Genomic DNA, 110,441 nt, shown 5'->3' with positions numbered 1-110,441 from the left:
ACGCCGACTGGATCCACAAGCGCGTCGGGCACCGCATGCTCGAGGGACTGGAGCACGACGCCCGCGAACTCGGCATCGCCCGCATCTTCTGCCTGACGTTCGAGGTCGACTTCTTCGCCAAGCACGGGTACCTCGAGATCGGCGAGAGCGTGGTGTCCCCGGACGTCTACGCCGAGCTCGTGCGGTCCTCGGACGAGGGCGTCGCCGAGTTCCTCGACCTCGCCCGGGTGAAGCCGAACACGCTCGGCAACACCCGCATGCTGAAGATCCTCTGACGCGTCGCGCGGCATCCCGGCGTGCCGCTGGTCCCGCCCTACCCTGTGCGCATGTCGTCGTTCCGTCACCCCGTCGGACCCGAGCGTCCCAGCGTGTACTGGCGCCGTCGAGCCATCGCGCTCGGAGCGGTCCTCGTCGTCGTGATCGTCGTCGTGCTGATCGTCGTCGGCCGGGGCAACGGTGCCACTCCCGCGGCGGCGCCGTCGGCGTCCGCGGGGACGTCCGGTTCGTCGTCGTCCTCGTCGGCACCTGCGGCGTCGTCATCGAAGGCGTCACCGCCTCCGTCGCCCTCCGCGTCCGCCGCTGCCGACGGTGCCGCGTGCACGAAGGACCAGATCGAGCTGACGCCCGTCGTCGACAAGACCGCCTACGGTCCCACCGAGGACCCGAAGATCGCGATGTCGATCACGAACACCGGGTCGAACTCGTGCCACATGGACCTCGGATCTGCGCAGCAGGTGCTCACCATCAGCTCCGGTGAGGAGCAGTACTGGTCGTCGAAGGACTGCCAGACGAACGGCACGGATCAGGACGTCACGATCAAGGCGGGGCAGAAGCTCACCACCCCCTCGATCGCCTGGGACCGCACGCGGTCGTCGGCGGCGACGTGCGATGCCTCGCGGCCGTCGGTCACCGGAGGGGGAGCGAGCTACCACCTGTCGGTCGCGGTGGGGAACATCGAGTCGGCGAAGTCGGTGCAGTTCATCCTGCAGTGACGCTCGGCCGTCCCGCAGCGCGGTGAGCCGAGGGCTCGTCCTGGTGCGGATCGCCCATGAAGAACGGGCCCGTCGTCCGGAGACGACGGGCCCGTTCAGGGTGTTTCGGTGATCAGCCGATGACCGAGATGTTCTCGGCCTGCGGGCCCTTGCGGCCCTCGGTGATCTCGAACTCCACCTTCTGGTTCTCCTCGAGCGACTTGTAGCCGTTGCCAGCGATCGCGGAGAAGTGGGCGAAGACGTCAGCGCTGCCGTCGTCCGGCGCGATGAAGCCGAAGCCCTTTTCGTTGTTGAACCACTTGACGGTCCCAGTTGCCATGATGGCGTTTCCTTACTTTCTTGCGGGGCGACAATTTCTGCCGCTGATCCGCCGACGGTCGTCGTCGGATCGATGCGCCCCGCGGGCATGGGCCGGCGGAACGGGTTCGGGGCCAGGCGACCTGGGAAGGTCAGTGACCGATGGCGCTCGAGGTGCGCTGAGCACCGGAAGAACGATGGACTCCCGCCGGAGCGGTTGGTACCAACTTACAGGCAACGGGCGACAACGGAAGAGCCGAGGTCGCAATCGGACTCATGAATCTGGTGGACTAGGGGTGATGGCAGACAAGGAACAGCGCTTCCGGAGCGAGCAGCTCGAGGAGGCCCTCGCGAAGCAGGACGTCGCCGCGGTGGCGTTCGCGCTCCGGAACGACATCGTGATCGTCCCCCGACTCGTCACCGGCAAGAAGGACATGCAGGTGCGGGTCTTCGGCCGTGAGGGCTCGGACAAGCGCATCCTGCTGCTCTTCTCGTCCGCCGACGCGTACACCGCGATGGTGCCCAACGAGAAGATCCGGCAGGTCATGGTCTACGACGGGCCACGGCTCGAGGAGTTCCTCGCCGAGCACCTCGACTCGCTCGAGGGCGTGTTCTTCGACATCGCCGGCCCGAACACGATGCAGTCGACCCCGGAGGACCTGCTCGCCGCGTTGCGCGCGTAGCGGCTCGCCTCGGGCGCGGAGGTCCCGTTCCCGGGGCGGTCGCTTCTCCGCGGTCGCGCTTCTGGGTCGTCACGCTTTCGGGCAGCGGCGGGTCACGATGAGCGGTCGCCGGTCAGAACGCGCGGTCGAGTTCGCGCGCCGACTTCGTCATCGAGAACGCCACCCGCAACGCTTCGCGCAGGTGCTCCGCACCCGAGCCGAGCACCGTCGTGAAGCCGAGCCGCGAGGCCTCGCTCGCGCGCTGCTTGGCACCGGTCGCCGGGCGGATCTCGCCCGCGAGGCTGATCTCCCCGATCGCCGCCAACGTGTGTGGGTACGGGCGGTCTCGCGCCGCACTTGCGAGAGCCAGTGCGATCGCCAGGTCGGCACCCGGCTCGGTCAGCTTCATGCCGCCGACGGTGGACACGTAGACGTCGGCGTCAGACAGCTTCAACCCTGCACGCCGTTCGAGCACCGCGAGCAGCATCGCCACGCGGGAGGCGTCCACACCGTTCACCACCCGGCGCGGTTGCGGTGCGGAACTCGGGACGACGAGCGCCTGCACCTCGACCGGCAGCGCGCGACGGCCCTCGAGCGCCACGGTCACGCACGTGCCGGAGACCGGCGCACCGTTGCGGGACATGAAGAGCCCGCTCGGGTCGGGGACCTCGTGGATGCCGTCGCCGCCCATGTCGAAGCAGCCGACCTCGTCCGTCGGTCCGAAGCGGTTCTTCAGTGCGCGCACGAACCGGAGCGCGGTCTGGCGGTCGCCCTCGAAGTGGCAGACGACGTCCACGAGGTGCTCGAGCAACCGCGGGCCGGCGATCGTGCCGTCCTTCGTGACGTGGCCGACGATGAGGACCGGGAGCGCGCGGTCCTTCGCGACCCGGATGAGCGTGGAGGCGACCTCGCGCACCTGCGAGGTCCCGCCCGCGATGCCGTCGATCGTGCTCGACGAGATCGTCTGGACGGAGTCGGCGATGAGCAGGTCCGGCTGCACCTGGTCGATCTGGCCGAGGATGACGCCGAGGTCGACCTCGCTCGCGAGGTAGAGGTCGTCGTGCATCGCCCCGGTGCGCTCAGCACGGAGACGGACCTGGTCGACCGATTCTTCGGCACTGACGTAGAGGACGCGCTTGCCCGACACTGCCGCGCGCGAAGCGACCTCGAGCAGCAGGGTGGACTTGCCGACACCAGGCTCGCCGGACAGCAGGACGGCGGCTCCGGGGACGACCCCGCCGCCGAGTACCCGGTCGAACTCACCGATACCGGTCTGCCAACGCTGCACCGACGTGCCACGGGCTTCGGTGATCGGGCGGGCGATCCGGGCTCCGGCGACGGCGACCGCTGCGGTGCCGCGGGAACTGGCGGACGCGGCCGATGTGTCCTCGACCGTGCCCCACGACTGGCACTCGCCGCACCGGCCGACCCACTTGATGCTGGTCCAGCCGCACTCGGTGCAACGGAAGAGGGACTGCGGGCGTGCCATGACGGTCAGGCTAGGCCGAGCCGCCGACATCACCCGTGCGACGCTCGGCGTGCTCGGGCAGCGGGATCGATCCGGTCATCCGACGCCGCAGGCGGTCGACCCGACCCGGGCGGTCGGCATGGTCGAGCGCACCGGCGTCGTCGGTGTCCCGCTCCGCGCGCGCCGCCGCGACCGCACCCGCGCCCGAACCCAGCTCCTCGGCCTCGCGAGCGGACAGGTACTGCCGGATCGCCGCCACCGTGTCGACCCGGGCATCGACCGCCGGCTCGAACGCGCTCGCCCAGATCTCGTACCCGCGGTCGTTCGGGTGGAAGAGGTCGCCGTAGCTGTTGAAGAACGTCCGACGGAGCCCGACGCGCTTCGTGATGACGTGCAGCGGAGCGACCGTCAGCCCCAGCTCGTCGGCGACGCGGTGCACGATCTCGTTCGCAACCGCGACCTTGCGCTCCCGGTCCGGTACGAACATGCACGGCAGCTCGGCCACGATCGCGTGCGACGGTACTGCGCCGTAGATCGCCCGGATGTTGCGCTCGAACTTGTCCGGGTCGAAGTCGGCGATGTCGTTCGCCCCGATGGACACCGTGCAGATGTCGGGCGTGTACCCGCGGAGCTTCGGCAGCTGGTCCTGCTTCGCCGCCCAGGTCGTGGCCCCGGACACGCTGAGGTTCACCACGCGGACCGTCATCCGCGAGCGGTGCCGGATCCGCCGTGCGAGTAGTCCGACGTAGCCGCGGTTCGGGACCGTCGCTCCGACCCCCTGTGCCGCGGAGTCGCCGATCGCGAGGTAGGTCAGCTGCCCGTCGTGCTGCAGGTGCTCGCGCCACCACTGGGCGTTCACGGGGAGCATGTCGACCACCCGCTGCGAGGCAGCCCGTTGCCCGCGGATCCCGGCCCGGGCGCCGAACAGCCCGGCACCGACGACCGTCAGTCCGCCGAGGATCGACGAGAGCAGGGCGAAGATGGTGCGTGACTTCATGCGGTGGACGGTACGCGGGGCCGTTCGACCGTTCTCGGTGCGAGGGCTGAACGGTGGACGAGCGCACCCGATCAGCCACCTGTGGAGGGCTGGCCGACCTGCCGGTGGTGCGACGGGCCTCCCGGATCGTGTAAACTCTTTCCCGGTACCGTGTCCGAGCGGCCGAAGGATCATGTCTCGAAAACATGTGTGGGGGCAACTCCACCGTGGGTTCAAATCCCACCGGTACCGCCACGGGGTTGATTGCAGGTCTGGTCTCCAGCATTTGCAGGTCTGACCCAACAGAAGAGCCCCCGGCTTCGGCCGGGGGCTCTTCTGGTTCTCGGGGGCTGATCGGGGCTCGGTTTCGGCGCTCTCGGACGGATCTGCGGCTGCTTGTGCGCTCGGTGCGTTGTCGCCAGTTCGTTTTCGGGCGCGCCGAAGCACCCCGGCTGCTTCCACCCTGTTTTCGGGCGTGACGGAGCGTCGGGGTGTGTGGGTGTGTTGTTTGGTCCTGCCGGCGTTGCCGGTGCGGGTCAGCCCGCTACGCGGGCACGGGTGGTAGCTCTAACGGTTCCCACGGCACCAGTTTCCGAGGTGGCGGGTTCCGCATGTACCGGGTCTCGCGGTTGCGGTCGCGGGCGCGCTCGAGGTACTCGCCGGGCTGCTTTCGCGGCTGCGGTGCGCGGCCTGCTGCGGCTCGACGTTCCAGTTCGTAGACGTCGTGTTCGTACTGGATGATGCGTCGCATGTTCGATGCGACGGCGAAGAGGGCGAGGGCGAACTGCTGCGCGGCGAGGCCGTGCATGGGCCGAGCCATCGTGTTCTCGAGATTGTGGTCCTTCTGCAGCAGGTCGTTGGAGGACTCGCTGCTGTTTCGGTCGGCCCGGTACGTGTCGAACCATTCCTTGCTGCCGTAGCGGAGCTTCTGCCGCTGCTGCACATGCGTCGTCGGCTTCACCGATACCGACTTCTGGCAGCAGACCTTATAGTCCTTCTGCCGGTCAGTGATGTTCGACGGCTGGATGCGAGCACGGTCCGCTTCCTCGTCGGGCACCGCACCCTTCATCAGCTCGCGGAGCGGGCACGACGCTGTCGGCGACGGCCCCGATGCAGGGCAGGAGAGGCGGAGCGTGCCATTGGGCTTCTGCTCGTGCAGGATGAGTTCGTACTTCTCGAGCTTCTTCCGCTTGGCCCAGTACTCCTCGTTGGTGAGTTTGCCCTGCTCCCAGTTCTTCGTGGATTCGAGCAGGTCTAGTGGTGTCGAGGGGCAGTAGTAGCGGCCTTCAACCATGATGGAGTTGCCGATGGCGCCGTTGGTGATGCCCTTCTGCCGGTCGACGTAGTCCTTCACCACAGGGATGCCACGAGCGACGAGCTGCTCGTGGAACTCGTCTTTGAGTTGCGAGTAGCCGCGGTCGAAGCTCAACCGTGTCAGTTCGTAGCCGCGTGCTTGCAGCGAGTCGAGGAGCGAGATGGCGTGACCGCCGATGCGCTTGTTCGGGGTTCCGAGGCTGATGGCACGGATGAGTTGCGGTGCGTAGAGCTTCTTGTCGGCGTTGGGGTCCTCGAGGACGTCGATGATGATGTTCGCCATGTAACCCAGCTCCCACTTGAAGCGGGAGATACGTTCCTCTTCGTCGGCGTTGCGCTTCTTCGCACCCTTCTTCTTCGTCACCCAATCGGCCTCCATCGCCCGGACGCGACGGGCCTCCGGCTCGTTGGTCGTCGGGTCGAGAGCGTTTTTCTGCGGAATCTCCTTGCCGGTCTTCGGGTCCCGCTTCCATCGGGCCATGACCGCTCCGGCTTTCACGCCGCTCTGGTCGATGGTCATCGCGGTCTTCCGCCGTCGATACTTCCGAGCCTGCTGCTGGAGCGACATCTCCACGAGCGCGTTCATGAACCATTCGGCGCGGGCGTTCAGTTCCGCGACGAACTCCTGGTCGACGGCGGCTTCCCACGCGATGCGGTCCTCGTACGTCATCGCCTTCCACTGGTTCCGTTCCGCGCCGTCGTTGGTGATGTACGGGTCGAACGTGGCGATGACGCGGTGGATGGCGCGGTGGGCGAGGAAGTACCAGTTGGTGAACGGGTTGTCGTAGAGGTGGCCGATGCCGAGCACCTCTCGGGCCTCAGGGGTGAGCCGGTGCTGCAGCGCCCGCGCCATGTCCTGCACGCGGACCGACGAGTGCTCGATGACGAGGATGAGCGCGATGGTGAGGATGACCGCGTCATTGATGGCTGGTGCCGGGCCGCCGTTTCGCTTCCCGGCGCGTTCACGGTTCCGGCGCCGCCACACACCGAGGGGTGGCAGGACCTGAGACTGGACGACACGGTCGAGCCATGCCTGCGCCAGGTCGCCGTCGATGGGAGTCATCGGGCCGGGACCCGCCTTCACCTCAGCCTCGGTGAGTCCGCCCTCTCCGACTGTGCGGAGCACGTCGAACGTCGTGGCGACAGTGTTGTCCCACGTGTTCGCCAAGCCGGTCATCGCTTCCCGCCCCGCGCAGACCGGCGCGCTTCTGCGAGGAGCCCTTCCCGGATGGCGGCGAACATCAGGTCACTCGCGTCGAAGGTGCTCTCAGCGGTGGCTTCCTCCGCCCGCGCCGGGCGCTGCGCGATTCCGGGTGGCAGGGCCTCGTACCGAGACGTCTTTCGCGAGCGCTTGGGCGACCAGTCGCCTTCGAGAGCTTCGATGCGCCGAGGCTCGCGCCCCGCCTTATGTACGGGCCGGCCTCCGTGGCCTTCCGGCGGTTCCGTCGAAGCGGCACGCTCGAACGGTGCCGCCGGGGTGCCGACGGGAATCGCAGTGCTGTCAGCTGTCAATGGCTGCTCGCCACGCCTGAACGGAACCGCAAGGGTCCCGGCTGGGACGGCGGTGCTGTCCGACGTGAGCGCCTGTTCGTGGGTGTCGACTCTCCTGGGTCGCCGCGCGTACTTGCCGTGGTCCGGGTCACGCGGGCGGCGTCGACCTTGCGGACGAGGCGGGTAAGTCGTGCTGTCCGACTCGGCCGCGTCATCCACGGCGGAGCCCATGGGCGCGCGGTTTGGCTTCACGGCACTCGATGTAGCCTCGACGCGAGCTCTCTCGTGCACGGCACGCCAGCTGGGTCCGTCGGACGCGATGATGTCGTCGCTGGTGGTGTTCACGACTGGTCTGTATGCGGCGGGATTGCGGACAGCCCCGTGCCACTGGTCGAAGTTGAGGTGGGCAGCGTCGAAGTAGCGTCGGAAGCGGATGACGTCCGATGTGCCGACTGCTTGCATGACGATGCTGAGCGGGAGCGTGCGAACGAGCTGGAGCAGCCAGGTGTCGCGGAGCCATTGTGGGTTCGGCGCCGGGTGTGGGCCGCGGTAGAGCGTTCGGAGCGTCGTTTCGCGTCCTCGCGGTGTCTGCCCGGGGAAGAGGACATGTTCGCCGTCGATGAAGTGGGTGCTGGGCTCGTCGAGGTAGCGCTCCCAGTCGGCGTGGACCGGGATGACTCGGGCACGGCGGCCGACTACTCGTACGGTGTGCCCATCAGCGCTGTGGTGGATGTCGGCGCCGCGCACCCCGAGTGCCTCGGTCATGGCGAGGCCGGCGCCGCCCATGAGTGCGAGCGTGATGTACGCGTACCGTCGCCGTTCTGGTGTGTTCTGGGTCGCAGCCCAGCCTTCGAGTTCCGCGAGTTCGGTAGCCGTGTACTCGTGCACTGGCACGAAGGTGGTGTCCCGCTTTGTCTTGTGGTGCTCGATGCTGGTGACGGCGCTGGCAACTCGGAAGAGCCGGGAGCGGAGAGTCTTGAACGAGCCGCTCTTCTTGTCGCTGACGCGGCTGCGGAGGTATCTGCCCATCAATGAGGGGTGGAAAATGGCGCCGTAGCTGAGCGGCGCGTGCTCCTGATTGGTTGCCCAGAGGACGAAGAGGGTGACCGTGGAGAGCATCTCCGCAGCGACTTTCGCGTTCGCGGGTCCGTAGGTGAGAACGGCTTGGCGGCAGAACTCCTTCACTCGGTTCCAGTCCGCGGGCAGGACGTTGACGGGTCGGTACTTCAACAGTGCCTCCCGAATCTGCAGCGAGTTGTGCTGATTGTTATCATCAGAGTGTGCTACGACGATGGCGGCTTCGGAAGGGGTTGGCTTGGGATTCATCACGCCTCGGCTATGCGCGGCCAGACCGATCAGCTGCGATCTGAGATCCCACTGCTGCGGCTCAAGAGGACTTTTCCCTGGTCAGCGGGCATCTCATGAGGTAGCGTGCCCAGCTTTTGGATGCCGCTTTCGGGCGTGTCGCTCGGGGTCGCTGTCACGGGTATCGCCCTTTCGAAGTGCTGAAGGCACAACGCGGAGGAGGCGCTGAGGAGCGCAATGCGATGAAACACACGTCGTTGCGTGCGTCGGCGGCACCGACACGTGGCGATCTTGTGGCTCATCCGCGCATACCTATCCCGCGGCAGCGCTCGGCTGCGGCAGGAAGGGCACCAGTCATGCACGAGAAGAAGATGTTTGAAGAGCAGCAGCCCAGCCGGCTGTACACGCACCGCGACGGGACAGTCCGGGCAACGATCATGGATGACCTCGACCTTGTCTTTGACCGCGGCGTCGTCACGATCAACGGGCCGATCGGCGGTCAGGTGCAGTTCGACCTCGACGACGCCGCGGATCTTGCCGCGGTGCTTGCTGAGATCGCAGCCCTTCGCGGGCCCACGTATCGGGGGTCGAGGGAGGAGAGTGAGTAGCCGCGCCGGAGGCGGCTTCGCCGCATACGGGCGGGCATGACGACGCGGCCGGCTCCTCGGGATGAACGCGAACTTCGGCAACTGCGCTGGCTCGTTGGTTGTGGCTTCGGCCTCCTAGCCGTGTTGCCGCTGACGCAGTTCGCGTTCCTGACTGTGATGAAGTGGGGCGGTAGCGTGCTGAATCCCGCGACGTTGATGCCCAGTCGGACTCGTTGCTACTCGTCGGCGTAGGGGAGCACCCGGTCGAGGGATTCTGCCGATGTGAGGCCGCTGACTCGGAGCAGATACTTCAGCGAGGTATGCGCGTTGAGATGGTACACCAGCCACGTCGCGCGCATACGCCGGGTCTGGATCTCCATCGGAGGCGCGGTCCGGGAGACGAAGTCCGTGATCAGGTTGACATTGCTCCCACGCTGATCTGTTCGGAACGCCCAGCCGGAACCGAGCATGAACGCTCGGCGCGCGTGTAAACCTGCGGACCAATCCGAGAGGACGGGGACCGAGCGGGCAGTCTGGCCGTGCACGTCGACCATCATCTGGTCCCCGTCAACGTGCACATCTTCGAGTCGTTGCCGGATGATTTCCGCGCCAGTCAGTCCGGACCCGAAACCGAGAGAGAGCAACGCTGCGGCAGACGTGCGTCGCTCTTCAGAGGTCTGTGCTCGAGACCATCCTTCGAGGGACGCTTGATCTGCGAGGCTGTACGGCCTGACCGCATCAGCTTTCCCGAGCTTCTTGAAAGTCCCCGCGGCTGCGTCGCCGAGGAGCGCTTCGGAGACGCGTCGGAGGCGCGCTCTGATGGTGTTCCTGCTGGCACGGCTGTACCCGTCGAGGTGATGGACGACGAACCGGCCAACCATGTACGGGTTGAAGACGGCATCGTCCTTGAGGGGCGCGTACTCGTCCTTCGCGAAGAGAACGAGACGGGTGACGGCGGGGTAGAGCTCCCTCGCGGAGTAGATGACGAGTGGTTCGGCGCGGGCGACGACATCGTGGACATACGGCGCGACTGCCTCCCACTGCCTGGCGGGAAGCTGCGGTCGGTACGGGCGGCCGCCACTGCTGTTCGATGTCACGGAGTCTCCCTTGCGCCGGTCAGCGGGTTTGAGGTGTCGGCGTGCCCCTCAGCTTGGCGTTCATGCATCTCGCTGGTTACTATAAGCAGTATGCATCGTTTTGGCCCCGCCGTGTTTCGCGTCACGGATGTGGGAGGTGGGCCGGTAGACCTTGACTGGGTGACGGGTCTCCTCGTCCCAGCGGGCGTGCAAATCGACGTCGCCGACCACGGCACGCAACTGCGGGTCGCCCTGACCCGCGGCGACCAGGAAGTCGGAGCGAGCGCCGACTTCAGCAACGGTGAGCGGCTCGTGCAAACCAACGGCCCGCTCGAATCAGCGCTTGTCGAACTCGCGACGTTGCTCATCGACGCGAGAGCAGCACACTCGTCTGCTCCTGTGCCCTCGCGCGGCACCGCGCACATCGCTTCGACGGCCGCGCCGTCGTACTTGAGCGCTACTTCCGCCAGATGGTCGTTACCGGACGATCTGTTCCCCCGGCGAAGGATGACGTCTAGTGCGAGCCGCGAACATCGTGGGACGAGTAGAGCTCGGCGTTCAACCCGATCTCGAGCCGCGAGATCGTTGCAAGGTCGGGCCAAGCGCGGCCGTGGAGGATCTTCATCAACGTGACGTTGTGAATGCCGACCTGCTCAGCCACGGACCGCAACGACCGGGATCCCATCGCTTCCCGAAGACGAACCACAAACTGGCGAGCGACTTCCGCAGACGGATCCTCCGACGGCGCGTCCGGCCACGGCGCCGGCGTCAACTCCACCGGCAACGAACGTGGAGTACGAGCCATGCGTACAGCGTAGAAGGTGCAGCACCTGCGAGCGTGAGCTGACGACGCTGGACGAGCACTGGATGGGCGGGAGAGGTGCGGTCTTGTCGATGCTCTCGCGGTGCGATTGCGCAGGGCGAGGTTGATGCGACGCCCGTGGACGAAATCTCTACCGCCAGCTGACTCGGTACTGCGCGTCCACTCGGAACCCATCCGGCGCCGCCTGTGGACCGCCGTCGGACGCGTCAACCTTTTGCTGAGCGAAGTAGTCGTAGGCGAGCGCCCTCGTCGCGCTAGAGGACGCAACACCCACCCAGATCGCTGATGTGCTCGAGTGGGGTCTGCTTGCCCCGAGCACGGGAGAGTCGCAACGGAAGGTCGATCCCTTCACCGTGCACGGCAGCGACGTCGTCACGTGCCGTTCATGGATGTCGAGACCGTCCGTCGCAGCGTTCAAGTTTCGCCACACGACGAACACCGCTTCCCCGTCCCGGAGTTGACCGGACACCGATCCAGATACCGGCACGATGTGGTTCCCGAACCCGTCCTCCGACACTGTGGCGTTCCGCGACGAGTCGGCGACCGTTAGCTTCGCAGCGGCTGGCCGCGCGGTTACAGTGATCGGCGAAGCCGGGGCCGAGTCCTGCTCTGAGTGCGACGTAATCAGGCTCCCGATGACCAGGAAAACTCCGCCGACGAGGGCTGCTTTAACTCCCTGTTCTGTGGTCCAAGTCCACAGCAGGTTCCAGCGCCACCGCCGCTGCGGAGGCGAGGAAGCAGGTGCTGGGGTGGGTGACGAAGTCGGGTGACGCTGTCGGCTCATCGTCGGCTCCGTTCGGGCGCGGGGTCGGTGGGCACCATCGTGTAGTTGAGGCGGATGCCTGTCAACGTTTGCCGGCTGATTCCCTACCGAAACCGGCGTCACGCGGTGTTCCCGAGGAGTTCCCCGGACAGGATCAACGGGGTGGCCTCGGTCGACTCGATGAGTGCGGCGAGCAGTGCAACGCCCACGCCTTTCCGTGGGCGTGAAGGATGACTCAATACTCGCACGAGTATGCCTCGATCGTCGGCTCTCGCGGACGGTCGCCCCGCGGATGCTGACGACGCAGGCAGAGACGACCGGCAGCGGCTCGCTGAAGGTCTCGTTGACTGATCCGCTACCGGTCGCCCTTCGACTTGCGAAGTCCGAAACGCCACATCCAGATCCCGGCGCCGAGCCACAAGATTCCTAGCGCCGTGTTGAGCACCACCAGCAGCAGGTCGACGTCGGAACGCGTGAGACGCACGATCGACGTCGAGACGAAGACGATCCCAAAGACGAGGGCGATCGAACCCAGCACTTTCGCGCTCACCACGTCCATGTGGCGAACCTACCGCTCGTGGTCGTCTCAGCAGCCGATTGTGCGTGGGACGCTCCGCTCGACGGAGACGATCGATGTCTGACGACAACGAGCCCCGCCGCAGGCGACAGATCCCCTGGCTCAGCATCGCGACGCTCGCCGTCACGATCGCCAGGTTCCTGCTCGACCTGACCCGCAAGGGGTAACCAGGAAACGACGGCCCCGCACCAAACACGGTGCGGGGCCGTTCCCCGTGAAGACTTACTAGGCATCGTCGAGGCCGCCCTATTGCGTGTCGGCCTCATGCAGCAGACGCCGAAGCCGCCCGCAAGCAGCCCTCGGGCTCCAGCGCCGTTCAACAGCTTTCGCTACCGGGCGAGAGACACGCCATCCTTCATCACCCAGTCGATTGCCACCCCGGGAATCAGCGCCCGCAGGGATTGCTCCGCAGCCAAGCGATCCGCATCAGTAGCCCACTCCGTCGCCTCCAAACGCATGCGAGTAGCTCCGTTGACTGATCCGCCACTGCGCAGCAGGACACGGCCACCAGCAGCCTGCGCGATGACGTCATCCATCATGAGCGCATCATGCGGGTCAACACCTCCCAAACTGGCGGACCGGGCGCGCCGACGAATGGCCTTGCTGCGAAGCGCGTCCGCCTGTGCAACGGATGTCATGTCCGCCGCCGTCAGCTGGGACTCGATGTTCCGCACTCGATCGATCAGTTCGGCGAGCATGTCGGGGTTGCTGCGCAGCGGCTCTCGACGACCCGCGGCGTCGGGCTTCCACGAAGCAGACAACGCCGGCCAGACGGACTCAAAGAGCACATCGATGGATCCGGGTGGCATCTCTGGACTGGCGGCAACCGCCACCTCAGAGAGAAGCCTTTTCATGTCCCCCTGATCTTCGAACCGCGTCGCCTGGAACGGACCCAGCGGGCCGTCGATGTCACTCGGCTTGATGTCCAAGAGAACCGTCGATACGGGGCTGTCAAGAGTCTTTGCCAGCGCTCCCCCCTCGTAATTCACCCACGGTCGCGCATGGTTTGCTGCGGACAGCACGATGATCCCGTAATCCGTACTGGCGAGCTGCGCCTCGATCACTCCGACACCACGCTCACCCTTCGCGATGTCTTGACTCGACACGAACACCTCGGCTTGACCCACGCACAATGTCTTGAGTGCATCACGAAGCGCCTCAGCGACCGCCTGTTCAGCTCGACCTGACCAGCTGATGAAAACCTTCACGTGGCGACCGTAGCCGAGGCAGGGGTCCCACCGTCACAGCACCCTGCCGCCTTCAAGCCTCATCGCTGACCAATCTTCGGAACTGGGGTCTCAATAGCCGATCGACCAACGGACGGGGCGGGACGTCAGTCCTCGGTCTGGTAGCGCACAACTCCATCGGTGGACCGGTACGGAACGGGGAAGCTCGAGCAGATCACACCGTTCTCGTAGTCGTCCTTCACCGTGTCCATGAAGGCGTATGCCTCGGCGTCCGTTGCGAAAACACCCAGAACCGTGTTGTCCGGTGACTCATCGTGCTGAACGATCCAGACCTCCCCTCCGGCGAAGGACTTCGGGCGTCTGAAAAAACGTGGTCCCGGGGTCTGTCTACTCACCGAAGCAGTCTAGGTACGCGCCGTCCGGTAGCCGATCGGGAATTGAGACGTCATCGGCGACTCCGCTTGAACACCGGCGCTCGGCTCGGCACCGACAGCGGGCCCGTAGTGCCTGTAGCCGATCGCTGCGACGGTGCCAGTGCCCCACTGACCTGGCACCGTCGCCGCGACCTCACCGCGAACGGACGGTGAACCGTGACCCAGGAGCATGCTCAAACCGAGCCGATTGCAGGCTAACCCGACTCATCCGCGTCGCAGCCCGGTCGAAGGAGTCGACCAGGTCCGTGTCGCTCGTCAGCAGCGCCTGCAGGTGGAGCCCGTCGTAGAGGGCGAGGAGCTGCTCGGCACGACGGAGCGGGTCCATCGTCCCCGGCTCGCGGCCCTCCCGCACGTCCGCTGCGAGACCGTCCCGGACCACCTGCCGGAACCGCCGGTACGTGGACCGGTAGTAGTCAGCACCGTCCACGGTCGGGTCCGCCGCGGACGCCAGGCTCCACGCCAACAGTTCCATCAGCGCCGACTCCTCCGCATGCGCGGCGAGGAGCGCGCGCAGGAACGCGACGGTGCCCTGCTCGCCGATCAGGGGCGCCAACGGTCCGGAGATCGTGAGCGTCCACCGCTCCATGGTCGCTGCCAGCAGCACCCGGCTACGGCAACAAGCGCGCGGTTGGTGCCCGCTTAGTTCGTCTCGGCACACCACCGTGCGCTTGTGCCGTGGTTCGAGACGACGGTGACAACCTGACGGCCGCGGCGGAGGAGTCACCTCAAGGCGACTACTCGGCTGGCGGCCGTGGGCTGGGCCAGTGCGCTTCCATGCGGTGCACGTCGAATCGGTGCGGGAACCGCTCCCCGGCATGATGATGTGCCGTTCCGCGAACGCGCGCGATCGTGGCTGATGGGGCCTCTCCGAACGCGGCAGCGTAGTGGCCAGAGAACCTCCCGAGGTGCACCAGCTGCGCAGCCCGAGCAATCTGCCCGACGGTGCGCTCCTCACCAGAATCCAACAGCTGACGACGGGTGTGCAGGAGCCGGATACGGCGAAGCACGCTCATCGGCGACTCACCCACCGCGATCTGGAACAGTTCCTGCAATCGACGCGGACCCATGCCGACAGCATTGGCAACATCCGCTACCTCGAGAACGCAGCCATGCCGTTCATCCATAAACTGCAGCGCACGCTGCACGACAGGAGTGATCCGTACCGGGTCGTACCCGAGCGATGCCACCACCGAATCGTTCACCACACCCCCAACCAGCCTCTGGGCCACACGTCATCATCGCATCCCCGATACCGGGAGGCCACGATGCGCGAGGCCCTCGGCAACGCCGATCAGGCAGACCGGGTGCGAGGTGGCCCGACCGTGTCGACGAACGACATCAGATCGTCCAGGAACAGTGCGGCTTCCGCATCAGGCACATCATGCGGAGCATCCCACTGCGTGAAGCATCCGTCACCCTCGTGCCGGTGAGGGCCGGCATGCTCACGAGGCTTCGAGCACGATCGGTCCCAGAACACTGCTCCGCATCGCTGATCCATCGCTCCAACCCACCACACACGGACTGTGTGGCGGGTCAGTAGCGCTCGTCGCCTCTCTGCTGCAGGGCATCGCCACGTTCACCGCGAGCCGCCGCATCTCAGCCAGGACGGCGAACGAGCTCATCGAAGATGCTTCACGACGCCTTCTCGCGCACGACTCGTCCGACAGGTCTCGATAACCGATCGGCTACCGGACGGTCCGTCACGGGTCTAAACCGCGTATCCGAATGGGTGTGACGCCGTTGAGCCGGCCCCATGTCGTTGGGCGTGATGCTTCCGTCCGAGAGCGACGGAGCCGGGAGGGAGCAGGTGCCGGCGACGCATCCGCTGGGTGGTGAGTCGGGGGTGGGCGGTGGTGAGTTTGTTCTGGTCGGTTCGAAGTGAAGTTTCCTTCTCCGCATCCGTTATGTGATCGAGATCGTCATCTGCAGACGGATCGGTCTACGGTGTGGGGGCCAGCAAGCAATCAAGGACGATTGAGGGGGAACTTGTGAGGAAGAGCACGCCGAGGATGTGGGTGGGGTCCATCGGTGCGTTGGGGGTGGTGAGCATGTCGCTGTTTGCGTCCGGCCCGGCAAGTGCCCAGACTCTGTCCGCAGACGTGGCAGAGGCGTCTGGGGTGGACCGAGTCATCGACCGGACATCTGAGGGTGTCCCGGTGAATAGCGCAGCGGTACGGGCGTTGCGGAGTCAGCCGGATTCAACGCTTGTAACGCCGAGGGGCAGCGACGCCTCCGTGCGATCGGTGACTGTCGATTCGATGACGCCGCTGACCGACGTTGGCAAGCTCGAGCCCGGGCAGAGCGTGCAGGTCAACTACAAAGACGGTGTTGTGGTGCAGCGTGCGGTTACTGCGAGCTGCACGGTGAAGGACACGGTCCAGACTCCTTATAAGGAAAGCGGCTACGCCTGGTCGTACCACGATTACGGTCGCAGCGCGGGTTGCTCCGGCAGTGTGACGGTTGTCGGGCTGTTGTCGTCGTACGCACCGCCCTCGTGGCACTACCGCGACCGTGACGAGCAGACCACGGCTCCGAACCAGACGACGTACTGGGCCACGAATGCGAAGTGCAAGAACACCTCGACGCAGAAGTGGCATTCGGAGAATGCGATCGGCTCGTCGACCACGTCGCTGTCCCCTGATAAGAACCTGGCCTGCGCGATCTAGTCGCGCTGAGGCGAAGAAGTAAAGGAGAGATCATGACTGCTTCGGAAGCTCACTCCGCGTCGCACAGCGATCGACGTCCAATGGCCGCGGCTGTCGCATTGGCGATCCTTGGCGTACTGGTCGGCATGATCGGGTCTTACGTCACGGCTGTCGTGGGATCGGCGCCGGTCCCGGGTGGTTCCGGTGTGAACCCGTTGATGCTGTTGCTGCTCGCCATCGTCATCGCTGTCGCCGTCGTCACAGGGTGGCGGTGGCGCATCGTTGGGATTGTCGCTGGCATCGTGATGCTCGCTTTCGTTGCCTTCGCGTTCATTGATCAGCTCGCGTGGTCCTCTGCTCCCGGTGCGTGGTCGAACCCGGCGAACGCGATCGCGTATGGTGCCGCCAGCGGGTACCCGACCCTCGTGGGCGCGGCAATGCTGACCACAGCCATCCTGCACAGGCGCACCCGAACGCGCGACTGACTGATCACCGCAGTGTTCTCGTATCGATCGATTCGAGGGCACTGCGCCATGAGATCGCGTTGGAATGCGGAACGGGATCCCAGCGGCAGGGTTCCTACTTTGTGGGGAGTGTTAGACCGGTATCGGTGTGCGATCGGTTATCGAGACAGCTCAGTGCCGCGGTGACTCGTGGACGACGGAGGCCGGCTCCCTACCTTGGGTGCCGGCCTGTGTCGTGAATGTGTTGCGTCGCGTGGCGACACGAGTTTCGCGGGTTTAGAAGATCTGTGCGCCCTTGACGTCAACAACGGCGGTCAAGGTGTTGTGGAGCCGGGGTTCTGGCGCGGGCCCCAGAGGGTATTTCCTCCGCTGAGCCAGGAATCACGGGCGGTGTACTTCCCCGTATAGAAAGTGCATGACTTGGTGCCCTTGCTGGGGAAGGTGAAGGTGCCAGCGGACCCGCAGAAGCAGTTGTTCGTGTAGAGCGTTCCCGCGGATGCCCAGTACGCGTCGCCGCTCTGGCAGTTGTTGCGTTCGCTGATGCGGGTAGAGATCGTGCTGACCGGAGAGACGGCAACGAGTTCGCCGGTGGCGGAGTCTGTTGTGGTAGTGGTGGGGTCGGTGGCGACGTACTCGAGAACGTCGTCCTTCGTCGCTGTGTCGGAGAGCGCCGCAATGTCGGATACGGAGATTCCATCGATATCGCGTGTTGCTGGTGCGGTGGCAGCGTTGGCGGGGGCAGCAGCAACTGCGGTGAGCAGGGTACCGGCGACTGCGGCGACTGCGATGATGTGCTTCGGAATTGCCATGGTCCGGTCTCCTCGACCTCGTGGTGCGTTGCGATGGAAAGCGCGACGAGCGGAGCCCCCAACACAATCCTGGCAGACAGATCGGTACATGCCGGCCCAGGAGGTGGCGCGTCGCCGCAGTCGCCGGCTCATGAGATGGGGGTGGTCGGCTCGTCCCGCAACGGATCGGTCACCGAACGCTTGCCATGGTTAGCGTGTGACCATGCTCCCTCTCTCAGTCGCGCTGCCCCAGGGGGCGGAGGGTCCTTCCCCGTCTGGATTTGGATCCCGATCGTCGCGGTCGTGTCCGCCGCCGCGGTCATCCTGTTCCTCCGGAGGAACCGCTGAAGACGTCTCGGCGGACGATGGTTGACCGGGCGGGGAAGCCGAGCTCGCGCGTCGCCACGACACTAAGCCGTAGCCTCAGGCCCGAGCGAAAGGATCCCCTGATAACCAGGGACAACTCGAAAACAAAGCGGGAACTCGTCGTGGACGGGGAGTCTTTCCGCCTGAAAATCGCTGGCCCGTCGTACCAGCTGACATGGCTGTCCGGACCGAACCGCAACTACGGGTTCGGCGGGACTCTGGCAAGGCGGTGGCAGCGTTGCGGAACGTTCGGCGGTGCTAGCGGCGCGGCTTACAGACGAAGACGTCATCGCCCAGATCCGCGCCTTCCTCCTTGAGGTGGACCCGGTCACGGGTTACCTGCGGGACTAGCCGACGGTCTCGACAGCCGATCGTTCTCCGAGAAGCCAGAGCACTATGGGGGCAATGATGCGTCGATACCGGCTCTGGATGGCGTGGACCATCGGCCCGCTCACCGCGGCACTGATCGTCCTGACGGTCCTGGCAGCAACCACGGGCTTCACGCCTTGGCCACCACTGCTTGCTGCGACCGTCGCCGCCGCTGTTGCCGGAACAATTCTGATCGCGCTGGGACCGCGAGTCGCTCGACAGCAGGAACGGGAGCGCCGTGCGCAGCAGAACCAACGCGTCCGTTAGCCGATGGTCTTCCAGCCGATCCCGTGCCTACTTCTTCTCGTACCGACTCCAGTAGCGCACGAGCGCCTCGCGGCTCGGACGCGCTGTAGGGAACACAACCAGAGCCGCTCCGCCGAAGAGGACGAGGACCGCCACCAGTCGGTCAAGCCTGCCGTCTGACGTGGCCATCAGCACGAACCCGGCGACGATCAGTACAGCGCCGAGCACAGCAAGTAGGACGCGTCGAGTGGTCACGTCCGTGAAGTTACGCCGCGCACATCGGTCCAGTCGCCCTCTCGATGACCGATCAGCTATCGGGACGGGGACGGCGAGGTCGCGTAGCTCCAACAGAGTTCCAGAGCGGCCGGGCGGTGAGCAGCAGGAACAGCAGGAACGCCGGCTGCGTGACAAGCCCGGGCCCTGCGAGGGCCGGCTGTGTGAACGCCGCCAGCCAATTGACCGTGACGTCCGCGACCATCGTGGCCACTCCAACGAGCACACCTGCTCGGAGCTTGGCCAGGAGCAGGACGACAATCACAGGATCGACGACGGTGAGCGAGACCCAGAACCATCGGACCGGCTCGGGTGCGCTGCCGTAGACGTTCACCCCCGCGGCGATCAGTTCGGCCAGATGAGTCAGCGTGCCGACGCTGAAACCGAGCATCCACAGTGCGGGGATGAGGGCGAAGCGTCGCACTTGTCGTCTCGCGTCACCAGCCCCCACTGATGCAGCCTATGAACACCCGTCGGTGTCCGATAGCCAATGACGGTCCGGACGGTAGACAGGGGCATGCACTCCTCCGACGAGGTCCCACACCTCCTGCAGACCGTCATCGACACCCCTGCACCGCGTGAGCTGGCCGAGTTCTACCGGTCACTCTTGGGACTCCGGTACCGCGATGGTGACGCGCCCGTCGCCGACGAGTCGGAGCAGCCCGAGTGGTTGGTGCTGACCGCCGACGACGGAACTCGCCGCCTGGCCTTCCAACTCGCTCCTGACCTGCCACGACCACAGTGGCCGACAGGCTCACCCCCTCAGATGCTCCACCTCGATCTGACCGTCGACTCGACGGCAGCACTCGAACAGCAGCGGACTCGTGCCCTACGCCTCGGAGCGGCAGTCCTGACGGACCGGTCCGCCGACGCCGCCGAACCCCTCATCGTCTTCGCTGACCCTTCCGGCCACCCCTTCTGCATCTTCGTCACTCCGCGCACCCCGTCCCGATAGCCGATCGGCTAGTGGACGGGGCTGGCAGGGGTGCCGTCTTCCCACGTCAGCGCTGTCGTCTGCTCCTCGTGGATGAGCAGGTCGCGGATCAGGGGCGCGTTCTCGATGGGGCAGGACAGGGCGATGAGGTTCTCCGAGATCGCGTCGACGAGACACCCACGCTGGGCGTAGCGTCCTGCGATCGACAGCCACGCCGCGGCGAGGTCCGGATCTTCGCCGAGCCAGAGTCGGAAGGTGACCTGGTTGCCGCGCTGGCTGACGCTCGTTGCCACGATCGATCCTTCCGCGGATCTGACGGTGGCCACTGTGTCGTTGAAGTTCACGCCGTACACCCATGCGGGTACTGCACGAACCTGCACCAGGTCCGGCCCGATCGTCTTTGCGTTCAACGCTTCCCAAAACACGTCACCGGAGTCGGAGGGAAGCGCGAACCAGACTTCGGTGTCCGCGGCGGACGCCGATTGCGTCGGCGCGAGCGAAGATCCGGCCCATTCAGCCGTCCGACTGGGGTGCTGCCGATACTCGCTCATGGCGGCAATCTATCCCTCGCCGTGCACTCGAACGCACTCGGTTCCGATCGACGACACTGCCCGACCTCGAGCCCGGTTAAGGATCAGCTACTGGGGCGTCCGATCGTCGGCCGCCCCGAGGACGCGATGGTCAACACCCGTTAGCCGACCAGCAATGACCACACACGCCGCCCGCCGCTTCTACTTGCGACGCCGTGAGTTGAGGAAGACAAGCGCGAAGGTGATCAGGACTGCCGTGCCGATGACGACGAGCGGCAGCGGACCCCATATCTGGGTAGCGGAAATTGACACGCTTCCCTCTACTCCTCGTGGCTCACGTCTCAGTAGCAGGTCCCTCAGCGCAGGCGCCAGCGCGTTCGGTGGTGATTGCGCTCCGGTCGCTAGCGCTGGTTAACTGCGCGCGTGCACCTCCCCATCACGGTCGGCCCACCCCAGCGTGGTCGCCCGTGACACTCGGCGAAGTGTCGGTGCCAGGTGGCACGGTCTTCACGGTCACCGGGCCCTGGTCGTCGGAAGATTCGGAGACGCTGCGGCGCAGGGGCTCGACCGCGCTGTGGCTGAACTACGCGCACGGCTTTTCGGAGCCGACCTTGCGGTTGATCGAGGACCTCCCTTCGACGATCACGCGCTTACACATCACCGCGCGGTGGATCACGGACCTCAGCCCGATCGCTGTCCTCGGAGACCGGCTCGAGGCGCTCTCCGTCACGACCGCGCCGGCGGCATCGCTCGACCTCGCCCGACTGCCCGTCCTGACCGAGCTCGCCGCCGACTGGGCGCACGTGCAAGCCACGATCGGAACAGCGGTACGACTCGTCGACGTCTACCTCGGCCGCTACAGGGAAGCCGACCTCGCCCAGTTGGCTCCGATGCACTTCCTCGAGCGACTCACGTCGAGGTGGCGGGCAGATAGCGTGACGGGATGGCAACTGGCGTGAAGTACGACTCGCTGAAGGAAGCGCACGGGTCATTCGACAGCGGCAGCCTCTGCGTGGACCACGCCCCTGTCGACGGCGACGCACGCTGGGGTCTCAGCCTCGTCTTGCTTCCCCCGGCGCACGTGGCCGACGCGGTGAGCGCGGCCGCCGCTGAACTCGGAAGCCTCTACGCCGGCGAGCACCACATCTACGACGGCGCCGACCTGCACCTGACGGTCACGAGCCTGGAGCCGTACCGCGACCATGTCGCGCTGACGACAGTTGAGCACTACGTCGAGGCGGTCGAGCGTGCCCGCGATTTGTTGGAGGTCAACGTTCGGCTGAATGGGCTCGGTGGCTCGCCTTCCGGCGTGTTCGTTCAGGGCTTCGACGACGAGACGCTGCTTCCGATCCGGCGACAGATGCGTCAGGCGGCGGCGGACCTACATGACGGCGTAGCGCCGCCGATGGCGTTCGTTCGAGACACAGCGCACATCTCCATCAGCGTCCACCGGAAGGCAGTTCCCGAACCACGGGCCGCCGAATACGTGCAGCGACACAGGCGCACTGTGTTCGGCGACATCACGGAAGCGACGGTCGCGCTCGCGCGATATCGGGCGACAGGTCACTCGATGGCCCTCGAAGTCATTCACACTGTCCGATAGCCGATCGGCTATCGGGCACCCATTTGGCTCGCGTTTTCTGCGTCACTAGGCGGGAGGTCGAAGCCCTCGCACAACCAGTCGAGTGCGTCGTCGGCAGCGTCAGCCTGTTCGCGGGGCGTCATGCGTCAACCGTCCGCGGGTACGCCTGACGGCTCGTGCAGTCGGCGGCTTCCTCGCGGCTATCGAGACGCCCTTCTGCTCGTATCGTAGTGAGGTGTCGATCACTTCTGCGCTCCTCGGATTTGCCGCTGTCGCTGCGGTCCTGACCGTGATCCCGGGCCTGGACACGACGTTGGTGCTCCGGTCAGCGCTGACGCAGTCCCGACGCCATGCAGCGGTCACGGCCCTCGGTGTGAGCGTCGGTGCGCTCGCGTGGGGTGCCGCGGCTGCGGTCGGAGCGGCGGCGTTGCTGGCGGCGTCCGAGCTGGCGTACCGGGCGCTGACGATTGTGGGCGCGGCGTACATGGCGTACCTCGGCGTGATGCTCATCGTCCGCAGCTTTCGCCACGAGCCCGTCGCCCTCGACCAGGCGGCCACCCCGATGCCGCTCTGGCGGAGTTTCCTGACTGGGGCGTGGACGAACCTGCTCAACCCCAAGATCGGCGCGTTCTACGTCGCAACGATCCCGCAGTTCATTCCGGAAGGCGCTTCGCACCTCGGGATGGGACTGCTCCTGGCGGGAGTGCACGACGGGATCGGTTTGCTCTGGTTCGCCGGCATCATCGGGGGAGCCCAGGCAGCGCGTCGTTGGCTCGCGAACGCTCGCGCATTGAAGATCATCGACCGCATCGCCGGCGTCGTCGTCATCGGATTCGGCGCACGCCTCGTCCTCGAACGCCACTGACCCGGCGGTCCATCGGCCATTGAGACGCCTCGAAAGGCGCGCTCGCGCTACCAGCACTCTCGGCCAGGACGCTGCGACGACGCATGATGCGTCCGGTCGCGTTGACCCGCTGAGGCGACTGGGTGATTCCTTGGCGTGTTGCCGCGATGGTGAGCGTGGAGGTGGTTTCCGTGGTGTTGATCGTGGTTGCGGTGGCCGTGGTGCTGCTGTTGGTGGTCATCGGAGCGGCCGGGGCTGCGCTGCTGGCGGTGGCGTCAGAAGCGGAGAACGAAGGCCTCCTCGACGACTAGGAATACTTCATGCTTCGCAGCCCTGAGCGGCGCGGTCAGACGGGTGTGCCGAGCCGGTACCCGACCCCGCGGATGGTGCTGATGAGATCCCGGTCGGTTTTCCGTCGGATGTAATGGATGTAGGTGTCTACCGTGCCGAGCTGTTCACCGTTGTCGAACACCGCGGACAGCAGGTGTTGCCGGGTGAACGCCCGCGTCGGCTCACTGGTCAGCAGTCGGAGCAGGGCGGTCTCCTTCTCGGTCAGCATCACTCGTCCCGTGTATGGGGAGGTGATGCTGTTGTCTGCCGGGTAGAACGCCCACCCGCCGATCTCGATGCTGCTGCCGACACCGGTGTAGTCGCGGGTGAGTGCACGGAGCCTGGCGGTGAGCTCGTCGAAGTCGAACGGTTTGACGAGGTAGTCGTTCGCGCCGGCATCCAGCCCGAATACACGGTCATGGACCGCTCCGAGAGCGGTGAGCATCAGTGCGGGGGTGCTGATGCGTCGCTGCCGTAGTTCCGCAACGACTTCGGTGCCGTCGATACCCGGGAGCCGACGGTCGATGACCATCACGTCGAAGTACTCCGCGGCGGCTGTCTCGAGCGCGGACTCGCCGTCCGTGCAGAGCGTCACGGCCCACTGCTCGCTGAGCTCGTCGGCGACGAGCGGGCCGAGCCGGGGGTCGTCCTCGACGAGGAGGAGTCGGGGCATCATGCTCGGTCCTTCGGGTCGTGTTCCGATGTGTTGTTCGGTGCGGTCCGGAGGTGGATTGCGAAGACCGTTCCGCTGCTGTCCGTGCGTTCGACGACTGCGTCGCCGCCAGCTCGGACGGCGATGTCTCGGACCAGTGCCAGGCCGATGCCGTACCCGGTGCGGGTGCTGGTCGTTGCCGCTTCGGCGGCTGTACCGTGGGCGAAGCGGTCGAACACGCGAGCCGGTTCGATGCCGACCACGCCGGGCCCGTCATCTGCGACTCGGATCGTCACACGGTTCCCGGTGGTCGTCGCGGTGACCCGGACCCGCCCGCCGGGTGGGGTGTGGCCGATCGCGTTGTCGGTCAGCGCGGTGAGGCATCGGCGCAGCTGCGTCTCGGACACCCGCACGCGTGCGTCGTTCGGCTCGACGACGAGCGTCACGCCCCGGTCCGCGGCGAGGACGGTCATGTCGCGATCCACCGACACCATCACGGCCCGGAGGTCGGCGCTCCCGTCGGGGTCGGAGGAGCCGGCGGCTGCTTCGAGGAGATCGTTGACGATGTCGATCAGGATCTGCGCGTCACCGCGGAGCTCGTCAACGACGGGGCGTCGCCGGTCGTCGGCCGGTGTCATACGTTGCAGCCGTTGGACGCGAGCGTTGAGCACCGTCAGCGGGGTGCGGAGTTCGTGGCTGGCGTCAGCGACGAAGGTGCGTTGCATCCGTGCGGCTTCCGCGATCGGTCGGACCGCTCGGCGGGCGATGATCCAGGCGGCGATCCCGGCGAGGATGATCGCGAGACCGCCGACGCCGATGACCGCGATGCTGAGGTCGATGGTGTCGAGGTAGATGTGAATGTCGGTGGGACCGGGACGCTCGTGGAGCTGGTTCGGTGTCAGCTGCCACAGCACGTACGCCACGACGAGGATGATGATCGCGATCACCAGCGCGGCCGACACGACCGCGACCCGGAGTGCGATCCCGATCACTGATCGGCGGTACGCCAGCCGGTCCGGGTCCGTTTCCGACGCTGAGCGGAACGACCATCGAGCCAGCGTGTCTGCAATCGCCGATCGCCATCCGTCCGACATGTGACCCCTTCCGAGCGAGCGACGCCGGAACGCGAGGGGGGGGGGGGGGAAGCGTTCCGGCGTCACCGTGTTGGCTCGATCCTGCCTCACTCAGAGCAGTACCAGCTGGTCGAGCCTGACCATCGCTGGCCAAGGAACAGCCAAGAAAGCGGGAGTCTGGTCGCGGGTCCGTTTCTTGGTGAAGTCTTGCGCACCCGTTCCTAGCGTCGGAGCATCGCCGATCCCGCGGCCCACGCGGCACGGCTCGTCCCGACGAGGAGAACACGATGTCCCACTCGCCTGCAGTGACCCCGCTTGCCCGGACCCGTATGAACAAGGTGCCGGACCCGACCGCATCGTTCTGGATCATCAAGGTCCTCGCCACCACCGTCGGGGAGACCGCGGCTGACCTCCTCAGTGACACCGTCGGACTGGGACTGCCGTTGACGACACTGATCATGACGGTCGCGCTGGCCGTGTTCCTGGTCCTGCAGTTCCGGTCCCGCGCCTACCGACCGCCGCTGTACTGGGTCACCGTGGTGCTGATCAGCATCGTCGGCACCTGCGTCACGGACAACCTCACCGACGGCCTTGGCGTCCCCCTTGCGGTCAGCACTACCGTCTTCGGGGTCGCTCTCCTGGCCGTGTTCGCGGTCTGGTACCGGGTCGAGGGCACCCTCTCGATCCACAGCATCGACACCATCCGTCGGGAGGCGTTCTACTGGCTGGCGATCCTGTTCACCTTCGCGCTCGGGACCGCCGCCGGTGACCTCATCGCCGAGCAGACCGGGCTGGGGTACTTCCCGTCCCTGCTGCTTTTCGCCGGCGCCATCGCCCTGACCGCTGCCGTCTGGTTCATCGGCCGCCGCGGACCGGTGCTCTGCTTCTGGATCGCGTACATCCTGACCCGTCCCCTCGGTGCGTCCACCGGGGACCTGCTGTCCGCGTCGACGAAGGACGGCGGCCTGGGCATCGGCACGATCACGACGAGCATCGTGTTCTTCGTCGTCATCGCCGCGATCATCAGCGTTCTCGTGATCCGTCTCCGCCGCGACGAACCCGCGCAGCGCAGCCGTCTCACCGTCTGACCCCGACCACTGGTGCCGCCGTCGACATGGGCGGCGGCCGCGCCAGCCCGTTTCACTTGTGAAAGGCACCTCGTGCTCTCCACCGTTCCACTGGCCGTGAGCCTGTTCGACGCAGCGTCCGTCCTGCACGCCTTCGGCCCGTACGTCCTCGCGGGGATCGCGCTGCTGATCTTCATCGAGTCCGGGGTCCTGTTCCCGTTCCTGCCCGGCGATTCCCTCCTGGTCACCGCCGCGATCATCAGCAGCACCCTCGGCGTCGCACCGTGGCAAGTCGCGGTCGTCGCGTCGGTCGCCGCGATCGCGGGGGACCAGGTCGGCTACTGGATCGGGAAACGCTACGGTCGGCGCCTGTTCAAGGACGACGCCCGCATCCTCACGACCGCCCGACTCGACGAAGCGGAAGCGTTCTTCACCAAGTGGGGAGGCCTGAGCCTGGTCCTCGGACGGTTCGTCCCCATCGTCCGCACCTACGTGCCCCTCGCGGCAGGGACTGCTCAGATGCACTACCGCCGGTTCCTGCTGTTCAACCTCATCGGCGCGATCGCCTGGGCCTGTGGGCTGACCGCAGTCGGCGTGCTCCTCGGCGGCATCCCGCTCGTCGCGCACAACATCGACGCGCTGATGATCGTCATCGTCCTCGTCTCGATCCTCCCGATCATCATCGGCGCCCTCCGAAAGCGCCACGTCGCCCGGAAACGCCGGGACGCTTCCGCGGCTCCTGCCCGGCAGACGGCCCACGATCGGGCAGTCAGCGACCAGACAGCCGGCGAGCGGTGAGCAGCACGACAATCCCGCAGAGCCGGGTGCCTGAGCCCACCGCGTCGTTTTGGGTGATCAAGGTCCTCACCACCGCGATGGGGGAATCGCTCTCCGACTTCCTCGTCACCCGGTTCGACCCCGTCCCGACGGTGCTGATGACCGCGGTGCTCTTCGCCGTGGTCCTCACCGCGCAGCTCCGAGCGGACCGGTACCGGCCCTGGCTGTACTGGGGTGCGGTGTCGATGGTGGGTGTGTTCGGCACCATGGTCGCCGACGTCACCCACGTCGCACTCGGCGTCCCGTACGCGGTCTCAACGCCAGTGTTCCTGGTTGCCCTAGTCGTCGTGTTCGTCCTGTGGCGCCGCGTCGAGGGCACCGTCGACGTCCACACGATCACCAGCACCCGCCGGCAACTGTTCTACTGGGCTGCCGTCATCACGACGTTCGCGATGGGGACCGCCGCCGGCGACCTCGCCGCCAGCACCCTGCACTTCGGCTACCTCGGTGGCGGCTTGGTCTTCGTCGGGCTGATGGCGCTCATCGTCCTCGGTCGGCTCGGCGGCGTCCTCGGCCCGGTGGCAGCGTTCTGGACGGCGTACGTCCTCACCCGTCCGGTCGGCGCGTCCTTCGCCGACTGGGTTGCTGTCCCGAACGGCCGAGGCGGCCTCGACGTCGGCACTGGGCTCGGCAGCGCGGTCCTCATCGTTGCCATCGCCTTCGGGGTCGTCTGGACGAACAAGACGCAGCAGGCACCGTCAGCCAATGCGGCCCGAAGCGTCCGCTGACCCATCCCCTATCGACCGACGCGGTTGGATCAGGTGACGGGAACGATCAGCACGTCGTCACTGCCTCAGACGATCACTGTCAAGATGTTTGATTTCCCTCAACGCCGGCGGTATTCCATCGTTTGGATGTCAAAGTAGCTGTCGGTGGGCTTTGAAGTTATCGGTGGTCGCTGCAATCGAACGCGAGCGGCGGTAGCCGAAGGGAGCTCGCCGAACATCGCCGCGTAGCGCTGGGTGAACCGTGGCGCATGAGGGATCTGCTCAGCGATTGCAATTTCCCGTATCGACCTCTGCTCGTCGGGGTCAAGCAGGCGTTCCCGTGCGTGCAGGAGCCGGATGAGCCGCAGGAAGTGCATGGGAGGCGCAGAGGTGTCTTCTCGAAACATCTCCTGGAGGCGGCGTGGTCCAATCCCGGCTGCGGCAGCGACGTCGTTCAGCGCTATCGGAAGGTGACGCGAGCGGTCCATGAAGCGCCGTGCGCGATCAACCTCTTCGCGTAGTGCGCGAAAATCTAGACCTAGGAGCTGCAACACATCCATACGACGGAGTCTCGCAGAGGTGCGTAAGTCTCTACTCGCGGCAGACGATTATCTGATGTCTCGTCGACCATCCCGCAGTCGGCGAAAGATAAGACCGGAAACGCTGGCCACGGTCGTGCAGAGAGCTGCGCCAGCCGCAAGTGCAACCGGCAAGAAGGCCCACACGACGCGGATCGCAAGAACTGTGATCCGAGCGAATACCGGTACGGCCCAGATGGTGAGACGCACGAGCAAGAACCCGAACCGGAGCGTCAGAACCATCAGTTGCACGAGCAGATTGAACATGAGCGTCACAAGACTGAAGGCGAGGCCAAGCATCGATTTGACCCCCAAGGACCGAAGCTAGATGTGTCATCGGAGCCTAGGGCAACCGCGCCATCACCCGCTGCCCCAGTTCTAGGCTCGTATTGCCCCTGGTCTGCGCCATCGCCTCTTGCGCCGGTAGGGGATCGCTAACGGACACAGCAGAAGCCCCACACGGCTAGCTGCTGCCTGGGGCTCGGTTGCTGCTCGTCCGTCAGCTCGAGAAGCCGTAGAAGCGGGTCGGACTGTGGCACGCATCGGCTGCTCGGCGAGCAGGTCGATCACCTCGTCGTGGTTGGCATCGATGACCGGAGTGGGGAAGTGGCGCTCGAAGGAGGCGTCGTCCTTCCGGCTGACGGTGTCCGACGGCTCGACGTCGGCAGCAGCTGCGACGGGGGTACGTGGGTCTACCTCGGGTACAAGCGAGCCTGCGGGGTGCCGGAGCGCTGATTAGACCGCCATGACAGTCGTACTCTGAGCGTCATGGAAGGGCTAGAGATCGCGGTCGTCCTCGGGCTCGCGGTGCTCGCAGGTGGCGTGCTGCAGCAATACCTGCGTGTCCCGGCGCCGTGGAGCTGGGTCGGGATCGGTGCCGCCGTCAGCTTCGTCCCGGGCTTTCACGACCTCGCGTTGGCGCCGGATGTCGTGCTCTACATCTTCCTGCCGGCGCTGCTCTACTGGGAGTCGCTCAACGTGTCGCTCCGGCGGTTCGCGTTCGATCTCCGTGTGATCCTGCTGCTCAGCGTCGGGCTCGTGTTCGCGACGGCCGCTGCGGTCGCCGGGGTGGCGACCGTTCTCGGGGTCGCGTTCCCGGTGGCGCTCGTGCTCGGCGCGATCCTGTCGCCGACCGACGCGACGGCGGTGTCCGCGATGGCGCCGCGGCTGCCGCGGCGGATCGACGTGATGCTGCGCGGCGAGAGTCTCATCAACGACGCCGGTGCCTTGGCGTTGTACGCGGTCGCAGTCAGTGCGGTCGTCGCTGGGCGGGACCCGGACGTCGGCGAGATCTCGCTGCGGTTTTTGTGGGCCCTCGTGGTCGGCGCTGCGGTCGGCGTCGCAGCGGGGTACGTCATCTACCTCCTGCGGCTGGTCGCCACCCAGCCGTCGCTCGAGGCCACGATCTCGGTCCTAACGCCGTTCGCGCTGTACCTCCCGGCCGAGGTCGTCGGTGGTTCGGGGGTGGTCGCGGTGGTCGCCGGAGGACTGCTGCTGAGCCGCCTCATGCCGCGGGTGGTGTCGTCCCGGTCCCGCGTGCTGGGCTTCGACTTCTGGCGTGTGAGTAGCTTCGTGATCAACGGGGCGCTGTTCGTGCTCATCGGACTGCAAGCACGCACCGTCCTCGAGTACCTGCTCGACGACGGGGTGCACGCGCTGTGGCTGACGCTCGTGATCACCGGGACCGTATTCGCGGTGCGGCTGGGGTGGGTGGCGCTCATGGCGCCTGCCATCCGGCTGCTCGATCGTCGTCCGGCCCAACGCGCGCGCCGTGTCCCGTTCCGCGTGCGCGCCCTGCTGGTGTGGGGCGGGTTCCGTGGCGCGGTCTCGCTCGCCGCTGCACTCGCCATGCCCGCGCTCATCGCTGACGGGGGTGTGTTCCCCGACCGGGAGCTCGTCGTCGTCGTGACGTTCGGGACGATCCTGGTGCTCCTCGTCGGGCAGGGGGCGACCATGCCGCTCGTCCTGCAACGCGCGAGCATCCCGCACACCGACGACGAGGCCGAGGCTGAGCACCAGCTCGCGACGCAGAGGATGGCGGATCACGCGCTGCGGCACCTCGAGAGCGACGCTGCGGCGGAGGGAGCCGCAGCGGCCGCGACGGAACGCGTGCGTGACCACCACCTTCGTGCCCTGCAGCGTGTGGAGGACCACGAACTTCGTGAGACGGACGAGGACGTCCGGCGCCTCACGCTCCGCGGCGTGGCCCGGAAGCGTGAGGCGCTCGACGGCCTCCGTCGTGCGAACCGCATCGACGACGAGGTGTACCTGCGGATCCAGGGGATGCTCGACCACGAGGAACTCCGGTGGGAGCACCCCGACGAGCGGTAGGTGTCGTCAGTCTCCGGGCACGGGCGCGGGGGCACCGCCCGGAGCCGCAGGTCGGCCGGCGCCGAGGGCACGAGGGATCACCGCGCCGAAGAGCGCCAGTCCGACGATGACCATCAGCAGACCGACCCACGGGGCGCTGAGGACGCCGAGGCCGGCGCTGAGGGCGATCGCTCCGCCGACGGCGCCGAGGGCGTTGGCGAGGTTCAGCGCGGCGAGGTTCAGGGATCCGACGAGCGTCGGCGCATCCGGCGCGAAGCGTGACAGCAGGACCTGGATGCTCGGGATCGCCATCATGGCGCTCGCCCCGACCCCGAAGAGCCCGACGAGGAGGACCGGGAGCTGTGTTCCGCCGACGGCGACGACGACGAGGAACACGCACACGAGCACCAGTCCGAGGACGAGCCCGCGGGACTGGTACCGGTCCGCCAGCCGTCCTCCGATGGCGTTCCCGACGGCCATGCCGATGCCGAACACCGCGAGTGCGACCGGCACGACCGATGCGGGGGACCCGGTCGGTCCCGTCACGATCGGTGCGATGAACGTGTAGACGGCGAAGATGCTCGAGATGCCGAGCGCGGCGACGACGACCACGACCCAGACGAGCGGCCGACCGAGGGCGCTCAGCTCGCCGCGGACGGATCCGCCGTCGAGGTCGGCGGTGCGGGGGAGCCAGGCGAGCAGCGCGACACCGGCGAGCAGGCCGACGACCGCGACGACAATGTAGAGCCATTGCCAGCCCAGCGCCTGGCCGATGAAGGTCCCGAGGGGGGAGCCGAAGATGGTCGCGACGGTGAGGCCGGCCATGACGGTGGCGAAGGCGCGTCCGCCCTTGCCCGGACCGTAGACGTAGGACGCGACGACGGCACCGGCGCCGAAGTAGGCGCCTTGGACCGTGCCGGTGATGAACCGCGCGATGATGAGGAACCCGACGCTCGGCGCTGCGGCGGACAGGCTGGTACCGACGACGAAGAGGGCGACGAGCCCGAGGAGGACCGTCCTGCGGTTGACGCGTGCGGCTCCGATGGTGATGAGCGGTGATCCGATCATGACCCCGAACGCGTACGCCGTCACGGCCCACGTCGCGAGCGGGATCGACGCGTTGAAGTCCTTCGCGTACAGCTCGATGATGCCGTTCGTCCCGAATTCGCCCGAACCGATGGCGAAGGTCCCGAGCGCTAGGGCGAACAGCGTCAGGCCCTTGCCGGGACGGGCAGCGGCGGTCGGTGTGTGGGTGGTCTCAGCAGCTGTGCACTGCGCAGCGTAGGCAGACTCGTGCATGTGGGGCTCCGGGGAGGGTGAAAGCGATCGGGTGAACCCACGACGTCGTGGGTGCGCAGCCATGCACGGGGAGCCATGGCGGGTGAGTACTGCGCGAAGCTATCACTCGGGCGCGCTTTCGGGACACGACACCGACCTCGGCGCATGACTTGTGCTGACGCGGCGTGAGCTCCGCTGATGGACGGACGCTGGTGGACGCTTGTGACGGTGTTTTCGTCCGAGCCTGCATGATCACTGGTCCGCACTCTCGTCGTCGGCGGGAGAAGGCTGCACGATGGGGCGAGAGATCGGGGAGGAGCCAGGTGAACGACGCAGATAAGTTCCGGCGGCGGCAAACGGAGCGAGCAACAAGAGCCGTTCACGTACTGCCGCGGCCGCCGGCGCGGTGAACGCAGGCGGCGAAGTGGGCACGCACTCGCGAATCTGTCTCATGGAGCGGAGCGCTGCCTGCGATGCTCGAAGCCGGCGCTGGCACGATCATCGTCACCACCGGCGCGGGCACGGTCTACCCGGTCCCGATCTTCGGCAACGTCACCGCCGGCGGCGCCGCACTGCGCAACTGGGCGCTGAACCTCGGTACCGCGCTCGAGGCTGACGAGAGCGGCGTGCACGTCGCGCACGTGGCGATCGGCGTCTGGATCACCGACCAGGCCCCGGAGGGCGTCTCCAGCCTGACCGCCGAGCAGATCGCACCCCGGTACTGGGACCTCGTGACGAAGCACGACGACCACGAGGTCCTCATCCGGGGATGAGCGGGAGGCCGCGGAGGACCCGACCCGAGCTCGTCATCCGCGGCCGCTCCTGCACCAGCGTGATCAGAACATGGTGTTGGTGTTCGCTGCTTCCTCGGGGACTTCCTGGATGACGTCCCAGTGCTCGACGATCCGGCCGTCGTCGAGTCGCCAGAAGTCGGCCACCGCCATGCCGCGGTCGCCCGGTGCGAGGTGCAGGTTGCTGTGGGTGACGACGAGGTCGCCCTCGGCGATGGTCCGCTTGATGTCCAGGTGCAGGCCGGGGAACTGTCCGCGGAGCCAGTGGACGTACCCGACGAACGCGTCCGGGCCGTCGCCGGCCTGTGGGTTGTGCTGCGTGTAGGTGTCGCCGAGTGCCCGCGCGGCCGCGGCTTCCGGTTCGCCGGCGTTGAACGCCTGCTCGTAGAACTCGCGGACGAACTGCGCGTTGTCGGTGGCTGCCATCGTGTCCTCCTCGTACGGTGCTGGCTTGGTGCGCCAGAACCTACCCGCCCGGCCGCGGCCGGTACGGGATTGGTGAGCGGACGGTCTTCGCTCAAGACCTTGGGCTGAGCGATGTGCCGCCGGTGGTGGCGTCGATATGCAGGACCGGACGGGCATTGTTCTGCCCCTCGGGACGGATGATGACGTCCTTGCTGACCACCGAACTCACCAGCCGGAGAAGATGGATGAGACTGTCGACGGCCTCGTCATCGACCAGCTCCCGGAGGTCGAAGTCGAACTCGATCGGTGCGCCCCAACCGAGGAAAAAGTTCACCTGCACCCCGTCGCTCGGCCATACAGAAAGGGTCTGTCCCACGCCGCTCGCTCCGGGTTCGACTGTGCGGATCCACGCAGCACTCCTGAGAGCGTCGCGCAGGGGAGCAATGTCGGCGTCGGAGGAACTGACGACCTCCCCGTCAGGCAGGACCAACGGCGCGAGGTCATCGGCTTCCTGGAAGGCCCGACGAAACGCGGCAGCGGTGATTCGATCGTCCACTCCGTGACACTCTCAACACGAAGCGCTGAGCGCAATGCGTTCGCGAAGAACATCTCGTCGAGGTCACGTCGGTCCTTTACGTTCGGGGAGCCGTGAAGGTCGATCACGTGTACGGCGGACGGCAAGCACTTCGATCTGTGGGACGCGGTGCAGTCCCTGCTGCAGTGACGCCTCTCCGCCGGCCGTGCACGCAACCGCCGCTCCGCCGCTCCGCCACTTCCGCGCCGCCACGACGTGAGCGTGTCCGTTAGCCGGTCGTTGACCGTACGGCGGGCGCACGGCTGGTGCTCGCAGGTCGTCGAGTCGCAGATAGCCCGTCCGATTTGATTCTCGCGAGGCTGCCTTGTACGGACGCCAACTGGTCCGAAAGCGAAGCATCTCAGCTTGGGAGGTTGTGCCGGAGGTCGTAGCCGGTGTCGGCGAGGAACTGTAGCCGGCTCCGGACTTCGTCGATCGAGGCCGCGTCGTCGTCGTTGCGTAGGTCGGCGCGGAGGAGCGTATTGGCGGTGATGATGTCGTCTGTCCGGTCGGCGTAGCCGGCTGCGGCCGCTGTGACGGCGATGGTGGGGTCCGCGGGCCGTATGAGTTCTGTGCCGGCGAGGCCGATCGTGTCGGGTTCGAAGCCGAGCACTGTCATGTCGACTTCTTGTTCGGTGAACGCGACGACCCGGTACGGCATGTTCCGTTCGCTGATGGCGGGGTAGCCGGGCCGTTCTGAGATGGCGCGGCCGGAGATGCGGCAGCCGGCTTCGATGAGGCGTTCTGCCTGCTCGGTGAGCGGCAGGTCAGACGTCCATCGGGTTCGGACGCCGCCGGGTCCGGGATAGCAGGCAATGGCGAAGTCGATGAGGCCGCCGACCTGCCGTGACTCCCATCCGATGTCCGTGCGGTAGACGCGTTTTCCGAGGCGTGCGAGCGCGTCGTCCACTTGCCCAGGCGTAAGCCCAGCCCGCACCATTCCGTCGAAGGTGGAGCCGTTGACCGCGAGCATGCGCGCGACAGCGAACGTCACGTAGATCGGTGCGGCGTCCTTCCACCGGTCGTGCACGCCAAGCACTTGTTCGCCGTCGATCCAGACCCGGCGGCGGTCGACATCGACCAGGAGCACCGTCTCGGTTTGTTTGGCGAGTGCGATCTGCGTCGCCGTCACCGTTCGCGGCGTCAACAGCAGCAGGTCGACGTCCGTGTCCTCCCCGCGTGGTCGCTGCGTGAACGAGGGGAAGCGTGCGCGGCGGCCGTCGGGCAGGCGGATCGTGTCGTGCGACTCGATCACCGCGGAAAGGCCCGCGAGCTTGAGGACGGAGATGGCGAGGGTCAAGTCTGTGGTGTCGCCGAGCCCGTACGGCATCGTGATCTGCGGCCTCCCGGAGTACGCGGCGGCGACCCACTCGAGCCCAGGCCCCATCAGCTGCGCTCTTCTCTGGTGTCGGTCTGGGCGGCCGCGATGCGCCTCCGGAGCTCCTCAAAGAATGGCTCCCATCCTGTGCGGGTATCGCCGAGGGCGGGTTCGCAGATGGTGCCGGTGTCGGTACTGCGGATGATGATCTGCCGCGACACGGTGCTGGGTGGGTCGCGGAAGAACACCTGCCCGTGCACGCCGGTGACGTCGAAGGCGATGTTGATGGGGAACGGGTCCGGCCGCCGGTTCACGACCGCCACCGTCGTCCGCGGAACAGGGCGACGATCGTCGCAAGCGGTCGTCCTTCTCGGATCCAGTCCAACGGTGCGAGGACTCGTTCGTCGACGGTGAGGAAGGTGCGGGGTGTTGTCATGAACTCGGTCATCGCTGCCGCGTCGAGCAGCGGCTGTGGTGCTGCCGCGTAGAGGACATCGAGTTCGGGCAGAAGTGTCGCGGGTCCGCCGTCGCCTGCTCGGAGGAGTTGCCATGCGGGGATGCGTTCTTCGCTGTCGAGGTCGAAGCTGAGTAGCCGGTTCGATTCGAACAGCTCGCCGACGTCGTCGATGCTGATCTGCAGGGCGGCGGCGACTTCCGCTTCGTTGAGCGTCGAGTCGAGCAGGTGCCGGCGGATGCGCGCTTGCGTGGTCTGCCACCAGTCCTCGGGAACGTCCGCCGGGCCGACGGCGCTGTGTTCGAGTTGGAGGGGGATCTGTCGGCCTTCGTCCGCGTACGCGGAGAGCTGTTCGCGGGTGACTTCCCCGCGGGCGTACATCCACAGCTGCGACTGCCACGGCATGTCGTCCGGAAACCCTTCCAGGTAGCCGGAGTGGATCACCGCGCGGACGGTTTTCTCCCGCTTCGCGATCTCGGAGGCGGGGATGAGGAGGGTCTGCACGATGCGGTTCGCTTCCCGCACCGCTGGCACGGTCAGGTCCGACAAGACGGTGTTGTGCTTGTCGTAGAGCTCATACCCGGGCTCCGCGTCGATGGGGCGGACGAGGATCTGTGCCAGGTGCGCGTCCGAATTGTCCGTGTCTTCGAGAAGGACGTGCCCCCAGAGGACCCGGTCGTTCGAGAGGTGCAGGGACACCAGACGTTGCATCAGCGGAAACCTCCAGGGACAGCGGGTGCGGGCAGGCCGGGTCAGGACTGTGGCGGGAAGTCGGCGGCGGCGCGGTCGACGCGGTCGGGCGTGTAGCGGAGGAGGAACCGCATGATCCGGTCCGCTTCGACCATCGCCGGCGCCGTCGGGTCCTGCCCGTCCGGGTCAACGTTGGTCAGGCGGAACCGGGGCGGTTCGTCGGCGTGGTCGATGAGAACCACTGATGGCTTGTCGTCGGGGCGGTTCGGGTCAATGAACATGACCGAGCCGAAGAACCGGGTGTCGTCGTAGGCCAACGTCAGTGACAGCAGCTGCAGCATCAACCCGCCCCGCCCTCACCGTCGCCGTTGTTGGGGTGCCAGCGGAGGTCGTGTGCGAGGTCGGATTGGAAGTGCAGTACCTGCCATAACCCGTTCACCGCGTCCGTGTTCGCAGCCACCCAGTCGGCTTCGTAGAGCACGTGGGCGGTGATGAAGTCGTCCGTGCAGCACCCTTCCGCGCTGGTGAGGATGGTGATGTCCTGCGGGATGATGACCTTCACCGTCGCGTCATCCGCCGATGCCGGTACGTAGCCGAGCGCCTGCATATCCGGATGGTCGGGGAAGAACGCGGTCAACCGGTCCGGGGCGACGAGGACGCCGGACTGCTGCGCCGCCCACCGGTCCGACATCACCCCACCCAACGCGATGAGTTCGTCCGCTTGCTGGTCGATGGTGGTGTCACCCCGCCAGCAGGTGCGGACACCGCCGTATCCCGGATACGCCGCGAGGGCCCAGTCGACCAGCTGGCCGAGATCTGCGGCTTCCCACCCGAGAGGCGTGTGGAACACGTGCGCGCCGAGGGTTGACATGGCGGCGCGCACCTCCTCGAAGGGAACCCCGATGCGTTCGGCGATGTCATGCGTGCCGCCGCCATGGAGGACGATGCTGCGGACGATCGCGAACACGGTCCGCCATCCCGGGGTCGCTTCCCGTTGCGCCGACGTGCCATGCACCTGCCGGCCGTCTGCCCACACCTGCCCACGTTTCCCGTTCACGACCACCAGGTCCGGGTATCGGCGCACCAGGGAGAGCACCCCGCCCTCGGAACCGCCAGGCAGCAGGATCACATCATCCACGCGCCCCTCCGCGCCGTCGCTGTCGGCGACGACGGTGGTCGGGTCCGGGGTGGCGAGGAACGCGGTCCGGCCGTCGTCGAACCGGAGCCGATCGAAGGCCTCCACCCGTGCCGGCATGCCGGCAGCGGCGAGGACGGTGAGGGTCTGGGTGATGTCGATCGTGTGCCCGAGGCCGAACGGCAACGACAGAATCGTCTGCTCGTGACGGATGTCCTGCACCCACTGCCGTTCAGACATCAGCCGGCCCCATCACTTCAGGACCACGCCCCACCGCACGAAGCTTCGACAGCACGTCCATCACCTGCGTCGCTGCTTCCAGCAGCGGGTCAGCAGGGTCCGTCAACGGCGCCCCGTTCAGCAGCGTGAACACCCACCCGTCCTCAGTGGTGCGGACATTGACGGTTCGTTGCAGGACCTTCGGTCCGGTGGAGTTCGTGAACGTCATCCCCGCCAACGTCGGCCACATCACGGCGTCGAACTGCGCCGACAACGACAGCAGCCACAACGGCACCGGCTCGAACCGCGGCGGACGGCGGTCAGGCATCGCCAGCCAGCCGTGGGTCGTCCTCCGAGAGCCGCTCGAGCCCGAGCCCGGACGCGTCGAGGATCGCGTCCTCTGACTCCGTTGTGGCGACGAACGACCCGATCTGCGCGTTGACCGCGACAAGAGTCCCGATCCGACTGCGCGCATCGAGCACCACCGCGGCGACCTCATCAGCTGTGCAGTCGGAGGTCAGCTCTGGCTTCGACGGGTGGAGGGCGGGGAACTCGAGCTGCTGCACCGGCGGATGCCACTTCACCCCGACACGCAGGACACGGTTGTCGGCGTCGTTGCGGTAGAACATCGACCCGAACGGATGACCCTGGTCCAGCGTGAGATCTGCGCCGTAGAGCGTCCACCCGGCGGCAGCGTGCGTGGAATCCCATCGCTGAACAACGAGCGCCCCGACACCCATCTGCAACCCCGGGATGAGAACTTGGTCGTCGCGAACCTCCGCGATGAGCGCCTCCATGCCCTCTGGGACCTTCTGCCGAAGCGCCGCGAACGGGATTCGCGCGATCCTGCGGGCCCGGGTACCTGGTGCCCCGCCGGGGTCGGTCGGATCTTCACTCCCAACGTTCACGCTGTCCTCACGATCAGGAGCTGCGGCCTGTTCGTGTTCACGAAATCCCATGCGCTGATTGTAAGCAGCAGATTGTGAATTGCGGAAGAGCTACGTGCCGAAGCGGCGACGCGGGGAGCCGTGGCAACCGGCGGTAGAGCGCACGCCTGCCCGGGGTCTCCGCGCATAGAGGTGGCACGACCGAAAAGGAGTGCCTCATGCCTGCCCTCGACCGCGACGCCCGTGTCGCTGCGTTCATCGCCGCCGCCGCCGACCGCCACGCTGGCCAGTACGACTACACAGCGGTGCCGGCGGAGTACGTCAACGCACACACGAAGGTGACCATCGGGTGCGAGGACCATGGCACCTTTCAACAGGCGCCGAATGACCACAAGCGTGGGCAGCGTTGCCCGGATTGCTCGGGGCGCCGGGGGTCGTCGTCGGACGCGCGGCGCGAGCAGTTCATCAGTCGCGCTCGTGCCATCCACGGTGACCGATACGAGTACTCCTCGGTGGTCTACATCGACCAGCACACTCCGGTCGCCATCCGGTGTCGCCTCCATGGCCCGTTCGAACAGCGCCCGATGAACCACCTGTCGAGTCACACCCCAAGCAACTGCCGCGACTGCGCGGACGCATCGCGGATCGGCGGTCTCGAGGCGGCGTGGGAGCGGCGGCGACCCATGCCGCGGGACCAGGAGACGGGACAGTTCAAGACTGTGTAGGGAAGCCCCGTCGACGGTCCGCGTGAAGCTGCGGCAGGATTGCGGAGCTATCGAGTCGTTGTTCGTCCTCGTCGTGCGCGTCGCAACGACATGTGCGCAACCGCAGGTCGGGGACCTGTCTCCTTCCTGACCAGCGGTTCGCTACTTCTGCTGCGGCCCGGAGGGTTAGAACAAGGTCGGTTCGGTCACCGTCGGTGCGGCGTACCGGTTCCCGTTCAACGCGAACTTGTCCTCCGTCGCTTCCGACGGCACCGGAAGGCCATGCTTGACCAGTGAGTGGCATAGCGTCGACGCTGCTTGTGCGGCGTCGTTGCCGTTGTAGCGATCAGAGCCTGCCGGCGGCTCGGATCACCTCGATCGCCTCAGATAGCACGTCTGCGCACGACGACGGAGGCTCAGGAGGTGCCTGCAAGCGCCCTGACGCATCGACCGGGAACCACTGCAGGAGGCCCGCCTGCAGGTCGACGATGTACGTACGTGTGGCGGCGAGACCATCAACGTCGAGGATCGACGTGAGCCTGTCAGCGTTGTATTTGGCGCTGCCTTGCCGGGTGGAGCCTCGTGCGCTCAATTGCGGACGGCGCAGGTTGCCGGCGCGGGTCAACGTGCCGGCCAACCGCGCGAGGTAGCGAGTCTTCACCTCAACAACGGTGAGCTCACCATCAATCAGGACCACGAGATCGAGGTCCTGTCGACCTTCGTTGCGGGTGATGTGGGAGTCGCCGACGGCGACGATGCGAACCCCGAGCGTCTCGAGGTGGATGCGAACTACCTCCTCGCCCACGTCGCCGAGCTGTGCTGCGGTGAGCGTCTTCAAGACTGCGTGGCCAGCGGCGTCGTGTTCGGCGGGAGGCGGGTAGGACGCAAACGCTGTCGCGTCGAACCGGTTCCGATACGCCCGCACGCTGACGCCTTCAACGTTGATGGTTCCGGTCTCGACCACGGCCGCATGATCCGTCGCATCCGCATATCGCAGGGAGGCGAAGTACATCGCCTGCTGTTCCACCGCCTTTCGTTCGGTGTCCCGGTACCGCTGCCCGTCACGGGAGAGTCCTCGGTTCAGTGCGCGGTCCTGGCGGAAGATGTTGGGCCCGAACAGGCCGCCGCCGCTGTGCGGCATGAGGTGGCCACGATCGACCGGCCGACCGGCCTGAGCCAGAGGAAACCCAGCCTGGTACGAAACATCTCGGCGGTCGACGGTCTGCGGCGGCACGCCTACACAGGCGAGCGTTCGGTCAGGAACATCGCCCGCGGCGAGCTCGAACAGGTAGGTGGCAGACCCGTGCTTGAAGACAGTCAGACTGCCGTCGGAACGGCTGCTCCAAAGATCGAGCAGCTCACCTTCAAGTTCATCGGCGCGGGCACCCGCACGCGCCAACCGATCAACGGATGCGTAGGCGCTCATAGAGTCCTGCCACGTCGTGTCTCTCTCTGAACCCACCGCAGCGCCTCCAACGAGCACGTTCAAGTGCAGGTCACATCGAACTATCGCACGCGACCTCGCTCTGCGCGAGATGATTCGAACCACGGGTGCGAGGTCTTGTTGAACACGATGCGTCGTCGCGGGACGGGACAGTTGAGCCCCACCCGATGCTCTGACAGCCGGCCGATTCCGCCCCCGGTCGGTAGGGTCACCGAGATGGCGCCTTCAAGGTTATGGCCGTCCGACGTCCGACGCCACGAACGATCTCGCCGCATAGGTCAGAGCGAGCGCCGCATCACTGTCGGCGGCCAGATCTACACTGATGCTCCCCAACTCGAGGTCACCATGTTCGCGAAACCCCTGCTGTTTCTGTCGTCGTACGCGCCACTATTCGCGATCCTTGCACTCCGGATCGAGAACACGTGGATCCGCATCGTCACAGCTGGGCTCGCCGCAGCGGGAGTCGCGGCACTCATAGCTGTCTTGAACCTCGACCGGCGAAGCGCCAGGGCCGGGTCCACCATCACTTCCGTCCGCAACGCGGGTGCGGAAGCATCAAGCTACCTCGCCGGGTACCTGCTGCCGTTCCTCACCGTTTCGCAGCCGACAACCACCGATGTCGTCGCCTACGTCCTATTCCTCGGAATCGTCGGGGTCGTGACTGTCAAGACAGGCGTCATCCAGGTCAATCCACTGCTGTTTGTCTTCCGTTACTCCGTCTTCCAAGTGACGGACGCCACCGGCGCGGAATATTACCTTCTCAGCAAGCGGAAGATCCGAGCAGGGGAAGAGGTTACGACCACGAGCTTGAATGACGAGGTCCGAGTCGATCGAGTCGGACAGAATCCTCGTTAACTGCTCGAAGGCGGCTAGGATTACGGCACCGATCTTGCGAATGGATGCTCATGCCGGCCGTCGAACAAATCACCAGCACAACGCCGATGACCCTCGTCGTCGCTTGGCGCACCGGAACACACGTCCATGCGCGACGAATCAAAATCGCAGGCGCCGTGCACGCCGCGCTTGTCGAGTACGCAAACGCGGCAGCGCAGACCATAAACGAGCCGGGCGGCCGTGACTACGATCCGGACGACGAGCAGGATGACGCACCATACGTCCGGGCGACCCGCGGAGACGCGTGGGACATGGAACTCCTTAGCGAGCTCGCCCAGGGCGTGAACCTGGATGAGGCAAGCAACGACGACCTGAAGCACCGATTCATCTGCTACGCGCTCACGGTAGGGACGTCCGAGTCTCCGACGCTGTACGTCCGGAAGACAACCCCACTCTCCCTCGGAACCAAACCGCTCGTCGCTCGGTTCCTCGACGGAGCCGTCAGCGAGATCAGTGAGCCGCTCTTCGCCTTCGACAGCGTCTTCGACGTCATCGTCACCGCCGAAACCGTCTACGCGCTCAACCAGAAGCGGTTCGAAGCCCTCTTCAAAGACTCCGACGCGGTCCTCGCACGCGCGGATGAATGGGTGCAACAACTTGGATCAGCGTTCCCACTCGCCGACGGCTCCGCAGACTTCCTCACCGACACGGTCAAACGGAACTCGATCTTCCGTCGGAAGCTGACCAGCATCCTTAAACGGGAGTACCTGCAAACGCTCACGGTGGACGTGCTTCGAGAAAAGATCCGCGAGCACGGCCTCGACGACGAGGCGTTGCTCGTCGACGACAAGCTCTCCTTCACGGCGGAGACCGCCCGAGAATTGTTCTGGGTGCTCAACCAAGACATCTACTCCGGAGACTTCTCCGGGGAGACCTTCGCGGCCGGTTCAAAGCGGCGCATTTAAGGCGCGCGTTTCGATCGGGGCAAGGACTCAGCGCGGCCGCCGGCAGGTCGGTGCGAGATGGCACCTGGCGATGCGTAGCTTTTTGGGTCTCGGTTGAACCGGGTAGCTGCGGTCGGCGTACTCACCCGCCGCCCACGCATCAGGCTCGCTCAAGGGGATGAGCGGTGTACTGACTCCAATTGATGGCAGGGGCACCTTCCAGGTCACGAGATGCGAAGCGTTTCCGTCGAACGCTCCGCTCACAGCACCACCGCGAGATGCGTCGCCAAATCTTCCATGCACTCGGACCGAGACCGCACGACAGAGCTGCGGTTCAGTCGCGTCACACGGAGAAGGGCGCGCTACTCGGTTGACGAGTTCTCCACCTTCCGGTCGTCAGGCTCCGTTTCACGATCCGAACCCGCGGTCCCGGTACTTACATCCTCCGTTGCTGGCTCGACGAGCTCCTCTGCAGAGCGCATCGACACGCACGCGTCGCCGATCAGCGCGATAACGGCGCCGGCACCCAGGATCGCCGATACGCAGATTCCGAACCAAGTCACCGGGAGAATCACAGGAACCACGGCGCCCGCACCCAAGACCGCGGCACTCCAGGTCCATCCAGTCGCCCGCGAAAGAATCAGCGCCGCGAAGCCGCCCAGCGCAGGAACGGCGGCAGCAAAGCGCGCGACCGTGTCCAGAGCTTCGTGCCGGATAGGTGCGGTGGCGACGGCGAGAACGCAGCAGCACACGGCAACGGCGAGCCCGATACCCGCGATGAACTGCCGTACCTCCGGCCACCTGATTCGCCGGCCGCTGGCTGCTTGCGGCAATTGGGCTGCCTCATGAGGGTCGGGCGCATCGAGCCCAGCTGCGCTCACGATCCGGCGTTCCCGTCGCAGTTGCGTCAGCCGAACAACGCCGTAGCAGGTGCAGATGGCGCCAGCGATGACGAACCCCAGACCGAAGTACCGACCGAAGAGCACATCGGCGGTGTGCAAGGTCGGACGGTCGAGGACGATGCGTGCACCGGCGACGATAATGCCGATGCCGAATACCGCTTCGAACACGGCGTTCACCGGGTCGATGAACTTCAGGTGACGCTTCCACGCGTACGCGGCAGCGTGGTACCTCACGAGGACCGCAAGGCGTTGCTCGAGCGCGGCGTCGTGGTCTTGGGACGTTGCCTTCAAATCTCGGAGGACGGCCGCAGCCTCCGTGGATTCACGGAGATGACGTTGAGCTCGATACGTACGAGCTTGCGCGATCGCAGTGAGCAGCGCGACCGCCGCGCCGACTGCTGCGACGCCAACACTCCACCAATTGACCATCAGGACGCTCCCCAGGGGCTTGGGCTCAGCCGAGGCTCGGTCACAAGAAGTCCGGCATCGATTCCGGCCGGTCAAGCCAAGCCCGTGTCGGTATCGGAGCTGCTCCAGTGCGCTGATCGCAGTCGCACCCGACGCCGGACGCAGGGTGCGACCAGTTGCATCCGTCCGAGCGGTGATCGCCCGGCTCGGCATGACGGCACCGACACGCGACGTCCGGACCGGCGAGCACGTCGGCGAGCTCCTGCGTCCGCGTCAGGAGCGCTTCCACCTGCTCTTCCGAGACAACTTCACGAGCGCGAAGGTGCACGCCCAGTTCCGCAACCAAGGCGCTCAACGCTCGCAGGAGATGCGCTTCTTCCATGCGCGTCGACGATCCAAACGGCCGGCTCGGAAAACCCACCGTCCGGAGCTCCGCCGTCGCGTGTGAGAGGACGTCGGCAAGTTGCTCCGCCGACAGGATTTCGCGTTCCGAACCAGAAGTCACCGGCTAACGCTACGAGGTCTCGATGACTGCTCACGTCCAGCTCAGCGCCCCAGAACGAGTGACATCAGCCGGTCACGTCGTCCGCGCATAGTGATGGCAACAAACCCCCTGCAGTGCACAACCGCTCAAAACTGGAGACCACCATGACCGACCGATTCTTCACAATCACCGAATCTCACCGCACCCGATTTGGGACGCGATCCGTTGCTGATCTGCGCGGCGACGCCGTGGCATCAACCGGACCGTCCTCTCTGTGGCTCGCTGAACTCGCCGAGCAGCTCGACCGAGCGAACCTCACGCGGCTGCGAGACGCGCCCGCCGGGTGGGGCTGGACGATTGCCGTGCCCGACGGCGCCGAGCAGCCGGAACCGATCTGGCGGAAGAAGCACGGCAACCGGCCGACAAGACTTCTCCGTGTCCTGCGCGAAGCAACCGGCGCAGCGTGGACCGACGCTGCCGCTGCCAGGATCGCTGACCTCGGAGAAGCGTTGGAACGTGACGGCTTCACACATCTCAATAGCGCACCCGCCGACTGGTACTGGGTACCGGGAGGCCGATCGTAAACGCACGCGGCAGTCAGTAGCAGCGCAGAGTGCGCGTCGCGTATGGAGAACCGGCGCTATCACGTACCGTCGCGCTATGAGCACCGCAAGAAGACCGTCCCTTCCGCGGGTACAAGACACAGATTTTGTCGAGCAGGCCGGCGTTCTGACGGTCGCCGGCATCGTCAATCAGGCGCGCTGTATCTGGCGGGAAGTGCTGCACCGAGACGTTGGTATCGATGGTCACATCGAGTACGTAACCCCTGACGGGGAGGCTACCGGACGGACAGTTGCAGTCCAGGTGAAAAGCGGCGCGTCCCGCTTCGCGAACACGACGACCGACTCCGTCCGCTTCACGCCTGAAGCAAAACACCGCCAGTATTGGGAGAGCTACCCGCTTCCCGTCATCCTCGTTCTCCACAACCCGGAGACCATGGAAACGCTGTGGACGGACGCCCGCGAAGCGCTCCGAGTACACGACGAGAACACCACGCTTGAAATCTCTCGGCGTAACACGTTCGATCCCGAGGGCGTCCTTGCCGCGCTCGCAACCTCCGGACCGCTCCCGTCGGCAGGCTTCGACGTGGATTGGATCCTGCAGGCGATGGCGCAACCAGACATGGAGGCGCAAGGGCTGACGTTCCTCGACATGTTCGCGCAGGGAATGACAGACGTCGCCCGGAGCATCTGGATATCGGTAGAAGTGACCGACCAAATTCTTGACATCAAGTCAGCGACCTGGGAGCCGCCGGGGTACGGCTTCGGCGCTCATGAATTTGCGTTCCTCGACCGCTACGTCGACTTTCTTGTCGCCCACGACCTCGCGCGACTCGACTATGCCACATGGCGAGAGACCACGCTGTCCCGGCAGATGGTCGCGAAGCTGATGGCACCGCTCACCACGAAGGGGCGCGCCGTTCGAGACGCGATCATCGCACTCGACTCGCAGCTGACCGTGCCCGAAGAACCGAGACAGTTCCCCGCAATCCAAGAGCGTTTCGTGCAGATGCTCTTCAACCCGTCCTGGGTCGACGAAGCAGCAGTCCGACAAGCGCGAATCGACCGGATCAGTGCGACGCTTCGCGCAGCGCCCGGAAGTGCCGCATGAGGACACGCAATCGGCTCGCAACCGAGGCCGAGACACTAGCGGCATCCCAAAACTGCGGTAGCACCGCCGACCTCTCACGAACTTAAGCTGCCGCCATGGGGTTCTCAGTGCGGATGGCGCCCGGTGTCCGGGTACGTGTGTCGAGCCGAGGCGTGCGGACGAGTATCGGCCCGCGTGCAGCACGCGTCCATGTCGGCGGCGGAGCGACCGGCTTCTCCTCAGGTATCGGCCCAGTGACATATTCGACCAGTCTCGGTGTCGGACGGCGGAGCTCATCCGGGGCAGTCACCAGGGCGGTGGTCGCATCAAGCCGCGCGGAAGCAGCCGAAGAACTCGAGGACGTGTACCGGCGGATCGCGGGGCTCCATCGGGAGACCTTCCAGCCGGCGCAGCGACGCGTGGAACCGCCGCCAGCACCGGTGCACGAAGCTGACGTGTTGAAACGGCAGCAGAAGGAGAAACTCGAAGGCATCAGCTTCTTTGCTCGAGCTCGCCGGAGAGCTGCGCTTGCGCAGGCCAACCTCGACACGCAGCAGGAAGTGGAACACCGACGACGTGAGAACGCCCGTCAGCAGCTGGAACGACAACGCCAGCACGACCAGGAGTGGTCGCTGCTCAACGCGAACGACCCGGGAACAGTCATCGGCGCTCTCGCGGCAGCTTTCGAAGACAACGACGCCGCCGCAGCACCACTTGGTGTCTCCGGCGACGAAGCATCCGTGCTGGTCATCGTGCCGACGCTCGCCGGCATGCCGCAAAAGAAACCCGACGTCACTCCAACAGGCCGGCCCACCATCAAAGCGCTGCCGAAAAAAGAAGCATCGGCATGGCACGCCACCGCGGTCGCCGGATGCATCCTCGTCACAGTCAGGGAGGCATTCGCTGTCGCTCCGGGCCTGCGGACCGTCCGCATGGTTGCTGCAACGACTCCGGAGCGCGACGCGTACGGAAACCGTCGACCGGAAGCGCTCGTGGCCGCCCGATTCGAGCGGCACCGACTGGAAGGCGTGCAGTGGGAGACCACCGAGTCCGTCCGCATCCTCAACGACGTGGCCACCGAACTGCAGCTCAAGCAAGCCGGAGCTGCCAAGACCCTGACACCATTAACGCTCGACGACGAACCGGAGCTGCGGGCGCTACTGAACGCGATCGACTACGAAGAACTCAGGGCGTGAACGGCGACATCGTGTGGCCTGAGCTCGATCCAGCGGAGACGATCGCTCTCGCCATCGCGCGCAGCGACATGCATTACGTGTCCTGCTCGCTGATCGGCCTCGACGGCATCGCGAACGCCGCGGAACTCGGGCTGCTGCAGTACGGCGTGATGGCTGCATACGAAGCGCAGACGCACTTCAAACGATCGCTCGGAATCGACCTACAGGCTGATTGGGACGCAGACGCAGCGAAAGCAGCGCGGATGAGCGGAAAGTTCTTCGCTGACAACAAGCGGCACCTCTCCGGAGTAGTCCGTCACTTCGGGGAGCTACTCGACGCGAACCACCAGGCGTACTTTCCCGTCAACCGGTTCCGGCCGGAGTTTGACTTCCTCCGTGACGACCTCTCTGTCGTCACGTTGGACGGTCGCCCCTACATGACTTCCGTCAGCGCGCATTTCCTCATGGGTTTGCGGTCGGACCAGACAGCGACGCTCGATCAGGCAGGGCCTGCCGCGTACCGCCTCAGCGTCGGCGCCGGCAATATCGCAGGGGCGCTCCTGAACGGCTCGGGGATCGCGCATCACTCGCCGTCGGCCAACCTCGATTTTGCGGCATGGGATGCAACGAGTGCTGAGGCGCTTCCCCGCTTATTTGCGGGAACACTACCCCCAACGCTTGCAATCGCCCTCGCTACTGTCCAAAGCGTGGTTCGTTCCGCAGAGCTCAGTAGTGCTCGGGTCGGTTGCTCGTGGTGCGAGACAGCAGCGCGGAAACACCGATTCGTCGCTCTGTATCAGGGGCTGCTGGCGCTACACGACCTCCGCCATGAGCAGCCAGCTTTCGTACCAGCGAACGTCTCTGACCTCATCGACGATGAGCGAACGCGCTGGGTGCTCGTGAACGACAAACTGCGGAATGGATTGATCCACCTCGGAATGCAGGACATCGCCTCGCGCCTGCACCGAGGCGACTCACTTGACGATGCCATCAGTGCGTACACGGGTCTGACCGGCGACGAAGTAGACGAGCGGACGAAGGAGCGTCTGTACACCCTCGGGGAAACCCTGACGACATGGATGCTGACCCCACCGCCGTCCGGGCCGTCCTTCGCAGACGCATTGCACACGCCGCCAGACTGACGGCGGTAACTGCTGCTGAGGCAAGCCCGCGGACGGACGCCCGTTCCGAGAAGCTTTCGTTCGACTGCTCGTCGGCCGACAGGCACGACGTTCCCGAGCTGAACTGCCGGAAGAGCCACGTTCCGCCGGTGTCCCGCAGAGGAACCAGAGGGCAAGGACGTGATCGGGTGCTGCGGAAGCTCTGAAGCCAGATCGCGATAGCACGTAGACCAAGAGAGGCACGTCGAAATCATGAGTGAATCAACAAGCTACGAGGAGCGACTGCGCGCACATCTCCAACAGAATACTATGCAGGACACGCTCGTCCGCGCGGGCGCCTTCCTTACAATTTATGAACTGGTGACGACAAGCATCGTCGAGATCGTTGCATCCTTCCACGAACACGGGTGGTCAGAATCGGGTCCGACGTACACGCCCGAATACCAACAACGGTTCCTCCGGCGCGGGCAAAACCGCGTGAAGGAGTCAATCTCATGGTTGATTGACGAAGATGTACTCGAGGACTCCGACCAGAAAACGATGGCGGAAGTCCGGGAGTACCGGAACTCACTTGCGCATGAACTGGCGAAAGCTCTGATCGACCCAGACGCTCCGGCAAAGCCATACCTCATCGTCCGCCTCTACGAACTCATGCGCAAGATCGAGCGATTCCAAGCGTCACTTCACCTCGACGCAAATGCAGAGTTCGACAACCGTGAAGTCGATCCAGATGACGTGCACACCGGCGTTCGCATCGTCAGCGACCTCGTCATGCAGCTCATCATGCCGGCGCCCGGCGCTCATCTGTTCGCCCTCGACGATCGGACGCGCCGACAGTCGATTGTTGTCACGAGCGAGGAGCAGCCGCCCGTCTACGCAACACCAGACGCTCTCGAGACAGCCGTTGCAGAGCTGCCGGAAATCCCTCACGCGCCCGCAGGCGTCGCATCGGTGCTACAGCTCAGCCGACGACTGCTCGTCATGTCGTCTGTGGAGTACGAGTTCGCGGCGCTCGGTGCAGAGAAAGCCCTGCAGGCAGTGGAAACGACGCTCCGACACGTGCTCAACGCGAACCCGAGGCAGCCTTACAGCAAGCTCATCGACCGCTACGTGACCACGCATCCAGACGGCCCCCTCGATGCCGAGATGCTGAACAGTGGGCGGCGACTACGAAACGTCGCCGCGCACCCCAAGAACGCTGCGGCGATGCCGATCGTGCTCATGATGCAGTCCGTCCGCACGAGCCACGAAATCGTCGATGAGCTCCTTCGAAACCACACGGAGCGGTGACGTCAGGGCCCGCCTCGCCTCCGTTGAGACTGTCAACGCGGATAATGTCACCTAGGAAGATGTTGCCGCGGCAGGGTTCCCCGTTTAAGGATCAGCGATCCTCCGAGAACGTGGGAACGCCGCCGTCTACGCACCCAAGATGCTCCTGCCCCCTCCTCCTAGGATGCTTATGGATGAGTCACCCCAAGCGCGTCATGCGCGCGTCGCCGCCTGGTCGTACGAAACAGAGGCGGTCGCATCCCTGCTGACCGGCGCCCACGCTTCACTTCGCGCGCCAACCGCCGACATGGTGATGCTTTGGCCGTTCCTCGTCTCCGCCTCCGCGGCTGTCGAGAAACTGTTGAAGCTCGCTGCGCTCTCCATGGCTGGCACTGCGCCGGCAGAAATCAAAGGACATGCCACCAGCGCAATCGACGACGCTATCTGGGCGCACGCGCATCGCGTCGCGCTCCCCGGCATCGCGACGCAGGCCGTGGCGCAACAGCAACAGAACGAGCACTGGCGACCACTTCGCGAGATGCTCGAAGGGTACGCGCTCGGTCGCCGCTTCACCTACCTTGACGAAATCCGAGGCGAACCACAGCATCGCCCGTCACCCATGCACATGTGGAACGACTTCGAGAACGCCGTCGTCAACACAACGCCCGAACTCGTAGCGGCACGTGGACTGTTCGCAAACGGGGAAGATGACGGAACGGTGTTCAACGCCGCACGGCGATCAGCGGTGGGCGAGGTGCTTCACACCTGGACGCATGCGGTGCTCAGCCTCGGGGAAGGTGGGCTCCTTGGGAGCGACGCGGGCATCTGGTTCGGGCAAGTACGCCTTGGGCTCAAACGCTGAGAGCCATCCTTGGCAGGGCTCTTCTCGCAGAGACGCGGTACTCGGATTTGTGTGTGCTCCAATCGGCGCGGGGCTCGCCCGTGAGCTGCAGCCCTCTCGGAGCGCTAGGCTCGCTCGGCGTTGTCCGGACTGACCAGATCTGGCGAGGAGGGCGGGCAGATGGCGGAGCAACGCTGCGAGGCGGGGACATTCTGCCCGGCCTCCTCGCGCAGGAAGTGCAGGGCGACGAGGTCTACGTGAAGTTCGAGGCTGACATCACAAACCCCTTCGGCGCCGAGCGGAAGGCGAACATCGAGTGCGCGGTGGATGGCACGAACGGTTCGCCAAACGTCACGTACTTCATCGGCCACTGACCAGCCGCCGCGACCGACTGGCACGCTCGCAGCGAGTTGATCGGCTCCTCAGACGTTCTCGCAGCCCGTGCGCGCGTCGGTGACGGTTTCTGACGATGGCACTCTGGCAGGTCCGCCACTACTGTTCGATCATGTCCGTTGACATGGGCGATCTTCCAGGCTGGGTGACGGCCGGCATCGCCCTGGGCGGTGTCGTCTTCGGCGGTTGGAACCTTCGCTCCCTTGCCGTCACCAGATTGCGGGCACAAGCAGATCGCGTGTATCTCGATTATGAGTTCGAGTACGGCGAGGTCCTTTCAAGGATCCACGTCTTGAATCTTAGTGATGCGCCGATCTCAAGCGTCGAAGTGTTCGTGCGGACGTACCCCGAATGGACCTGGGACGACTCCGCACGGAAGTCGCGTCTGCTGATGCAGGAGGGTTGGGAGCTGCTCCTCCGGTACCCCGGGACCGCATCCTGGGTCATGAGCTACGTCTCGTTCACCGATGCGACGGGACGTCGGTGGTACCGCATGAGCAACGGGAAGCTGTACACCTACCGCCTTCTACCCAGTCGCCTGGCCAGCATCAGGTACTTCCTTCCCGACTGGTACGTCAAACTCAGAACGCGGGGCATGGGGGAGCGACGAAACGGCAGTGGCTTCGCGATCACGCTTTCATTGGAGAACTATTCCGATGGGCGTACGGCAAAGAGTACGAGTAGGCGTCGGCGCGCAGCTTCACCGTGACAGAGACCGGCCTCGTTTGCGCCGACAGTATCGCCTCAGCGGTCGACGAACCCCATCTCGCGGAAGACATCAGTCACGCGGTCGTCTCCGTCCGGATCCCAGCGGATGATCCAAATGCCCTCGGCTCGGTATGGCGCAGCAAGTTCTTCCGGAATGCCTCCATCAACAATGAGAAGCTTGTAATCCCATCGCGTTGTGCGAAGACGTCGGATGACCTCCGCGAAATGCCGGAACTGCATCCGTCGCTTAACCTCGACGCCGACTGTCTGGCCTGATTCATTCGTCAACGCGAAGTCAACGCCGAGGTCAGCTCCACCAGGCGGTGCTCCGATCGTGAACTTGCTGGTCAAGCTGATGCGCTCCAGCATCTGGAGCACCTGCTGTTCCAATTCAGCGTCCGAAGGTCGAGCGACGCGGATGCCGTTATCTTCCGCGATGTCGGCCAGTCGTTCCTTCGACTGGAAGGGGAGATCAGGGTCCGCGGTAGCTTCTCGGAGGACTTTCTCGAGGCGCTTCACGCGGCCGAAAACGACCCCATCCTTGTTCACCTGGATAAGTTGCTGCCCCGTCAGCGATACGTACACGAAGGCGGCACCAGCAACAATCAATAGCGGTACGCCGGCGACGTTGGTGTCTTTGACGAAGACAGCGAGGAGGCCTGCTATGAGCAGCCCGGTTCCTGCTATACCGATGAGCACTCGAGCCCATGCGCTCATCGCCGCTTGCGCTTCGTCGTCGATGCTGTCATCCACAGCCGTATCCTATCTGCCGTGTCGACAGCGCACTGATTTGCTCCCCGCGCTGGTCGCTCGGCACATCTCGAAGGCGTCGCCGCCGGATACCTCATGCGGGCAGTCAAGTATGAGCCGAGGGACGCACCAGACCAGCCCTCCGACCACCGCCTTCAGCGCCCATACGATGCATACATGCGTGACGAAACGAAGGACCGAGTAGAGGACTCCGCGGCAGCGACGCTCGAAGCGCTCGTGTCTCTCGTGCCAGGGATCGGCGGTGTGCTATCGGTATTCACCAACAGGGTGCTCGGATCATCGTTTGAACGCCGAACGGTGCGCATCCTTACCGAACTTCGCGACGACCTGTCCCGCCTCGAACAATCCGGATTGGCCCACTTCGACGAGCGGCTAGCCGAGGACGACTCGTTCCAGGCGTCGGTCCATCGCACCATCCGGCAGCTCCTCGAAGCAGCATCAGACGACAAACGCACGCTCCTGCGCCATGCGCTCCTGAACCGCATCGTCGGATTCGAGGAACCGGAAAGATTTGACGACGCACTGGAACGGGTCCTACCAGGCGACATGGTCGTCCTGGCATCCCTCCAGACTGAACGGCGATATGGACTGACCGATGTCGTTCGCTACTTAGACGGTGGTGGCGAGGAGCACGGTGACCGACACCGGGTGCACCGTCTTGTCCGACTCGGACTCGTCGACGATGTCACCAAGAGCGGAACCGACCTTATCGCCGAACATCTTCGGGCTGCCGAGCGTGGGCACCGGACCCCGTCACGGAGGCCGCGCTCCGAGCACGTCATGTCAGACTTCGGCCGAGAATTCGTCGACTACGTCACCGACCCCGTGACGCGCATGACCTCCAGCCCGCGCACAGAAGCCCCAGACGGTTGAGAGCGCCCCCCAGAGTCGCCTCCGTCCGCTGCTGCGTCGACGGTACGAGCAGGCAAACCCGCCTGCACCGCCGTGCTTCGGTCCCCACAGAGCAACCGCGCTGTGTCAGCACGAGCGTCGCATCGAACTACCAACGAGGCTGCCCTGACCGGGAGTTTCGGCGGAAAGGGGAAAACTCGGGTCGACCCAGGGGAAGCTCAGACTTCCCGCGCCCCAGCAGGGCAGTGGATCCGCATGACGGCGGGAGTCGCTGAGACCTGCAAATGACCCGCCACGATCAAGAGCCTCGGCTCCCTCTCGCAGGGAGCCGAGGCTCTTGTCGTTCATCGAGTGATGGACAGCTCGAGCACCGCAAGACGTACACGCCCGGCACAGTGCCGCTGCGCCCCGATGCGGGACTGTGCGGAGCCCCAGGAGGCGCCCACGGGTGCACCATGGACCGATGAGCGACGACGCTTCCGTCCGACTCCTCGGCGAACCGTGGGGCGACACCTCCCGCCGCGGACGCCCCTACGCCAAGGACCCGTCGGTGATCCGCTTCGGCGGCCGCTACCTCCTCTACTGCTCGTTGCCGTCGGCCAGCGACGCCGAGCCGGAGGGCTGGTCGATCGGCATCGCCGAGAGCGACGACCTGGTGTCGTGGCGGACGGCCGCCGTGCTGCGGCCGTTCGGCCAGTACGACCGGAGCGGTGCGGCGGCACCCGGTGCGGTGGTCGTGGACGGCCGGGTGCACCTGTTCTTCCAGACCTACGGCCGCGGCCGGGAGGACTCGATCTGCCACGCGGTCAGCGACGACGGCCTGACGTTCACCCCGAACCCGGAGAACCCGGTGCTCCGGCCGTCGGGCGACTGGACGTGCGGCCGGGCGATCGACGCGGACCTCGTCGCAGCTGGGGACTGGTTGCTCCTGGCGTGGGTGACCCGCGACCCGACGATGACGACGCAGCTGCTCGGGACCTCGCGGGCGCGCATCGGGAGTGCGTACGGGCCGGGGGACTGGGAGCAGTTGTCGGTCGACGGGCCGGCGCTCGCACCCGAGCTCCCGTGGGAGCAGGACTGCATCGAGGCCCCGGCGCTGCGGTGGGACGGCCAGCAGTTCACGATGTTCTACGCAGGCGCGTACAACAATGCGCCGCAGCAGATCGGCTGGGCGACGAGCCCGGACGGCCGGACGTGGACGCGCGGGTCGGACGAGCCCCTCGTCCCCGCAGGGCCCGAGGGGAGCTGGAACCACTCGGAGTCGGGCCACCCGGGGTACCTGCGTGACGAGGACGGCCGCGAGTACCTCTTCTTCCAGGGCAACCCAGACGACGGCCACACGTGGAAGATCGCCGCGACGGAGCTCGCCTTCGAGGATGGTCGGCCGACCGTGCAGTGGGACAGGGGGAGACCCGTACGGTGACGGGCATGACCGCCTCCGTCGTGCACACCGCCTCCGTCCCGACCGACGCCTCGCAACACCCGGCCTCGAGTCCGTACGACCGCCGACTGAACGGCTCGCTGGGCATCGGTCGCTTCGGGTTGTACGAGGTGGCGCTCCCCGCCGGCGCGGCCACGGTGCCGCACCACCACCGCGAGGACGGCGACGAGGACGCGTACGTCGTGGTCCGCGGTTCGGGCCGGCTCGTGGTCGACGGCGTCGAGACCGAGCTGTCGGCCGGTGACGCGGCGGGCGTGCCGCCCGAGCACGAGCGCTGGTTCCGCGCCGGCCCCGACGGGTGCACGCTCATCGCCGTGTGCGCCTGACCAGGATCGCGGCGCGGCATCGGTCACCCCGGTCCGACGAGCCCGCTCTCGTGCGCGAGCACCACGACGTGCACCCGGTCGCGGAGCTGCAGCTTCGCGAGGATGCGTCCGACGTGGGTCTTCACGGTCTGCTCGGCGATGAACAGCTCGGCGGCGATCTCACCGTTCGACCGGCCGCGCGCGATGAGCAGGAACACGTCGCGCTCCCGCTCGGTGAGCACGTCGAGGACCTCGGTGCGCGGCGCGGCCGGTGCCGGGGCGGCGACGAAGGCCTCGACGAGGTGCCGGGTCACCCGCGGCGCGAGCAGCGCTTCGCCGCCCGCGACGGTCCGCACCGCGGCGACGAGTTCCTCGGCCGACGCGTCCTTGAGGAGGAACCCGCTCGCTCCGGCGCGGAGGGCGTCGAACACGTAGTCGTCGACGTCGAACGTGGTCAGCATGACGATCCGGACGGGGCGGTCCGAGGGGGCTGCGGTGATCCGCCGGGTCGCCTCGATGCCGTCGAGGTTCGGCATCCGCACGTCCATGAGCACCACGTCGGGCTGCTCCCGCAGCACGAGTGCGACCGCCTCGGCGCCGTCCGACGCCTCGCCCACCACCTCGAGGTCGTCCTGGGCCTGGAGGATCGCCCGCAGTCCCATGCGGAACATCTGTTGGTCGTCGACCACCACCACCCGCGTCACGGCTGCTCCTCGTCGGCTCGAGTCATCGACGACGAAGACGCCGCCGGCGCCGGCGTCGTCGGCAGGCTCACCGCGACGCGGAAGCCGCCGTCCGGCCACGGGCCGTGCTCGACGGTCCCGCCGAGCGCGGCGACCCGCTCCCGCATGCCGGCGAGCCCGAAGCCGCCCTCGTCGGGCGGCGGTGCGGCGACGGTGCCGGCCGGCGGCGCGGAGTTGGTGACCTCGACCCGGAGGGCCGCACCGTGCCTCCCGATCGTCACGACGGTGGACGCGCCGGGCGCGTGCCGGGCCACGTTGCCGAGCGCCTCCTGCACGACCCGGTAGGCGGTGAGCTGCGCGAGCCGGTCCGCGTCGCCGTCGACAGCGTCGAGGTGCAGCGTGACCGGGATGCCGGCGGCGCGGGTGCGCTCGACCAGGTCGGGGAGGTCCGTCAGCTGCGGCTGCGGAGCGCGCTCGGCGTCGGCGCCGCCGCGGAGGGTCCCGAGGAGCTGGCGCATCTCGCGCAGGGCGGTCCGGGAGGTGCCGGCGATCGCGGCGAACTCGGCGCGGGCCTCCGGCGGGAGGTCCTGGACGCGGTACGGGGCGGACTCGGCCTGCATGTGGACGACGGACATGCTGTGGGCGACGACGTCGTGGAGCTCACGGGCGATGCGGGCCCGCTCCTCGACGGTGCGCCGACGCTCCTGCTCGAGTTCGACGTCCCGCCGTGCCTCGGCGAGCTCGACGCGGACGGCCCGCCGCTGTCCGATCGCGACGGCGGCGCCGGCGAGCAGCAGGGTCGACCCGGCGGACACCACGAAGGTGGAGGCCCAGACGTCCGCGGGCTCCCAGCGCGATGGTGCCGCCGCGACGAGGGCGAGCGTGAGGACCGTCGCGGCGGTCCAGACCGCCGCGGTGAGCCGCCAGTCGGTGCGGACGCCGAGGACGACCACGAGTGCGCCGACGCCGATGATCGCGGTGACGGGCAGTGGCCACGGGGCGACGTCGCCGCCGATCGTCATCACCCCGAGGGCCGCGACGGCGACGAGGTGTGCGACGGAGGCCGTGCGGGGGAGCACGGGGGCGAGGCCGAGGGACACCGACAGCACTGCGGTGACGAGGAGGGCGAGCGGTACCGGGACGCCGTACACGACGGCGGTGACGGGTGCGGCGACGGCGAACAGCGTCGCGGCGATCACGACGAGGACGAGGCGGGCGACGACCACCGGCCACGTGGCCCACTCGCGGCGGGTCGACCACGGCCAGCGGCGGCGCGGCGCGCGGCGCTCATCGCGCGCGGCCGGGGCGCCTGCCGAGCTCGGTTCGTGGTCGTCGCTGGTCACGGGCGGGCGGTCTCTCCGGTCGGAGCGGGGGTGCGCGTGCGCGGCGTCCGCTCGAGGGTGGCGCGTCGTCGGGCCGCAGCGGCCTCGCGCCTGCGGCCGATGCTACCGATCACCCGGTCCACCACGACACCGAGCACCACCGCGACGACCATCGACACGAGCGCCGCGACGACGGGCTCGTGCAGGACCGACGACGTCGCCAGGGCGATGCCCACCGAGGTCGCCGCCCAGGCGCTGCCCGCGACCGCGCTGATACCGAGGAAGCGGCGGTAGGGGAGTTTCGTCGCGCCTGCCGTGGTGTTCACCGCGACGCGGCCGACCGGGATGTAGCGGCCGACGAGGATGAGGCTCGCGGGACGCCGCTCCATCTGCCGCTCGGCGAACGCGAACGCCGCGGCGATCCTCGGGCGTCGGGAGGACGCGAGTCGCGTCAGTCCGATCCGGCGGCCGATCCAGTACGCGACCGAGTCGCCCGCGACGGCTCCGGCCGCCGCCGCGAGCAGCACGCCGACGAGCACCGGCTGACCGGACGTGGCGGCGACCGCGGCGACGGCGACGAGGGCCGTCTCGCTCGGCACCGGCGGGAAGAAGCCGTCGAGCAGGCACAGCGCGAACAGCACGACGTACACGAGCGGACTCGCCGCCAGGTCGACGACGAACGGGGTGATCTGGTCGAGCACGGGGTGCCTCCCTCCGTCGGCGGCGCTCGCCGACGAGGACGACGCTACGGACGCGGCGGCGCGCTGCCATCCGCCCGCGGGGTCGACCGCCCCCTACCGCGGTATGAGATCCGGGAGTGGTCACCTGCTGCCGGACCGGGCGCGCCGCCGCCGCGTCAGAGCCGCTCGGCGACCGCCGCCACGACCTCCGCCGGCACTTCACGCTGCACGAAGTGCCCGACGCCCGCGAGCTCGACCAGTCGGAAGTCGCCGTCGAACGACGACCGGGCATCCCGCGCCGCCGCGACCGTCTCGCACGCGTCCGCGTCACCGACGAGGAAAGTCGTCGGCACGTGGATCGTCGGCCACGCGTCGAGCGTCGCCTGCAGGTCGGCGTACCGCGGGTTGCCCGGTGCCTCGCCGGCGCCGTGCCGGTAGTAGTGGACGACGGTGTCCGTGAACTCGTCGGACGCGAAGGACGCCAGCAGCGCCTGCCGGTCGTCGGGGTCGATCACGTCCGGGGACGACCAGTGGTCCCACGACCAGACGAGCAGCTCCGAGGGTGTCTTCCGGAACGCGGCCTCGCCGACCTCGGTGCAGAGCCACCACCGGTACCAGGCGACGGCGGCGTCGTCGAGCGTCTGCTGGGTGGACAGCCCCGTCCGCGGCCCGTACGCGGTTGCGATCCCCACGAGCCCTCGGAGGCGCTCGGGCGCGACGGCGGCGACCGCGTGGGCGGCTCGGGAGCCCCAGTCGTGGCCGACGAGCACGGCGTCGTGCAGGTCGAGCGCGTCGAACAGGTCGAGCAGGTCCGTCGCGAGGGCTGCGACCTGGCCGGAACGTTCCTCCGGGTGCACGCTGCTGCCGCCGACGCCGCGCAACGACGGCCGGACCACCCGGAGTCCGGCGGGCAGTGCAGCCACGACCGCGTCCCACGTCGACGGACCGTCGGGGAACCCGTGCACGAGGACGACGGGCGTGCCGTCGGGGTCGCCGTCCTCCCGGTACTCGATGACTCCCCGGGGTGTGGTGACCTGCGGCATGGGCGGCTCCTCGTGTGCGGACGGGTGACGGGCGGTTGCCTGCATGCTGCCAGGTCGCGACCGGACCGGCCCACGCGTGGTCGGACCGGCCCGGCGTCGTGGGCGGCCCGCCCGCACGGTAGCGTCGATCCCGGCCCAACGGCCGTTCCCCGACCCCGACCCGGATCGAGCAACGATGCACGACGTCCACCGTCCCGCCGACGACCGCTACGAGCAGCTCCCGTACGAGCGCGTGGGGAGGAGCGGTCTCCTCCTGCCGCGCATCTCCCTCGGGCTCTGGAACAACTTCGGCACCGACCGACCCCTGGCGACGCAGCGCGACATCCTGCTGCACGCGTTCGACCGCGGGATCACCCACTTCGACCTCGCGAACAACTACGGTCCGCCGCCCGGCGCCGCCGAGGAGCAGTTCGGCCGGGTCCTCGCCGACGACCTCCGGCCGTACCGCGACGAGCTCGTCGTGTCGACCAAGGCCGGGTACGACATGTGGCCGGGCCCGTACGGCAACTGGGGCTCGCGCAAGTACATGCTCGCCTCGCTCGACCAGTCCCTCGGGCGGCTCGGCCTCGAGTACGTCGACGTCTTCTACTCGCACCGCCCGGACCCGTCGACACCGATCGAGGAGACCGTCAGCGCGCTCGTCACCGCGGTCCGTTCCGGCAAGGCCCTCTACGCCGGCATCTCGAACTACGACCCCGCCCAGACCCGTGCCGCGTCGGAGGCGCTCGCCGCGGAGGGCATCCACCTGCTCATCCACCAGCCGCGCTACAGCATGTTCGACCGGACGCCCGAGGGCGGGCTCTTCGACGAGCTCACCCGGATCGGCACGGGGGCGATCGTGTTCTCGCCGCTCGCCGGTGGGCTCCTGACGGACCGCTACCTCGACGGGTCGGTGCCGGTCGGGTCGCGTGCCGCCGAGGGACGCTGGTTCGGCGCCGACCGCATCGACGACGACTACCTGCGGACGGCGCGGGCGCTGGACGACATCGCGTCGGCACGCGGGCAGTCGCTCGCGCAGCTCGCGATCACGTGGGCGCTCCGGCAGCCGGCCGTCACGTCCGCGCTGGTCGGCGCATCGAGCGTCCGGCAGCTGGACGACACGCTCGCGGCGCTCGACGGTGCGCCGCTCACCGACGAGGAGCTGACGGCCATCGACCTGCTGGTGCCGCGCGGCTGACGCCAGCCAGGGACGGACTGGAGGCGCGGTGCCAGCTGGCACCGCGCCTCCAGTCCGTCATGCGGTCACGCCGTCAGGCGTGAGCACTCACGCCGAGGCGGTCGCCTCGTCGCGGTGCGGGAGCTTCCAGCCCGGACGCACGAAGTGGCACGTGTACCCGTGCGGGTGCTTCTCGAGGTAGTCCTGGTGCTCCTCCTCGGCCTCCCAGAAGTCACCGGCGGGCTCGACCTCGGTCACGACCTTGCCGGGCCAGATCCCGGACGCGTCGACGTCCGCGATGGTGTCGAGCGCGACCTGGCGCTGCTCGTCGTTCGTGAAGAACACCGCGGACCGGTAGCTGCGGCCGACGTCGTTGCCCTGCCGGTCCTTCGTCGACGGGTCGTGGATCTGGAAGAAGAACTCGAGCAGGTCGCGGTACGAGATCTGCGACGGGTCGAACACGATCTCGACCGACTCGGCGTGGTCGCCGTGGTTGCGGTACGTGGCGTTCGGGGTGTCGCCACCGGAGTAACCGACGCGCGTGCTGATGATTCCCGGGCGGCGACGGAGGAGCTGCTGCGCTCCCCAGAAGCACCCGCCGGCGAGGATGGCGGTCTCGGTGGTGGTCATGCTGGCCTCCTGGGCTTCGTCGTTGCCGCTGGCTGCGGCATCACCGGGTGCAACCGGCGGCGGCCGCCGACTGTTCCCGTGGTCAGTCCATCGTGCCCGGCGTGTTCCGCCGACGGAGGGCTGCCGTCCAGCCGAACGAGGTGATCCCCGCGCCGATCAGGGCCTTCGCGACACCGCCGACGACGAACGGGTACAGCCCGTACTCCAGCGTGTGCTGCAGGTCGAGCCCGAGCGAGGCCGCGAGCCAGACCATCCCGACCGCGAAGGTCACGACGGTGCCCAGGACGAAGGAGAGCAGGGCGGCGGTGAAGCGACGGTCGCCGAAGCGCTCGGCGACCCACCCCACGACGGCGGCTGCGGCGATGAACCCGACGACGTAGCCGCCCGACGGGCCGACGAGCACGCCGGGGCCCGCGGTGCCGTCGGCGAAGACGGGCAGCCCGACGACTCCGAGCAGCACGTAGAGGGCCATCGACAGCGCGCCGCGTCGGGCGCCGAGGGCGCTGCCGACGAGGAGGACGGCGAGGGTCTGCCCGGTGATCGGCACCGGCCAGAGCGGCACGGACAGCTGCGCGGCACCGGCGGTGAGCAGGGCGCCTGCGACGACGAGCGCGGTGCTCACGGCAACGGTGCGGGGGAGGAGGGCGTCGGCGAGCGGGCGCGGACGGGTGGTGGTGACGGTGGTCATGGCGGTCCTTCGTCGTGGACGGGGCTGATGGGGTTCAGGCGGAGACGGCGGCGAGGAGCGCCAGGGCCTCGTGACGCGCGGTGCTGACGGCGTCGGCGTCGAGGCCGCACACCCGGAGGCAGCTGCTCGTGATCGCCGCGCGGTCGCGGTCGTGCACCTCAGCGCCGCGTCGGAGCTGGATGACGGTCTCGACGAGCTGGATGAGGATCCCGCCGAGCTGCGCCGGGGCTGTCGTGGCGGTGACCTCGGGCGTCGCGGCGAGCGTGCCGAGGCGTCCGTAGACGTCCTGCAGGGCCTGTCGGTCGGCGCGGAACCCGGCGAAGCGCTCGCCCTGCACCTCCGGCAGCAGGTACAGCGTGCCGACGTTGTGCGGGGTGGCCGTGAGCGTCCCGACGTCGAACGCGACGAGGGCGGCGAGCGCGACCGCTGCCGGAACGGACCCGGGGACCCGCTCGTCGAGGGCCCGGGCGACCTCGAGACTCGGGCGGACCGAGGTCTCGAGCAGTTCGACGAGCACGTTGTCCTTGCCGGCGAAGTGGTAGTACAGCGAGGCCTGCCGGATGCCGACCCGGTCCGCGATCGCCCGGGTGGACGTGGCGCCGAACCCGTGCTCGACGAACAGGGCGGCGGCCGCGTCGAGGACCTGGTCGCGCGGGCTCAGGGTCGGGGCGGGGTCCGGCACCGCCCGTGGTCGTCCGGGGCGCGTGGGACGGTCGTCGGCGGGCACGGACCCATCCTCGCAGCCGACCGTCACGCGGGTGCTCCGACCGCCTGCGACCGGTACGCGCGCCAGCCCCCGTGGTGCGTGATGTCCTCGGCGCCCTCGACGGCGTACGGCTCGACGGTGAAGCCCGTGACCTCGGTGCCGTCCGCGAGGGTGACGGTGCCGATGGCCATGGGTGCGGGGAGCGCGGCGACGAAGGTCGCGAAGCCGGCGGCGGGGAGTCGCCAGACCTCGCCCGCGATGCCGCCGGCGCCGGTGGAGCTGCCGGCGTCCGGTGCTCCGGCCGTCCGCACCAGGCCCGGCTTCGGCGGCACGGTGTCGAGCGCGTACAGGCGGTAGTCGTCGGCGGTCCGGGCGTCGCGGACGAAGGTCCCGCCGGCGACGACGAGCTGGCCGTTGAGCGGCTGGTCGCGGAGGTGTGCACCGACCACGAGCAGGTCGACGGTCGGCTCCGCGAACGCCGCGGCCAGGGCGGCGAGGCGCCGGTCGGAGAACGCCGGTCCGGTGAGCATCACGCCGAACGGCAGCCCGTCGACGAAGCCGGCCGGCACCGCGAGGGACGCCATGTCGAGCAGGTTCGCGAAGTTCGTGTACCGGCCCATCCGGCTGTTCGCACCGATCGGATCCGCTGCGACCTCGTCGAGCGTCGGGTGCCAGGTCGTCGTCGGGGTGAGCAGTGCGGTCGTCCCGTCGAGGGCCGCCCGGCCTGCGGCGCCGAGGGCGTCGAGCCGTTCTTGGTCGGCGAAGAGCTCCGCGGCGGTGGGGGCTGCGCCGCCGAGCACGATCCCGGCGACGGTCGGGTCGAGGTCGTCGCCGATCCGGTCGCGGTTCGCTGCGATGTGCGCGCCGACCGCGGCGTAGCGCTCAGCGACGAACGCGCCGTCGTACAGCAGCTTCGCCGCGTCGAGCAGCGGCGCGATGTCCACCTCGACGACCTCGTGTCCGAGCGCCCGGAACCGGTCGACGGCGAGCCCGAACGCTTCGCCCCACCCGGGAGCGAGCCCCTTGAGTTGCGACGGCAGCGGGACGGCGATGCGGGGGACGGTCGGCAGAACAGGGCCGGTCGCTCCCTGGTCTGTGCGGGCCAGCGGGTCCACCCCGTCGGGCCCGGCCATGAGCTCGGCGACGGTGCGGGCGGTCCCGAGCGACCGTGCGAACACGGTCACGCAGTCCTGCGACCGGCAGGCAGGGACCACCCCGGTGTTCGGGACGAGGCCCTTCGTGGGCTTCACCCCGACGAGGTGGTTCAGCGCCGCGGGCACCCGACCGGAGCCGGCGGTGTCGGTGCCGAGCGCGAAGTCCACCACCCCGAGGGCGACGGCGGTGGCGGACCCGCTCGACGAGCCGCCGGAGATCCGAGTCGGGTCCCAGGCGTTGCGGACGGCGCCGAACGGGGATCGGGTGCCGACGAGGCCGGTGGCGAACTGGTCGAGGTTCGTCTTCCCGAGCACGATCGCGCCCGCGGCCCGGATTCGTGCGACCGCGGTGGCGTCCTCGGTCGGTGTGTACGCGTAGGACGGGGCGGCGGCCGTGGTGGGGAGGCCCGCGACGTCGATGTTGTCCTTCACCGCGAAGAGCAGCCCGGCGAGGGGCAGGGACGGTTCGACGGCCGACGCCTCGGCGACGACGTCGGCCCGGTCGCGCAGGGTGATCCAGACCTCGGGGCGGTCGACGGCCTCGATGCGGTCGAAGGCGTCGTGGACCCGGGCGACCGCGTCACCGGCGCCGGTGACACCGCCGCCTACGCTGCCGCCGCTCACGCTGCCGCCGCTCACGCTGCCGCCGCTCCGATCGCGGCGAGGACCTGGCCCGGGGCCACCTGGTCGCCCGGCTTGATGTAGACCTCCAGCACGTGTCCGTCCACCGGTGCGTGCACCATCGACTCCATCTTCATCGCCTCCACGGCCAGCAACTTCTGGCCCTCGTCCACACGGTCGCCCGGTCGGACGTCCACCTGCCACACCGTCGAGGTGAAGGGCGCGGTGACCGCGGTCGCCCCGGCGGGCAGGACCACCTCGTCCGGCAGCACGACGGCCGGTTCGTCCCGCACGTCGAACTCGCCCGATGCGCGCCACCGTTCCTTCTCCTCGTCGAACGCGCGCGCCTGCTGCGCGCGGAAGTCCGCGATCGAGCCGGCGTTCTCGGAGAGGAAGCGGTTGTACGACGCGATCGAGAACTCGCCGTCGACGGTCTCGAAGTGCCCTCGTCCGGCGTCCGTCTCGGCACGGAGTTCGAGGAGCTCCTCGGCCCCGACGGGGTACCACTCGATCCGGTCGAAGAACCGCAGCGCCCACGGGTCCTCCTGGAAGAGTCCGCCGCGGCGGAACCGGTTCCAGATCTGCACGGTGCGACCGACGAACTGGTAGCCGCCGGGACCCTCCATGCCGTAGATGCAGAGGTACGCGCCACCGATGCCGACCGAGTTCTCCGCGGTCCAGGTCCGGGCGGGGTTGTACTTCGTCGTCACCAGGCGGTGCCGCGGGTCGAGCGGTGTCGCGACCGGGGCGCCGAGGTACACGTCGCCGAGCCCGAGCACGAGGTAGCTCGCGTCGAACACCGTGCGGAACACGTCGTCCACGCTGTCGAGGCCGTTGATCCGCCGGATGAACTCGATGTTCCACGGGGTCCACGGGGCGTCGTTCCGCACCCCGTTCATGTACCGCTCGATGGCCAAGCGCGTTGCGGGATCGTCCCACGACAGCGGCAGCTTCACCGTGCGCGAGGGCACCACGAGCTGGTCGGTCGGCGGGATCCCGTCCTCGAGCTCGCGGAGCAGGCCCGCCATCGTGCTCGCCTTGAGCACGCTCGTGTCGGTGTGCACCTGCAGCGACCGGATGCCGGGGGTGACGTCGACGATGCCCGCCGGCGCCTCCTCCTGCAGCTTCGTCATGAGCGCGTGCACCCGCATCCGCAGGGCGATGTCGAGCGTCATGTCGCCGTACTCGACGAGGACGTTGTCGTCGCCGTCGCGTCGGTACGCGACGCTCGGACGCGCGTCGGTCGCGTCCAGGCGCGCCAGGACCCCGTCGTCGCCGTCGCCTCCGGTGCGCGGAACCGACCGGGAGGCGCGGTGTGCGTCGAGCGCGGCGGCGTCGGCCTCACGGACGGGGACGAAGCGGACGGTGTCGCCCGGCCGCAGCTGGCCCAGCTTCCAGAGGTCGCCGCTCGCGACCACCGCGGGGCAGACGAAGCCGCCGAGCGAGGGGCCGTCCGGGCCGAGGATGATCGGGGTGTCCCCGGTGAAGTCGATCGCGCCGACGGCGTACGGGGTGTCGTGGATGTTCGACGGGTGCAGCCCCGCCTCGCCGCCGTCCGTCCGCGCCCAGCCCGGACGGGGTCCGATGAGCCGGACGCCGGTGCGGGCCGAGTTGTGGTGGACGACGTAGTCGGTGGCGTAGAAGACGTCGAGGTCGTCACGCGTGAAGAAGTCCGGCGCGCCGTGCGGCCCCTCGGTGACGGCGACCTCCCACGTGTCGGTCAGTGCCGTGCGGCGGTCGGCCGGGGTCGGGCCGCCCACGAGTCCGAGCCGGACGCCCTCGGGGAACGCCGGGTGCGGGGCGTCCGCGTCCGGGGAGCCGGGGCGCAGGACGTCACCGGCGAGGAGCGCTCGACCCGCGTGGCCGCCGAACCCACCGAGCGTGAACGTGGCCGTCGAGCCGAGGTAGGTCGGGACGTCCAACCCGCCTCGTACCGCGAGGTACGCCCGGAGTCCGGGGCCGGCGGCGGTGCCGACCGCGAGGATCTGACCAGCCGCGACCTCGACCGGCTCCCACATCGGCACGGTCTCGCCGTCGAGCGTCACCGGCACCGGGGCACCCGTCACGGCGACGACCGCCCCCGCGGAGAACCGGAGCGTCGGGCCGGTCGCGGTGACCTCGAGCGCGGGTGCACCGTCCGGGTTCCCGACGGCCCGGTTCGCCTCGGCGAAGGACGCGCCGTCGAACGGGCCGCTCGGCGGCACACCCACCTGCCAGTACCCGGTGCGACCGGGCAGGTCCTGCACCGTGGTCATCGTCCCGGGCACGACGACGTCGATGCGCGGGTCCGGGTCCTCGGTCTCGTCCAGGGTGGACGTGCTGTGGGTGGCGGTCCGGAGCTCGAGGTCGTCGGTGAGTGCGCGGAGGAGCCCGGCGTTCGTGACGATCCCGTCGATCCGGGTGCCCGCGAGGCCGTCGCGGAGGCGGTCGAGTGCGTCGTCGCGGGTCTCGCCCGTGGCGATGACCTTCGCGAGCATCGGGTCGTAGAACGCGGACACCTCGGAGCCCGTCTCGACCCAGCCGTCGACCCGCAGACCGGTCGCCTCCGGGAACACCGCCTGGGTGACGAGGCCGCTCGACGGCAGGGAGCCCTTCGCGGGGTCCTCGGCGTAGAGCCGCGCCTCGACGGCGTGCCCCTCCGGTGTCCACTCGCGGGTGAAGACGTCGTCGGCGATCCCGCCGGCACCGTCGCGGGCGAGCCGGAGCATGAGCTCCACGAGGTCGACGCCGAAGACCTGCTCGGTGACGGGGTGCTCGACCTGCAGGCGCGTGTTGACCTCCAGGAACGACGCCTCCTCGCGCACCGGGTCGTAGACGAACTCGACGGTCCCGGCGCTGCGGTACCCGACGCGCTCGGCGAGCCGACGGGCGGACGTGTGGAGTGCCTCCCGGACGTGTCGGGGGAGTGCCGGGGCCGGGGCCTCCTCGATCACCTTCTGGTTCCGGCGCTGGAGGGAGCAGTCGCGGTCGCCGATCACGGCGACCCGCCCCTCACCGTCTCCGAAGAGCTGGACCTCCACGTGGCGGGCCGGTCGGACGAGCCGTTCCAGGAAGATCCCGGCCGAGCCGAAGGCGGCCGAGGCGGTGCGCTCGACGCTCGCGTAGGCCTCCCGGACCTCGTCGAGGGTCGCGCAGGCCTGCATGCCGATGCCGCCGCCGCCCCCGGTGGCCTTGAGCATGACGGGGAGCCCGATGCGCTCGGCCTGCGCGACGGCGTCCTCGACGCTGGCGAGGAGCCCCGTGCCGGCGAGCATCGGCACGCCGGCCGCGGCGGCGAGCTCGCGGGCGGTGTGCTTCGCGCCGAACTGTACGATCTGCTCGGACGTCGGGCCGACGAAGCGGATGCCCGCGGCCTCGCACGCGGCGGCGAACGCGGTGTTCTCGGAGAGGAAACCGTACCCGGGGTGGACGAGTCCCGCGCCGGTGTCGAGCGCAGCCTGCACAACGGCGTCGATCCGCAGGTAGGACTCCCGCGCGGGTGCCGGTCCGAGCCGGACGGCGGTGTCGGCCTCGCGGACGTGCGGGGCGGCGCGGTCGGCGTCCGAGTAGACGGCGACCGTGCGCATGCCGAGCGCCTTCGCGGAGCGGATCACCCGGCGGGCGATCTCGCCGCGGTTGGCGACGAGGACGGTGTCGGTGGAGAGCGGGGGTGTCACGGTGTCGGTCCCGGTGGGTTCGGGCGCGGCGGTCACGGCTGGACCACGATCATGCGCAGCGGCGTGCAGGAGAAGTCGTTGCAGGGGTTGTTCATCTGCGGGCAGTTGGACACGATCACGAGGACGTCCCGCTCGGCCCGCATCGCGACGCGCTTGCCGGGGGCGCTCATGCCGTCGACGATGCCGAGCGCGCCGTCCTCCTCGACGGGGACGTTCATGAACCAGTTGAGGTTCGACACGAGGTCGCGGGCACCGAGCCCGTGGCGGGCGGCCTCGGCGAGGAAGTTCTCGCGGCAGCCGTGCTGGTACTGCGTGTGGTGCCCGTAGCGGAGCGTGTTCGACTCCTTCGAGCACGCGCCGCCGATGGTGTCCTGCCGGTCGATCTCGTTCGCGACGACGGTCATCAGCGGACGGCCCTCGTTCGACATGAGGACCGTGCCGGTGCGGACGTACGCGTTGCCCTGGGTCGCGAGCGTGTCCGGCACGCTGTACCGCTCGTCGGGGTCGTGCGCGTCGTAGACCAAGCAGTCGGCGCTCTGGTTGCCGCCGACGTCGACGATCGTGAGGACCTCGCCGGCGCGGACGACGGCGGACCACGGGGCGAGCGGGGCCACACGGTCGTCGCGGACCACGGTGCCGGGGACGAGGGAGTCGCTCCAGTCGAGCGGGACGTCGGGGTCGTGGACGGCGCCGACGGGGACGGTGGAGGTCGTGGTGGCGGTGGTCATCAGCAGCCTCGCGCTTCCGCGTAGTCGATCGAGTTGAGGTGGGCACGGTGCAGTTCCGGCGTCGCGGTGGCGCGGTCGTCCGTCGCCGCGGTGGGGGCACCGCGCCAGGCGTGCACCCGCAGCGGGCCGACCGCGTACTCCGGTCGCGGGTCGAGCGGGTGGGCGACGTTCGCGACGAGGACGAGGAGCGGCAGCTCGGCGACGAGGGTCACGTGCCGGCCGGGCCCGGCCGACCCCGTCGGCGTGAGCGTGCCGTCCGGCTCCACGTGGACGCCCTGGAAGAACGAGACGCTCGGCGGGAGGTCGCGCTTCGACAGGCCGTGCTTGGCCGCCGCCTTCGCAAAGAGCGACCGTCCGCTGGGGCTCGGGCCCTCCGGTGCGGCGTCGCCGTACTTCCGGTCGTTCCACGCGTCGGTGGTCGTGCCGCAGAAGGCGTCGTGGTGGCCGGAGGTGTCCTCGACGATGCTCGCGAGGACGCGCCCGTCACCGCTCAGGAGCGGCGAGCCCTGCCCGAGGTACGCCTGCCACGGGATCTTCTGCGTGTCCGCGACGTTGAGCCGCTCCCAGGGCTCGAGGGCGTTGTACACGAGGACGTTCGCGCAGGCGTCGCCGGTCGGGTCGTCGAACCGGATCCGCGTCCCGCGGGCGAGCACCTTGTGGGTGTACCCGCCCGGCGCCACGGTCTCGGCCCACACCAGCTCGGCCGGTTCGACGCCGTCCGGGGTGAACGGCGAGGTCGACGCGGGCAGGTACGGCATCCAGTCGGACGTGGCACCGGCCTGTGCGCGGGCGTCGGAGCGTGAGGCGGTCACGCTGTCGGTCTGGTGGAGGTCACGCACGGCGGGGCCTTTCGGTGGGACGGGTCGGGACGTGGTGGGGGCGGCGCGCTCGGCTGCGCTCAGGCCTCGACGGGAGTGGGGGCGGTGTGCGGCACCTCGGCGAGGGTGAGTGGACCGTGCGCCCGGTGCCGCCACGAGGACCACGCCCAGCCGACGAGCAGCACGGCGCCGATGAACAGGAGGGCGCTGTACTGCAGCCACCACGAGTTCCCGGTGAGGTCGTAGATCTCCGGCCGCGGCCAGATGAGGTTCACGGCCATGCCGACCTGGAACGCCACGGCGAGCGCGTTGAGCGGGATGCCCCACCGGCCGAGGGTGATCAGCGGGCGGCCGTCCTCGTCCACACCGGTCGGCAGCCCACCGGTGCGTCGTGCCCGGATCCGCTGCACGAGGAGCGGACCGGTCACGCCGAGGTACGCGAGGTACAGCATCGCGATGCAGAGGCTCGACAGGGCAGTGAAGATCGCGGACTGGCCGATGTTCACCGCGAGGGCGAGTCCGGCGCCCACGCCGACGACGATCGACGCGGCGATCGGGGTGCCGGTGCGCGGCGACACCTTCGCCAGCGTCCGGTGGAACGGCAGCGCGCGCTCCCGGGCCATCGAGTAGACCATCCGGGCCCCGGCGGTCTGGACGGCGAGGGTGCAGGCGAAGACCGCGACGGCGACGCAGCACAGCAGCAGACGACCGAACACGTCGCCGAGGGTCGAGGTGATCACCCACGCGAGCCCCTGCGTGGCGAGCTTGCCGTCGGTCAGGCTCGGCGCGGCGACCAGGGCGCCGACGATGAGCAGGCCGCCGCCGAGGCCCGAGACCGTCAGGGCGCGGACGATCGTCTTCGGAGTGGTGCGACGCGGGTTGTGGGTCTCCTCGGCGAGCTCGCCGGCGGAGTCGAACCCGACCATGACGTAGGCCGCCATGAGCGACGACGCGAGGAACGCCCACACGTACGGCTCGGTGCTGGTCGAGCCCTCGGTCGAGAGCACCACGGCCGGCGAGCGGTGCGGCAGGACGAACAGCGCCGCGATGAGGACGACGACGCCGACGATCTCCACGAGGACGCCGAAGCTCGTCACCCGGGCCATGAACCGGACGCTCACGATGTTCACGACCGTCGTCAGTGCGAGCATCACGAGCCCGAGGACCACCGCGTTCGCGGCCCCGGTCGGCGACGCGACCGAGGGGTCCGCGGTCGAACCGCCGACGATCTGGAAGCCCGGCCAGATGGACGGCAGGACCGCCTGCACGGCGATGGCGGCGACGGCCACGGTCAGGATCTGCCCGATGATCATCGTCCAGCCGGTGAACCAGCCGAAGCGGGCACCGGCGAGACGACTCGACCACTGGAAGATCGCGCCGGAGATCGGCCAGCGGGCCGCGAGCTGGGCGAAGTTCAGCGCCACGAGGAGCTGGCCGCCGAAGACGAGCGGCCATGCCCAGAAGAACGCGGCACCGCCGAGCCCGAACCCGAGGCCGAACAGCTGGAACACCGTGGTGAGGATCGACACGAACGAGAACCCGGCGGCGAAGGACGAGAACGACCCGACGCCGCGGTGGAGCTCCTGCTCGTACCCCAGGGCGGCGAGGTCGGAGGCGGCGGTCGAGGGGTCGGAGGACATGGTGGCGCGTAGTGCGTGGAGCGGAGCTTCGGGAGAGCGCATGGCTGCAGACCTTTCGCGGCAGTACCTGTCGGGCGACAGGTAGTACGAGTGTCGTGCGGCGCTGTGTCGTGGCCGTTGCCCGTCTGTTTCGTGCTCGTGTCGTCAGCCGCCGGCACGTAAACAGTGCGCGACGACGGACGGGAGGCCCGTGGCGATCCCGCCACCCCTCCCTCGCAGGCTCGGTCGGCGCGCCCCGCGCAACGCTTCGCGTCGCCGCCCAGCGGGGCGCGCCCGTCCGTCGTGTGGTCGCGTCAGCGACCGCCGGTCACGCCGTCGTGTCCTCCAGCGCGTCGAGCGCCGCGACGTGCTCCGCCGACAGCACGAAGTCCACGTCCGCGTTCTCCGCGATCCGCGACGGCGTCGTCGACTTCGGCAGCGGCAGCACGTCCTTCTCGAGCAGGTACCGGATCGCGACCTGCGCGACGGACTTGTCGTACTCCGCCGCGATGTCGCGGATCTGCGCGTTGTCGAGGAGACCGCCGGTGGCGAGCGGCGAGTAGCCCTCGGTGAGGATGTCGTGCGCGCGGTCGAACGCGGTGGTCTCGTCCTGCGTGTTCCCGATGAACCAGCGGATCTGGTTCGCGTGCGGGACCACGTCGGTGCGGCCGAGCAGGTCCTCGAGGTCGGCGACCGCGAAGTTCGAGACGCCGATGCTCTTCGTGCGGCCGGCGTCGTAGAGCTCCTCGAACACCTTCCACACCTCGACGTTGCCGTCGCGGTGGTCGGACCCCATGTCGCTCCAGGGCCACGGTGCGTGGATCAGGTAGAGGTCGACGTGGCCGAGGTCGAGGTTCCGGGTCGACTCCTCGAAGGCGTCACGGGCGCCGGACGCGGTCTTCACCTCGGCGGGGAGCTTCGTCGTGATGAAGAACTCGTCGCGTGGGACACCGCTGTCGCGGACGGCCTCACCGACGCTGGCCTCGTTGCCGTAGGCGAGCGCGGTGTCGATGTGGCGGTAGCCGGCCTCGATGGCGGTCTTCGTGGCGTCGTAGGCATCGCTGCCGGACGGGATCTGCCACGTGCCGAAGCCGATCTTCGGGATGTGCAGACCGTTGGACAGGGTGAACGTGTCGGTCAGTGCGGGCATGCGGCGCACACTACGCCGCGCGACGCGGTCGGCTCCCGGCTCCTGGTTCCGCATCGGTACCATCGGCGCATGTCATCGCGACCGCCGTTCCGAGCCGACGTCGTCGGCAGCTTCCTCCGCCCCGTCGCCGTGCAGGAGGCCCGCGCCGCCCACGCCGCCGGGACCGTCGACGACGACGCCCTCCGCGCCGTCGAGGACGAGTCCGTGCGGGCGCTCGCCGACGCGCAGCAGGCCGCCGGGCTCCAGGTCGTCACCGACGGCGAGGCCCGACGCAGCTGGTGGCACCTCGACTTCTGGGGCGGCCTGGACGGCGTCGAGGTCGTCGAGCTCGACCACGGCATCGCGTTCCAGGGGGTCTCCACGACGCCGAAGGGGCTCCGCGTGACCGGCCCGGTGTCGTTCCCGGCGGACCACCCCTTCCTGGCGCACGCCCGCTTCGTGGTGCAGGAGGCCGCCCGCCGCGGCGTCACGGCGAAGTTCACCATCCCGTCGCCGACGGTGTTCGACTTCCGGCTCGACGCCGACCAGCTCCGGACCGACCACTACGCCGACCGCGCGGCCGTCACCGAGGACCTCGTCACGGCGTACCGCGACGCGATCGCCGCGTTCCACGCCGTCGGGGTGCGCTACCTGCAGCTCGACGACACCGCGTGGGCGTACCTCTGCTCGGACGTCGAGCTCGAGAAGGCCCGTGACCGCGGCATCGACACCGAGGGCATCGCCGCCCGGTTCTCGGCGATCGTCCGGCGCGTGCTCGATGGTCGGCCGTCGGACCTCGTGGTGACGACGCACGTGTGCCGCGGCAACTTCCGGTCGACCTGGATCTCGTCCGGCGGGTACGAGCCCGTGGCCGAGGAGCTGCTCGGCAACACCGGCTACGACGGGTTCTTCCTCGAGTACGACAGCGACCGCGCGGGCGGCTTCGAGCCCTTGCGGTTCCTGCCGCACGGCGACCAGGTGGTCGTGCTGGGACTCATCACGTCGAAGACCGGCGAGCTCGAGGACCCGGCGGTCGTCGAGCAGCGCATCCGGGACGCCGCGCAGTACGCGCCGCTCGAGCAGCTCGCGCTGAGCCCGCAGTGCGGCTTCGCCTCGACGGAGGAGGGCAACGTCCTCTCCGAGGACGAGCAGTGGACGAAGGTCCGCAGCGTGGTCGCGATCGCGGACCGCGTCTGGGGCTGACGCACCCACTGGACGGACGGGAGGCACGGTGCGGGCCCGCACCGTGCCTCCCGTCCGTCATCGGGTCCGTCTCGGCGCTACGCGACCGCGATCTCGTTCGGGACGCCGGGGAGCTCGTCGCTGGAGGCGACGACCTCGCCGCTGGTGAGGTCCACGGCGTGGACGGTCTTCGTCGCCGGATCGGTGACGAAGGCCGTGTCGCCGGCCACCTCGAGGGCGGGGTGCGGGTCCTGCCACTCGACGGGGCCCTCCCACGCGTCGATGACCGGGAACGTGGCGAGGTGCTCGCCCGTCGTGACGTCGAAGGTGTGCAGGGATCCGTCGGAGCCGAGCACGATCGCCTCGTCGTCCGGCCCGCGCGCGAGGTCACGGAAGGTGAAGCCGACGCCCTCGGGCAGGTCCGCAGTCTCGTACGATCCCTGCTCGGTGTCGATCAGTGCGAGCTGGTCGAGGAGGTAGCCCTCGCTGTCCGGGTCGTCGTTGTAGTCACCGACCGCCACGGGGCTCGTGTCCGTGGTGAACAGGTTGCCGGTGCGGCCGTACGCGGTCGGCGCGTCGATCTTGGTGAAGGTGCCGTCGCGGTAGACGAGCGCGCCGTCGGTGCAGCCGAACACCGCGACCTCGTCCGCGACGGTGCCCTCGCCGTGCACGTCGGGGCAGTCCTCGGAGCGCGTGGTCTCGGTGCCGTCGTCGTCGAGCGCGCGGACGCCGGACCGGGACTCCTCGGTGCCGATGGTGGTGAGGAGCGTGCCGTCCTCGAGCTCGATCGCGACGCCGTGGTGCGCCGCCTCGGACCGCGTCGTGTCGACCTCGGGCAGGCTGCCGTCGTCCACGGTGTCGGTCAGGTCGTCGTGGTCGAACGCGGTGACGTCCCCGGTGCCGTCGGCGAAGAGCGTCGTCCGGTCACCGTGGACGACCGCGTGGCCGCCGGCGTCGGCGGGGAAGACGGCGTCGGTGAGCGCCGGGTCCGAGGCGGTGTCGAGGACGCGGAAGCCCGCGGGGACGGTGACGAGCACGTGACGGCCGTCGCCCGCGGGGTTCACCCGCGTGAAGCCGTCGATCGCGTCGTCCGACACCACGTGGAGGTCCTCGTCGAGGACGAGCACCCCGCCGTCGTAGGTCACGGTGAGTCGGGTCTCGTCCGCAGCGCGTGACCGCTCCGCGCGGTCCTCCGCGTCCGAGGGATCGGTGGAGCACCCGGTCAGGGCGAGGGTGGCCGCCCCGAGGAGCAGGGCGGGGGCGACGGCGGTGCGTCGCTTCGAGGATGTCGTCATGACGGTCACTGTATTGATTCTCATTCTCATCTGGAAGCCGACAGGCCGTCGGCGATCGCCTCGGCGTTCGAACGGGTCATGCCGAGGTAGGTGCTCGCGGGACCGGTGGCGGTCAGCGACTCGGTGGCGAGCGGGGTGATGGTGACCTCGACGCCGACCTCGTCGGCGAGGACCTCGGCGAGTCGGGCCGGCTGGGAGAGGTCGGCGAAGATCGTCGGCACCCCGGCGTCCTCGATCGCCGACGCCAGGTCGCGGAGGTCCGCGGCGCTCGGGGAGGCGAGGGTCGTCCCGCTCGGGATCACGGCACCGACGACCCGGAAGCCGTAGCGGTCGGCGAGGTAGCCGAACACGTGGTGGTTCGTCACGAGGGCGCGACGGTCGGCGGGGACGGTCGCGAACGCCGCGGCCACCTCGTCGTCGAGTGCGTCGAGCTGCGCGCGGTAGCCGTCGGCCCCCGGCGCGTCGATGCCGACCTCGCCGAGGGCGTCGTGGAGTGCCGTGACCACCTCGGCCATCCGCTGCGGGTCGGTCCAGAAGTGCGGGTCCGGTCCGGAGTCGTCCTCGGTGCGCCAGTCGAGGACGTCGATCGCGTCCCCCGCCGTGAAGACCGGGACGCCGTCGGCCGCTGCCGCCTCGACGTGCCGAGCGACGCCCTCCTCGAGGCCGAGGCCGTTCTCGACGACGAGGTCGGCGGAACGGAGTCGTGCGGCCTCCTGGGCGGAGACCTCGAAGGAGTGCGGGTCCGCACCCGCGGGCATGAGGACCTCGACGTCCGCGGCGTCCCCCACGACCTCGCTGACGACGTCGCCGAGGATGTTCGTCGTCACGGCCACGAGGGGGCGGTCGCGCTCGGTCGTGCTGCAGCCGGCGGTGGTCGCGACGAGTCCGGCGACGAGGAGCACGACGGTGGCACGCACGGCGGCCGTGCGCGCGGCGGCGGTCGCTCGGGCTGCGGGGGTCACCGGCCGACCTCGGCGAAGGCGGCGACGGGGTGACCGAGCGCGATCGTGCGGGCCACCCGGGCGTCGTCCGCGAAGTCGATCTCGTGCACCGACCCGGTGGTCGGGTCGGCGACGTAGGCCCGCTGTGCGTCGACCTGGAGGAGGGCCGGGCCGTCCGCCGTGACCAGAGGGTCGGTCGTGGCGGTGCGGCCACTCGTGGACGTCGGGTCCGCCGTCGCGACGACGACCACCCGTCCCGTGTCGTCGACCGCGACGACGTGCCCGTCGGCGTCGTCGACCGCCGTGACCGCACGGAGCGGTCGTTCCGAGGCGACGTGCCGCCACGAGTGCTCCCGTGCGTCGAGCAGCCAGGCCCCGCCGTTCCCCGCGACACCGGCGACGGTGGGCCGTCCGGCCCGCGCTGCGAACGACGTCGGACGGTCCGTCGTCCCGTCGGGCAGCGGGACCGTCGTCGCACCGGCCTCGTCCACGACGACCGCACCGTCGGAGCACCCGACCACGGCGCCCGCCCGGGTCACGATGCCGCCGGCGGGCTCCGAGCAGGACACCGCATCGCCCACGGCACGGCCACCCCGGTCGAGGATGGTCACCGTGTCGTCGGCCCCGACGACGAAGCGGTCGCCGAACGGCAGCAGGACCGACGCCTCGACGCGCAGGACCTCCTCGACCTCGCCCTGCCCGAGCGACTCGCGGTCCAGTGCGACGGCCTCGCTACGGTCCGGCCAGGTCAGCGTGGTGGTCGTCTCCGAGGAGTGCACGTCGACCGCTCCGCCGCGATCGACGTGGCCGACGACCCGCGGCTCGGCGGCGTAGTAGTGCGTGTGGTCGCCGTGGTCGACCGTCCAGGCGCCTCCGTCCGTGATCGTCGTCCGGTCGTCGTCGGACGTGACGAGGAACCGTCCGTCCGTGGCGGCATGCGTCGGGGCATCGACGGTGTCGAGCGCGGAGGACTCGCCGGTGAGCAGGTCGCGGATCGTGGTCCGGCCGTCGGGGTCCACCGCGAGGAGGCGCAGCTGGGGCTCACGGGCCTCCCGAGCGCCCTCGACGTACCCGTGCGGGCGGTCGGTCGTCGCGGCGGCTCCCGGTGTGGCCGGGTCGGTCGAGCAGGCGGCGAGCAGGAGCGTGAGCCCGAGCGCGGCGCCGACGGCGGGGGTGGATCGGTGGTTCATGGGGCCTCTCGTGGTGCTGTGGACCCGGGGGTCCGGGCGGTCCGGGTGGGCTTGGGGTGCGCCGGAGCGCGGCCGTGCAGCAGGGCGGCGGCACCACGGGAGACCGCCACGCCGAGGACCGCGACGACGGCGATGCTCGCGCCGGCGGCCGTGCCGAGGTGCCACGAGACGAGCAGGCCGGCGAGGACGGCGGCGGCACCGATGCCGGCGCCGAGGAGCATCGTCGAGCGGACCGAACGGGTCCACGCGCGCGCGGCGGCGGCCGGGGCGAGGAGGAGCCCGACCACGAGGAGTGTCCCGACCGCCCGGTACGACGCGACGACGGCGAGGGTGACCAGGGCGACGAGGACCACCTCCGCCAGGCGCGGTCGCAGCCCGAGCGTCGCGGCCTTCCGGACGTCGAACGCCGTCGCTGCGAACGGTCGGTGGAAGCAGATCGCCGTGCCGAGCGCCACGGCGGCGGCCACGGCGAGGCCGGCGAGGTCCGCCGCGGTCACGGCGAGCACGTCCCCGAACAGGATCGCGGTCACGTCCGTCGCGAACGAGCGCGACGCGGACACGACGATGACGCCGAGGGCGAGCATGCCGACGAACAGCAGGCCGATCGACGCGTCGTAGGACAGGCGGGCGCGCCGGCGCAGTGCTCCGACGCCGAGGACCATGACGCCCGCGCTCGCCGCGGCACCGAGGGCGGCTGGGACGCCGGTCAGGGTCGCGACGGCCACCCCGGGGAGCATGCCGTGCGCGAGTGCCTCGCCGAGGAAGGCCATGCCGCGCACGAGGACCCAGGTGCCGACGACCGCGCACAGCACCGCGGCCAGCGTGCCACCGACGAGGGCGCGCAGCATGAAATCGACGGAGAAGGGGTCGGTCAGCCAGGTCACGTTCGGAGACGCTACATGAAAACGACTATCAATACTGATAGCGTGCTCAGGTGTCCCGAGCCGCCGCCATCGAACTGACCGACGTCGCCCTGCACCGAGGTGACCGCTGTGTCGTCGCCGGACTGCACGCGACCTTCCGGGCTGGTGCCGTCACGGCGCTCACCGGACCCAACGGGTCGGGCAAGTCCACCGTGCTCGACGCGATCGCCGGACTGGTGCCGTGGTCCGCCGGGCGGGTGGCGGGCCTCCCGACCGACGTCGCGTACGTGCCGCAGTCCGTCCCGCCCGGCGCGCTCCCGCTGACCGTGCGCGACGCCGTGTCGATGGGGCGGTGGCGGGCCCGGCCCTGGTGGCGCCCGGCCACGCGGCGTGACCGCTCGGTCGTCGAGGCCCAGCTCGAGCGCCTGGCCGTGGCCGACCTCGCGCACCGTTCGTTCGACGAGCTCTCCGGCGGGCAGCGGCAGCGTGTGCTCGTCGCGCTCGGGTTCGCCCAGGAGGCGTCGGTGCTGCTGGTCGACGAGCCCACCGCGGGCGTCGACGCGGCTTCTGCAGCGCTCGTCGTCGCGGCGCTGGCGGACGAGGCCGCCGCCGGTGCGGTCGTCATCCACGCGGCGCACGACCCGGTCGCCGTGGCAGCCGCGGACGGCGTGGTCGCGCTCGGTCAGCCCTCCGCCGCGCCGGCCTGTTCGTAGAGGCTCGTCGCCAGGTCGCTCAGCAGCGTGACGAGGTCGCCGTCGTGCGTGGCGTCGACCGCGGTGAGCAGCTCGGCGTACCGCTGGCGGTACCCCCGGACGACCGCATCGCCCTCGGGTCGGAGTCGCAGGAGTGACCCCCGCCGGTCGTTCGGGTTCGGCGCGCGCTCGACGAGGCCGGCCGCGGTCATCCGGTCGACCATGTTCGTGACGGCACCGGAGGTGAGCCCCAGGTAGCCGGCGACCTCGGTCGGGGTCGAGTAGCCCGTGTCGTCGATGAGCACGAGTGCGCGGAGGGCGTTCTCGTGCACGCCCGCGCGGGCGCTGAGCTGCCGGACGAGCACGGCGTTCGCGCGCACGACGGCGTCGAACGCACTGATGAGCTCGCCGGGGTCGGTGGTGGGTTCGGGTGCACCTGCTCGGGTCACAGGTCCTCCAGTTCGGGTCCGGAGGGGCCGTCCGTGGCGTCCCTCACACTGGGGACAGTACACGAGTAGCCAAGTTTGTGAATGATTGAGTATCTTGATGAGTGAAGCAAGTCGGCCCGAACCCCTTGCTCCTCCGGAAGAGCCGGACCACACCGACCAGCCAGACCACACCGACCGAAGAGGTTCCCCGTGTCCAAGAAGCCCCGCACCTCCGCAGCGAAGCGGATCCGTTTCGCCCCCGTCGCCCTGCTCGCGGGCATCTTCGCCGCCGTCCTCCTCTCGCTGTCGCTCACCGGCACGCTGTCCGGGTTCGCCGCGAGCATCACCAACAGCAGCAACACCGCCGCCAGCGGCACCCTGACCATGCAGGAGCAGAACGCCGGCGGCACGGTCACCTGCACCAGCACCGACGGCGGATCGGTCTCGACCAACGCCGCGACCTGCTCGACGATCAACAAGTTCGGTGGGAGCACGACGATGACGCCGGGCAACACCGTGAACACCGCGATCTCGATCAAGAACACCGGTACCGCCAACGCCGCCACCTTCACGCTGACCCCGGGCGCGACCTGCACCCAGTCCAACAACGGCACCGTCAACGGCAGCGCCACCGACCTGTGCTCGAAGATGAACCTCGTCATCACCTCCGGCTCGACCACCGTGTTCAGCGGCACGCTCGCCAGCTTCAAGGGCGCCGCCTCGACCGCGTTCACGATGCCGCCCGCCCCGGCGGCCGGTGCCAGCGTCCCGTTCAACTTCGCCGTGACGCTCGACTCGTCGGCCGGCAACACCTACCAGGGCCTCGCCGCCTCGGTGCCGATGACCTGGACCTTCACCGCCTAGCGGCCCGGACCACCCCAGACCGGCGACGCTCGGCCGACCCCCCTCCGGCCGAGCGTCGCCACCCACCACCCCACCCCGTCCCCACCCCGCACCACCCTCGACGACCGGAGCAGCACATGAGCCAGACCGCAGCCGTCCCGCTCAGCGGCACGCTCGACCGGCCGCTCCTCGGCGCACACACCGCCACCCGCTTCGAGACCGTCCTCGCCTGGTCGGTCGCCGTCGTCGCCGCGGTCCTCCTCGGCGCTGCGGTCCTGTTCCTCGGCTCCGGCGGGCGCTGGTTCGTCGTCGAGACCCCGTCGATGGGCGTGGCCGCACCGGTCGGCACGCTCGTCCTCGACCTGCCGGCCCGCGCGTCGGACCTCGCGGTCGGTGACGTCGTCACGTTCGAGACCGCGGCGAACCCCGGTGTCGTCTACACGCACCGCATCATCGGCGTCGACCACGACGGCGGGCTGCACACCCGCGGCGACATCAACGGCGCGACCGACCCGTGGACGCTCACGCAGGCCGACGTCATCGGCTCGCCGGTGCTCCTCGTCCCGCACCTCGGCTGGCTGTTCCGCGCGGCCCCGCTCCTGCTCATCGGCACGCTGGTGATCTGGACGCTCACGAGCGTCTTCACCGACCGGGTCACCCGCACGTGCCTCCGCATCGCGGGCGGGGCACTCACCGTCTCGTACGCGGCGTTCGTCCTGAAGCCGTTCGTCAACGTGACGACGATCACGAACACCGCCGACCACACCGGTGTCGACGTGACCATCGTGTCCTCGGGCATGTTCCCGGTCCGTGTCACGGCACCCGGCGCCGAACCGCTGCACCTCGTCGACGGGCAGGTCGGACACATGGTCATCCACGAGCTCACGAAGAACGGCCACTACCAGCTGACCTCGAACATCGACCTCGGCCCCGTCGGCTGGGGGCTCCTCATCGCCGCGTGCCTCGTGCCGCTGGCGCTCTGCCTCTCCGTCGGCCGGACCGACGCGGTGCGCGCATCGTGAGCGCGTTCCGGTCCGCCCCGGGCGCGATCGCCCGCCGGCTCCGGGACGGCCGCGTCGTGGCGCTCGTCCTCGTCCTCGCGATCGCCGTCGTCGTCCTGTTCAACGCCTTCGCTCCGACCCGCTCCGCCTTCGGCGCGAAGATCACGAACGACACGGACACCGCCGGGACGGCCCCGTACTTCACCTGCTCCGCGGCCGTCGGCGCCGACACCGCGAACGCCGTGTTCGCCTACCGCCTCGGCGAGGCCTCGGGTTCGACGGTGGCGACCGACTGGTCCGGCAAGAGCCAGAACGGCACCTACCAGGGGTCCATGGCGGCGATCGCACCGAGCCCGAACGCCTGCCCGCGCGACGCGGGCACCGCCTACCAGCTGAACGGGTCGACGAGCTTCGTCTCGACGCCGAAGGCGGTCGCGAACCCGACCACCTTCAGCGAGGAGGTCTGGTTCCGGACCACCGTCGCGGGCGGCATGCTGATCGGGTTCGGCAGCAACCAGGTGACGACCTCTGGGCAGCACGACCGACAGGTGTACCTGAACACCTCGGGACAGCTCGTCTTCGGCGCGTACAACGGCACCACGCAGGTCGTCACCTCGCCCAAGACCTACACGGACGGCGCGTGGCACCACGTCGTGGCGACGATGTCGGCCGCCACCGGGATGCGGCTCTACGCGGACGGCGTGCTCGTCGCGTCCAACGCGGCGTACACGGCTCCCGAGAACTACACCGGCTACTGGCGCATCGGGTACGACACCGTCTCCGGGTGGCCCGGCCAGCCGTCGAACTTCTGGTTCACCGGCCAGATGCGGTACGCGGCCGTCTACAGCACCGTGCTCTCCGCGACGCAGGTCGCGAACCACGCCACCGCCGGGCGCTGACGTCCGGGTACCCGGTCAGACGCCGGCGGTGTCCAGCGCACGTCGTGCCGCCTGCACGACCTCGGCATCGGTGACCAAGTGCGCCGACCCGTCGTCGGAGCCGCCCATCGGCACGCCGGTGTGGGCACTGCCGGCGGCCGGGCGCTTCGCGGAGAGGTGCACGGCGGCGACCCCCGCCGCGACGAGTCCCGGCACGTCCGCCGGGGTCACGCCGGCGCCGGCCATGACCTGCACGGGCCCCGAGGACTCGACCATCCGCGAGATCGTCGAGGCCCCCGCGGCAGCCGTCAGGGCACCGCCGGAGGTCAGGACGCGGGTGAAGCCGAGGTCCGCGACCGCCGCGGCGGCGGCGACGGGGTCCGCCGCGTGGTCGATCGCGCGGTGCAGGGTGACCTCGGCGGTGGCGCTCACCGAGCGGGCCGCGGCGACGAACCGGCGGAGGGCGTCGAGGTCGAGGGTCCGGTCCGGGCGGAGCGCGCCGACCACGACACCGGCCGCTCCCGACCGGATGACGGTGCGCACCTCGCGCTCCATGAGGTCGACCTCGTCAGGGTCGTGCACGAAGCCGCCGGGGCGGCACCGGACGAGGGCGTGCGCCGGGATGCCGGTCTCGTGCACGGTCTCGACGAGTGCCTGGGACGGGGTGAGGCCACCGAGTTCGAGGCCGACGCAGAGCTCGACGCGGTCGGCGCCGTGGTCGCGGGCGACGACGGCGCCGGCGGGTGACGTCACCGCGATCTCGAGGGCGACGGGGACAGTGGTCACGCGATGGCTCCGAGCGGTTCGTTCGACGGCGGGATGATCCGGGCTCCGAGGTCGGGCGCCGACGGGAACTCCCGATCGTAGGGGAACATCGGCCGCTGGATCCTGTGGTGCCCGAGCCGCTCGAGGTCCTGGTCCACGCCACCCGGGGTGAGCGCGAGCATCCAGTCCGCAGCCATGTCGAAGAGTTCGGGCTCGAGGTACCCGATCTTGACGATGACGACGTCGGCGTCCCGTGGGGCGAGGTCGAGGTCCGTGAAGTCGTGCTCGTGGTGGTACGGCTTCCGGAGCGTCGTGAGGATCGCGAACACCGACCCGACCTGGAGCACGACCTCGGTCTCGGCGTCGCGGTCCCCGTGCTTGACGGCGTGCACCCGGCCGGTCATGGTGAGCGGCCCCGCGTGCACGGCGTCGACCGCAGCCCCGGCGGTGACGGTCACGGTCGCACCGACCCCGGCCTCGACGGCGGTGGCGACGGCCTCGGGCCCCGGGACGCTCGCGTAGATGACGGTCGGGCCGTCGGGCGACGAGAACGCCGGGTTCGCGAGCACCTGCGTCAGCCCCCACGTCATGTCGCCGGAGCCGCCTGCGGTGGGGTTGTCGCCCGAGTCCGAGACGAAGTACGGTCGCGCGGCCCCCGGCGCGAGCGCAGCGGCGAGGCACTCGTCGAACGAGCCGGTCGGTGCGACGAACACGAAGTCCTCGCGGACGTCCCAGAACGCGCGCGCGAGCCGTTCGGCGCCGGCGGCGACGGCCTCGCGGTCCCAGCCGGTGACGACCGTGACGGCGCGGTCCCGGGGCTGGTCCGCCCAGGCGTAGCCGACCCAGATCGCGGCGTCGAGGACACCCGGGGTGGCCTCGACCTCCGGCACCTGCGCGTACAGCGAGGCCGCGGGTTCGATGCGCGTCGAGGTCTGCTCGCCGGGCAGCAGCACGGGGATCGGCACCCAGGCCTTCACGGGACGTTGCTCGCCGACCGGCTTGGTGGTGAGCACGTCGACGAGGTTGCGGACGGCGCGCTCCTTCGTCTCGAGGGCGTCCTCGTGCGGGGCCATCCGGTAGCAGGTGACGAGGTCGACCTGGTGTGCGAGCTCCGCGGTGACGTTGCCGTGCAGGTCCATCGAGGCCGACACGACGACGCCCGGTCCGACGACCGCGCGGATGCGTCCGAGCAGGTCCGTCTCGGCGTCGTCGAGGCCCTCGACCACCATCGCGCCGTGGATGTCGTACCAGAGGCCGTCGACGGCCCCGTCCGCGACGATCGCCGCCAGCCGGTCACAGATCTCGGTCGCGAGCGACTCGTACGAGTCGCGGTCGACCATGCCGCCGGGAAGGGCGTGCCCGATGAGCGCGCCGCGGAAGTCGGCCCGGTCGGCGTACGACGCGAGGAACGGGTACCGCGCCACGACCTCGTCGCCGCGGTCCGGGTGGAACGCCGGTGCGTGCGTCCGGGTGGGGGTGAACGTCGAGGTCTCGATGGCGAGCCCCGCGATCGCGATCACCGGGCGACGGACGCCGGACGCAGCGGGCGCGGCAGGCACGGACTCAGACACGGACTCAGACACGGACGTTCCTCTTCCTGACGGCGGACTGGGGGATGGGCGCCGAGAGCTCCTCGAGCGAGGCGGTCAGGCCCCGCTGCAGCGCGAACTGGCCGGCGCCGACGAGCCCGGCGTCGGCGCCGAGCGACACCGGTTCGATCGCGAGGTGCTGCGTCATGAGCGGGTGGCAGCTCTCGTACAGCTGGCTCCGGACGGCGGCGATGAACGGGTCGAGCGTCGACAGGATGCCGCCGAGGTAGACCGCGTCCGGGTTGAAGAAGTTGACGTTGGCCGCGAGGACCTCACCGAGGTACCGGCCGGCCAGCCGCACGGCACGGGTGGCCTCGGGGTGCGCGTCCGAGGCGAGCCGGACCACGTCGGCCGTGGACTCGACCGCGACCCCGGCGTTCGACAGGATGCGGACGAGCGCGGCACCGGAGGCCACCGTCTCGAGGCAGCCGGTGTTGCCGCACGAGCACGGGGTGTCCCCGGCCGCGTCGATGCGCACGTGCGTGATGTCGCCGGCGGACCCGGTCGACCCGCGGTAGAGCCGGCCGTCGATGACGATCCCGGCACCGATGGCCGAGCCGGCCTTGATCGTGATGGTCTGCCGACGCGACGGGTCCTGCACGCTCTGCTCACCGGCGGCCATGCAGTTCGCGTCGTTGTCGACGACCGCCGGCAGCCCGAACCGCTCGGTGAGCCAGGACGCCACCGGGAAGCCGTTCCACCCGGGCATGCGGCTCGGCAGGTCGACCACGCCGGCCTCGACGTCGACCGGGCCGGGCAGGCTGAGGCCGACCCCCCTGAGCCCCGCGCGCCCCTGCTCGTCGGCGAGACGCTCGAGCATCCCGGCGAGTCGCTGGAGCCCGGCGGTCGGACCGTCGGCGAGCGCGAACGGGACGTTCGCGACGGACTCGAGCGCGCCTCCCGGTCGGACCACGCCGATGCGGGCGTGACCGCCACCGACGTCCGCGGCGACCGCGTACTCGTCGGCCCCGCCGATCCGGAGCACCTTGCGGGGGCGCCCGCCCGTCGAGACGTCGGTGCCCTCCTCGGCGAGGAGCCCGTGCGCGAGCAGCTGCGCGACCACGTGCGAGACGGTCGACGGCGCGGCACCCAGCAGCGTGGCGATCTCGGTGCGGCTCGAGGCCTGTCCCGAAGCGACGAGCTCCAGGACGCGGGCGCTGAGGTCGGCCACGACTTTCTCCAATCCGGTGGAAAGCGATCGGCGACCGCCCGTGAGTCCGAGCCTAAGCGGCAGATCGGCCCGTCCACCCTTTCGCCCGAACCGCAGAAACGAACTATTTACATCGGATTGTTTGTTTTTCCAACGCCTTTGGTCATTGACTGTCCCCGTGCCGACCGGCACGCGTGCTCCACACCCCGACACCTCCCACGCACCAGGAGACACACATGACCAAGCCCCGTCGCTGGGCGCTCCTCACCGGAGCCGCGATCGCCGTGAGCGCGCTGCTCGCCGGCTGCTCCGGAGGCGGCAACGCCTCGTCCGGCAGCAGCAACACCGACGAGATCAACTACGCGCTGCCGGCCAACTTCACGCCGAACTGGATCCTGCCGATCGGCACGGCAGCGCACCTCAACACGAACAACGGCTCGATCGCGCAGTCGCTGTACGAGCCCCTCGTCGCGTACGACGGCTCGACGGGCAAGATCGCGTGGAACAAGGCCGGCTCCGTGGCAACCGACGCAGCGTTCGCGAAGGACGGCACGAGCGTCACGATGACCCTCGGCGACCGCCACTGGTCCGACGGCAAGCCGATCACGAGCCGCGACGTCGAGTTCTGGTTCAACCTCATCAAGGCGAACAAGGACCAGTGGGGCTCGTACTCGAAGGGCAAGGCGCCCGACAACTGGACCTCATTCAAGGCCATCGACGACACCCACTTCACGATCACGTTCGACAAGGCGTACAACGCCGACTGGATGCTCGCGAACCAGCTGAGCCACATCATCCCGCTGCCGCAGCACGCCTGGGACAAGACGAGCGCGAGCGGTTCGGTCGGCAACGCGGACGAAACCACCGCGGGCGCGAAGCAGGTCTGGAAGTACCTCAACACCGCCGCCGGCAAGATCTCGGACTACGCTAGCGACGACCTCTGGAAGACCATCTCCGGCCCGTACGGCGTGAGCGCGTTCACCACCGCCGGCAAGGTCACGCTGACGGCCAACAAGGAGTACGACGGCGGCGAGGAGCCCGCCATCAAGACCGTCAACCTGCTGCCGTTCACGTCCGCTGACGCCGAGGTCAACGCCGTCCGCTCGGGCGGGGTCGACTACGGCTACATCAACGCCACCGACATGGACCAGAAGGCGTCCTTCGAGGCCAAGGGCTACGAGGTCAAGCCCTGGACCGGCTGGGCCATCACGTACATGCCGTACAACTTCAACAACCCGACCATGGGTGCGGTCTTCAAGCAGCTCTACGCCCGCCAGGCCGTGCAGATGTCGATCGACCAGACCTCGCTGTCGGAGGTCGTGTTCAACGGCACCGCCACCTCGACCTACGGCCCGATCCCGCAGGCGCAGGAGTCCGACTACGTCTCGTCCGTGCAGAAGGACAACCCGTACCCGTTCAGCACCTCGAAGGCCAAGGCGCTCCTGACCAGCCACGGCTGGGAGGAGCAGGGCGGCACCATGGTCTGCACCGACCCGGGCACGTCCGACAGCCAGTGCGGCGAGGGCGTCGACAAGGGCACGAAGTTCACCATGAACGTGCTCTCGCAGTCCGGTTCCACCGTCACCGACAACATGATGAGCGCGATCCAGTCCTCGCTCGCGAAGACCGGCATCGGCTTCACGATCAAGACCGCGCCGGTGTCGAGCGTCCTGTCGCAGACCCCGACCTGCACCAGCGACGAGGCCAGCTGTGACTGGGACCTCTCCTTCTTCGGCACCGCGGGCAGCTGGTACTTCCCGGCTTACCCGACCGGTGAGTCGCTCTTCCAGACCGATGGTTCGGCCAACTTCGGGTCGTACTCGAACAAGGAGGTCGACCAGCTCATCGACGCGACCACCACGTCGACCGATTCGACCGCCGTGCAGGACTACAGCGCGGCCGTCGCGAAGGACCTCCCGGTCATCTGGCTCCCCGAGCCCGACTACCAGATCTCGGTCGTCAAGAAGGGTCTGACCGGGTTCGACCAGGACTCCCTCGCGAACTTCCACCCCGCACAGTGGAAGTGGAGCAAGTAACACCCAGGACAGCCGGGAGGCGCGGTGCGCGTCCGACGCGCACCGCGCCTCCCTCCCGGCTCACGTCTCCAATCCGACCATCGGAAGCCGCATGACCACCGCTCTCTACCTGCTCCGGCGCGTGCTGCAAGCACTCGCCGTGGTCCTCATCGTCACGATCGTCGTGTTCTGCCTGCTGCACGCCCTGCCGGGCGGACCCGCCCGCGGCGTCCTCGGCGTCTCCGCAACGCCGGCGCAGATCGCCGCGTTCAACCAGTCGCAGGGACTCGACCAGCCGCTGCCCGTGCAGTACCTCCGGTTCCTCGGACGCCTGCTCACCGGCGACATCGGCATGTCGTACACGCTCAACGAGCCGGTCTCGCAGCTCATCGCCGAGCGCCTGCCGAAGACCCTCGTGCTCACCGGCATGTCCGCCGTCCTCGGGCTCGTCATCGCGATCCCGGTCGGGATGTGGCAGGCCGTCCGCCGCAACGGTGCGGTCGACTACGCGGCCACCGCGCTGGCGTTCGTGTTCTACTCGACGCCCGCGTTCTTCCTCGGACTCGTGCTCATCATCGTCTTCAGCCAGCAGCTGCCGTGGCTGCCGTCCCAGGCGCCGAGCGGGAACACCCTCGCCGAGGTGTTCCAGGACCCGGCCGGCCTCGTGCTCCCCGTCGTCACCGGAGCCCTCGCGATGATCGCCGTGTTCAGCCGGTACATGCGGGCCTCGACCCTCGAGAACCTCCAGGAGGACTACGTCCGCACGGCTCGGGCCGGGGGAGCCTCGACGGCGACGATCCTCCGGCGGCACGTGTTCCGGAACTCGCTCACCCCGGTGGTCGCGATGCTCGGCTACTACCTGCCCGTGCTGTTCGGCGGGGCCCTCGTGACCGAGCAGCTGTTCAACTACCCCGGCATGGGGCTGCTGTTCTGGAACGCGGCGCAGACGTCGGACTACCCGACGCTGCTCGGCTGCGTCCTCGTCATCTCGATCGCGACCGTCGTGGGCACGCTGCTCGCCGACGTCGCGCAGTCCCTCATCGACCCGCGAACGAAGGCGAGCCGCGCATGAGCGTCGTCACGTCCCTCATCGACACTGCGCCCACCGACGACGTGATGGGAGTCCGCGCATGAGCGTCGTCACGTCCCTCATCGACACTGCGCCCACCGACGACGTGATGGGGGTCCGCGCATGAGCGCCGTCGCGTCCCTCATCGACACTGCGCCCACCGACGACGTGATGGGAGTCCGCGCATGAGCGCCGTCCAACTGGCACCGGAGGCCCCCGGCGCACCGGTCACCGTCGCCGCGACCGGCTGGAAGCTCGCGGTCCGACGCTTCCGCCACAACACCCTCGCGGTGATCGGCCTCGTCGTCATCGTGGTGGTCGTCCTGTTCTGCTTCGTCGGCCCGTTCCTGTACCCGACCGACCAGACCCACACGCAGCTCGACCAGGTGAACCTCGCCCCGAGCGCCGCGCACCTGCTCGGCACCGACGCCGTCGGCCACGACGTCCTCGGCCGCCTGATGTTCGGCGGCAAGGTGTCGCTCATGGTCGGCATCGCGGCGGGCATCCTCGCCACCGTGGTCGGCACGCTGTGGGGCTCGGTCGCCGGGTACGTCGGGGGGTGGGTCGACGCTGTGATGATGCGCGTCGTCGACGCCGGCATCGCGATCCCCGCGCTGTTCATCCTGCTCGTCATCTCGGCCATCACGACCCCCGGGGTCTGGGGGCTCGTCGTGATCCTCGGGCTCGTGTCGTGGCTCGTGCCCTCCCGACTCATCCGCGCCGAGACCCTCACGCTCAAGAACCGCGACTACGTCCTCACCCTGCGCGCCATCGGTGGCTCCCACGCCCGGGCGATCGGTCGCCACCTGCTGCCGAACTCGGTGTCCACGATCGTGGTCGCGGCCACGTTCCAGGTCGCCGACGCGATCCTCCTCGTGGCGTACGTCTCCTACCTCGGACTCGGCGTCCAGGCCCCCGCCACCGACTGGGGCGGCATGCTCTCCGCCGGCCTGACTTCCGCCTACTCCGGACGCTGGTGGCTCATCGTGCCACCGGGACTCGCCGTGATCCTCGTCGTCTGCGCGTTCAACGCCGTGGGCGACGGGCTCCGGGACGCCTTCGACGTGAGGGGCCGCTGATGTCCGTCCTGACCACCACCGACCTCGGGGTCACCTTCTCGACCGAGTCCGGGACCGTCGACGCCGTCCGCGGTGTCACCCTGCACGTGGAACCGGGGGAGACGCTCGCGCTCGTCGGGGAGTCCGGCTCCGGCAAGTCCACCGTGGCGCTCGCCGCGATGGGACTCCTCTCCGGCAACGCCACCGCGACCGGCAGCGCCGTCGTCGACGGGCACGAGGTCGTCGGCGCCCCGGAGTCCGCACTCCGTCCGCTCCGCGGGTCGACCGTCTCGATGGTCTTCCAGGAGCCCGCGACCGCGCTCGACCCGCTCACCCGAGTCGGCGCGCAGATCGCCGAGGTGATCCGGAACCACGAGGACGTGTCCGCCGCGGCCGCGTCGGCCCGTGCGGTGGAGCTCCTCGACCGGGTCGGCATCCCGTCGCCGGCCTCCCGTGCGAGGGCGTACCCGTTCGAGCTGTCCGGCGGACAGCGGCAGCGCGTCGTCATCGCGATGGCGATCGCGAACGCGCCGAAGCTCCTCATCGCCGACGAGCCGACGACCGCGCTCGACGTGACGGTGCAGGCGGAGATCCTCGAGCTGCTCCGCGGACTCGCCGCCGACACCGGCACGGGCGTGCTCCTCGTGACGCACAACATGGGCGTCGTCGCGGACTTCGCGGACCGGGTCGCGGTCATGCTGCAGGGCGAGGTCGTCGAGACCGGCGGCGTCGAGGAGGTCCTGCTCCGTCCGCAGCACGACTACACGAAGCGGCTGCTCGCCGCGGTGCCGCGGCTCGCGGTCGCGACGGGCGATCGGCCGTCGGCGTCCGACGCGGCCGTGACGGCCGGGAGGCACGACACACCCCCGGTGGTCGACCTCCGGGACGTCTCGGTGACGTTCGGGCGCGGGGCGCGTGCGGTGCACGCCCTCCGTGGGATCGACATCGCCGTCCACGCCGGAGAGACCGTCGGACTCGTCGGCGAGTCCGGCTCGGGCAAGTCCACGGCCGCACGCGTCGCGCTCGGCCTGCAGAAGCCGACCTCGGGCAGTGTGCACCTCTTCGGGACCGTCCTCGCCCGGGCTCGCGGACGTGATCGCCGGACGCTCCGCTCCGGCATCGGCGTCGTGCTGCAGGACCCCGTGGCCTCGCTCGACGCCCGCATGTCCGTCGCCGAGTGCATCGCGGAGCCGCTCGCCGTGCACCGTCGTGGCACGTCCTCGGCCGACAAGCGGCGCCGCATCGACGAGGTCCTCGACGCCGTCCGACTGCCCCGGGCCCTCGCGTCCCGGGCGCCGCGGGAGCTCTCCGGCGGGCAGCGTCAGCGGGTCTCGCTCGCGCGGGCGCTCGTGCTGTCGCCGCGGCTCCTCGTGGCCGACGAACCCACGAGCGCGCTCGACGTGAGCGTGCAGGAGACCGTGCTCGACGTGCTCCGGGAACTCCAGGGCGACCTCGGGTTCGCCTGCCTGTTCGTGTCGCACGACCTCGCCGTCGTGCAGCAGTTCGCCGAGCGCGTCGTCGTGATGCGTCAGGGCGTCGTCGAGGAGCAGGGCGCGACCGGTGCCACCCTCGTCCACCCGGAGACCGACTACACCCGGCGGCTCCTCGCGGCCGTCCCGGTGCCCGACCCCGTCGTCCAACGTCGCCGCCGCGCCGAACGGCTCGCCGGACTCGGTACGGTGACCGCATGAGCGCCGAGGTCATCGCCGGCATCGACGTCGGTGGGACGAACACGAAGGTGCTGCTCACCACGCCGGACCTCGAGGTGCTCGACCGCGTCGACCTGCCGACACCGGCGCACGCCGGCGGGGCGGCCATCGTCGCGACCGGCGTGCGCGCGGTGACGGACCTGCTCGACCGGCACCGGGCCTCCCTGGCGGGTGTCGGGGTCGGCGCAGCCGGTGTCGTGGACGCGGGGACCGGCACGGTCCTCGTGACCGGCAACTCGTTCACCGGTTGGGCCGGGTACGGCGTGACCACGGCCGTGTCCGAGGCCCTCGGCGTCCCCGCGACCCTCGACAACGACGTGAACGCGTTTCTCCTCGGCGAGGTCGCGACCGGCGCCGTCGCGGGGGAGCCCGACGTGCTCGGCATGACGCTCGGCACCGGGGTCGGCGGTGCGCTCGTGCTCGGCGGGACACTCTTCGCCGGGCCGCGCGGTGCCGCGGGCGAGATCGGACACGTGCCCGGCTTCGGGGACGCGCTGTGTACGTGCGGACAGGTCGGGCACCTCGAGACGCTCGCCGGAGCCCGCGGCATCGCCGACCGCTACGCCGAACGCTCCGGACGCCGGGTCTCCGCCCGCGAGGTCGCCGAGGCCGCCCGTGCGGGAGACCTCGACGCCGCCGCCGTGTTCGAGCGGGCCGGGTGGGGTCTCGCGCGTGCTGCCCTGCTCACAGCGGGGATCCTCGACGTGACGACCGTCGTGATCGGCGGGGGGATCGCCCGCTCGTGGGACCTCCTCGAACCGGCCGTGACCGCCGCCATCGCCGCCGAACCGCCCGTCAGCGGCGCCCCGATCCGGCTCGCGCAGTCGACGCTGGGGTCCGACGCCGTGGCGCTCGGCGCGGCGGCGCAGGCGCGGGACCTCGTGCTCGGGGGCGCGCCCGTCGTCTGACGCGGAGGCGCCGCCGCCGACTGCACGACCGCCGGGCGCGCCCGGCGACCGCACCGTCGTGCGCCGCCGCCGCACAACCGAAGACAGTGCGAACCGTGGATCTCCACGGTTCCGACGGACTTCGGTTGTGCGACGACCATCCGCGCCGGCGCGCAGCCGGGCGCGCGCCCGCCGGCCGCCGGCGCGCGCCGGCGTCCGATGCGCGCAGCCGCCCGCACGCTGGACCGGTACCGAGCGGGGCGCGGGCATCGTGGGCGCATGAGCCAGTACGACAAGCGCGACCCGAACACCCTCTACCCCGCACCGCCGTACCCGGAGCAGGAGCAGTCGCTGCCCGGTGCCGCGTGGAAGATGGACCCCGAGCCGGACCACGGCGAGCAGAGCTACGTCGGCAAGGAGCGGCTGACCGGCTACCGCGGCATCGTCACCGGCGCCGACTCGGGCATCGGCCGCGCCGCCGCGATCGCACTCTCCCGCGAGGGCGCCGACCTCGTGCTCTCGTACCTCCCCGACGAGCAGGAGGACGCCGAACAGGTCCGTGACCTCCTCGAGGGCGAGGGGCGCCGCGCAGTCCTCTTCCCCGGCGACATCTCCGACGAGCAGTACTGCCAGGACCTCGTGCAGAAGGCCGTCGACGAGTTCGGTGGCCTCGACACCCTCGTCATGGTCGCCGGTCGGATGGACAGCAACGACGACATCCTGACGCTCAGCACCGAGCACTTCGACTCCACGTTCAAGACGAACATCTACTCGCTGTTCTGGCTGACCAAGGCCGCGGTGCCGCACCTCGAGCCCGGCTCGACGATCGTCACCACCGGGTCGATCCAGGCGAGCACGCCGTCGCCGGACAAGATCGACTACGCGGTGTCCAAGGGTGCGGTCAAGCTCTTCACCGAGGCCGTCGCCCAGCAGCTCGCACCGAAGGGCATCCGGGTGAACTCCGTCGCCCCCGGTCCGGTCTGGACGCCGCTGCAGCCGGGGTCGGACGACGCCCAGACCGTGGCGCACTTCGGCGAGTCGTCACCGTTCGGCCGTCCCGGGCAGCCCGCCGAGCTCGGTGCCGCCTACGTGCACCTCGTCAGCCCGGAGTCGAGCTACCAGTCGGGCTCGACCGTCACGATCGCGGGCGGGACGCCCGCCTTCTAGACCTGCCCAGGAAGCAGACTGGCGCGCCCCGCTCGGCGGCGACGCGAAGCGTTGCGCGGGGCGCGCCGACCGAGCCTGCGAGGGAGGACGGTGCCAGCTGGCACCGCGCCTCCCGTCCGTCTCCCGGCCGCGTTCCCGACCGGCGGCCGTCAGCCCTGCGGGGGCGCGTACAGCTGCAGGTCGTTGCCCTCGCTGTCCGTGAACGGGACGATCCGTCCCCACGGGTGCTCACTGATGTCGCCCGTGAACTCGGACCCCTTCGACCGGAGGTCGACGACCTCGTCCTCGAGGCTCCCGTCCGGCTGGAACGTGACGACTGCGCCGCCACCCTCCGACGGGGTCGCCGACTCCCGGGCGTTCAACCCGAGCCGCAGCCCGTTCGCGTCGATCTCGCTCCAGTCGTCCGACTCGCTCGCGACCGTCAGGCCGAGCGTGTCCCGGTAGAACGCGACCGCTCGCTGCATGTCGCCGACCGGTACCCAGACCGCCACCACTCCACTCGCCATGGTGTTCCCTCTCGTCGTCGTTGTCGTGCCCGGCCGACGGTGGGTCGCGCGGATGGGCACGGTCACAGGCGTGGAGGTGTCCCAGCCGGGCACGGGCAGCATGGGTCGTGACGACGGGAGCAGCGATGGCAGGCGTGACACACGTGGTACTGGTGGCGTGGAACGGGACCGAGGGACTGGCCGCGCAGGCAGACGCCCTCGCTCGGGAGCACCTGCCGCGCATCGACGGCGTGGAGTCGGTGCGCTCGGGCCCGAGTGTCAGCACCGAGGGCCAGGAGGGTGGTTTCGACTGGATGCTCGTCGTGCGGTTCCGCGACCGGGCGGCGCTCGACGGGTACCTGCCACACCCCGAACACCAGCCCGTGTCCGCGCACATCCGAGCGGGCAGCGAGCGCGTCGTGGTGTTCGACGTCGCGGACTGACCGTCACGGTGGGGCTCGCGCCCGTCATCGCTCCCGGTCCGGCTCCCGTGGACGACTGACCGGGCCGAAGAAGTCGGCGTAGACGGGGTCGTGGGGCAGGTTCTCCGCGAGTCGTCGGTGCACGAGTGCCTCGATGTCGGCAGGGTGGAGCATGCCGCGGCGGTGCCACTCGCGGCGGTCGTGGACGTGCCCGCAGGCCACGTCTTCGTCGTCGGACCGCTCGAACGTCCCCATGCCCGCCCCGCTCGTACATCACCGGTCAGGGGTAACACTACACAGACGGATCCGTGCCTCGGGAACTGCTGGTTCGCGCGTTGCGGTATCGTGTTGAGCACGACGGGCCGGTTCCCGGGACGTCGCCAGCCGAAGGCCCCGTACGCGGGGCCTTCGTTCTTTCCAGGGACGGGGTCAGGGGACCCACGTCTGCCGGTGAACGACCACGGGCTCCACGAGGTCCCACTGCCGTCGGAGCGTCCGGCGGGCCGCTTCGTGGCGAGAGCGCACGCGCTCGCGCCGGTAGTGCACGTACAGCGCGAGGTCGACCACCTGCAGTCCGTCGCTGAGCCTCGACGTCGCGAAGTTGATCGGCGCCGAGAGGTGCGTCAGACGAGACGGATGCTCGCCCGAGGTGCCGAACGCCTGGTAGCCGGTGAAGGCTCGTTGGTGCTCAGCCTGGGTCGTGATCTCGTCCGCGACGATGATGGCCTGCTCGTCAGGGTCGTGCATCCCGACGTAGTGGTTGATCTGCTCGAGGAGGTGCGCGAACACGATCGCATGGGGTGGCTTCGGGTAGCGGAACCTCGCTTTCAGGCGGGCGACGTCGAGTCCGCGGAAGATGTACCGCACACCGCTCTCGCGCGCTGCTGACAGTGCTGCGAAGGAGATTCCGGCAGCTTCTCGGTGGCGACCCCGGAGCGCCGCCCACGGGCCGGTGCCGCCCATGAGTTCGTGCCCGTGGAACTCGATGTCGTGGGCGGTCCCGTGCTCGCGGGCGGTGCGGTGCCGAACGGCGCTGAGCCGAGACGAGAGCGTCTCCCACTCGTCGAACGTGGCGATGGCGGCACCGATGAAGTAGGCATCGCGATCGTACGATTCGTCGACGTACGCGATGAGCATCGGACAAGCGTTCCATGACCGCGCCGGATCTGCCGGGTCCTGTGGATACGGGATGGGTGAGCGCCGGAACGGAGGCGCGGGGCGGGCCCGCACCGCGCCTCCCGTCCGATGTCGGCCCGTACGGGCCGTGCGGAGGCGCGCGTTCTCGTCAGGCCGCTCGAGGTGCGTCCGCACGTGCCGCGCGACGGCGCACCATCGCGTTCCCCGACGCCCGGACGAGCACGGCGAGCACGAGGAACCCGACGAGCAGGGCTGCACACCAGAGCGCGACCCCGCCGTGACCACCGACCCGTGCCGGGTTGAAGAACGGGTACGGGTAGAAGCCGACGAGGGCACCACGGACGAGCGAGTACGCGGTGTACACAGCGGGGACGATCGCGGCCGCCCAGATCATCGAGACGGGCTGGCGGTGCCGCGGGCGGTCCACGAACCAGTCGAGCACCACCGCTGCGGGGATCACCATGTGGTGCACCACGTTCACCCACCGCACGAGCTCACCGAGGTCCGCACCGACCAGCAGCGTGTTGAACACGAGCCCCACGAAGGCGAGGTACACGACCGACGCTCCGCGCACGACCTCCCACACGCGAGACGACGGCACACCGCGCAGCAGGCGGACCGCACCGACCACGAAGACCGTGCTGGCGTAGAGGTTGCTGAGGATCGTGAAGTAACTGAAGACGCTGACCAGGCTGAAGTCGGCGCGGATGCTCAGCACGACCTGCGTCACGACCCCGGCGACCGACGCGGCGGCGAGTGCGAGACGGACGGCAACCAGGAGGGCTGTCTTCATGGGGCCACCATGACGACGGCCCGGCACCCTGGTCTCCCGCACACGCACGCACCTCGGTGCCTAGGCTGGTGGCGTGGCCGACACGACCGGAACGACCGTCCTGCTCACCGCCTTCGAGCCGTTCGGCGGCGCTGCGACGAACTCGTCCTGGGACGCGGTGTCGGCGCTCGCCGAACACTGGGACGGCCCGGCTCGGCTCGTGACCGAACAGCTCCCGGTGGTGTTCGCCGAGGTGCGGCAGCGCCTCGCGGCGGCGATCCTCGAACACCGGCCCACGGTTGTCATCGCGACGGGCCTCGCCGAGGGGCGGATCGCGGTCACGCCGGAGCGGGTCGCGATCAACGTGCAGGACGCCCGGATCCCCGACAACGCCGGAGCGCAGCCCGTCGACGAGCCGATCGACCCGAACGGGCAGCCGGCGTACTTCACGACCCTCCCGATCAAGCGGATCGTCGCCGAGGTCCGCGCCCTCGGCATCCCCGCGGCCGTGTCGAACACGGCGGGGACCTTCACGTGCAACCAGGCGTTCTACGAGGTCATGTCCCTCGCCGGCCGTTCGGGACTGCGTGCCGGCTTCGTGCACGTGCCGGCCACCCCGGGTTTCGGTGACGGCACGGTACCGACCCTGCCGCTCGACGACGTCGTCCGTGCACTCGAGGTCGTCGTCCGCGAGGCGCTCCGCGGCGGGCCCGACCTGGTCGAGGAGGGTGGCGCGGAACACTGAGCCGGCCGCCGGGGTCCCGGTCGCTGAACGGTCTCTGATGGATCGTCACGGGAATCGGGGCCGCGGGCGTCGCCGACCTGGGACGATGGTCGGATGACCGCCGACGCCTCGCAGCTCCGCCGCTCGTCCGCCGATCGCGACGTCGTCGGCATCCTCGAGCCCGCCCGGTACCCGCTCGCGTCGGTGCTGCTGGCCGCCGTCGCGGTGCTGGTGATCACAGGGGTCGGGTTCACGCTCGGGACGGTCGACCTCGGGCTGTCGAAGGCGCTCAACGCACTGCACACCGGGGCGATCGGCGCGTTCACCGACGCTGTTTACCACGTCATCAGCCCTGCCCCGGCGATCGCGATCACGTTCGTCGTCGTCGGCGTGGTCTGGTGGCGGACGCGCGACCTCCGGCCGGCGCTCGCGTTCGGCGGGACCATCGCGATCACGTGGATCCCCTCGGCCGTCGTGAAGGAGATCGTGCACCGCGCGCGGCCCGACGTCGCCGTGCTGCCGCACCCGTTCCCGGTGCAGCCGGACCCGGGCTACCCGAGCGGGCACACGGTGTACATCACGGCGTTCGTGATCGCCCTCATCTGGCTGCTGCGCGAGAACCGCTGGCACCGGGTCGTGCTCGTCGCCGGTGTCGTGGCGATCGTCGTGGTGTTCTTCGCGGTGTCGATCGACGCCGTGCACTACCCGACGGACGCAGCGGCCTCGATCCTGTGGTCGCTCGCGGTGGCGCCGGGCGTCCGGGTCGTCTGGGTCGACTGGCTCATGCCGCGCATCCCGTTCCTGCGCGGTCCGCTTCGGGCCTGAGCGCGACGGTCTGGCCCCCCCCGGCCGGGCCGGGCCGGGCCGGGCGACGAAACGCGCGCGTTTCGACGTTGCACGCGTCGATCGACGCGCGGGACGTCGGAACGCGCGCGTTTCGTGACCCCACACTCGCACCCGCATCCCCACCGAACCCCGCGTGCGTCAGTCCTCGATCGGCAGCAGGCGCCGGGCACCCGCGCCGTCCGCGCCCATCGCGTCGCCCGGGTTCATCACCAGGCAGGCGTTCAGCGAGACGCACCCGCAGCCGATGCACTGCGTCATCTCGTCCTGCAGCCGCTCGAGTTCGAGCTGACGAGCGCGCAACCGGGCGCGCCACCGCTCGTTCAGCCGCGCCCAGTCCCGGAGCGACGGCATCCGGTCGCTCGGCAACGCTGCGAACTGTTCGGCGACTTCGCTGAGCGGGATCCCGAGCCGCTTCGCGACCTGGATGATCGCGATCCGGCGTTCGACGTGTCGCGGGTAGAGCCGTGTGCCGCCGGTCGTGCGCTCGGGGTGGATCAGGCCCTTGCGCTCGTAGAAGTGCAGGGCCGAGGCCGCGACACCCGTCCGGCGGACGACCTCCCCGATCGAGAGCAGGTCGGTCGGCTTCGGCGTCGGGATCTCCACCATGGTCGAGATCGTACGCGTGCACCGGTTCACATCGCACTTGACATGGCATCAGACCGGCAATATGTTCAACATCACAGCGTCGACGCAGGGTCGGCGGCAACCTGAAGGACACGACCATGACCGTTCTCTCGCAGCAGGACATCGCCCGCCCCGTCTCCTCGGACTGGCCCGTGCCGACCGACGACCCCGTCCTCGACACCGTGCTGTCCCGGCTCGAGTGGCTCGGCGCCGCACTGCCCCACGCCCTCGCGGTGCCCGTGATGGTCGCGCACGAAGCGCTCTGCACCCTCACCCAGCACCGCTGACGGCGGGTCACCGCACGAGCGTCCGGCCCCGCAGTCGCTCCCGGGACAGCGCCGGCAGCGCGATCCCGGTGTCCTGCTCGAGCACGTGCGTGCCCGGCGGAACCTCGAGGTCGACCGCGTCCAACAGGTCATCGTCCAGCGCCACCTCCGACGCCTGGAGGAACGCGTCCAGGTGAGACGACGTCCGCGGCCCGACGACCACGCTCGACACGTCCGGGTGGGTCAGCACGAAACCGACGGAGAGCTCGAAGAGGGTCAACCCGGCCTCGTCGGCGATCCGTCCCAACCGGTCGACGACCGCGAGCTTGCGGCGGTTCCCCGGCGACTCGACAGCGTAGGCGTCCGGGTCGGCCGCCGCTCGAGGGGACACCGGCTGGCCGCCCCCCTCCCGGTAGGCACCCGCGAGCCACCCTCCTGCGAGCGGTGCGCCCGCGAACACCCCGAGCCCGAACCGCCGTGCGACGGGCAAGACCGTCCGTTCCGCGGTCCGGGCGAGCAACGAGTAGGGCACGTGGGTGGCTGTCGCGCTCTTGCCCCCCGAACGCAGCCACTGCGCCTCGACGAGCTCCTCCGCGGGGAACCCCGGGATGCCGAACGCCCGGATCCGTCCGAGCGCCACGAGGTCCGCCAGGGCGTCGAGCGTCTCGTCGAGGGAGGTCGCCGGGTCTGGTCGAGCCGGTTGGTACAGGTCGATGACGTCGACGCCCAGTCGGTCGAGGCTCCGTTCCACCGCGCGGAACATCCACCGGCGTCCGTTGCCGCGGTGCGCCGGGTCCGCATCGACCGGGTCCCCGAACCGCACGGACACGAAGACGTCGTCACGCCGACCCGCGAGGGCCGCCCCGACCGCCTCCTCGGCCAGACCGGCACCGTCGGCGTCGGACACGTCGACCGCGGTGACCCCGCGCTCGAGCGCCTCGTGCACGAGTGCGGCCGCGGCGCCGAGGTCGCGTGCCGCGACCCCGGCCAGTGCGCGGGTGCCGAGCGTCAACGCGCTGACGGGAGCCCCCGTCCGTCCGGTGCGTCGCTGTTCCATGCGCGACACGATAGGTGGCCTGCCGGGCACCGCGACCGCCGGTGACGCAGGGTTACCGCCCGTCGGCCGGGAGGCCCGTGGCGGCGCCGACCCGTGCCTCCCGGCCGACAGGCGGTAGCCTCGACAGCGCAAGCAGAACGCGCAGTGTGTATCTACCGGCCGTCGGCCGCCCCACGGGGCCCGACGGACAGCGGCGGCACCCGATGGGCCCGCCCCCCTGTCCGGCCGGGCCGAGAAGGCACACCCCCATGCTCCAAGCACGACCCACCTCCCTGATCGGCCACGCCGGCCGGTGGTACTTCCCGATCGCGTTCATCGCGCGGCTCCCGTTCGCGATGATGGTCGTCGGTGTCCTGACGCTCGTCGTCGCCGCCCGCGACTCGGTGGCGCTCGGCGGCATCAACTCCGCGTCCGTCGGCATCGGCTCGGCGGTCTTCGGCCCGATGGTCGGGGCGGCGGCCGACCGCTTCGGCCAGCGACGCGTCCTCGTCCCGGTCGGCATCGTCAACGGCGTCCTGCTCGGGGCGCTGCCGCTCGTGGTCTCGAGCGCGGCGCCGGACCTCGCCGTCCTCGCGATGTCCTTCCTGATCGGTGCGTCCGCGCCGCAGGTCGCCCCGATGTCCCGCACGCGACTCGTCGCGATCATCCGGCAGCGGATGGCGGCGGACCGGCACGAGAAGGTCCTCAGCGGCACCATGGCCTACGAGTCCGCGGCCGACGAGACCGTGTTCATCATCGGCCCGTTCCTCGTCGGGGTGCTCGCGAGCGCGATCGCGCCGTGGGTCGCCGTCGCGGGGGCCTCGGCGCTCACCTTCGTGTTCGTGACCGCGTTCGCGCTCCACCCGACCGGGAAGCTCGCCGTCGCCGCGTCCGGTCCGGTCGCCCAGGCGCCGGCACGTGAGCTGCTGCGGCCGCGTCTCGTCGTCGTGGTGCTCGGCATCCTCGGCATCGGTCTGTTCTTCGGCGCGACGCTGACCTCGTTGACGGCGTTCATGGAGTCGCACGGCGGAGCCTCCCGCGCGGGGCTCCTCTACGGCGTGATGGGCATCGGGTCCGCCGGGCTCGCGCTCGGGTCCGCGGCGTTCCCGCGGCGGTTCGGCCTCGGGTGGCGCTGGCTCGTGTTCGGGGCGGTGCTGCTCGCCGGCGCGGTCGCGTTCGCGCAGGCGGACTCCGTCGCCGCGGTGGCGATCGTGCTCGGCGTGATGGGGATCGGCATCGGGCCGACGCTCGTGACGCAGTACTCGCTCGGGTCGGACCGTTCCCCGGTCGGGCGCTCGGCGACGACCATGACGATCCTCGGCTCGGCGGTCATCGTCGGGCAGTCGTTGGCCTCGGCGGTGACCGGTGAGGTCGCCGAACGGTCGGGGGCAGCGGGCGCGATGGTGCTGCCCGCTGTGGCGGCGGCCGTGGTGGTGGTCGCGGCGGTGGCGAACCTCGTGCTGTCGCGGGCCCGGCGCCCGGCCTGACCCGCCGAGCGCCACCGGGCGACTCGGGGTCCGGCGTCGGGAGCCGTGAGGTCCGGCGCTGCCGCTGCCGGACGACAGGCCCGTCGACGTACGACAGCGGCGATGTCGTCCGTTGCGGACGCGGCCAGTGCGCGCGTGCAGCGAGCGACACGTCCGTTGTCGTACGACAGCGGCGGTGTCGTTCAGAGACGGACGGGACCGTCCTCGGACGCCCGACATCCGGCACCCGCCGTGCCACGCCCGACGCCCCCGCGCCGTCAGGGCTACTCGGTGTCGTCGTGCAGCAGCGCGTCGTGGCGGTAGTCGCCCGACCGGAGTCCGGCCCGCGCGATCATGTGCGTCGACACCGGCACCAGGAACAGCTGGAACACCATGATCGGCAGGACCACCCAGAACGCCGTCCACGTCCACACCGCCACGACGACCGCCGCGAGCGCGAACGCCAGCCCGAGGACCTGCGGCTTCGCCATGGCGTGGAGCCGGACGAGCGGGTCGGGGAACCGGACGATGCCGACCGCGGCACCGAGGGACAGCACGGAACCGACGAGCAGCAGCCCGACGGCGATCCACGCGCGGACGCCGCCGCCGTCGACGAAGCCCTCGATCAGTTCGATCACGGTGTCTCCTCCTCGATGGCGTGCTCCGGGGTGGTGACGTCGGACCCCTCGTCGGACGGGTCGGACGACGGCGTGACCGCCCGCGCCACGGCGATCGTCGCGAACACGCTCGTCGCCGCGATGACCACGAGCACGGGGACGGCGGTGAGGTCGCGCCGGAGCACCATGGCCGCGGCGATGACGAGCAGGACGGTCGTCAGCACCATGTCCGACCCGATCATCCGATCGAGGATCGTCGGCCCGCGCACGATGCGTCCGACCGCGAGCGCCAGCGTGACGCCGAGCAGGAGCAGGACGAGGGCGATGCACACCGCCATGACGGCCACCGCGGCGCTCACCGGACCACCTCCGGCAGGGGTTCGGACAGCTCCGAGACGTCCTGCTTGGAACCGAGTGCCCGGATGACCATCGCCTCGATGCGGAGCGCGGTCCGCCGTTCGGCATCGACCTGCTCGAGCCGCTCGGTGTCGAGCACGTGCAGCAGGATCCTGCGGTGTCGGAGGTCGACGTCGGCGACGTACGACCCCGGCACCAGCGAGATCGCGATGGTCGCGAGGGTGAAGGTCATCTCGGACGTCGTGTGCAGCTGCACGAGCAGGATCGAGCTGCGCCGCACCCCGCGCGGTCGGAACGCCGCCCAGGCGACCCGGAACGACGCCGCGACGACGAACCCGCTCCACACCACGAGGAACCGGAGCGCCGACGGGACGGAGAACCGCGCCGACAGCGGGACCGGCGGCAGGGGCAGCAACTGGGTCACGAGGAGCGCCACCACCAGGCCGCAGAGCAGCGTGAGCGGGGTCCACGATCCCCAGAGGAGCGCCCACAGCACGGTCAGCCCGGCGACGAGCGGGACGTCGTAGCGCCAGGCGACGGCGATCCGCCGCGCGTTCGTGATCCGTCGGGTGTCGCTCACCGGTCACCCCCGAGCACGGCCTGGACGTAGCGGTCCGGTGACTCGAGCGACTCGGCCGCGCGGGTCGCGTAGCCGTACAGGGGTCCGGCGACGACGGTCAGGGCGACCGACCCGAGGACCGCGACGGTGGTCACACCGACGAGCATGCGGGGGAGGCGGACGCGTCCTGGCGCCTCGCCTGCGGTGGCCGTGGAGCCGGTCGCCGGACGGGAGGCGGTGCTCACGTGCGGTGCGTCGGTGACGGTCACCGAGCCTCCCGGGTGGTACGCCTCACCGCTGTCCTCGGACACCGTCAGCGGCGCCGGTTCCGGCGACCGCAGGTGCGCGTGCGGCTCCGCCGTGCTCGCGTGCGGCGCGGCCGCCTCGGCGGCCGGCTTGGGCCGCCAGAAGGCGGCGTCCCAGACGCGCATGAGCGCGTAGAGGGTCAGGAGGCTCGTGACGACCCCGGCGGCGATCGTCGCGTACGCGAGGGGGGAGCCGTCCTCCGCGGCGGCGCGGAACAAGCCGAGCTTGCCGATGAACCCGGAGAACGGGGGGATGCCGCCGAGGTTGAACGCCGGCACGAGGTACAGGGCCGCCAGCAGCGGAGCGACCTTGAGGAGCCCGCCGAGAGACCGTGTCGAGGTCGTCCCGCCGACGCGTTCCATGAGTCCCGAGACCAGGAACAGCGTGGTCTGCACGACGATGTGGTGGACCGTGTAGAACACCGCCGCTGCCGTGCCGACGACCGAGCCGAGCCCGATGCCCATCACCATGAAGCCGATGTGGCTGATGAGCGTGAAGGACAGCAGCCGTTTCACGTCCGTCTGCGACACCGCGCCGAGCACCCCGACCACCATCGTGAGGATCGCCACCACGAGCAGCACCGTGTTGAGCTGCGGCCTCGGGAAGATGATCGTCTCGAGGCGGATGATCGCGTAGATGCCGACCTTGGTGAGCAGACCGGCGAAGACGGCGGTGACCGGTGCCGGGGCGGTCGGGTACGAGTCGGGCAGCCAGAACGCCAGCGGGAACACGGCGGCCTTGATGCCGAACCCGATGAGCAGCATCGTGTGGAGCAGGAGCTGCACGTGCTCGGGCAGGTCGGCGACGCGCTCGGAGATCTGGGCGATGTTCACCGTGCCGGTCGCCCCGTACACGAGCCCGATGGCGGCGAGGAAGATCGCGGACGCGATGAGGCTCGTCACGATGTACGTCGTGCCGGCGCGGACCCGCTGCTCGCTGCCGCCGACGGTGATGAGCACGTACGAGGCCACGAGCAGCATCTCGAACGCGACGTAGAGGTTGAAGAGGTCGCCGGCGATGAAGGAGTCGAGCACACCGGCCGCGAGCACGAGGTACGTCGGGTAGAAGATCGTGACCGGGGCGTCCTCGTCGTCGTCGGCGAGCCCCTGCCCGATCGAGAAGAGCAGGACGAGCAGGAGCACGCTCGCGCTCACGGTGAGCAGCAGCGCGCTCAACCGGTCGACGACGAGCGAGATGCCGTACGGCGCCTGCCACCCCCCGACCTGGACCACGATCGTGCCGTGCCGGTCGACGAGCACCATGAGCGTCGCGGCGACCACCACGGCGACGACGAGCACACCGACCGTGATCGCCCGCTGCGTCTTCTGGTGGCGGACGAGACCGAGTGCCGCCGCCGCACCGAGCAGCGGGACGAGCACGAGGAGGGGGACGAGCCAGGTCATCGCGTGTGCTCCTCCTGCTGGGCGGCCTCTGGGTCGGTGTCGAGCTCGGGGTCCTCGTCGCCCGGGTCCGCGTCGGCGTCGTCGTCGCGTTCCCGACCGATGGCGACGTCGGCCTCGTCGACCTCGACCTCGTCCGCGCGCGAGAGCTTCCAGGAGCGGTGGATCAGCGCGAGGAGGAACGCGCTCACGGCGAAGGTGATGACGATCGCGGTGAGGGCGAACGCCTGCGGGAGCGGGTCGGTGATGCCCTCGGCGGACTTGCCGATCGGTGGCTTGCCCGCGGCGCCGGACATCACGAGCAGGAGCAGGTTGAGGGCGTTGCCGAGGAGCAGGAACCCGAGGAGCATCCGCGTGAGCGAGCGTTCGAGCAGCAGGTACACGCCGCACGAGAACAGCACCGCCATGGCGATGACGAGGACCAGGGTGACGGTCACGTGGCACTCCCTTCCGGGGTGGCGGCAGCGGCGTTGTGGGCGGGGTCGGACTCGGTCGTGTCGGCGATGGGCGCGCGGGAGTCCTCGAGGCGCTGTCGGTCGACCTCGGCGCCGAGGCTGCGGAGGACGTCGAGCACGAGTCCGACGACCACGAGGTAGACGCCGATGTCGAAGAACGTCGCCGTGACGAACTCCACGTGCCCGAGCACCGGGACGGTGGCCTCGACGAACTCCGAGTACAGGGCTTCCCGGCCGAAGAACAGCGGCACGAGCGCCGTGACGGCCGCGGTCGCGACACCGAGCCCGAGCAGGCGACCCGCGCGCACCGGAGCTGCTGCGCCGAGTTCGGCCGGGCCACCGGCGAGGTACCTGGCGGCGAGCGCGATGCCGGCGACGAGGCCCCCGGCGAATCCACCGCCCGCGGCGTTGTGCCCGGCGAAGAGCAGGTACACCGACAGCACGATGAGGCCGTGGAAGAGGAGTCGGACGACCACGTCGAGGAGCGCCGAGCGACCGGTCGGGATCGCGGCGCTCGTCGGCAGCCAGGCGCGGGGTTCACCGTCGGGGCGGTGCTTGTCGCTCGTGATGCTCGACGGGAGGTCACGGAGCCGCGGCAGCGTGTCCTCGCGCGAGTTCACGAAGATGAGGCTCGCGACGCCCGTGGCGGCGGCGACGACGACGGTCAGTTCGCCGAGCGTGTCCCACCCGCGCAGGTCGACGAGGGCGACGTTCACCACGTTGAGCCCGTGCCCGAACGAGCTCGTCAGCGCAGGGAGGTCGGGCCAGAGCGGCTCGGCGGTGCGGGAGGACGCGGCGACGACGACCACGATCGCGAGGGTGAGTCCGGCCAGCCCGGCGAAGAGCGCGCGCACGATGCGGAAGCGCGAGGGGTTCGCCGTCGCGATCCGCGGGGGCAGGCGACGCAGGACGAGGACGAACGCGATGAGCGTCACCGTCTCGACCACGAGCTGCGTGAGTGCGAGGTCGATCGCGCCGTGGAGCACGAAGAGGACCGACATGCCGTACCCGGTGACCCCGACGAGGACCGCGGCGGCGAAGCGGGTCTTCGCGGTGAGCACGGCGATCGCGGCGATGCCCATCACGACGACGACGGGGACCTGCCCCCACGAGTCCGCGAACCGGACCGAGAACGCCCACGGTCCGCCGAGGACGAGGTTCAGGATCGCCCCGGCGACGAACACCGAGAGGATGACCGTCAGGTAGTAGGGGAGCGAACCGCGCTGGAGTGCGGCGGTCAGCCCGGTCGCGGCCCGGTCGAGTCCGCGCATCACCTGGCGGTAGGTGCCGGCGGCGCTCGGAGCGCCGGCGAGACGGTGCTGCAGCGCCTCGACCGGGCGGCGAACGAGGAAGAGCGCGACACCGCCGACGAGCGTGATCGCGGAGATGCCGAGCGCCGGCTCGAGACCGTGCCAGAGGGCGAGGTGCGGGACCGGCGCGGCGCCGATCGACGCGGCGCTCGCGGCCGGTTCGATGCCCTTCGCCACGAGCGGGGTGAGGACACCGAGCACGAGGCCCGCGATGCCCAGCACGGACGGCACGACGCCGAGGCCGTGCAGGCCGTGCGGCGTCGTCTGGGCGACACCGGGCTTGCGGGCGAACGCGCCCCAGACGAAGCGCAGCGAGTACGCCATCGTGAGCACCGAGCCGACGGTGACGCCGACGAGGGCGAACCACGCCCAGGCGCTGCTGTCGCCGTGCAGCGCCTCGACGAAGCCGGTCAGCACGGCTTCCTTCGCGACGAAGCCGATCGTCGGGGGGAGCCCGGCCATCGAGGCGAGCGCGAGGACCGTGACGACCAGGAGCCAGGGCATCCGGCGTCCGAGGCCGCTCAGACGGGTGAGGTCACGCGTGCCGGCCGCGTGGTCGATCGCCCCGACGACGAGGAACAGGGTCGACTTGAACGTCGCGTGCGCCGCGAGGAGCGCCACCCCGCCGAGGGCGATCGCCGGCTCCCCCCAGCCCACGGCGAGGACGAGGAACCCGAGCTGGGCGACCGTTCCGTACGCGAGCAACAGCTTGAGGTCGGTCTGCCGGAGCGCGCGGTAGCCGCCGACCACCATGCCGAGGACGCCGAGGACCGTGACGGTCTCCCGCCAGCCGTCGACGAGCGCGAACGCCGGGGCGAGTCGCGCGACGAGGTAGATGCCGGCCTTCACCATCGCGGCGGCGTGGAGGTAGGCGCTCACCGGGGTCGGCGCGGCCATCGCGGCGGGCAGCCAGAAGTGGAAGGGGACGATCGCGGACTTCGTCAGGGCGCCGAGCAGCACGAGCGCCACCGCCACCGGGACGAGTGCGCCGCCGGTCGCCGCGAGCGCGGGACCGTCCTCGACGATCGCGCTGAGCGAGGTCGTGCCGGCGCGGACGGAGAGCAGGACGAGCCCGGCGAGCATCGCCAGCCCGCCGGCCGTGGTCACGACGAGCGCCTGCATCGCGGCGGCCCGGCTCGCGCGCTTCACGGCGTCGTGACCGATGAGCAGGTACGAGAAGACGGTCGTGGCCTCCCACAGGACGAACAGCACGATGACGTCGTCGGCGACCACGAGCCCGTACATCGAGCCGGCGAAGGCTGTCAGCACGCCCGCGAAGCGCCCGAGACCGACCTCGCGCTCCTCGAAGTACGCCGCGCAGTAGACGAGCACGAGGGTGCCGACGACGGTCACGACGAGCGCGAGCACCCACGAGAGGGCGTCGACCCGGAGACCGACGGCGAGGTCGAGCTGCGGCACCCAGGTGAACCGCTCCCGGACCCCGGGGCCGAGGGCCTGGGGTGTCTGGGCGATCGTCAGGACCGCGGCGGCCGCCGGCGCGAGGGCGGCGACGAGGAACACGCGGCGCCCGAGCCAGGGCGTGAGTGCCGGCACGATGAGGGCGAGTGCCGCGAACGCGACGAGGACGGTGACCATGGGGCACCTCCTCGGGGTCGGGCTGCAGTCCGGCTCACTGGATGCTCCCAGCCTACGAAGCGTGGGATGGCAAGAACCTGTGTGCCCGGACAGACGCCCGCGTCGCGGTCAGGGCGTCAGCACCAGCCTGGACCCGCGCTCGCCACCCTGTCCGGCCCACGCCTGCTCGACGTCGGCCATCCGCACGCGCGTCGCGTCCACGCGGACGGTGCCGTCGGCGATCGCCGCGACGATGCCGGGCAGCTCGGCCACGAACGCGGCGCGTCCCACGGATCCCTGGCCGCTCCCGACGACCGTCAGGCCCGAGGCCCGCAGTGCGGCCGAGGGGATCGGGGCCGCTGCCCCCGCGCTGGACCCGATCGAGACCCAGTCGAGTCGACGACCGCGGTCGGAGCGGGCGGTGACCAGGGCGGCGAGCACCGCGGCGGCGGGGTCGCCCCAGACGTAGTCGAGCACGACGTCCGCGTCGGCGGCGGCGCGTCCGACGGCCTCCGGATCGTCCAGGGGGACGACGACGTCCGCTCCGAGACCCGGCAGGGCTGCGAGCACGTCGCGGTCGCGACCGCTGGCGAGGACGGACGCGGCGCCGAGGTGCTTCGCCACCTGGACGGCCGCGCGCCCGGCCGCCCCGGTCGCGCCGAGGACGAGGACACGGCCCCCGGTGGGCAGTGACGTCCGGTACCGGAGCGCCACCCACGACGACATCACGGGGTTGGCCCCGGCGGCCACCGCGACCGCGTCTGCTCCGTCGGGCAGGACGACGCTCGCGCGCGGGTCGACGGTCACCCGCTCGGCCATGCTGCCCCGGGTGTCGCTCTCGACCGCGAAGTACCGGAGCGTGCCGTCCGGGAACCGACCGACCCCGTCGACGCCGGGGATGAGTGGGAGTGCGCCCTCGCTCGTGTAGTGGGAGCCGGTTGCCTGCGAGCGGACCCGCGGGTGCAGGCCTGCCGCGACCACGTCCACGACGACCTCGCCGTGGCCGGTGGTCGGCTCCGCGGACTCCTGCCAGGTCGGTGCCGACCCGAACCGTGTGACGACCGCTGCGTGCATGATGCCTCCTGATGATTCGTGTTACGAAGCAAACTAGTTCGCATCACGAAGTGCGTCAAGTAGAGTCGTCGACATGAGCAGACCGAGCGAGGACGACCGTCTCGTCGATGCCCTCGGGCACGCCGCGTTCCTCACGATGGGCTCCCTGACGGACCTGGCCGCCGATGCGGGGTTGTCGCTCACGCAGCTGCGTGTCCTCGCGATCCTGCGGGACCGCCGACTCCGCATCGGTGACCTCGCCGCGTACCTCGGCCTCGAACGGTCGACCATGACCGGCCTGGTGGCGCGAGCGAGCGCGAAGGGGTTGCTCGCGCGGGTTGCGAACGAGCAGGACGCGCGGGCGGTGGACGTCGTGCTCACGGACGAGGGGCGCGCGGTGGCGACCCGACTCGAGGCGGCGATGCGGGCCGCGATGCTGCCCCACGCCGAGCGGCTCCCGCAGGCGGACCGCCGCAGGCTGCGCGAACTGCTCGAACGCATGCTGCGCTGACCGCCGAGACCGCCGAGACCGCGAGACCGCGAGACCGCGAGACCCCGAGGTCGCGACGCCGCGAGACCGCGACGCCGCGAGACCGCGCGTCCGTGGCACAGCGCCCCGTGCGACCCCCGCTCAGCGGCCGTGCGCCCGCGCGGGGATCTGCGTCGCGAGCTTGCCCCCGGACACGTCGACGAGTGTCCCGGTGATGTACCCGGCCGCGTCGCTCGCGAGGAACACGAGCAGGTCGGCCACGTCGTCGGGCGTCTCCCACCGTCGCAGCGAGAGCGTGTCGAGCAGCCGGTCCTGCTGCTCGGACGGCATCTCGGCGAACCCGTTCATGGCCGTCGGCACCATCCCCGGCGCGTACGCGTTCACGGTGATGCCCCACGGCCCGAGCTCGGACGCGAGCACCCGGGTGAACTGCACCACGGCCGCCTTCGACGCCGCGTAGGCAGCGCTCCCGACGCTCGGTACGATCGCCGCGAACGACGCCGCGTTCACGATCCGACCGCGGCCGGCGGCGCGCATGACCGGCGCGACCGCCTGGCTCACGAGGAAGGTCCCACCGACGTTCACGTCCATGCAGCGCCGCCACGCGTCCCAGTCGAGGTCGGCGACGAGTCCCTCGACGTTGATGCCCGCGTTGTTGACGAGCACGTCGATCGTCCCGTGTCGCTCAAGGACGGTGTCGACCGCCGTCCGCACGGAGTCCGGGTCGGTGACGTCGCACACCACCCGGTCGACGTCGGGACCGGGGCCCGCGGCCGGGTCGAACGCGAGGTCGAGCGCGACCACGCGGCACCCCTCGGCGGCGAAGCGTGCGGCGATCACGGCGCCGATGCCGCGCGCGGCTCCGGTCACCACCACCACGCGATCGGTCAGGTCGAGGTGCATCGTCGCTCCCGTCGTCGGTCCCCAATAGGCATACTATTCACCCATGACGGATGCACGGGTGCTCTGGATCACCGGCGGCGGGAGCGGCATGGGTGCCGCGGTGGCGGCGCAGGCCGCGAGCGACGGGTGGACGGTGGTGCTCAGCGGCCGCAGGGCCGAGCGGCTGGACGCCGTGGCCGAGCAGGTCCGCGCAGCCGGCGGCAGCGCCGACGTGCTGCCGCTCGACACCGCCGACGTCGAAGCGGTCGCGACCGCTCGGGACACGCTGCTCACCCGCCACGGCCGGCTCGACGGGCTCGTCCTCGCCGCCGGCCTGAACGCCCCCGAACGTCGCTGGGACGACCAGTCCATGGCCGACTTCCGGGCGATCGTCGACACGAACCTGACCGGCGTGGTCGCCACCGTGGACGCCGCACTCCCGTCGCTCCGCCTGGCCGGCGGCACGGTGGTCGTGGTGTCCTCGTACGCCGGGTGGTCCTTCCAACCCGGTGCGGGCGTCGCGTACTCGGCGTCGAAGACCGCCCTCGCCTCCGTCGTCCGGACGCTCAACCAGCAGGGCGCCGAGCACGGCGTCCGTGCGACGCACCTCTGCCCGGGCGACGTCGCGACGGACTTCCTCGACCGTCGTCCCGTCGTCCCGGACGCCGCCGCCCGCGCGGTGATGCTCCAGCCGGAGGACGTCGCGCGCGCCGTCGCCTTCGTGCTCGAGGCGCCGGCACACGTGCGGGTCGACGAGCTCGTCATCAGTCCGGTCGCGCAGCGGTGATCTACGACCGGGTCCTCGACGACCTCGGGTCGGCCGTCGTGCACGGCGCCTTCGGCACCGATCCGGTGAGCATCGACGACCTCGTGGTCCGGACCGGCGCGAGCCGCAGCATCGTCCGCGAGGCCGTCCGCGTCCTCGTCGGCGTCGGGCTCCTCCGGGCACGGCGGCGGGTCGGCGTCGTGGCGCTCCCCGCGGCCGAGTGGGACGTGCTCGACCCACGCGTGGTCGGGTGGCGGCTCACCGGACCGGACCGGCAGGTGGCCCTCCACGAACTCCGCGCGCTCCGCCGCGCCGTCGAACCGGCCGCGGCAGCGGCTGCGGCGTCCGCGACCGGTGACGCCGACGGCCTGGAGGCACTGCTCGCCTCCGCCGACCGTCTCGCCGCCGCCACCGGTCCAGACGACGCCGCCACGTTCCTCCAGGCCGACCGCGACCTGCACCGACGCGTGCTGGACCGGTCCGGCAACGCGCTCTTCCGGCGCCTGCACGGCGTCGTCGAGCGCGCGCTCGACGAGCGCGTCGGGATCGGACCCGACGCGCACGACGTCCGCCTGCACGGCGCGCTCGCGCGCGCCGTCGCGGACGGCGACCCGGCCGCCGCCCGGGCCGCGATGCAGGAGATCGTCGACCGGACGTGACCCACGGCCGGTGCGATGCTGGCCGTACGACCAACGCGAAGGAGCGTCATGGAGTTCACCGAGCTCGTCCCCGACCCGTCCGCCGTCGAGCGGATCGCCACCGGGAGCACCTGGGCCGAGGGGCCGTGCTGGGTCCCCGCGACCAGGACCCTCCGGTGGTCGGACATCCCAGGCGACCGCATCCTGCAGTGGCACGCGGACACCGGCGAGGTCGACACGTACGCCGAGGCCGTCGAGTTCACGAACGGGCGGTTCCTCGACCGCGACGGCTCGGTCGTGCAGTGCTCGCACGGCCTCCGGCGGGTCGAACGCGACCGTGACGGCGAGGTGACCGT

At 69.3% G+C, this 110,441-nt stretch carries 118 protein-coding genes and 1 tRNA gene (2 of these 119 running past the window's edge); 52 read left to right on the top strand and 67 right to left on the bottom strand.

Annotated elements, in window-relative coordinates; translation table 11 throughout:
* Together QPJ90_RS04145 and QPJ90_RS04140 are read left to right on the top strand one after the other, a co-directional pair.
* Positions 1-275, top strand: the 3' portion of a protein-coding gene (locus QPJ90_RS04145) for an amino-acid N-acetyltransferase (RefSeq protein ID WP_290133212.1). It extends 268 nt beyond the left edge of the window; 275 of the gene's 543 nt are visible here — the last part of the coding sequence; the start codon falls outside the window, past its left edge; it ends in the stop codon at positions 273-275.
* A 51-nt stretch (positions 276-326) separates the two neighbouring features.
* A complete protein-coding gene (locus tag QPJ90_RS04140; RefSeq protein ID WP_290133211.1) occupies positions 327-992 on the top strand; it encodes a hypothetical protein in 666 nt (221 codons plus the stop codon).
* Between the two features lie 112 nt (positions 993-1,104).
* Here the strand turns inward: QPJ90_RS04140 and QPJ90_RS04135 are convergent, their stop codons facing one another.
* A complete protein-coding gene (locus QPJ90_RS04135; RefSeq protein WP_022904520.1) occupies positions 1,105-1,311 on the bottom strand; it encodes a cold-shock protein in 207 nt (68 codons plus the stop codon).
* A gap of 277 nt (positions 1,312-1,588) precedes the next feature.
* Between QPJ90_RS04135 and QPJ90_RS04130 the strand changes: the two genes are divergently transcribed.
* Positions 1,589-1,972, top strand: a complete 384-nt coding sequence (locus tag QPJ90_RS04130; protein ID WP_290133210.1) for an SseB family protein — start codon at positions 1,589-1,591, stop codon at positions 1,970-1,972.
* A gap of 112 nt (positions 1,973-2,084) precedes the next feature.
* On the opposite strand, the gene radA is transcribed toward QPJ90_RS04130, so the two are convergent.
* Both radA and QPJ90_RS04120 read right to left on the bottom strand, forming a co-directional pair.
* Positions 2,085-3,440: a DNA repair protein RadA gene (radA, locus tag QPJ90_RS04125; RefSeq protein WP_290133209.1), complete on the bottom strand. Its 1,356-nt coding sequence runs from the start codon at positions 3,438-3,440 to the stop codon at positions 2,085-2,087.
* Between the two features lie 10 nt (positions 3,441-3,450).
* Positions 3,451-4,416 carry an SGNH/GDSL hydrolase family protein gene (locus QPJ90_RS04120; RefSeq protein WP_290133208.1) on the bottom strand — a complete coding sequence of 322 codons (966 nt, stop codon included), beginning with the start codon at positions 4,414-4,416 and terminating at the stop codon, positions 3,451-3,453.
* A 144-nt stretch (positions 4,417-4,560) separates the two neighbouring features.
* On the opposite strand from QPJ90_RS04120, the gene QPJ90_RS04115 reads away from it, so the two are divergent.
* A tRNA-Ser gene (locus QPJ90_RS04115) sits at positions 4,561-4,650 on the top strand.
* A 289-nt stretch (positions 4,651-4,939) separates the two neighbouring features.
* Here QPJ90_RS04115 and QPJ90_RS04110 read toward each other — a convergent pair.
* Positions 4,940-6,772: a hypothetical protein gene (locus tag QPJ90_RS04110; RefSeq protein ID WP_290133207.1), complete on the bottom strand. Its 1,833-nt coding sequence runs from the start codon at positions 6,770-6,772 to the stop codon at positions 4,940-4,942.
* Positions 6,773-6,882: 110 nt separating this feature from the next.
* Positions 6,883-8,529: a hypothetical protein gene (locus QPJ90_RS04105; RefSeq protein ID WP_290133206.1), complete on the bottom strand. Its 1,647-nt coding sequence runs from the start codon at positions 8,527-8,529 to the stop codon at positions 6,883-6,885.
* A 332-nt stretch (positions 8,530-8,861) separates the two neighbouring features.
* Between QPJ90_RS04105 and QPJ90_RS04100 the strand changes: the two genes are divergently transcribed.
* On the top strand, positions 8,862-9,113 hold the full coding sequence (locus tag QPJ90_RS04100; protein WP_290133205.1) for a hypothetical protein: 252 nt from the start codon (positions 8,862-8,864) through the stop codon (positions 9,111-9,113).
* A gap of 215 nt (positions 9,114-9,328) precedes the next feature.
* Here the strand turns inward: QPJ90_RS04100 and QPJ90_RS04095 are convergent, their stop codons facing one another.
* The 7 genes from QPJ90_RS04095 to QPJ90_RS04065 all read right to left on the bottom strand — a co-directional run bounded on the left by QPJ90_RS04095 (position 9,329) and on the right by QPJ90_RS04065 (position 15,139).
* On the bottom strand, positions 9,329-10,189 hold the full coding sequence (locus QPJ90_RS04095) for a hypothetical protein (protein ID WP_290133204.1): 861 nt from the start codon (positions 10,187-10,189) through the stop codon (positions 9,329-9,331).
* Positions 10,190-10,682: 493 nt separating this feature from the next.
* A complete protein-coding gene (locus QPJ90_RS04090; RefSeq protein WP_290133203.1) occupies positions 10,683-10,973 on the bottom strand; it encodes a helix-turn-helix transcriptional regulator in 291 nt (96 codons plus the stop codon).
* 1,136 nt (positions 10,974-12,109) lie between these two features.
* Positions 12,110-12,313, bottom strand: coding sequence for a hypothetical protein (locus QPJ90_RS04085; protein ID WP_290133202.1), 204 nt, complete (start codon positions 12,311-12,313; stop codon positions 12,110-12,112).
* A 347-nt stretch (positions 12,314-12,660) separates the two neighbouring features.
* Positions 12,661-13,539 (bottom strand): toll/interleukin-1 receptor domain-containing protein, encoded by an 879-nt coding sequence (locus QPJ90_RS04080; RefSeq protein WP_290133201.1) that lies wholly within the window; start codon positions 13,537-13,539, stop codon positions 12,661-12,663.
* A 125-nt stretch (positions 13,540-13,664) separates the two neighbouring features.
* A complete protein-coding gene (locus QPJ90_RS04075; RefSeq protein WP_290133200.1) occupies positions 13,665-13,913 on the bottom strand; it encodes a hypothetical protein in 249 nt (82 codons plus the stop codon).
* A 172-nt stretch (positions 13,914-14,085) separates the two neighbouring features.
* Positions 14,086-14,556, bottom strand: a complete 471-nt coding sequence (locus QPJ90_RS04070) for a TetR family transcriptional regulator C-terminal domain-containing protein (RefSeq protein WP_290133199.1) — start codon at positions 14,554-14,556, stop codon at positions 14,086-14,088.
* A 130-nt stretch (positions 14,557-14,686) separates the two neighbouring features.
* Complete coding sequence (locus tag QPJ90_RS04065) at positions 14,687-15,139, bottom strand: helix-turn-helix domain-containing protein (protein WP_290133198.1); 453 nt, start codon at positions 15,137-15,139, stop codon at positions 14,687-14,689.
* A gap of 1,071 nt (positions 15,140-16,210) precedes the next feature.
* On the opposite strand from QPJ90_RS04065, the gene QPJ90_RS04060 reads away from it, so the two are divergent.
* Entirely contained in the window at positions 16,211-16,618 is a 408-nt protein-coding gene (locus QPJ90_RS04060; RefSeq protein WP_290133197.1) for a hypothetical protein, read from the top strand.
* 32 nt (positions 16,619-16,650) lie between these two features.
* Positions 16,651-17,082 carry a hypothetical protein gene (locus tag QPJ90_RS04055; protein ID WP_290133196.1) on the top strand — a complete coding sequence of 144 codons (432 nt, stop codon included), beginning with the start codon at positions 16,651-16,653 and terminating at the stop codon, positions 17,080-17,082.
* A 293-nt stretch (positions 17,083-17,375) separates the two neighbouring features.
* Here the strand turns inward: QPJ90_RS04055 and QPJ90_RS04050 are convergent, their stop codons facing one another.
* A complete protein-coding gene (locus tag QPJ90_RS04050) occupies positions 17,376-17,870 on the bottom strand; it encodes a hypothetical protein (protein ID WP_290133195.1) in 495 nt (164 codons plus the stop codon).
* Positions 17,871-18,620: 750 nt separating this feature from the next.
* Between QPJ90_RS04050 and QPJ90_RS04045 the strand changes: the two genes are divergently transcribed.
* The gene (locus QPJ90_RS04045; RefSeq protein WP_290133194.1) at positions 18,621-18,851 is read left to right on the top strand and encodes a hypothetical protein; all 231 of its coding nucleotides are present in this window, start codon (positions 18,621-18,623) and stop codon (positions 18,849-18,851) included.
* Positions 18,852-18,878: 27 nt separating this feature from the next.
* On the opposite strand, the gene QPJ90_RS04040 is transcribed toward QPJ90_RS04045, so the two are convergent.
* Together QPJ90_RS04040 and QPJ90_RS04035 are read right to left on the bottom strand one after the other, a co-directional pair.
* On the bottom strand, positions 18,879-19,085 hold the full coding sequence (locus tag QPJ90_RS04040) for a hypothetical protein (protein ID WP_290133193.1): 207 nt from the start codon (positions 19,083-19,085) through the stop codon (positions 18,879-18,881).
* A 52-nt stretch (positions 19,086-19,137) separates the two neighbouring features.
* Positions 19,138-19,527 (bottom strand): hypothetical protein, encoded by a 390-nt coding sequence (locus QPJ90_RS04035; protein ID WP_290133192.1) that lies wholly within the window; start codon positions 19,525-19,527, stop codon positions 19,138-19,140.
* Between the two features lie 93 nt (positions 19,528-19,620).
* Here QPJ90_RS04035 and QPJ90_RS04030 point away from each other — a divergent pair, with 93 nt between their 5' ends.
* Positions 19,621-20,058 (top strand): VOC family protein, encoded by a 438-nt coding sequence (locus QPJ90_RS04030; protein ID WP_290133191.1) that lies wholly within the window; start codon positions 19,621-19,623, stop codon positions 20,056-20,058.
* Positions 20,059-20,066: 8 nt separating this feature from the next.
* On the opposite strand, the gene QPJ90_RS04025 is transcribed toward QPJ90_RS04030, so the two are convergent.
* Entirely contained in the window at positions 20,067-20,588 is a 522-nt protein-coding gene (locus QPJ90_RS04025) for a DUF4265 domain-containing protein (protein WP_290133190.1), read from the bottom strand.
* 446 nt (positions 20,589-21,034) lie between these two features.
* Here QPJ90_RS04025 and QPJ90_RS04020 point away from each other — a divergent pair, with 446 nt between their 5' ends.
* The 3 genes from QPJ90_RS04020 to QPJ90_RS04010 all read left to right on the top strand — a co-directional run bounded on the left by QPJ90_RS04020 (position 21,035) and on the right by QPJ90_RS04010 (position 23,014).
* Positions 21,035-21,526, top strand: coding sequence for a hypothetical protein (locus tag QPJ90_RS04020; protein WP_290133189.1), 492 nt, complete (start codon positions 21,035-21,037; stop codon positions 21,524-21,526).
* Entirely contained in the window at positions 21,511-22,170 is a 660-nt protein-coding gene (locus tag QPJ90_RS04015) for a hypothetical protein (RefSeq protein ID WP_290133188.1), read from the top strand. Before QPJ90_RS04020 ends, QPJ90_RS04015 begins: the two co-directional genes overlap by 16 nt.
* A gap of 214 nt (positions 22,171-22,384) precedes the next feature.
* Positions 22,385-23,014, top strand: a complete 630-nt coding sequence (locus QPJ90_RS04010; protein WP_290133187.1) for a LysE family translocator — start codon at positions 22,385-22,387, stop codon at positions 23,012-23,014.
* 325 nt (positions 23,015-23,339) lie between these two features.
* Here QPJ90_RS04010 and QPJ90_RS04005 read toward each other — a convergent pair whose 3' ends face one another.
* Entirely contained in the window at positions 23,340-23,999 is a 660-nt protein-coding gene (locus QPJ90_RS04005) for a response regulator transcription factor (protein WP_290133186.1), read from the bottom strand.
* Positions 23,996-24,967, bottom strand: a complete 972-nt coding sequence (locus QPJ90_RS04000) for a HAMP domain-containing sensor histidine kinase (RefSeq protein WP_290133185.1) — start codon at positions 24,965-24,967, stop codon at positions 23,996-23,998. The genes QPJ90_RS04005 and QPJ90_RS04000 overlap by 4 nt, the downstream gene beginning before the upstream one ends.
* 410 nt (positions 24,968-25,377) lie before the next feature.
* Between QPJ90_RS04000 and QPJ90_RS03995 the strand changes: the two genes are divergently transcribed.
* The 3 genes from QPJ90_RS03995 (at position 25,378) to QPJ90_RS03985 (ending at position 27,680) form a co-directional block, all read left to right on the top strand.
* Positions 25,378-26,136 carry a hypothetical protein gene (locus tag QPJ90_RS03995; RefSeq protein ID WP_354670501.1) on the top strand — a complete coding sequence of 253 codons (759 nt, stop codon included), beginning with the start codon at positions 25,378-25,380 and terminating at the stop codon, positions 26,134-26,136.
* Between the two features lie 96 nt (positions 26,137-26,232).
* Positions 26,233-26,913, top strand: a complete 681-nt coding sequence (locus QPJ90_RS03990; RefSeq protein WP_290133183.1) for a DedA family protein — start codon at positions 26,233-26,235, stop codon at positions 26,911-26,913.
* Complete coding sequence (locus tag QPJ90_RS03985; RefSeq protein WP_290133182.1) at positions 26,910-27,680, top strand: hypothetical protein; 771 nt, start codon at positions 26,910-26,912, stop codon at positions 27,678-27,680. The genes QPJ90_RS03990 and QPJ90_RS03985 overlap by 4 nt, the downstream gene beginning before the upstream one ends.
* A 98-nt stretch (positions 27,681-27,778) precedes the next feature.
* Here the strand turns inward: QPJ90_RS03985 and QPJ90_RS17715 are convergent, their stop codons facing one another.
* Positions 27,779-28,066, bottom strand: a complete 288-nt coding sequence (locus QPJ90_RS17715; RefSeq protein WP_354670500.1) for a helix-turn-helix domain-containing protein — start codon at positions 28,064-28,066, stop codon at positions 27,779-27,781.
* A 939-nt stretch (positions 28,067-29,005) separates the two neighbouring features.
* On the opposite strand from QPJ90_RS17715, the gene QPJ90_RS03975 reads away from it, so the two are divergent.
* Entirely contained in the window at positions 29,006-30,568 is a 1,563-nt protein-coding gene (locus QPJ90_RS03975; protein ID WP_290133180.1) for a Na+/H+ antiporter, read from the top strand.
* A 6-nt stretch (positions 30,569-30,574) separates the two neighbouring features.
* Here the strand turns inward: QPJ90_RS03975 and QPJ90_RS03970 are convergent, their stop codons facing one another.
* Complete coding sequence (locus tag QPJ90_RS03970; RefSeq protein ID WP_290133179.1) at positions 30,575-31,846, bottom strand: MFS transporter; 1,272 nt, start codon at positions 31,844-31,846, stop codon at positions 30,575-30,577.
* A 452-nt stretch (positions 31,847-32,298) separates the two neighbouring features.
* Between QPJ90_RS03970 and QPJ90_RS03965 the strand changes: the two genes are divergently transcribed.
* A complete protein-coding gene (locus QPJ90_RS03965; protein WP_290133178.1) occupies positions 32,299-32,598 on the top strand; it encodes a hypothetical protein in 300 nt (99 codons plus the stop codon).
* Between the two features lie 63 nt (positions 32,599-32,661).
* On the opposite strand, the gene QPJ90_RS03960 is transcribed toward QPJ90_RS03965, so the two are convergent.
* The 9 genes from QPJ90_RS03960 to QPJ90_RS03920 form a co-directional block, all read right to left on the bottom strand.
* Positions 32,662-33,042: a nuclear transport factor 2 family protein gene (locus QPJ90_RS03960; protein ID WP_290133177.1), complete on the bottom strand. Its 381-nt coding sequence runs from the start codon at positions 33,040-33,042 to the stop codon at positions 32,662-32,664.
* A gap of 91 nt (positions 33,043-33,133) precedes the next feature.
* Entirely contained in the window at positions 33,134-33,577 is a 444-nt protein-coding gene (locus QPJ90_RS03955; RefSeq protein WP_290133176.1) for a hypothetical protein, read from the bottom strand.
* A 379-nt stretch (positions 33,578-33,956) separates the two neighbouring features.
* Positions 33,957-34,895 (bottom strand): hypothetical protein, encoded by a 939-nt coding sequence (locus tag QPJ90_RS03950; protein ID WP_290133175.1) that lies wholly within the window; start codon positions 34,893-34,895, stop codon positions 33,957-33,959.
* 86 nt (positions 34,896-34,981) lie between these two features.
* Positions 34,982-35,227 carry a hypothetical protein gene (locus tag QPJ90_RS03945; protein WP_290133174.1) on the bottom strand — a complete coding sequence of 82 codons (246 nt, stop codon included), beginning with the start codon at positions 35,225-35,227 and terminating at the stop codon, positions 34,982-34,984.
* On the bottom strand, positions 35,224-36,078 hold the full coding sequence (locus QPJ90_RS03940) for a hypothetical protein (protein WP_290133173.1): 855 nt from the start codon (positions 36,076-36,078) through the stop codon (positions 35,224-35,226). The genes QPJ90_RS03945 and QPJ90_RS03940 overlap by 4 nt, the downstream gene beginning before the upstream one ends.
* A gap of 41 nt (positions 36,079-36,119) precedes the next feature.
* Complete coding sequence (locus QPJ90_RS03935; RefSeq protein WP_290133172.1) at positions 36,120-36,398, bottom strand: hypothetical protein; 279 nt, start codon at positions 36,396-36,398, stop codon at positions 36,120-36,122.
* The gene (locus QPJ90_RS03930; protein WP_290133171.1) at positions 36,398-37,414 is read right to left on the bottom strand and encodes a hypothetical protein; all 1,017 of its coding nucleotides are present in this window, start codon (positions 37,412-37,414) and stop codon (positions 36,398-36,400) included. Before QPJ90_RS03930 ends, QPJ90_RS03935 begins: the two co-directional genes overlap by 1 nt.
* 10 nt (positions 37,415-37,424) lie before the next feature.
* A complete protein-coding gene (locus QPJ90_RS03925) occupies positions 37,425-37,739 on the bottom strand; it encodes a hypothetical protein (protein ID WP_290133170.1) in 315 nt (104 codons plus the stop codon).
* On the bottom strand, positions 37,732-38,370 hold the full coding sequence (locus QPJ90_RS03920; protein ID WP_290133169.1) for a hypothetical protein: 639 nt from the start codon (positions 38,368-38,370) through the stop codon (positions 37,732-37,734). Before QPJ90_RS03920 ends, QPJ90_RS03925 begins: the two co-directional genes overlap by 8 nt.
* A gap of 146 nt (positions 38,371-38,516) precedes the next feature.
* Between QPJ90_RS03920 and QPJ90_RS03915 the strand changes: the two genes are divergently transcribed.
* The gene (locus QPJ90_RS03915; protein WP_290133168.1) at positions 38,517-39,023 is read left to right on the top strand and encodes a hypothetical protein; all 507 of its coding nucleotides are present in this window, start codon (positions 38,517-38,519) and stop codon (positions 39,021-39,023) included.
* Between the two features lie 325 nt (positions 39,024-39,348).
* On the opposite strand, the gene QPJ90_RS03910 is transcribed toward QPJ90_RS03915, so the two are convergent.
* On the bottom strand, positions 39,349-40,428 hold the full coding sequence (locus tag QPJ90_RS03910) for a hypothetical protein (protein WP_290133167.1): 1,080 nt from the start codon (positions 40,426-40,428) through the stop codon (positions 39,349-39,351).
* A gap of 363 nt (positions 40,429-40,791) precedes the next feature.
* Here QPJ90_RS03910 and QPJ90_RS03905 point away from each other — a divergent pair, with 363 nt between their 5' ends.
* Both QPJ90_RS03905 and QPJ90_RS03900 read left to right on the top strand, forming a co-directional pair.
* Positions 40,792-41,301, top strand: coding sequence for a hypothetical protein (locus QPJ90_RS03905; RefSeq protein ID WP_290133166.1), 510 nt, complete (start codon positions 40,792-40,794; stop codon positions 41,299-41,301).
* Positions 41,302-41,387: 86 nt separating this feature from the next.
* Positions 41,388-42,245 carry a Kiwa anti-phage protein KwaB-like domain-containing protein gene (locus QPJ90_RS03900; RefSeq protein WP_290133165.1) on the top strand — a complete coding sequence of 286 codons (858 nt, stop codon included), beginning with the start codon at positions 41,388-41,390 and terminating at the stop codon, positions 42,243-42,245.
* A 341-nt stretch (positions 42,246-42,586) separates the two neighbouring features.
* Here QPJ90_RS03900 and QPJ90_RS03895 read toward each other — a convergent pair whose 3' ends face one another.
* Entirely contained in the window at positions 42,587-43,555 is a 969-nt protein-coding gene (locus tag QPJ90_RS03895; RefSeq protein ID WP_290133164.1) for a hypothetical protein, read from the bottom strand.
* 172 nt (positions 43,556-43,727) lie between these two features.
* On the opposite strand from QPJ90_RS03895, the gene QPJ90_RS03890 reads away from it, so the two are divergent.
* From QPJ90_RS03890 to QPJ90_RS03855, 8 genes are all read left to right on the top strand, one after another.
* A complete protein-coding gene (locus QPJ90_RS03890; RefSeq protein ID WP_290133163.1) occupies positions 43,728-43,982 on the top strand; it encodes a hypothetical protein in 255 nt (84 codons plus the stop codon).
* Positions 43,983-44,182: 200 nt separating this feature from the next.
* Positions 44,183-44,602 carry a hypothetical protein gene (locus QPJ90_RS03885; RefSeq protein WP_290133162.1) on the top strand — a complete coding sequence of 140 codons (420 nt, stop codon included), beginning with the start codon at positions 44,183-44,185 and terminating at the stop codon, positions 44,600-44,602.
* Between the two features lie 76 nt (positions 44,603-44,678).
* Complete coding sequence (locus QPJ90_RS03880) at positions 44,679-45,689, top strand: DUF4365 domain-containing protein (RefSeq protein WP_290133161.1); 1,011 nt, start codon at positions 44,679-44,681, stop codon at positions 45,687-45,689.
* A gap of 296 nt (positions 45,690-45,985) precedes the next feature.
* Positions 45,986-46,864: a hypothetical protein gene (locus QPJ90_RS03875; RefSeq protein WP_290133160.1), complete on the top strand. Its 879-nt coding sequence runs from the start codon at positions 45,986-45,988 to the stop codon at positions 46,862-46,864.
* Positions 46,861-47,985 (top strand): hypothetical protein, encoded by a 1,125-nt coding sequence (locus tag QPJ90_RS03870; RefSeq protein WP_290133159.1) that lies wholly within the window; start codon positions 46,861-46,863, stop codon positions 47,983-47,985. The genes QPJ90_RS03875 and QPJ90_RS03870 overlap by 4 nt, the downstream gene beginning before the upstream one ends.
* Positions 47,986-48,216: 231 nt before the next feature.
* The gene (locus tag QPJ90_RS03865) at positions 48,217-49,254 is read left to right on the top strand and encodes a hypothetical protein (RefSeq protein WP_290133158.1); all 1,038 of its coding nucleotides are present in this window, start codon (positions 48,217-48,219) and stop codon (positions 49,252-49,254) included.
* Positions 49,255-49,423: 169 nt separating this feature from the next.
* The gene (locus QPJ90_RS03860) at positions 49,424-50,095 is read left to right on the top strand and encodes a hypothetical protein (RefSeq protein ID WP_290133157.1); all 672 of its coding nucleotides are present in this window, start codon (positions 49,424-49,426) and stop codon (positions 50,093-50,095) included.
* A 484-nt stretch (positions 50,096-50,579) separates the two neighbouring features.
* A complete protein-coding gene (locus QPJ90_RS03855) occupies positions 50,580-51,176 on the top strand; it encodes a hypothetical protein (RefSeq protein WP_290133156.1) in 597 nt (198 codons plus the stop codon).
* 35 nt (positions 51,177-51,211) lie between these two features.
* On the opposite strand, the gene QPJ90_RS03850 is transcribed toward QPJ90_RS03855, so the two are convergent.
* Entirely contained in the window at positions 51,212-51,928 is a 717-nt protein-coding gene (locus QPJ90_RS03850) for a hypothetical protein (RefSeq protein WP_290133155.1), read from the bottom strand.
* 174 nt (positions 51,929-52,102) lie between these two features.
* Between QPJ90_RS03850 and QPJ90_RS03845 the strand changes: the two genes are divergently transcribed.
* The 3 genes from QPJ90_RS03845 to QPJ90_RS03835 all read left to right on the top strand — a co-directional run bounded on the left by QPJ90_RS03845 (position 52,103) and on the right by QPJ90_RS03835 (position 54,565).
* Positions 52,103-52,819, top strand: coding sequence for a hypothetical protein (locus tag QPJ90_RS03845; RefSeq protein ID WP_290133154.1), 717 nt, complete (start codon positions 52,103-52,105; stop codon positions 52,817-52,819).
* Between the two features lie 442 nt (positions 52,820-53,261).
* Positions 53,262-54,221 carry a glycoside hydrolase gene (locus QPJ90_RS03840; protein ID WP_290133153.1) on the top strand — a complete coding sequence of 320 codons (960 nt, stop codon included), beginning with the start codon at positions 53,262-53,264 and terminating at the stop codon, positions 54,219-54,221.
* A gap of 5 nt (positions 54,222-54,226) precedes the next feature.
* A complete protein-coding gene (locus QPJ90_RS03835; protein ID WP_290133152.1) occupies positions 54,227-54,565 on the top strand; it encodes a cupin domain-containing protein in 339 nt (112 codons plus the stop codon).
* A 23-nt stretch (positions 54,566-54,588) separates the two neighbouring features.
* Here the strand turns inward: QPJ90_RS03835 and QPJ90_RS03830 are convergent, their stop codons facing one another.
* The 4 genes from QPJ90_RS03830 to QPJ90_RS03815 all read right to left on the bottom strand — a co-directional run bounded on the left by QPJ90_RS03830 (position 54,589) and on the right by QPJ90_RS03815 (position 58,272).
* Complete coding sequence (locus QPJ90_RS03830; protein WP_290133151.1) at positions 54,589-55,248, bottom strand: response regulator transcription factor; 660 nt, start codon at positions 55,246-55,248, stop codon at positions 54,589-54,591.
* Positions 55,245-56,570, bottom strand: coding sequence for a sensor histidine kinase (locus QPJ90_RS03825; RefSeq protein WP_290133150.1), 1,326 nt, complete (start codon positions 56,568-56,570; stop codon positions 55,245-55,247). The genes QPJ90_RS03830 and QPJ90_RS03825 overlap by 4 nt, the downstream gene beginning before the upstream one ends.
* A complete protein-coding gene (locus QPJ90_RS03820) occupies positions 56,567-57,250 on the bottom strand; it encodes a VTT domain-containing protein (RefSeq protein ID WP_290133149.1) in 684 nt (227 codons plus the stop codon). The genes QPJ90_RS03825 and QPJ90_RS03820 overlap by 4 nt, the downstream gene beginning before the upstream one ends.
* 155 nt (positions 57,251-57,405) lie before the next feature.
* Positions 57,406-58,272, bottom strand: a complete 867-nt coding sequence (locus QPJ90_RS03815; RefSeq protein ID WP_290133148.1) for an alpha/beta hydrolase — start codon at positions 58,270-58,272, stop codon at positions 57,406-57,408.
* A 175-nt stretch (positions 58,273-58,447) separates the two neighbouring features.
* On the opposite strand from QPJ90_RS03815, the gene QPJ90_RS03810 reads away from it, so the two are divergent.
* Positions 58,448-59,449 (top strand): aldo/keto reductase, encoded by a 1,002-nt coding sequence (locus QPJ90_RS03810; protein ID WP_290133147.1) that lies wholly within the window; start codon positions 58,448-58,450, stop codon positions 59,447-59,449.
* 87 nt (positions 59,450-59,536) lie between these two features.
* Here the strand turns inward: QPJ90_RS03810 and msrA are convergent, their stop codons facing one another.
* From msrA to QPJ90_RS03765, 9 genes are all read right to left on the bottom strand, one after another.
* Positions 59,537-60,058 carry a peptide-methionine (S)-S-oxide reductase MsrA gene (gene msrA / locus QPJ90_RS03805; protein ID WP_290133146.1) on the bottom strand — a complete coding sequence of 174 codons (522 nt, stop codon included), beginning with the start codon at positions 60,056-60,058 and terminating at the stop codon, positions 59,537-59,539.
* A gap of 82 nt (positions 60,059-60,140) precedes the next feature.
* Entirely contained in the window at positions 60,141-60,746 is a 606-nt protein-coding gene (locus QPJ90_RS03800) for a biotin transporter BioY (protein ID WP_290133145.1), read from the bottom strand.
* 34 nt (positions 60,747-60,780) lie between these two features.
* Complete coding sequence (locus QPJ90_RS03795; RefSeq protein ID WP_290133144.1) at positions 60,781-61,473, bottom strand: TetR/AcrR family transcriptional regulator; 693 nt, start codon at positions 61,471-61,473, stop codon at positions 60,781-60,783.
* A gap of 23 nt (positions 61,474-61,496) precedes the next feature.
* Positions 61,497-63,230 carry an allophanate hydrolase gene (atzF, locus tag QPJ90_RS03790; RefSeq protein ID WP_290133143.1) on the bottom strand — a complete coding sequence of 578 codons (1,734 nt, stop codon included), beginning with the start codon at positions 63,228-63,230 and terminating at the stop codon, positions 61,497-61,499.
* Between the two features lie 11 nt (positions 63,231-63,241).
* Positions 63,242-66,919: an urea carboxylase gene (uca, locus tag QPJ90_RS03785; RefSeq protein WP_290133142.1), complete on the bottom strand. Its 3,678-nt coding sequence runs from the start codon at positions 66,917-66,919 to the stop codon at positions 63,242-63,244.
* Positions 66,916-67,611 (bottom strand): urea amidolyase associated protein UAAP2, encoded by a 696-nt coding sequence (locus QPJ90_RS03780; protein WP_290133141.1) that lies wholly within the window; start codon positions 67,609-67,611, stop codon positions 66,916-66,918. The genes uca and QPJ90_RS03780 overlap by 4 nt, the downstream gene beginning before the upstream one ends.
* Positions 67,611-68,423, bottom strand: coding sequence for an urea amidolyase associated protein UAAP1 (locus QPJ90_RS03775; RefSeq protein ID WP_290133140.1), 813 nt, complete (start codon positions 68,421-68,423; stop codon positions 67,611-67,613). Before QPJ90_RS03775 ends, QPJ90_RS03780 begins: the two co-directional genes overlap by 1 nt.
* An 86-nt stretch (positions 68,424-68,509) precedes the next feature.
* Positions 68,510-70,069, bottom strand: coding sequence for an amino acid permease (locus QPJ90_RS03770; RefSeq protein ID WP_290133139.1), 1,560 nt, complete (start codon positions 70,067-70,069; stop codon positions 68,510-68,512).
* A 307-nt stretch (positions 70,070-70,376) separates the two neighbouring features.
* Positions 70,377-71,198 (bottom strand): aldo/keto reductase, encoded by an 822-nt coding sequence (locus QPJ90_RS03765; RefSeq protein ID WP_290133138.1) that lies wholly within the window; start codon positions 71,196-71,198, stop codon positions 70,377-70,379.
* A gap of 69 nt (positions 71,199-71,267) precedes the next feature.
* Between QPJ90_RS03765 and QPJ90_RS03760 the strand changes: the two genes are divergently transcribed.
* Positions 71,268-72,380, top strand: a complete 1,113-nt coding sequence (locus QPJ90_RS03760; RefSeq protein ID WP_290133137.1) for a 5-methyltetrahydropteroyltriglutamate--homocysteine S-methyltransferase — start codon at positions 71,268-71,270, stop codon at positions 72,378-72,380.
* A gap of 77 nt (positions 72,381-72,457) precedes the next feature.
* Here QPJ90_RS03760 and QPJ90_RS03755 read toward each other — a convergent pair whose 3' ends face one another.
* The 4 genes from QPJ90_RS03755 to aztB are packed head-to-tail and all read right to left on the bottom strand — an operon-like array spanning position 72,458 to position 76,669.
* Complete coding sequence (locus QPJ90_RS03755) at positions 72,458-73,654, bottom strand: hypothetical protein (RefSeq protein WP_290133136.1); 1,197 nt, start codon at positions 73,652-73,654, stop codon at positions 72,458-72,460.
* Positions 73,655-73,680: 26 nt separating this feature from the next.
* Positions 73,681-74,616, bottom strand: coding sequence for a metal ABC transporter substrate-binding protein (locus QPJ90_RS03750; protein ID WP_290133135.1), 936 nt, complete (start codon positions 74,614-74,616; stop codon positions 73,681-73,683).
* The gene (locus tag QPJ90_RS03745; RefSeq protein WP_290133134.1) at positions 74,613-75,785 is read right to left on the bottom strand and encodes an ABC transporter; all 1,173 of its coding nucleotides are present in this window, start codon (positions 75,783-75,785) and stop codon (positions 74,613-74,615) included. Before QPJ90_RS03745 ends, QPJ90_RS03750 begins: the two co-directional genes overlap by 4 nt.
* Positions 75,782-76,669 (bottom strand): zinc ABC transporter permease AztB, encoded by an 888-nt coding sequence (aztB, locus tag QPJ90_RS03740; RefSeq protein ID WP_290133133.1) that lies wholly within the window; start codon positions 76,667-76,669, stop codon positions 75,782-75,784. Before aztB ends, QPJ90_RS03745 begins: the two co-directional genes overlap by 4 nt.
* A 50-nt stretch (positions 76,670-76,719) precedes the next feature.
* On the opposite strand from aztB, the gene QPJ90_RS03735 reads away from it, so the two are divergent.
* A complete protein-coding gene (locus QPJ90_RS03735) occupies positions 76,720-77,361 on the top strand; it encodes an ABC transporter ATP-binding protein (protein ID WP_290133132.1) in 642 nt (213 codons plus the stop codon).
* Here QPJ90_RS03735 and QPJ90_RS03730 read toward each other — a convergent pair.
* Entirely contained in the window at positions 77,331-77,789 is a 459-nt protein-coding gene (locus tag QPJ90_RS03730; protein WP_290133131.1) for a MarR family transcriptional regulator, read from the bottom strand. The two genes, QPJ90_RS03735 and QPJ90_RS03730, sit on opposite strands and share 31 nt — an antisense overlap.
* Positions 77,790-77,978: 189 nt before the next feature.
* Here QPJ90_RS03730 and QPJ90_RS03725 point away from each other — a divergent pair, with 189 nt between their 5' ends.
* The 3 genes from QPJ90_RS03725 to QPJ90_RS03715 all read left to right on the top strand — a co-directional run bounded on the left by QPJ90_RS03725 (position 77,979) and on the right by QPJ90_RS03715 (position 80,511).
* Complete coding sequence (locus QPJ90_RS03725) at positions 77,979-78,632, top strand: hypothetical protein (protein WP_290133130.1); 654 nt, start codon at positions 77,979-77,981, stop codon at positions 78,630-78,632.
* A gap of 116 nt (positions 78,633-78,748) precedes the next feature.
* Entirely contained in the window at positions 78,749-79,633 is an 885-nt protein-coding gene (locus QPJ90_RS03720) for a S26 family signal peptidase (RefSeq protein ID WP_290133129.1), read from the top strand.
* Positions 79,630-80,511, top strand: a complete 882-nt coding sequence (locus QPJ90_RS03715; RefSeq protein WP_290133128.1) for a LamG domain-containing protein — start codon at positions 79,630-79,632, stop codon at positions 80,509-80,511. Before QPJ90_RS03720 ends, QPJ90_RS03715 begins: the two co-directional genes overlap by 4 nt.
* A 15-nt stretch (positions 80,512-80,526) precedes the next feature.
* On the opposite strand, the gene QPJ90_RS03710 is transcribed toward QPJ90_RS03715, so the two are convergent.
* From QPJ90_RS03710 to QPJ90_RS03700, 3 genes are read right to left on the bottom strand one after another with little or no spacing between them, the layout of a single operon-like run.
* Positions 80,527-81,276: a copper homeostasis protein CutC gene (locus tag QPJ90_RS03710; protein ID WP_290133127.1), complete on the bottom strand. Its 750-nt coding sequence runs from the start codon at positions 81,274-81,276 to the stop codon at positions 80,527-80,529.
* On the bottom strand, positions 81,273-82,838 hold the full coding sequence (locus QPJ90_RS03705; RefSeq protein WP_290133126.1) for a M81 family metallopeptidase: 1,566 nt from the start codon (positions 82,836-82,838) through the stop codon (positions 81,273-81,275). Before QPJ90_RS03705 ends, QPJ90_RS03710 begins: the two co-directional genes overlap by 4 nt.
* Entirely contained in the window at positions 82,831-84,015 is a 1,185-nt protein-coding gene (locus tag QPJ90_RS03700; RefSeq protein ID WP_290133125.1) for an ROK family protein, read from the bottom strand. Before QPJ90_RS03700 ends, QPJ90_RS03705 begins: the two co-directional genes overlap by 8 nt.
* A 215-nt stretch (positions 84,016-84,230) precedes the next feature.
* Here QPJ90_RS03700 and QPJ90_RS03695 point away from each other — a divergent pair, with 215 nt between their 5' ends.
* The 6 genes from QPJ90_RS03695 (at position 84,231) to QPJ90_RS03670 (ending at position 91,899) form a co-directional block, all read left to right on the top strand.
* A complete protein-coding gene (locus QPJ90_RS03695; protein ID WP_290133124.1) occupies positions 84,231-86,030 on the top strand; it encodes a peptide ABC transporter substrate-binding protein in 1,800 nt (599 codons plus the stop codon).
* A gap of 91 nt (positions 86,031-86,121) precedes the next feature.
* On the top strand, positions 86,122-87,081 hold the full coding sequence (locus QPJ90_RS03690) for an ABC transporter permease (RefSeq protein WP_290133123.1): 960 nt from the start codon (positions 86,122-86,124) through the stop codon (positions 87,079-87,081).
* A gap of 182 nt (positions 87,082-87,263) precedes the next feature.
* Positions 87,264-88,157 carry an ABC transporter permease gene (locus QPJ90_RS03685; protein ID WP_290133122.1) on the top strand — a complete coding sequence of 298 codons (894 nt, stop codon included), beginning with the start codon at positions 87,264-87,266 and terminating at the stop codon, positions 88,155-88,157.
* Positions 88,157-89,827, top strand: coding sequence for an ABC transporter ATP-binding protein (locus QPJ90_RS03680; RefSeq protein WP_290133121.1), 1,671 nt, complete (start codon positions 88,157-88,159; stop codon positions 89,825-89,827). The genes QPJ90_RS03685 and QPJ90_RS03680 overlap by 1 nt, the downstream gene beginning before the upstream one ends.
* Entirely contained in the window at positions 89,824-90,753 is a 930-nt protein-coding gene (locus tag QPJ90_RS03675; RefSeq protein WP_290133120.1) for an ROK family protein, read from the top strand. Before QPJ90_RS03680 ends, QPJ90_RS03675 begins: the two co-directional genes overlap by 4 nt.
* 258 nt (positions 90,754-91,011) lie before the next feature.
* Positions 91,012-91,899, top strand: a complete 888-nt coding sequence (locus QPJ90_RS03670; RefSeq protein ID WP_290133119.1) for an SDR family oxidoreductase — start codon at positions 91,012-91,014, stop codon at positions 91,897-91,899.
* Positions 91,900-92,048: 149 nt separating this feature from the next.
* Here the strand turns inward: QPJ90_RS03670 and QPJ90_RS03665 are convergent, their stop codons facing one another.
* Positions 92,049-92,405, bottom strand: coding sequence for a VOC family protein (locus QPJ90_RS03665; RefSeq protein ID WP_290133118.1), 357 nt, complete (start codon positions 92,403-92,405; stop codon positions 92,049-92,051).
* Positions 92,406-92,530: 125 nt separating this feature from the next.
* Between QPJ90_RS03665 and QPJ90_RS03660 the strand changes: the two genes are divergently transcribed.
* On the top strand, positions 92,531-92,827 hold the full coding sequence (locus tag QPJ90_RS03660; RefSeq protein ID WP_290133117.1) for a Dabb family protein: 297 nt from the start codon (positions 92,531-92,533) through the stop codon (positions 92,825-92,827).
* A gap of 24 nt (positions 92,828-92,851) precedes the next feature.
* Here QPJ90_RS03660 and QPJ90_RS03655 read toward each other — a convergent pair whose 3' ends face one another.
* The 3 genes from QPJ90_RS03655 to QPJ90_RS03645 all read right to left on the bottom strand — a co-directional run bounded on the left by QPJ90_RS03655 (position 92,852) and on the right by QPJ90_RS03645 (position 94,736).
* Complete coding sequence (locus tag QPJ90_RS03655) at positions 92,852-93,061, bottom strand: hypothetical protein (RefSeq protein WP_290133116.1); 210 nt, start codon at positions 93,059-93,061, stop codon at positions 92,852-92,854.
* A gap of 174 nt (positions 93,062-93,235) precedes the next feature.
* On the bottom strand, positions 93,236-93,943 hold the full coding sequence (locus QPJ90_RS03650; RefSeq protein WP_290133115.1) for a DUF3800 domain-containing protein: 708 nt from the start codon (positions 93,941-93,943) through the stop codon (positions 93,236-93,238).
* Between the two features lie 148 nt (positions 93,944-94,091).
* Positions 94,092-94,736, bottom strand: coding sequence for a Pr6Pr family membrane protein (locus tag QPJ90_RS03645; RefSeq protein WP_290133114.1), 645 nt, complete (start codon positions 94,734-94,736; stop codon positions 94,092-94,094).
* Between the two features lie 73 nt (positions 94,737-94,809).
* Here QPJ90_RS03645 and pcp point away from each other — a divergent pair, with 73 nt between their 5' ends.
* Positions 94,810-95,460, top strand: coding sequence for a pyroglutamyl-peptidase I (pcp, locus tag QPJ90_RS03640; RefSeq protein ID WP_290133113.1), 651 nt, complete (start codon positions 94,810-94,812; stop codon positions 95,458-95,460).
* A 93-nt stretch (positions 95,461-95,553) separates the two neighbouring features.
* Positions 95,554-96,264, top strand: a complete 711-nt coding sequence (locus QPJ90_RS03635) for a phosphatase PAP2 family protein (RefSeq protein ID WP_290133112.1) — start codon at positions 95,554-95,556, stop codon at positions 96,262-96,264.
* 159 nt (positions 96,265-96,423) lie between these two features.
* Here the strand turns inward: QPJ90_RS03635 and soxR are convergent, their stop codons facing one another.
* Entirely contained in the window at positions 96,424-96,891 is a 468-nt protein-coding gene (soxR, locus tag QPJ90_RS03630; protein ID WP_290133111.1) for a redox-sensitive transcriptional activator SoxR, read from the bottom strand.
* Positions 96,892-97,007: 116 nt separating this feature from the next.
* Between soxR and QPJ90_RS03625 the strand changes: the two genes are divergently transcribed.
* Positions 97,008-97,196: a hypothetical protein gene (locus QPJ90_RS03625; RefSeq protein WP_290133110.1), complete on the top strand. Its 189-nt coding sequence runs from the start codon at positions 97,008-97,010 to the stop codon at positions 97,194-97,196.
* Between the two features lie 7 nt (positions 97,197-97,203).
* On the opposite strand, the gene QPJ90_RS03620 is transcribed toward QPJ90_RS03625, so the two are convergent.
* Positions 97,204-98,232: an aldo/keto reductase gene (locus QPJ90_RS03620; RefSeq protein ID WP_290133109.1), complete on the bottom strand. Its 1,029-nt coding sequence runs from the start codon at positions 98,230-98,232 to the stop codon at positions 97,204-97,206.
* A 248-nt stretch (positions 98,233-98,480) separates the two neighbouring features.
* Here QPJ90_RS03620 and QPJ90_RS03615 point away from each other — a divergent pair, with 248 nt between their 5' ends.
* Positions 98,481-99,698: an MFS transporter gene (locus QPJ90_RS03615; RefSeq protein ID WP_290133108.1), complete on the top strand. Its 1,218-nt coding sequence runs from the start codon at positions 98,481-98,483 to the stop codon at positions 99,696-99,698.
* 263 nt (positions 99,699-99,961) lie between these two features.
* Here the strand turns inward: QPJ90_RS03615 and mnhG are convergent, their stop codons facing one another.
* From mnhG to QPJ90_RS03580, 7 genes are all read right to left on the bottom strand, one after another.
* Positions 99,962-100,315 carry a monovalent cation/H(+) antiporter subunit G gene (gene mnhG / locus QPJ90_RS03610; protein ID WP_290133107.1) on the bottom strand — a complete coding sequence of 118 codons (354 nt, stop codon included), beginning with the start codon at positions 100,313-100,315 and terminating at the stop codon, positions 99,962-99,964.
* Positions 100,312-100,653 carry a sodium:proton antiporter gene (locus tag QPJ90_RS03605; protein WP_290133106.1) on the bottom strand — a complete coding sequence of 114 codons (342 nt, stop codon included), beginning with the start codon at positions 100,651-100,653 and terminating at the stop codon, positions 100,312-100,314. Before QPJ90_RS03605 ends, mnhG begins: the two co-directional genes overlap by 4 nt.
* Positions 100,650-101,231, bottom strand: a complete 582-nt coding sequence (locus QPJ90_RS03600) for a Na+/H+ antiporter subunit E (protein ID WP_290133105.1) — start codon at positions 101,229-101,231, stop codon at positions 100,650-100,652. Before QPJ90_RS03600 ends, QPJ90_RS03605 begins: the two co-directional genes overlap by 4 nt.
* Positions 101,228-102,919, bottom strand: coding sequence for a Na+/H+ antiporter subunit D (locus QPJ90_RS03595; protein WP_290133104.1), 1,692 nt, complete (start codon positions 102,917-102,919; stop codon positions 101,228-101,230). Before QPJ90_RS03595 ends, QPJ90_RS03600 begins: the two co-directional genes overlap by 4 nt.
* The gene (locus QPJ90_RS03590) at positions 102,916-103,353 is read right to left on the bottom strand and encodes a Na(+)/H(+) antiporter subunit C (protein ID WP_354670486.1); all 438 of its coding nucleotides are present in this window, start codon (positions 103,351-103,353) and stop codon (positions 102,916-102,918) included. Before QPJ90_RS03590 ends, QPJ90_RS03595 begins: the two co-directional genes overlap by 4 nt.
* Positions 103,350-106,277: a Na+/H+ antiporter subunit A gene (locus tag QPJ90_RS03585; protein ID WP_290133103.1), complete on the bottom strand. Its 2,928-nt coding sequence runs from the start codon at positions 106,275-106,277 to the stop codon at positions 103,350-103,352. The genes QPJ90_RS03590 and QPJ90_RS03585 overlap by 4 nt, the downstream gene beginning before the upstream one ends.
* Before the next feature lie 108 nt (positions 106,278-106,385).
* Positions 106,386-107,330 (bottom strand): zinc-binding alcohol dehydrogenase family protein, encoded by a 945-nt coding sequence (locus QPJ90_RS03580; protein ID WP_290133102.1) that lies wholly within the window; start codon positions 107,328-107,330, stop codon positions 106,386-106,388.
* Between the two features lie 73 nt (positions 107,331-107,403).
* On the opposite strand from QPJ90_RS03580, the gene QPJ90_RS03575 reads away from it, so the two are divergent.
* The gene (locus QPJ90_RS03575; RefSeq protein WP_290133101.1) at positions 107,404-107,820 is read left to right on the top strand and encodes a MarR family transcriptional regulator; all 417 of its coding nucleotides are present in this window, start codon (positions 107,404-107,406) and stop codon (positions 107,818-107,820) included.
* A gap of 120 nt (positions 107,821-107,940) precedes the next feature.
* On the opposite strand, the gene QPJ90_RS03570 is transcribed toward QPJ90_RS03575, so the two are convergent.
* A complete protein-coding gene (locus tag QPJ90_RS03570) occupies positions 107,941-108,702 on the bottom strand; it encodes an SDR family NAD(P)-dependent oxidoreductase (protein ID WP_290133100.1) in 762 nt (253 codons plus the stop codon).
* 43 nt (positions 108,703-108,745) lie between these two features.
* Here QPJ90_RS03570 and QPJ90_RS03565 point away from each other — a divergent pair, with 43 nt between their 5' ends.
* The 3 genes in view from QPJ90_RS03565 to QPJ90_RS03555 are tightly spaced (at most 48 nt apart) and all read left to right on the top strand, a layout consistent with a single transcriptional unit that may run on beyond the window.
* Positions 108,746-109,468, top strand: a complete 723-nt coding sequence (locus tag QPJ90_RS03565) for an SDR family NAD(P)-dependent oxidoreductase (protein WP_290133099.1) — start codon at positions 108,746-108,748, stop codon at positions 109,466-109,468.
* On the top strand, positions 109,465-110,106 hold the full coding sequence (locus QPJ90_RS03560) for an FCD domain-containing protein (protein ID WP_290133098.1): 642 nt from the start codon (positions 109,465-109,467) through the stop codon (positions 110,104-110,106). The genes QPJ90_RS03565 and QPJ90_RS03560 overlap by 4 nt, the downstream gene beginning before the upstream one ends.
* Positions 110,107-110,154: 48 nt before the next feature.
* Positions 110,155-110,441, top strand: the 5' end (the start) of a protein-coding gene (locus QPJ90_RS03555) for an SMP-30/gluconolactonase/LRE family protein (RefSeq protein WP_290133097.1). 595 nt of this gene lie beyond the right edge of the window; only the first 287 of its 882 coding nucleotides appear in the window; the start codon lies at positions 110,155-110,157; its stop codon lies off the right edge, out of view.

Source organism: Curtobacterium sp. 458 (assembly GCF_030406605.1).
GTDB lineage: Bacteria > Actinomycetota > Actinomycetes > Actinomycetales > Microbacteriaceae > Curtobacterium.
This window is presented reverse-complemented; position numbering and strand designations above follow the sequence as displayed.

Bases quoted from the DNA above. Each gene is read 5' to 3' on its own strand.
- QPJ90_RS04140 (WP_290133211.1), top strand. From the start codon at position 327: ATGTCGTCGTTCCGTCACCCCGTCGGACCCGAGCGTCCCAGCGTGTAC.
- QPJ90_RS04135 (WP_022904520.1), bottom strand. From the start codon at position 1,311: ATGGCAACTGGGACCGTCAAGTGGTTCAACAACGAAAAGGGCTTCGGC.
- QPJ90_RS04130 (WP_290133210.1), top strand. From the start codon at position 1,589: ATGGCAGACAAGGAACAGCGCTTCCGGAGCGAGCAGCTCGAGGAGGCC.
- radA (WP_290133209.1), bottom strand. From the start codon at position 3,440: ATGGCACGCCCGCAGTCCCTCTTCCGTTGCACCGAGTGCGGCTGGACC.
- QPJ90_RS04120 (WP_290133208.1), bottom strand. From the start codon at position 4,416: ATGAAGTCACGCACCATCTTCGCCCTGCTCTCGTCGATCCTCGGCGGA.
- QPJ90_RS04110 (WP_290133207.1), bottom strand. From the start codon at position 6,772: ATGACTCCCATCGACGGCGACCTGGCGCAGGCATGGCTCGACCGTGTC.
- QPJ90_RS04100 (WP_290133205.1), top strand. From the start codon at position 8,862: ATGCACGAGAAGAAGATGTTTGAAGAGCAGCAGCCCAGCCGGCTGTAC.
- QPJ90_RS04090 (WP_290133203.1), bottom strand. From the start codon at position 10,973: ATGGCTCGTACTCCACGTTCGTTGCCGGTGGAGTTGACGCCGGCGCCG.
- QPJ90_RS04085 (WP_290133202.1), bottom strand. From the start codon at position 12,313: ATGGACGTGGTGAGCGCGAAAGTGCTGGGTTCGATCGCCCTCGTCTTT.
- QPJ90_RS04060 (WP_290133197.1), top strand. From the start codon at position 16,211: ATGACGCCGCTGACCGACGTTGGCAAGCTCGAGCCCGGGCAGAGCGTG.
- QPJ90_RS04055 (WP_290133196.1), top strand. From the start codon at position 16,651: ATGACTGCTTCGGAAGCTCACTCCGCGTCGCACAGCGATCGACGTCCA.
- QPJ90_RS04050 (WP_290133195.1), bottom strand. From the start codon at position 17,870: ATGGCAATTCCGAAGCACATCATCGCAGTCGCCGCAGTCGCCGGTACC.
- QPJ90_RS04045 (WP_290133194.1), top strand. From the start codon at position 18,621: ATGATGCGTCGATACCGGCTCTGGATGGCGTGGACCATCGGCCCGCTC.
- QPJ90_RS04030 (WP_290133191.1), top strand. From the start codon at position 19,621: ATGCACTCCTCCGACGAGGTCCCACACCTCCTGCAGACCGTCATCGAC.
- QPJ90_RS04025 (WP_290133190.1), bottom strand. From the start codon at position 20,588: ATGAGCGAGTATCGGCAGCACCCCAGTCGGACGGCTGAATGGGCCGGA.
- QPJ90_RS04015 (WP_290133188.1), top strand. From the start codon at position 21,511: ATGGCAACTGGCGTGAAGTACGACTCGCTGAAGGAAGCGCACGGGTCA.
- QPJ90_RS04005 (WP_290133186.1), bottom strand. From the start codon at position 23,999: ATGATGCCCCGACTCCTCCTCGTCGAGGACGACCCCCGGCTCGGCCCG.
- QPJ90_RS03995 (WP_354670501.1), top strand. From the start codon at position 25,378: ATGAACAAGGTGCCGGACCCGACCGCATCGTTCTGGATCATCAAGGTC.
- QPJ90_RS17715 (WP_354670500.1), bottom strand. From the start codon at position 28,066: ATGTTTCGAGAAGACACCTCTGCGCCTCCCATGCACTTCCTGCGGCTC.
- QPJ90_RS03975 (WP_290133180.1), top strand. From the start codon at position 29,006: ATGGAAGGGCTAGAGATCGCGGTCGTCCTCGGGCTCGCGGTGCTCGCA.
- QPJ90_RS03970 (WP_290133179.1), bottom strand. From the start codon at position 31,846: ATGCACGAGTCTGCCTACGCTGCGCAGTGCACAGCTGCTGAGACCACC.
- QPJ90_RS03965 (WP_290133178.1), top strand. From the start codon at position 32,299: ATGCTCGAAGCCGGCGCTGGCACGATCATCGTCACCACCGGCGCGGGC.
- QPJ90_RS03960 (WP_290133177.1), bottom strand. From the start codon at position 33,042: ATGGCAGCCACCGACAACGCGCAGTTCGTCCGCGAGTTCTACGAGCAG.
- QPJ90_RS03940 (WP_290133173.1), bottom strand. From the start codon at position 36,078: ATGCAACGTCTGGTGTCCCTGCACCTCTCGAACGACCGGGTCCTCTGG.
- QPJ90_RS03935 (WP_290133172.1), bottom strand. From the start codon at position 36,398: ATGCTGCAGCTGCTGTCACTGACGTTGGCCTACGACGACACCCGGTTC.
- QPJ90_RS03925 (WP_290133170.1), bottom strand. From the start codon at position 37,739: ATGCCTGACCGCCGTCCGCCGCGGTTCGAGCCGGTGCCGTTGTGGCTG.
- QPJ90_RS03920 (WP_290133169.1), bottom strand. From the start codon at position 38,370: ATGGGATTTCGTGAACACGAACAGGCCGCAGCTCCTGATCGTGAGGAC.
- QPJ90_RS03915 (WP_290133168.1), top strand. From the start codon at position 38,517: ATGCCTGCCCTCGACCGCGACGCCCGTGTCGCTGCGTTCATCGCCGCC.
- QPJ90_RS03910 (WP_290133167.1), bottom strand. From the start codon at position 40,428: ATGAGCGCCTACGCATCCGTTGATCGGTTGGCGCGTGCGGGTGCCCGC.
- QPJ90_RS03905 (WP_290133166.1), top strand. From the start codon at position 40,792: ATGTTCGCGAAACCCCTGCTGTTTCTGTCGTCGTACGCGCCACTATTC.
- QPJ90_RS03900 (WP_290133165.1), top strand. From the start codon at position 41,388: ATGACCCTCGTCGTCGCTTGGCGCACCGGAACACACGTCCATGCGCGA.
- QPJ90_RS03895 (WP_290133164.1), bottom strand. From the start codon at position 43,555: ATGGTCAATTGGTGGAGTGTTGGCGTCGCAGCAGTCGGCGCGGCGGTC.
- QPJ90_RS03885 (WP_290133162.1), top strand. From the start codon at position 44,183: ATGACCGACCGATTCTTCACAATCACCGAATCTCACCGCACCCGATTT.
- QPJ90_RS03880 (WP_290133161.1), top strand. From the start codon at position 44,679: ATGAGCACCGCAAGAAGACCGTCCCTTCCGCGGGTACAAGACACAGAT.
- QPJ90_RS03865 (WP_290133158.1), top strand. From the start codon at position 48,217: ATGAGTGAATCAACAAGCTACGAGGAGCGACTGCGCGCACATCTCCAA.
- QPJ90_RS03860 (WP_290133157.1), top strand. From the start codon at position 49,424: ATGGATGAGTCACCCCAAGCGCGTCATGCGCGCGTCGCCGCCTGGTCG.
- QPJ90_RS03855 (WP_290133156.1), top strand. From the start codon at position 50,580: ATGTCCGTTGACATGGGCGATCTTCCAGGCTGGGTGACGGCCGGCATC.
- QPJ90_RS03845 (WP_290133154.1), top strand. From the start codon at position 52,103: ATGCGTGACGAAACGAAGGACCGAGTAGAGGACTCCGCGGCAGCGACG.
- QPJ90_RS03840 (WP_290133153.1), top strand. From the start codon at position 53,262: ATGAGCGACGACGCTTCCGTCCGACTCCTCGGCGAACCGTGGGGCGAC.
- QPJ90_RS03835 (WP_290133152.1), top strand. From the start codon at position 54,227: ATGACCGCCTCCGTCGTGCACACCGCCTCCGTCCCGACCGACGCCTCG.
- QPJ90_RS03815 (WP_290133148.1), bottom strand. From the start codon at position 58,272: ATGCCGCAGGTCACCACACCCCGGGGAGTCATCGAGTACCGGGAGGAC.
- QPJ90_RS03810 (WP_290133147.1), top strand. From the start codon at position 58,448: ATGCACGACGTCCACCGTCCCGCCGACGACCGCTACGAGCAGCTCCCG.
- msrA (WP_290133146.1), bottom strand. From the start codon at position 60,058: ATGACCACCACCGAGACCGCCATCCTCGCCGGCGGGTGCTTCTGGGGA.
- QPJ90_RS03800 (WP_290133145.1), bottom strand. From the start codon at position 60,746: ATGACCACCGTCACCACCACCCGTCCGCGCCCGCTCGCCGACGCCCTC.
- QPJ90_RS03780 (WP_290133141.1), bottom strand. From the start codon at position 67,611: ATGACCACCGCCACCACGACCTCCACCGTCCCCGTCGGCGCCGTCCAC.
- QPJ90_RS03770 (WP_290133139.1), bottom strand. From the start codon at position 70,069: ATGTCCTCCGACCCCTCGACCGCCGCCTCCGACCTCGCCGCCCTGGGG.
- QPJ90_RS03765 (WP_290133138.1), bottom strand. From the start codon at position 71,198: ATGCCCGCACTGACCGACACGTTCACCCTGTCCAACGGTCTGCACATC.
- QPJ90_RS03760 (WP_290133137.1), top strand. From the start codon at position 71,268: ATGTCATCGCGACCGCCGTTCCGAGCCGACGTCGTCGGCAGCTTCCTC.
- QPJ90_RS03755 (WP_290133136.1), bottom strand. From the start codon at position 73,654: ATGACGACATCCTCGAAGCGACGCACCGCCGTCGCCCCCGCCCTGCTC.
- QPJ90_RS03745 (WP_290133134.1), bottom strand. From the start codon at position 75,785: ATGAACCACCGATCCACCCCCGCCGTCGGCGCCGCGCTCGGGCTCACG.
- QPJ90_RS03720 (WP_290133129.1), top strand. From the start codon at position 78,749: ATGAGCCAGACCGCAGCCGTCCCGCTCAGCGGCACGCTCGACCGGCCG.
- QPJ90_RS03695 (WP_290133124.1), top strand. From the start codon at position 84,231: ATGACCAAGCCCCGTCGCTGGGCGCTCCTCACCGGAGCCGCGATCGCC.
- QPJ90_RS03690 (WP_290133123.1), top strand. From the start codon at position 86,122: ATGACCACCGCTCTCTACCTGCTCCGGCGCGTGCTGCAAGCACTCGCC.
- QPJ90_RS03685 (WP_290133122.1), top strand. From the start codon at position 87,264: ATGAGCGCCGTCCAACTGGCACCGGAGGCCCCCGGCGCACCGGTCACC.
- QPJ90_RS03680 (WP_290133121.1), top strand. From the start codon at position 88,157: ATGTCCGTCCTGACCACCACCGACCTCGGGGTCACCTTCTCGACCGAG.
- QPJ90_RS03675 (WP_290133120.1), top strand. From the start codon at position 89,824: ATGAGCGCCGAGGTCATCGCCGGCATCGACGTCGGTGGGACGAACACG.
- QPJ90_RS03670 (WP_290133119.1), top strand. From the start codon at position 91,012: ATGAGCCAGTACGACAAGCGCGACCCGAACACCCTCTACCCCGCACCG.
- QPJ90_RS03665 (WP_290133118.1), bottom strand. From the start codon at position 92,405: ATGGCGAGTGGAGTGGTGGCGGTCTGGGTACCGGTCGGCGACATGCAG.
- QPJ90_RS03660 (WP_290133117.1), top strand. From the start codon at position 92,531: ATGGCAGGCGTGACACACGTGGTACTGGTGGCGTGGAACGGGACCGAG.
- QPJ90_RS03655 (WP_290133116.1), bottom strand. From the start codon at position 93,061: ATGGGGACGTTCGAGCGGTCCGACGACGAAGACGTGGCCTGCGGGCAC.
- QPJ90_RS03650 (WP_290133115.1), bottom strand. From the start codon at position 93,943: ATGCTCATCGCGTACGTCGACGAATCGTACGATCGCGATGCCTACTTC.
- QPJ90_RS03645 (WP_290133114.1), bottom strand. From the start codon at position 94,736: ATGAAGACAGCCCTCCTGGTTGCCGTCCGTCTCGCACTCGCCGCCGCG.
- QPJ90_RS03635 (WP_290133112.1), top strand. From the start codon at position 95,554: ATGACCGCCGACGCCTCGCAGCTCCGCCGCTCGTCCGCCGATCGCGAC.
- soxR (WP_290133111.1), bottom strand. From the start codon at position 96,891: ATGGTGGAGATCCCGACGCCGAAGCCGACCGACCTGCTCTCGATCGGG.
- QPJ90_RS03625 (WP_290133110.1), top strand. From the start codon at position 97,008: ATGACCGTTCTCTCGCAGCAGGACATCGCCCGCCCCGTCTCCTCGGAC.
- QPJ90_RS03620 (WP_290133109.1), bottom strand. From the start codon at position 98,232: ATGGAACAGCGACGCACCGGACGGACGGGGGCTCCCGTCAGCGCGTTG.
- QPJ90_RS03615 (WP_290133108.1), top strand. From the start codon at position 98,481: ATGCTCCAAGCACGACCCACCTCCCTGATCGGCCACGCCGGCCGGTGG.
- QPJ90_RS03595 (WP_290133104.1), bottom strand. From the start codon at position 102,919: ATGACCTGGCTCGTCCCCCTCCTCGTGCTCGTCCCGCTGCTCGGTGCG.
- QPJ90_RS03585 (WP_290133103.1), bottom strand. From the start codon at position 106,277: ATGGTCACCGTCCTCGTCGCGTTCGCGGCACTCGCCCTCATCGTGCCG.
- QPJ90_RS03580 (WP_290133102.1), bottom strand. From the start codon at position 107,330: ATGCACGCAGCGGTCGTCACACGGTTCGGGTCGGCACCGACCTGGCAG.
- QPJ90_RS03575 (WP_290133101.1), top strand. From the start codon at position 107,404: ATGAGCAGACCGAGCGAGGACGACCGTCTCGTCGATGCCCTCGGGCAC.
- QPJ90_RS03570 (WP_290133100.1), bottom strand. From the start codon at position 108,702: ATGCACCTCGACCTGACCGATCGCGTGGTGGTGGTGACCGGAGCCGCG.
- QPJ90_RS03565 (WP_290133099.1), top strand. From the start codon at position 108,746: ATGACGGATGCACGGGTGCTCTGGATCACCGGCGGCGGGAGCGGCATG.